This is a genomic window from Streptacidiphilus sp. MAP12-20 (assembly GCF_041262525.1).
GTDB lineage: Bacteria > Actinomycetota > Actinomycetes > Streptomycetales > Streptomycetaceae > Streptacidiphilus.
In genome coordinates, this window is sequence record NZ_JBGCCK010000026.1 from 1 (window position 1) to 110288 (window position 110288).

The window sequence follows — 110288 nt, forward strand, 5'->3', positions numbered from 1 at the left end:
CGGCCACACCAGCCTCGACAACCTCGCCCTCCTGTGCGGCGAACACCACACCGACCTCCACCAAACCGGCTGGGAACTCGAAATGATCAACGGCCGAGCCCAAGCCGTCCCACCCCCCGACACCCCACCACCCCCCAACACCAGATACCCCCGATAACGAGCCAGCGTGCCGACGAGCCGCCCCACCAGGCGGCCCATCGGCACGCCCACACGCATGTCGGCACGGACCGGGCGTCAGGCCTCAGCGTTCGCTGGGGTGGAGAGGTCGGCGAGGAAGGCGTCGAGTAGGGCGGTCTGCCGATCCGGTGGGAACTCGTCGGGCGCGAAGAGGGCTTGGACGACGAGACCGAGCACGAAGCCCTGCGCCGCTGCCGCGAGGTCGGCGGGGTCGCGGTCGGTCGGCAACTCGTCCCGGCGTTGGGCAGCCGCGACGTGCGTGGTGAGGCGTTCGCGGGAGCGGCCGTAGCGGGCGGCGTGGTCGGCGGCGAGTTCGGGATCGGCCAGGGCGGCGTCCCAGGAGCTGACCCAGATCCGGTTGCCGGCCACGCCCTCGGTCGTCAAGGGCAGGATGTCGAGCAGGGCCGCGCGCAGTGCAGGGAGACCTTCGGCGGTGGGGCCCGCGCGCTCCGTGTGCGGACGGGGGCGGGCGGAGGAACTCTGGTCGAGGAGGTCCAGGGCGTGGCGGAGCAGCGCTCGCTTGCTCGGGAAGTAGTGCGTGAGCAGGCCGGTGGTTGCGCCGAGTTCGTTGGCGACCGCGCGGAGCGTGAGTCCGCCGAAGCCGCGAACCGTGAGAACGCGCCAGACCGCTGCGGAGACTTCGGCTCGGCGGGCATCGTGGTCGCCACGCGCGGGAGTCATGGCGCTAGGGTACATACCCAACGCTCGTTATGTAGTACCCGCACCAGCACCCGCCACGAAGGACAGGACCGCCCATGTACTCCGTCCCGCTCGCCACCGACGCCGAGCTGCGCCCGCTTGAGCCGTGGCAGGCCGAGGAGTTTCTGGCCCACATGGACCGTGCGCGGGATCACGTCGACCCGTGGATCCCGTGGGCGTCCAAGTCGACCGACCTCGCGTCGGCTCGCGCGACTCTCCAGAGCTACGCCGATCGCCAGGCCGCCGACGCCGGGCGGATCTACGGGATCTGGCGGGCGGGGGTGCTCGTCGGTGGCGTGATGTTCGTGTCCTTCGACGCGGTGGCGGGCAACTGCGAGGTCGGGGTCTGGACCGAGCCTGCGGGCGAAGGGCGCGGGCTGATCACGGCGGCCGTCCGGCACCTGCTGGCGTACGCCTTCGACGAGCGTGGGATGCACCGCGTGCAGTGGGTGAACAGCTCCGGGAACAAGCGGAGCCGGTCGGCGGCTCAGCGCGCCGGCATGACTCTGGAAGGAACGATGCGCGAGGCCATCTTCTACAACGGCGTCCGCCACGACGAGGAGATCTGGTCCCTGCTGCGCAGCGAGTGGCCGGGAGGCAGCTGATTCAGCTGTGAATGGCCCTCTCGTTCTTGACTTCTCTGCCACCCCGCCCCACCGTACCGCCTGACGATCCATCAGATCCCGCTGTCAGCTGACCCGCACCCAGCCGAGCGCGGCCCGTCAGGAGGGGCAACGATGGAAGAGGACGATCAGACCCGTGCCGAGCTCGCCGACGACACCGCCCACGGACCCGTGCTCACCCGGCGCGGACTGCTCGGCGCGGGTGCGGCGGCGGCCCTGGCCGTGGCGGCGCAATGGACGCCCCTCGGCCGGATAGGCGCAGCGAGCGCGGCGACCACCATCGCGGCGCCGCCCGCCTTCCCCGCCGGAATCCCGCTCTACCAGCAGACTTTCCAGAACTGGTCCGGCGAGGTCGTCGTCGAGGGGCTCTGGAGCTGCTCGCCGACGACCGCGGGCGACGTGGTGACGCTCGCGAACTGGGCACACGCCAACGGCTGGCGGTTGCGGCCCCGAGGCGGCGGCTACAGCTGGTCGCCCCTGGTGGCCCCGGCCGGCAGCCCGGCGAACGTGCTGCTCGTGGACACCACCGCGCACCTCACCGGAATCACCATCAGCCCCGCCGGTTCCGGAAGTTCAGGCAGTCCCGCGAGCGTCACCGTCCAGCCCGGTGCGACCATGGACAGCCTCCTCGGCACCCTGAAGAACGCGGGCTTGGGTCTCACCGGATTCCCGGTGCTCGGCGCGGCGACCGTCGGCGGCGTGCTGGCGACCGGCGGGCGGGGGACCGGCGTCCCTGCCGTGGGGGAGAGCAAGCTTCCCGGGCACACCTACGGATCCGTCAGCAACCTCGTCACCAGCCTGACGGCGGTGGTCTGGGACGCCGGTCAGGGCGCGTACGTGTTGCGGACGTTCCAGCGCACGGATCCGGAGATCCAGGCGCTGCTCGTCAACCTCGGCCGCGTCTTCGTCACCGAGGCGACCCTGCGAGTCGGTGCGGACCAGCGGCTGCGCTGCCAGAGCTGGTTCAACGTGAGCGCGGCGAACCTCTTCGCGCCACCGGCCTCCGCCGGGTCGCAGTCGCTCGCGTCCTACGCCGACAAGTGCGGGCGGGTCGTCTGCATCTGGTTCCCGTTCACGAGCTCGCCCTGGCTGCGGGTGTTCACGCCGACGCCCAGTCAGCCGTGGGTGTCCAGGGCTGTCACCGGGCCGTACGACTTCAGCTTCAACGACATCGTGCCGAAGAACGTCTCCGATCTGCTCTCCCAGATCATCGCGGGGGACGCCGCCGCGACGCCGAGCTTCACGTCCGCACAGATGGACGCGGTGAGCGCCGGGCTCATCTCCACCGGGACCTGGGACATCTGGGGCTGGTCCAGTGACGTGCTGCTCTACGTCCGGCCGACGACGCTGCGGATCACCTCCACCTGCTGCAACGTGGTGACCACGCGGGCCAACGTGCAGCAGGTGGTGAGCGACTTCTACGCCGAGTACAGCGCCAGGCTGGCGGCCGCTGCCGCAAAGGGCCAGTACCCGATGAACGCTCCGCTGGAGATCCGCGTCACCGGTCTCGACCAGCCCGCGGACTGTGGCGTGCCCGGTGCACGCGGTGCGCAGCTTTCGCCGCTGCGGCCGAGGCCGGACCACCCGGAGTGGGACACGTCGGTGTGGTTCGACATGACGACGGTTCCGATCACTCCGGGCTGCCACGAGTTCATGGGCGGCATGGAGACCTGGGTCCGCGGTCACTACACCGGTTCCTACGGCGCCGTACACAACGAGTGGCCGAAGGAGTGGGCCAACAGCGCATCGGGCGCCTGGACCGACGCGACCGCCATCGGTGGCGCGATCCCCGATTCCTACCGCGCCGGGCAGGCGGTCGGCGACGGCTGGGACGCGGCGGTGGCGACGTTCAAGGCGCTGGATCCGGCCGGAGTGTTCAGCAGCTCGTTCCTGGACCGGCTCCTGGTCTGAACACTCGGCGGGCGCGGCGCCGGCACTGCACGGCCCCAGCACTGCACGGCCTCAGCAGTGCACGGTGCCGCTGTCCGTGGCCATGGCCTGGGCGATCCGGCGGTTGGTCTCCGCCCAGACGTCCGCAGGGAGCTTGGGCAGGACGTCGTCCCAGAGGGGAAGGCAGGTGCCGCGCAGCTGCATCATGCCCTCGGGGCGGGCGATCAGGAAGATGTGCAGGTGCGCGCCGCCGTCGCCCCAGCGGTTGACGTGGACGCGGGCGATGCCGCCGAGCGAGACGACCGCCCGCTCCACCCGCTGGAGCATTCCCCCGAGCTCCGCCGCGAGCTCGGGCGGCAGGTCGCTGAGGTCGTGGTGGCCCCGGGGCTGGAGCATGACCATCGCGGGAAGGCCGGCGGGCTCGGCGAAGCTGCCGAGGCGCCAGTGGTCGTCGGTCCACAGGAAGTCGGCGTCGGGGCGGGCGCACTGGCGGCAGTCACTCGGGCCGGCCTCGCCTTGCCGGGGCGGCTCGGGCAGGGTCGGGGGCTCGAGGACCTTGATTTGGAGGTCGCCCTCGTAGGGGAAGACCTCCCAGAACGGGATGCCGCCCTCGGGGAGGGGAACGCGCTTCCCGATCGGAAGCTGCTTCACGTAGTCACTCGGCTCGATGCTCATGGCCTGCACCCTCGCACAGGTGACCGATCACTCGTCAAGATCAACGTGTGGCGATCAGGTGCGCGTAGACCACCAGGTTGCCGTTGTAACCTCCGGCGCGGGTGTAGGCACCGCCGCAGGTGATCAGGCGGATCTCGGCGTCGGGGGCCGCGTGGTAGACCTTGTCGCTCGGGAACTGGTCCTTGGCATAGACCTCCACCGCGTCCACGGCGAAGACCGCGGTGCGGCCGTCCTTGCGGAGCAGCTGCACCTGATGGCCCTTGCGGAGCGAGCCGAGGTTGTAGAACACCGCGGGGCCGCCCCAGGTGTCGACGTGCCCGTCGAGCAGTGCGGTGCCGAGCTGGCCCGGTGTCACGCCACCCTGGTACCAGCCGGCGAGGTTACGGTTCTTGTCGTCCGGAGTGGCCAGTTGGCCGTTGGCGTCGATGCCGAGCGGCGTGACCGGTGCGTCCACGCCGATGATCGGGATCTTGATCCGGACGGGCGGGCTCGCGGGCAGCGGCTTCACCGACGGCACCGGCGCTGGGACGGGGGCGAGGGTGGCGGGGCCCGCGAAGGACTGGGCGGCGGAGGGCGCGGGAGGGCGCGAGGTCTGGCTGCCGTCCCACACCATCCACGCGCCGAGCAGGAGCGGCAGCAGCAACGCGAGGGCAGCCCGGCCGTGGCGTCGCTCTCGTCGTTGCGGAGGCTCGACCCCGGCGGGGCGGTCATCCAGGGGATCCTGTTGTTGCGTCATGAACGACATCGCTTTCAAAAGTTCGTGTGAGTCGGGATCATATGAAGAAATGTCAGATCTGGAACTCCTGCAAACGGGCGACTGACATGCCGTCACCCAGGTGGGCGAGAACTAAGCCGCTCGGATGATTAGTCAGATAAACAGGCTATTGATCATGGGGTGGGGAGATCGCTGCTCTTGGCCGTCGCGACCGGAACCTCTCGTCCAGTCAGATGCTGGACGCCGAGCCGCGGGCTGGAGGAAGTCCTCAGATGCGTCGTACCACCATCGCCCTTGCCGGTGCCGCCCTGGCGCTGGCCGTCGTGCCCGTCTCCGCCTCCTCGGCGTTCGCCTCTTCCGGCGGCAGCGGCGCGAGCGCCACGGTCCACCCCGGGCGCGTTCCGCTGGGCGGTTCGTTCACTCTCGTCGTCGACTGCACGGCGTTCGCGAGCCCGGCGCCGACCATGGCCGAGGGCCAGGGCCTGTCCGAGCCGATCAAGCTCCACCCGGTCAAGGGCCACAAGGGCTGGTTCGCCGGAGAGGGCGAGGTCGCCCGCAACCTCGGCGGCGAGGACTCGGTCGGTATCTCCGGCAACTGCCTCAAGAGCGGTGACAGCTCCGAGTACATGACGACCGTCAAGGTCGGCCCGCGTGGCTCGGTCGCCGCAGGTGAGGGCGGCAGCGTGCTCGGTGGCAACCTCGGCGAGGTCGCGGGTGGCGCGGCGCTGGTCGCAGGCGCCGGGTTCCTGGCGCTCCGCCGCAAGAAGGCCGGCCAGCACTGATCAGCCAGCACTGATCAGTTGGCACTGATCAGCCGGCACTGATCAGCCGGCACTGAGCTGCCCACCCCGACACGCGCCTCAGCGCACCGGCCGTCCCTCTGCGTGCCCCCGCGCGCGGACGGGGCGGCCGGCCCGGTTCCAGTGACCGCTTAGCACGAAGGCCCGGTTCCGTCCGCGATTCGTGCAAATGAACGGGGCGCGTGGGATCTGCGTATCATCATCGCTACGTGGAGTCCCAGTCCGACCTCGTTCGTCCCTACGTCGCCCAAATGGGCGAGTCTGCGCCGGAATCCGTCGCCCCGCCCGTCGCCTGGACGGAGAACCTGCCTGACCCTGCGCCGCAGGGGCGGTCCGGTCACCGCCCCGGACACCGTCAGCGGCGGATCAGGCCGGGCGTCATGGCCCTCGCGCTGCTGATCTCGGCGGCCGCCGCGGCGATCCTCGCCTCCACGCTGGACGGATCAGGTGCGAACGGGGCGAGCCCGCTCCCCGCGGCGGTGCTGCCGTCGCTCAGCCAGTCGGCTGCGCAGCCGAGTTCCAGCACGGCACCCACGTCACCTGCTCAGCGGCCCGCCTCGCCTGCCTCCCCGAGCGGAACGAACGGGGTGAGCGGGGCGAACGGGGCGAGCGGGCCGAACGCATCGGGCAAGCCCTCCTCCGGCGGCGCCACGCCTCAGGCCGCGAGCTCGCACGGCGCCGCGACGGGCGGTGGCAGTTCCTCTGGCGGCTCGCTGCGCCCGGGGGACCGGGGACCGGCCGTCGCCCGGATGCAGCAGCTCCTCTTCGACCAGGGCTTCACCTACGTCTCGGTGACCGGCGTGTACGACGACGCCACCACACGGGGCGTCACCCAGTTCCAGTCCGACCGTGGGCTGAGCGCCGACCCGCCGGGTGTCTACGGTCCGCAGAGTCGCGCGTCCCTCGACCCCGGCAGCTGACCGGCAACCGCCTCACCACCTCACCACCTCACCACCTCACCACCTCACCGCCTCACCGCCTCGCGCCGGCGCTGCACCACGCGGCGGCGACCTCGGCCGCGTGCGCCGCGGCCTGGGCACGGCCCGCGCGGGCGGCGGGGGCGCGGCGCGCGGGATCGAGGATGTTCCGACCGAAGGCGCGGCGCGCGGCACGGTCCGGCGTGATCAGGGCGACCCGTGCTCCCTGGGCCGCGAGCCGGGCAGCTTGGGTCCGGGCGGTCTGGATGGGGCCGCCACCGGCGGAGACCGGCGCAATGATGACGATGCTGCGGTAGCCCGCCGCCAGATCCGCGTTGGCTGCGGAGCGGATGCCGCCGTCGATCCAGTGCCTGCCCGCCGCGCTGACGGGTGACCAGACGCCCGGCACGGCGCAGCTCGCGGAGACGGCGTCGAGCAGACCCACCTCACCATCCCTGTCGAAGGCGGCGAACTCGCCGCTGCGGGCGTCGACCGCCGTCACGACCAGGCGGCGCTCCGGCCAGTCGTGGCTGACCAGACGCTCGGCGATGACCTCGCGGTACACCGAGGCGCCTCGCGGGTCGGCGGCCAGGGCCATCGCGCCCATCCGGGCGCCGAAGGCGCGGGCATCGCGGGAGCGGAGGACACCCCAGGCGTACCTGGCCATGACCGCGGTGCCGAGACGGGAGACGGTCTCGCCAGGTATGTGGAGGAGTTGCCGCTCGTACAACTCGGCAGCGGTGAGCAGTCCGGAGGTCAACTGCGCGCCGACGATCGAGCCGGCGGAGGTGCCGACGACGAGGTCCGCCGTCGAGCCGATGTCGATGCCCGCCTCGGCGAGGCCGTGCAGGATGCCGCACTCCCAGCCGATCCCGGTCAGCCCGCCGCCGCCGAGGACGAGTGCCTTCTCGCGCATACCGATTCCCCCGCCGCCGCAGCCCGCCGGGCTCCCGGCCCGTTGGCAGCCGAAGATACCGCCAGCCACCTGCCGTGTCCCAGAGTGCGAAGCCCACGGGGTGACCGGATCCTGAGCTCATGCGCGGACGCGGGGCAGGGGTGGTGCTGATGCTGCTCGTCGCGGCCGGTGCGGCGGGGTGCAGCTCGCACGCGAGTCCGCCGGACCTGAGCGGGTACTACACGCAGCGGCTTGCGTGGCGGACCTGTGGCGCGGCCGGACTGACCGACTCCGCGCGCAAGGATCTGGGCGAGGCGGCGGCGTCCGCGACGCTCGCGTCGATGGAGTGCGCGCAACTGACCGTCCCCCGCGACTACGGGCATCCGCAGGCGGGAGACCTCCGACTCGCCCTGAGTCGGTTCCGTGCCGCGCCTGACCACGTGCAGCCGGGCGGAGCACGGGTGGGCTCGCTGGTGCTGAACTTCGGCGGGCCGGGGACGCCGGGGATCGATCAGCTCGGAGCGGAGGTCGACACTACCTTCGCCGGGCTGCGTCGCAGCTACGACCTGATCGGACTGGACCCGCGCGGGTGGGGACAGAGCGAGCCGGTGACCTGCGCCAGGTCGGCGGAGTCGGAGGAGTCGGAGGAGTCGGCGGATGCTGGGCAGGCTGCGTGGGCCGCGTGGGCTGCGGACGCCGCGCGAACCGGGGACGACCCGCTGGCCGAGCTCACGCGGGTCGCCGCCGCGCGAACCGCCCGCGCCCGTGCCTGCGGGGTGCGCTCGGGGACGCTGCTTCCGTACGTCGGGACGGTCGACTCGGCGCGTGACCTGGATGTGCTGCGAGCGGCGCTCGGCGATCGGAAGCTCAACTTCCTGGGCTTCTCGTACGGTTCGCGACTCGGCGCGGTGTACGCGCACCAGTTCCCCGAGCGGGTCGGGCGGATGTCGCTGGACGGGATCATCGATCCGACTCTCGACTACGAGGGGACGGCGGTCTCCCTGGTGCAGGCGCAGGAGCAGGGCGTCGGCAACTTCCTGGCCGACTGTCTGCGCCGGGGCGACGCCTGTCCGTTCACCGGAAGCCAGGCGGAGGCGCGACAGCAGCTGCAGGTCGCCTACGACGCGGTGGGGCAGAAGGGCGTCGAGAGCAACAAGGGCACCCTGGACCGGAGCACCTTCGTGAACGCCCTGGCAGACGCGGCCTGGGAGCCGGGCTGGTGGCCGGACCTGCGCGGCGCGCTCACCGACCTGATCCGCAGCCACGATGCGGGCCCGCTGGCCCGGCTGGGTGGGGCGACGCCGCCGACGGGCGCAGCCTTCCCGGCTGTCGCGGACCCGCCGGGGGACAACGGTTCGGCGGTCTACACGGCGGTCGAGTGCCGCGACACCGCCGACCGCTACTCGCCGCAGCGGACGGCGGCTGCGAGGACGGAGTTCCTGGCGGCTTCCTCTCTCTTCGGCCCGGGGGCGGAGACGAGTCTGCTGGACTGCAGCGGCTGGCCTGCCCGGGGCGACGACAGCTGGCGGGACGTCCGCGCGAAGGGTGCGCCGCCGGTGCTGATGGTCGGCACCAGGACCGACCCGGCCACGCCTTACCCCGGCACGGCCAGGATGGCGACGGCCACCGGCGTCGGCGTGGTGCTCACCTACGCAGGCGAAGGGCACATCGCCTACCGGCTCAGCACCTGCGTGCGCCACGCCGAGGACGCGTTTCTGACGTCGGGTACGCTGCCGAAACCGGACACGGTCTGTCCGGCGGAGTGACGTGCGGAGTGAGCGGGGGCTGACGCGGTGGAGCCAAGGCTGGGCGGGGTCGTGATCGAGGCGCTGGACGTGCCGGGGCTGGCGGGCTTCTGGGCGCAGGCGTTGGAGTGGGAAGAGCACCCTTCGGATGACGACGGCGTGGCCGTACTGCGCTCGCCGAAGCCCGGACGGGTAGGGATCGCCTTCGTCCCGTCGACGCGTCCCCGGACCGCGAAGAGCCGGCTTCACCTCGATCTCGCCGGCGGCGCGGAGGAGGTCGAACGCCTGCTGGCGCTCGGCGCGGTCAGGATCGACATCGGGCAGGGCGATGTCCCGTGGGAGGTGCTGGCCGACCCGGAGGGCAACGAGTTCTGCGTGTTGCCGGACGCCGAGGCCGACGACCACCTCGCCGCCATCGCCCAGGACGCGGCCGATGCGGCGGTCCAGGGCCGCTTCTGGCGGCGGGCGACCGGCTGGGCCGTGGTCGACCGGGGCGACTGGGGTATCCGCCTGCGCGACCCGGCCGGGACCGGGCCGACGCTGGTGATGGGACCCCCGGCGACGCCGAAGACGGACCGCAACCGGCTGCGCCTGGCACTGATCGGGGCCGACACGTCCGACACTGCCGACACCGCCGACACGTCCGAAGCTGCCGACACGTCCGCCGGGGTCGACGCCTCCGCTGCCGGAGGCGTCGACCCCGAGGGGAACGAGTTCGAGCGGTGGGAGCCGTTCAGCCGATCTTGACGAGTTGCCACCCCTGGTTCGCGCCGCCGTTCAGCGGCCACTGCAGGATGCTCGCGCCGTTGCTGGTGGAGCCGCCGTTGACGTCGACGAGTTCGGCGTCGGACCGGCTTTCGAGGGTGTAGTCACCGTTGCCGGCCGGGGTCACCAGCCACTGCTGGTTGGTGCCGCTGTTCGCGGTCCAGAGTGCCAGTTGGGTGGCCTCGACCGAGCTGGCGTTCGGGATGTCCAGCGCCTTGCCGCTGCCCACGCCGGTGACGGTGTAGTAGCCGCCCCCGGCGGCGGCGAGCTTCCATTGCTGGTTGGTGTTGCTGTTGCGGGTCCACTGGATGATGGGCGTCCCATCGGCCGTGCCCGCGCCGCTGGCGTCCATCGCGAGGCCGCTGTTGCGGTTGACCAGGACGTAGGTGCCGGACAGGTCGGTGGTCGCGCCCGGGGTGACCGCGAGGTTGGCGAACTGGGCGCCGATCCAGCCGGAGGTGCCGACGCCGACCTGGCCCGAGGCGTAGTTCGCGTCGGTGACGGCGCCGCCGACCGCAGTGCCGTCGATGCGCGCGGTGATCGTGCTGCCCGCGAAGGAGAGCGCCAGCGTGTGCCAGTTGCCGGTTCCGGGCGCGGCGACGGTGCCGGAGGCGAGCGTCGTCAGCGAGCCGCCGGAGCTGTTGCGCTGGAGCGACCAGGAACCGGTGTCGGAGAGCTTGAGCTGGTAGGCGTTGACGGCCGCAGGCGAGAAGCCCTTCTGCAGCCCGACCCGGCCGAGCAGCACCGCGGAGCCGGACTGGAGGAGCTGGGCGTCGACCGAGACGGTGTAGTCCGACCAGGAGAGGTCACCCGTCAGCGCGTAGGGATCGCTGGCGTTGTCCCAGCTGATGGGCGCCGTCGTGGCCTGCTGCTGGACGCAGGAGCCGGACCGGCCGCCGGTGCAGGGTTCCGCCTGGAACGCGCCGTTCATGGCGGAGAGGTAGGGCACCTCGGAGCCGGTGGCGGTGCTGCCGATGGGAGCGGTGTAGGGGAGCGGGAGCACGGAGCGGTTCGGGGAGGTCGCGGTGCCTGCGCCCTGGCCGGTGGTCGTGGTGACGGTGTAGACGCGGCCGGGTTGGAGGGTCAGCGTGTAGACGCCGCCGCTCGCGGTGAGGTCGGTTCCGTGGACCAGGTAGCTGCTCTGGTTGCTGGAGCCGAAGTCGCTGGACCAGACATGCAGGCTGCCGCTGGGCAGACCGCCGGCGACGGTGAAGGTGACGGTCTGGGCGGCGGTGGCGTCGAGGGTTTCGACGACCGTGCTCCAGGCCGACTTGTCAGCCGCGCGGTAGCTGACGTAGCTGCCGTTGCCGCGCGCTCCGCCGAGGTAGCCGCTGCCGCTGTCGAGGTAGTGCCAGCCGGGCGCCGTGAACTGGGTGGTCTGGGCGACGGCCCAGGTGCTCTTGCCGACCTGGTAGTGGCCGGACCAGGGCTGGGTGGCGGTGAGCATGCCCATCGTGTTGTAGGGGAGGTTCTGGTAGATCGAGGCGACCAGCGGCCAGTTGATGAAGGCGCTCATCTTCGCGTCGAGGTAGCCGCGGTTGATCGCGCGGGCGATGGGCGCGCCGCCGGTGTTGAAGTCCTCGGAGCCGTTCTCACTCGCCCACAGCTGCTTGCCGGTGGCGAGGGCGTCCGAGGTGGTCGAGCAGGTGGTCATGGCCGACATGTAGCTGCACGGGTAGTGTGCGCCGACGATGTCGACCGCCGCGTTGAGTGCGGAGTCGGAGCGCATGCTGGTGGCGATGGACCAGTCGCTGTCGGCGCCGACGACCTTGGTGGCGTAGCCGTTGGCGGCGAGGGCGGCGTGCAGGTTCTCGTACCAGGAGGCGTTGAAGCCGCGTTCGTTCCAGCCGCCGAGGTAGTCGATGGTCAGGCCGTGGGACTTGGCGCAGCCGAGCCAGGCGAGCAGGTAGTCGATCGTGTCCTGGGACCAGAAGCTGCCGCCGCCGATCCAGCCGGGCGCGCCCCAGGCGAGGCCGTAGAGCTTGATGCCGGGGTTGCTGGCCTTGGCCTGCTCCATCAGCCACCACTCGTAGCCCGCGCTGCAGTCGACGCTGCCGCGGGTGTGCTCGTGGCTGAGCTCGGCGCCGTCGGTGGAGTTGGTGTCGCCGCCGATCTCGACCTTGAGGATCTGTAGGGCGGCGCCGTAGCCGGGCTTGAAGAGGTAGTCGAGCACCTGGCCGCGCTGCGGCTCGGGATAGTCCGCGAGCAGGCGGGAGTTGCCGCCACCGCCGCTGATCGCGCCGACGCCGTCGAAGACGCGCCCGGCGGAGTTGCCGTCGACGGTGATGGCGGTGGTGGTCGCCGCGTGGGCGAGGCCCGGGAGTTGGCCGAGCAGCAGGGTGAGGAGGAGCGCGAGCAGGATGCTCCATGGACGGGTTCCGTGCAGGCGTGACGGCATGGCGGTGGCCGCTCCAATCAAACAAGAAGTGACGAAGACGCTCGCGCTGATCCAACAGAAAGCAACTGATATCGCCAGATGGTGACGGTAGGCAGTTGCTGATGTGCCGTCAATGACTTGCGCAGAGTTGCGGCAACGCGCCATGGCGGATCTCCGCCCGGTCCGGGCGGCGTCGGGCAGCGGGCGGGTGCGAAGAATGACCTCCAATTCTCCGTCCCGCAGGCTTCACCAGTCCCGGAGGCGTCACGTGTCACGCTCAACGCACGGTCCGCGCAGATCGGTTGCCGCCCTCGCGGTGACTGTCGCCGCGGTGACTGCCGCCGCGCTCGCAGCGCTGGGTGTGGCGCCGCCGGGAGCGGCCGACGCCGCCACGACAGGCGGCGCGGCGCCTGCGCGCCCGGTCGGTGGGACCGTCCACGTCGTCACGCTGCTGACTGGCGACAAGGTGACCCTCACGACAATCGCGGACGGGCGAAGCGTCGCAACGGTGAAGCGTCCCAACGGGCTGACCGGAGGCGTGCTCACGCAGACCGTGGGCAAGGACCTGTACGTCTACCCGGCCGAGGCGATGTCCTACGTCGCCGCAGGAACGCTGGACCGCCGGCTCTTCGACGTCAGCCGGCTGGTCGCGGACGGCTACGACGACGCGCACAGCGCACGGCTGCCGCTCATTGTGCAGTACGCCTCGACGTCAGCACGCTCCTCGACGTCAGCACGCTCCTCGACGTCAGCACGCTCCTCGAATTCAGCACCGCCGAGCAGTCGGGCCGCCGGGCTCGGTCATGCCCTCGCCCAGGTCTGCAGTCTGGACGTGATCAACGGCGATGCCGTCACCGCGGACCGGTCCGGCGGAGCGGCACTGTGGCGGCAGTTGACCCAGGGCCAAGCGAAGGGGAGCGGGCGGTTCGCGGCGGGCATCAGCCACGTCTGGCTGGACGGCAAGGTCAAGGGCATGCTCGCCGACAGCACCGCGCAGATCGGCGCGCCCGCCGCGTGGAGCGCGGGCGTCGACGGGAAGGGTGTGAACGTCGCCATCCTGGACACCGGCATCGACGCCGCCCATCCGGACCTGACCGGGCAGGTCGCCGCCTCGCAGAGCTTCGTCCCCGGCCAGGACCTGACTGACCACGTCGGCCACGGCACCCACACCGCCTCCACGATCGCGGGAACCGGCGCGGCGTCCGGCGGCAAGGAGAAGGGCGTCGCGCCGGGCGCGAAGCTGCTGGTCGGCAAGGTGCTGGGCAATGACGGCTTCGGGGACGACTCCTGGATCATCGCGGGCATGGAGTGGGCGGCGCGCACCGAGCACGCCAAGGTCGTCAGCATGAGCCTCGGTTCCACCGACCCGAGTGACGGCAGCGACCCGATGAGCCAGGCGGTGAACTCGCTCAGCGCCGAGACCGGCGCGCTCTTCGTCGTCGCGGCCGGCAACCAGGGCGGCCCGGGCATCGGCGCGCCCGGAGCGGCGGACGCGGCGCTCACCGTCGGCGCCGTGGACGGCACGGACGCGCTGGCGTGGTTCTCCAGCACCGGTCCGCGCTTCATCAACGGCGGCCTCAAGCCCGAGATCACCGCTCCGGGCGTGGACATCCTGGCCGCGCGCTCGCAGTACGCCGCGGCGGGAAGCGGCTACTACACCACCATGAGCGGCACCTCCATGGCGACGCCCCACGTCGCGGGCGCGGCCGCGCTGCTGGCGGAGCAGCACCCGGACTGGACCGGCCAGCAGCTCAAGGACGCGCTGGTCAGCACGAGTGCGGAGACTGCGGCGATACCGGTCACCCAGGGCGGCGCGGGACGGGTCGACGTCAAGGCCGCGGTGCTGGGGACGGTCGACGCCTCGGCGAGTGCCTGGTCCGGCTACTACCCCTGGCCGCACACCGCCGACAAGCCGGCGGTGCGGACGGTCACCTACACCAACACCGGCGCCGCGCCGGTGACGCTCTCGCTCGCCGCCAAGGCGACCGGCCCGGACGGCGGCCCGGCCCCGGCGGGCGTCTTCACCCTTTCGGCGAGCAGCGTGACCGTGCCGGCGCATGGCACCGCGCGGGTGACCGTGACCGGCGATCCCTCCGCCGCCGCTTACGGTGTGACGGACGGTCAGATCGAGGCGAGCGACGCAAGCGGCACGGTCGTCGCGCACACGCTGATCGGCGTCGACCGCGAGGACGAGCGCTACAACCTCACCGTCTCGGCCACCGACCGCAGCGGCGCGCCGCTCTCCGGCTACGTCGCCATCTACCGGACCGGCGACCAGTCGGCCACCCAGATCCAGCTCCCGGCCTCAGGGACGACCACGCTGCGGCTGCCCAAGGGCGAGTACTCCGTGCTGATGTACGCGGACCTGCCGGGTGCGAACACACCGGACGACCTCGGGCTCGGGGTGCTCTCGGTGCCGCAGGTGCAGCTGGACCGCGACCGCAGCGCCTCGCTGGACGCCCGCCAGGCGCACCTGGTCGCCGCCGTCACGCCGAAGCGGAGCGCCGACCAGATGCTCCGCGTCGAGTGGAACCGCGGCCTGCCCGACGGCGGACAGTTCAACGAGAACTTCCTGGTGCCGCTGGCCTACTCGAGCATCTGGGCCCAGTCCACCGCGCCGGTCACGGACGGCACCTTCGCCTTCGACACGCGGTGGAGCAAGGCCGCGCCGCCGCTGACGGTCACGGCGCAGGAGCCGCCTCTCCCGCAGCAGAGCTTCACCGACCTGATCGTGCAGAACGGCTCGACCCTGCTCCCGGCGGGGAGCCGCAGACTGTCGGCCGTCTACGCCGGGCACGGCACCGCGGCCGAGTTCGCCCGGATCGACGCCAAGGGCAAGGCCGCCGTGGTGTTCGGAGACCCGACCGACACGACCGGCCAGGTCGGCAGCGCCCAGGCCGCGGCGGCGGTGGCGGCCGGAGCGAAGCTGCTGCTGGTCGTCAACCCGGGTGTCGGGCGGCTGTCGCAGTGGTACGGCTCGGCCGACTTCACCGCCGACAGTCCGATCGAGGTCGCTTCACTGACCCAGGGTGAGGGCTACTCGTTGATCTCGGCGGTCGGTCGCGGGCAGGTCAGGCTGACCGTCGTGTCGACCCCGTCCTCCTCCTTCCGCTACGACCTGGTCGAGCGCAAGGACAAGAGCATCCCCGCGAGCAGCCTGGTGTACCGGCCGAAGGACGGCGAACTGGCCCGGATCGACCAGCGTTTCGGCGGCTCGGTCACCGCTCCGGGCTACGAAGGCCGCTACGACATGGAGAACTTCGACCGCTACGGCGTCGGCTTCGACTTCCGGCAGTCGCTCGCCACCACCCGGACCGACTGGGTCAGCCCGGGCGCGGGTCGCTTCGCCTGGTTCGAGGAAGCGGGCGTCACGGACCTCGTCCAGGAGCGGGCCCTCATCACCGACTACGCCAAGGGCAGCCGCACGGCCGCCACCTGGCTCTCCCCGGTGATCCACCCAAGGCTCAACGACAGCACGGTCCTGCCGGACCGTCAGGGCGACTTCTTCTCCCTGAACGTGCCCGGCTGGGGTGACGGCAGCGCGGGACACGACGGCTACGACTACAACATGTGGGGCTCCACGCCGGATCTGCTGCACGAGACGGTCACCCTCTACCAGGGCGCGACGACGATCGGCTCGACCATCTACCAGCAACTCAACGTGGACGCGCCGAGCGGTGCGGTACTGCCGTACCGACTGGTCGCGGAGACCAGCCAGAGCGCCGTCTTCCCGACCTCGCCCGCGTCGCGGACGGAGTGGACCTTCGAATCCGGGACGGGATACGTGTCGATCCCACTGATCCAGCTGGACTACGGGGTCGCCACCGACCCGAAGGGCGACGCGCCGCGGACCACGACGCTGACGCTGACGTCCTCGCAGCTCCCCGGCGTCACCGGGGCGGGCACGATCGGCGGCGCGACGCTCCAGGTCTCCTTCGACGACGGCTCGCGCTGGATCCCGGTGGCGCTGAAGCTCCAGCGGGGCGGCGGCAAGAGCGGTGACGCCTGGACGGCGCGGATCAGCGCGCCGCGCTGGGCCCGCTACGTGTCGCTGCGGGCCACGTCGTGGGACAACGCGCACAACGGCGTGACGCAGACGATCCTGCGGGCGTTCGGCGTGCAGTGACCGATACCGAGTGACCGAGTGACTCGCCGTGGTCTGGATGGACTCGCCGCGGGCCGACCTACCGAGAGGCAGGTCGGCCCGCGCGGTGCGGATCAGCGGTGCGGGTCAGGCGGTGCGGGTCAGGCGGTTCAGGTCAAGCAGTGTGGGTCAGGCGGTGCGGATCAGGCCGTGGCGAGAGAGACGTCGGTCGCCTTGACCAGCGCGACGACCGCGCTGCCGGGGGCGAGGCCGAGCTCGGTGACGGCGTCCTTGGTGATGGCGGCGGTCAGGTCGCCGCCGTCGATGGCGACCTTGACCGAGGCCATCGCGGCACCCGTCGCGATCGAGGTGACCGTGCCGGGCAGCTGGTTGCGGATGCTGAGGCCCTCGACCGCGCCGGTGGCCAGGGAGACCTCGGTCGCCTTGACCACGGCCTGGACGCTCGTGCCCTCGGTGAGCTTCAGGTCGGTGACGGCGTCCGCGGTGATCGCGGCGGTGATCGCCTGGCCGCCCGCGAGGCGGGCACGGACGGTGGCCATGGCCTCGCCCGTGGTGACGGAGGTGATGGTGCCGGGGAGCTGGTTGCGAATGCTGAGTGTCATGTTTCCGACCGTAGACGCTCCCGGATCATCCCGTAGGAAGCCTGTCGCAGATGCGAGCCTGCCTCCGGTGAGGGGTTGGTAGATCAGGGGTAGGCAGATTCTCCGTGCCTCCGTTGGGGGGACGGTCGGCGGGAATCGCGGAACTCACGCGCTGTCGGCGATGTCGTTGGCCGCGACGTAGCCGAAGGTCATCGCCGGGCCGATGGTCGAACCCGAGCCCGCATAGCTGTGGCCCATCACCGCCGCGCTCGCGTTGCCCGCCGCGTGCAGGCCGGGGATGGGTCGGCCGGAGGCGTCCAGCACGCGGGCGCGGGCGTCGGTGAGCAGGCCGCCCTTGGTGCCGAGGTCGCCGGGGACGATCTTGATGGCGTAGAACGGTGCGAGCCAGAGCGGGGCGAGGCAGGAGTTCGGGATCACGGCCGGGTCCGTGTAGTAGTGGTCGTAGGCGCTCACGCCACGGCGGAAGTCGGGGTCGCTGCCGGCCAGGGCGAAGCCGTTGAAGCGCGCGACCGTCGCGCGCAGCGCCGCGGCCGGGACGCCGATCTGGCCGGCCAGTTCGTCGAAGGTCCAGGCCTGGTGGACCGACCCGGCCGAGTACCAGCTGCTCGGGAAGGGGAGGGTGGGGGCGACGTCGCGGAAGAGGTAGCGGTTCCGGTAGTTCTGGTCGACGATCAGCCAGGCCGGGATGTCCGGGGCGCCCGGGTTCTTCTGGTACATCACGTGCACCACGTCGCTGTACGGCGCCGCCTCGTTGACGAAGCGCCCACCGGCCTGATTGATGATCAGGCTGCCCGGGAGGGTGCGCTCGGACAGGCAGAAGTAGGCCTGGCCCGGCAGCGGCACGGCCGGTCCCCACCAGGCGTCGTCCATCAGGGCGACGGCGGCCCCGGCGCGCTGGCCGGCCTGGATGCCGTCGCCGGTGTTCTCCTTCGCGCCGACGGTGTAGTCGGTGCCGACGGGCTGCTGCTGGTACTGGGCCCGCATCGCGGCGTTGTGCTCGAAGCCGCCGGAGCCGACGACCACGCCGCGTCGGGCGGCGATCAGGCCCGGGCTGCCGCTCCGGTTGACGACGACGCCGGTGACGGCGCCGTTCACGACGTCGAGATCGACGAGCGGGGTGTTGAGCCAGACCGGCACATTGGCCGCGAGCAGGCCCGCGCGCAACCCGGCGGCGAGGGCCTGACCCATCGTCAAGGGCTTCTGGCCGAGCAGCGCGGCCTTGGCAGCCCGCGCCACGGTCTCGGCGGCGACGGCCGCGCCCTGCGCGTTGACGGCCGCGATGGCCAGCCACTTGTAGTCGGCGCTGAAGACCACCGTGCCGGAGGGGACGGCGAGATACGGCGGGTTGAGGTTGGCCAGCTCGGCGCCGAGGAGATTGCCGAGGAGATTGCCGTCGAACTGGTCGGGCTCCATGGACCGGCCGTTCGGCATCCCACCGGGGAGCTCGGGGTAGTAGTCGCTGTAGCCCGGCATGTAGCGGAAGCGCAGCGGGCTGTTGGCCATGACGAAGTCGACCATCTTCGGACCGTTGGCCAGGAAGGCCGCCTGGCGGTCAGCGGGGACGTCGGAGCCGACGACGGCGGCCAGGTAGGCGGCGGCCAGCTCGGGAGTGTCGGGGACGCCGGCGGCGAGGATGACGGAGTTGTTGGGGATCCACACGCCCGCGCCCGAGCGGGCGAGCGAACCGCCGAAGGTGGGGGCCTTCTCGACCACCACGACGGAGAGTCCGCGCTTGGCGGCGGTCAGCGCGGCGGTCATCCCGGCCGCACCGGAGCCGACGACGACCACGTCGTAGGTCGCCAGGACGGGCAGGTCGGCGTGGGCGGTGCCGGCCTCCAGCAGACCGCTCGCGAGCAGCGCGCCGGCGCCGACTCCGGCGGTGCGCAGGACGGTCCGACGGGACGGACGGGATGAAGAGTCGACGGCAGACACGGTGTTGACGGCAGACATGGTGTTGGGGGAAGACACGGTGTTGCGGGAAGACATGGTGGGCCCTCCGGTTCTCGGGGGAGGCGAGAGATGGGGAGGGGCGGTACGGGCGCGGGCGCACAGCCCTGGCAGGCAGCGGACGGGCGAGCAGCGGGCGGGTGGCAGGACTGTGGCCCGTTGACCGTGCGAAGTCAAGGTTGGTGGCGCAACTGCCGCAGTGGCAGATTCAGTTGCCGCTGTGGCGAGCGAAGCGCAGGGTGAGGATCTGGAACGGGCGGAGCCGGAGTCGCAATGGTCCGTCCGCGTCGAGCCGGTGTGGCGGCGCGTCGGGGAGAGGGCGCTCGAGCAGGTCCGTCTCGGTGACTGTCGAGGTGGCGAAGCCGGGGCGGAGGGCGGTCGCGGCCCGGCCGCCCAGCGATTCGTAGAGGCGGACGACCACGTCGCCGCTGCGGTCCTCGGCGAGCTTGACCGTTTCCACCACGACGGCGTCGCCGTCCACGGCGATCAGCGGCGCGACCGGGCGGTCGCCCGGGACGCGGCGGGTGGGGAGGTTGAGCGCGTGGCCCTCCCGGACGGCGTCGGCGAGGGTCGCGCCGGGGACGAAGGCGTGCCGGAGCCGGTGGGTGCCCTGATCGGTGGACGGGTCGGGGTAGCGCGGGGCGCGCAGCAGGGAGAGGCGGACGGTGGTGGTCTGGCCTCCGTCGGGGCGGACGTCGCGGGTCACGTCGTGGCCGTAGGTGGAGTCGTTGGCGATCGCGACGCCGAAGCCGGGTTCCTCGACGTGAATCCACCGGTGCGCGCAGATCTCGAACTTGGCCGCCTCCCAGCCGGTGTTGGTGTGCGTCGCGCGGAAGACGTGCCCGAACTGCGTCTCGGCGGCGGAGCGGTCGGCCTTCACGTCGAGCGGGAAGGCGGCCTTGAGCAGCTTCTCCGTCTCGTGCCAGTCGACCTCGGTGTCGATCTCCAGCATCCGCGCGTCCGGGCGCAACGTCAGTTGCTGCCGGACCTGCGAGGAGCCGAAGCTGCGGGCGATCTCGACCACCGCCGCGCCGTCCGGGCGGGAGGCGGCGGTCATCGCGTCGAGAGCGACCAGGTCGGTGGAGTTGTGGCGGTAGAACTCGTCGATGTCCCAGGCGTCCCACGTGTTCGGGAAGTCGGCGTGGAGTTGCAGAAGGTTGGCGGCGCCGTCCGGCGCGATCGACTCGCGGCCGTCGGTCGCGCTCACGGCCGAGACGATCAGGCCGCGCGCGTCGATCTCGACGCGGAGCAGGCCGTTGTCGAGGACGTGCCCGCCGTCGGCTCGGACGGTGAGGGAGACGGGTGGGTCGGGGATGAGGGCGGGCGCGGGGGCGGGGGTGGCCGTGCCCGTGGTGCCGTCGAAGACGAGGGTGCCGGTGCTCCCCGGGTCGGCGAGAGCCTGCTGCGCGGCGTCGACCAGCGCGGTCAGCTCGTCGTGGACGCGGGCGTAGGTCGCGCGGGCCTCGCGGTGGACCCAGGCGATCGAGCTGCCGGGCAGGATGTCGTGGAACTGGTGCAGCAGCACCGTCTTCCAGATCTGCTCCAACTCCTGGTACGGGTAGACGAAACCGGGGACCCGGACGGCGGCGGTCGCCGACCAGAGCTCGGCCTCGTGGAGCAGCGACTCGCTGCGGCGGTTGCCCTGCTTGGTCTTGGCCTGGGAGGTGTAGGTGCCCCGGTGCAGTTCGAGGTAGAGCTCGCCGACCCAGACCGGCGCGTCCGGATACTCGGCCTGCGCGGCGGCGAAGAACGCCGAGGGCCGCTCGACGGTGACCCGGGGCGCGCCCTCCAGGTCGCTTTGACGCGCGGCGCGGGCCAGCATCTCGCGGGTGGGCCCACCGCCGCCGTCGCCCCAGCCGAACGGTGCGAGCGACCGCGTACCCTTCCCCTTCTCACGGTAGTTGCGGGCGGCGTGAGCCATCTGGTGGCCGCCCAGATCGGAGTTGTAGGTGTCGACCGGCGGAAAATGGGTGAAGACCCGCGTGCCGTCGATGCCCTCCCACCAGAAGGTGTGGTGCGGAAAGCGGTTGGTCTGGTTCCAGGAGATCTTCTGCGTCAGGAACCACTTGTTGCCGGCCAGCTTGACGATCTGCGGGAGCGCGGCGGTGTAGCCGAAGGAGTCCGGCAGCCAGACCTCCTCCGTCTCGATGCCGAACTCGTCGAGGAAGAACCGCTTTCCGTAGAGGAACTGACGCACCATCGCCTCGCCGCCGACCATGTTGGTGTCGGACTCGACCCACATGCCGCCGACCGGGACGAAGGAGCCGTCGGTGATCTTCTTCGCGACTCGGGCGAAGACCTCAGGACGGTGCTCCTTGAGCCAGGCCAGCTGCTGGGCCTGGGACATCGCGAAGACGAACTCCGGGTGATCGTCCATCAGATCCACCACGTTGGCGCAGGTCCTGGCCACCTTGCGGACGGTCTCACGCAGCGGCCACAGCCAGGCGGAGTCGATGTGGGCGTGGCCGATCGCGCTGATCCGGTGGGCGGACGCGTTCGCCGGGGCGGCGAGAACCCGCGTCAGCTCCGCTCGCGCGTGCGCGGCGGTGCCGACGACGTCAGTGAGGTCGAGGGCGTCGAGCGCGCGCTCGACGGCCCGCAGGATCTCCCAGCGGCGGGCCCCGTCCTCGGGGAGCTGCTCCATCAGCGAGCCGAGCACGTCCAGGTCCTGCACCAACTCCCAGACCTCGGGCTCGAATACCGCGAGTTCCATCCGGGCCAGCCGGTAGAGCGGGCGGTCGTCACTGGTCAGCCGGTCCCCCTGGGCGGTGGGGGAGTGGTGGATCAGGACGGGGTTGGCCGCCGCCTCGATGTAGAGCTCGACATGTGCTCCGCCCTCCGCCCGCTCGGCGACGCGAACCCAGTCGGTGCGCGGGTTGAGTCCCTTCACGGGGGAGCCGTCGGCCCGGTAGACCAGGCCCTCGCACTGGAACCCGGGCAGATTGCGGTCGAAGCCGAGGTCCAGCCGCGCCTCGACGGTCCGGCCCGCCCACTCCCGCGGCACCTCCCCGCTGACCCGGAACCAGGTCGTCCCCCACGCAGGCCCCCACGCGACGTCGGCTGCGCAGGCGGTGTACGCCGCGGCGAGCCCCTCGGCGACGGGGACCGGTTCGCCGGGCAGGCCGTCCTGTTGCACGTCCCAGCGCGCGACGTCCAGCGGCACCGAGTCGCTGTAGACGGCGGGTTCGATGCGCTCCCGCAGGACGCGGTGGAGGCGGCGTTCGACGGTGCTGCGGTCGTCGTGCATGACACCTGCTCCGATGCTCGGAGGAACTGGCCAGGATGAGCTGGCCCGGCCCCGGGGATCGGCGGGGCCATCTCCGTGATACCCCATCGAGCCACGCGGTTGCAGCAGCAGACGGCCGAGTTCGGTGCGGCGGTGCAGCACGGCCTTGCCCGCGCGGGTCGTGGTGATCAGCCCCGCTCCGCGCAGCGCGGCCGTGTGCGAGGGGGCTGATGACGGCCGACGGCAGGCTCGGAAAAGTCGGCGCGATCGACCCCCTGGTCAGATTACCCCTGGGGGTATGTAGGCTGGGACGTGAGGGCCTGCCTACGAGAGGCTGGGCCGCCTGAGGGAGAACGACCATGTGCCGACGCGTCAGCTGTTCCCGCTGCGGTAAGTACACCTACGCCGGCTGCGGCAACCACGTCGACGAGGTCCTCTCCGGCGTGCCCGCCGCGCAGCGGTGTTCCTGCGCGCCGGTGGTGAAGGAGCGCAGGAGCTGGTGGCCCTTCGGGCGCGGCTGAGCAGGCCGGCCCCCGCTGCCGGTGGGCTCGGCTCAGCCCTGGTGCAGGGCGGCGTCGACCTTGGCGGTGAAGTCCTGCGGGGAGATGGCGTTCCGGCCGGGGCCGATGACCTCGATCCTGGTGTCGTTGACCTTGACGGCCGGGGTGCCGGAGACGTCGGGGGTGTCGTAGAACGCGTCGGCGACCTTCTGTGCCCAGGGCAGGTAGGTACCCTCCTTGACGGCCTTGTTGAAGGACGGGCTGCGCAGGCCGTCGACCTTCCCCGCGAGGTCGAGCAGGGTGGCGGTCGAGCCGTAGGTGTCCGTCGTCTCGTCCTTCGGCTGCGCCGCGTACAGGACGTCGTGGAACTGCTTGAACTTCAGTGGGCTCTCGTTCAGCGCGGCCCCGAGTGCGGCGAGCGCGGTCTTGGAGCCCTTGCCGCCGAGGGACTTGTCGAGGAACGCCGCCATATGGAACTCGATCTTGACCTTGCCCGCGTCCGCCATGGCGGCCAGGGTCGGACCGAGGGCGGTCTCGAACTTCTCGCAGAACGGGCAGCGCATGTCCTCGTAGACGTGGACCGTGTCCTTCGCGTCGGCCTTGCCGTAGGTGATGACCGTTCCGTCGGCGCCCGTGGCGTGGGCGGGGATGACCAGCGGACCGTCCGCGCTGCTGCTGTCGCGGCCGCTGCTGCCGGAACTCTTCGCGCCGAGCGCGTAGCCGACGCCGCTCCCGGCCAGCAGGGCGGCGGCGACCGCGCCCGCGACGAAGACGCGACGCCGCGTACGGACCCGTTCCTGCTGTGCCTGCTGCCGGCGCAGCAGCTGGTCGCGGGCCGTGCGTTGGGCGGGGGTCTTGCCGTTGCTCATCGGAGGGAGTCCTGTCTCGTGCCGGCGGGTTCCTCCACCGTAGGCAGCAGGCACCCGCCTGTCGGAGGGCCGGAGGTCCCGACCGGGCCGGGGCGCAGGACCCGTCCTGCGCCCGCAGGGCAAGCTCAGTCGCGGCGGACGAGGAGCAGGGCGAGGTCGTCCTGGACGGTTCCGGGCGCGGGGCGGGAGCGGACGAGGTGGTCGGCGAGCCCCTCCCAGCCGGTGTCGGCGGGAGCGCGACGGCAGTCCTGCTGGAGGGCGGTGAGCAGGCGACGGACCGACTCGTCGTACGCCTCCGCGCGGTCCTCGATCAGGCCGTCCGTGTAGAGCAGCAGGGCCTCGCCCGGGTCGAGCCGGTGCTCGCAGAGTGGGTAGACCGCCGTCGGGTCGATGCCGAGGGGCGGGCCGCCGGGCAGGTCCAGCTCGCGGGGCAGCCCGGACGCGTCCATCAGTACCGGGAGCGGGTGACCGGCGCGGGCGCCCAGCAGGCGGCCGGTCGCGGGTTCGAGGGAGAGGTAGCAGCAGGTCGCGAAGAGGCCGGTGTCCAGCTCGGCGAGCAGGCGGCCGGTACGGGCCATCACCTCGGCCGGGTCGTGGCCCTCGCGGGCGAAGGCGCGCAACGCGATCCGCAGCTGGCCCATCACGCCGGAGGCGCGGGCGCTGTGGCCCTGGACGTCGCCGATGACCAGGCCGACGCGCTCCTCGTCCAGCTCCAGGACCTCGTACCAGTCCCCGCCGACCTCCATCCCGGCCGTCCCCGGCCGGTAGCGGACGGCGACCGTGTGGCCGGGGATGCGCGGAGTCCGACGCGGCAGCATGGCCCGCTGCAGCTCGACGCCGCGCGCGTGCTCGGCGTCGTGGAGCAGGGCCCGGCCGAACGCGTGCGCGGCGATGCCGCTCAGCGCGGTGAAGGTGCTGCGCAGCCGCTCGTCGAAGTGACGGATGCCGGGATAGCCGAAGATGCAGCCGCCGATCCGCTGGTCGGAGGCGGCGAGGGGGAGCACCGCCCACGAGCGGGTGATCGGCGGACCGGAGCTGGGCGCGGCGGGCGTGGGCGCGGTGACGCCTTCGACGAAGACCGGCTGCTCCCGGGCGATCGCCTCGCGCAGCGCGGCGGCTCCGGCCGGCCGGAGCGGGTGCAGGTGCTCCGGGGCGGGTTCGTGCAGGGGCGTGGAGCCGACCTCGTGCAGGTTGCCGGTCGGGGTGAGGTGGACCAGCAGCGTCTCCGCGTTGAGCGCGGGGCGGGCGAGGTCGGTCAGCACCCGCATGACGTCGGCGACGGTGATGGCCCGGGAGAGTGCGCGGGTGATGGTCAGCAGGAAGGAGTCCGCCGAGCTGTGCGGGCCGACTGTACTGCTTGGACCGGCCTCGCTTTCCGGGACGGCACTGCTCAGCGTGGTGGCCACGGCCGGGTAGCCGGGGTCCCTGCCGTCGGCGGTGTGGTCGACGAGCAGGCCGATGATGCGGGTCGGTCGCCCGTCGGGGCCGAGCAGCACCTCGCCCCGCTCCTCGATCCGGCGGACGGCGCCGTCCGGGTGAACGATGCGGTAGTGGTTGCGATAGGGCCCGCCGCGTTCGAGGACCTCGGCGGTCGCGGCGGCGAGGCGGGCGGCGTCGGAGGCGTGCAAGGCGGCGAAGAACGCGTCCGCACGGTTGGTGAAGTCGTCAGGCGCGACGCCGACGAGTTCGCAGACGTAGGCGTCCCAGTGGATCGCGCCGGTGACGATGTCCCAGGCGAAGGACCCGGCCCGGGCGGCCACGACCGCCTCGGCGAGCTCCGGTTCCACCACGCCTGCCCCTCCGAGCGCAGACCAGGGCGCTGTCGTTCAGTCGTTCAGTCGATATGTCAGACCGATTATGTCGACAGATCCCCGGTCGCGCGCAATCGGGCGCGCCGCTGAGGCGCGGTCGGCGGCGATCAGGAGGTACTGGAAGCTGCCGTCCTTGTAGGCGTCGAGGAAGCTCCGCTCGATGCCGGTGACCAGGTGCGACTTGGCGCGTAGCTCCCAGCAGGGATGGTCGCGGCGGTGAGGTCGATGACGTTGACCGGGACGAGGCGGTTGGCGGCCAGTTCCTTGAAGTAGGTGCTGCGGGGGTGGATGTCGCAGATGTATGGGCGAGCCTTCTTCGACGACGACCTCGCCGGCCCGGAACTCCCGCGCGGTGAAGCGGGAGGCGAGCTCGGCGAGCAGCGCCGTGTCCTCGACGTCGCGCAGGGCCGGGATCTCGCGCAGCGTCTCCGGGATGATCCGCACGTCGTCCGCGCCGTTCTGGACGAAGTCGACGCGGCCCCGCCCGACGGCCAGGCTGAGCCGTCGGTTGACCCGGTAGGTGCCGCCCGCGACGTCCACCCACGGGAGCGACTTGAGCAGCCAGCGGGAGCTGATGCCCTGCATCTGCGGCGCGGACTTGGTGGTGGTCGCCAGATTGCGGGCGGCCTGGGTGCTGAGGCTCTGCTGGTCGGGAGCTCTGCCGTTGACGGCGGCGGAGCTCTCGGTGGCCTCGATGGACATGGGCTTCTCCTCCTCGGTGCTGGTGGCGAGTTGCCGTGCGGGTGGCGAGTTGCAGGGGTTGGTGAGTTGCCGGGGTTGGCGAGTGCGGTTCCCTGGTCCCAGTAAGCGGCACGGGTCACCGGCGTGGGGGAGCCTGGCGGGGCGGGCACGTTGAAGTTCGTGGGCGTTGAAAGGCCTGGCGCCGGCGCTCAGCAGGCGCAGGGCGTGCGCGGCGGCGGCCTCGGCCAGGCTCAGGGCCTGGTCGCGGTGGCCGAGCTAGTGCGCCTGGGCGCTGAGCGCGCGCAGCGCGGTGGCGTGACCGGGGGCGTCGTCGGCCTCGACGGAGAGCCGGGCGGCGATGAGGTAGTAGCCCTGGGCAGTGCCTTGCTGCTCGTCGTCGAAGCACATCAGGCCGGCCAGGCAGGTCAATCGGGAGGCGCAGAGCAGCAGTTCGTGGCGGGTCCGGGGCGGGGCGGGCGCGTTCAGCCACTCGGCGACGCTGCTGCGCAGGAAACCGGTGAGCGCGGACCGGGAGTGGCCGCCGCCGAAGGCCGCGTCGACGCTGGTGAAGGTGTGCAGCATCGCCTGCGCAGAGCGGACGTGTGCGCGGGTGACGGGGACGCCGGCGGCTGAAGGGGTGGGATGGCGGGTGGGGAGGGGGGTTGCGGAACCGGTCTGCAGGTGGACCGGATCGGCGAGCGCGAGTCTGTAGGGATGGTTGCGGGCGGGTTCGGCGTCCAGGGCGGCGAGTGCCAGGCCGGGGGAGTGTTGAGAGTGCGGGGAGTGCGGGGAGTGCGGGGAGGTTGGGGAGGTTGGGGAGGTCGGGGGGAGCGGAGCGGTCGGCGGCGCGAGTTCGAGGCCCGCGTCGGCGAGGGTGACCGGGCGCCCGAGGCCGCGCGACAGCGCCTCGGCGACCAGCGCCGCGACCGGGGCGGGCGGCCGGGTGCCGGCCATCCAGTGGGCGACGGAGGTCCGGTCGTAGCGGAGGGTCAGACGGGTCTCGGCGCCGGTCCGGTTCACGGCACGGGCGAGAGCGGCGCCGCTCCAGCCTGCCTCGTGGGCGAGTGCGCGTAATCGCGCGTTGGGGTGGCGTGGCGCCATGGGGGTGCGGTCCTCCGGTGCTGATCTGGTGTGCGGTGGAGCGTCTGTGCTGCGGGTGCCTGTGCTGCCGGTTTCTGCGTTGCGGGTCGCTGTGCTGTCCCTCTTCTGTCATGGTCCGTTCCGCATGCGGCGACGCGTGGGCGCGGCGGCGCATCGGAGCGCGTACCGGCGCGCGGACGCGACGCGCGCTGCACATGACAAGCAGCGCTCCTGTTCGTCCCGGCGGGTGTACCCGGCGCGCGGAGCGGTCGCGCGCGAGCGATGCTGACCTGACACGAGCGACAGGAGCCCGGTGATGGCGAATCAGACGTGGGCGGCCCCGGTTCCGCCCATGCCCAGCAGCGAGGTGGTACCGGAGCTCGACCTGCCGGCCCCCGGGCGGCAGCGGCGCTGGACGGTGCTGCTGCGGTGGCTGCTGGCCGTGCCGCACTACGTGGTGCTGGCGGTGCTCGGCTTCATCGGGTTCTTCGTCGTGGTCGTCGGGTGGTTCGCCGCGCTGGTGCTGGGGCGGCTGCCCGGTCCCGTGGCGCGCTACCTGGCCGGGCTGCTGCGGTACGAGACCCGCGTCTACGCCTACAGCATGCTGCTCGTCGACCGGTATCCGCCGTTCGCCTTCGCCGCGCCCGACTACCCCGTACAGGTGGAGCTGCACCCTGCGGAGCTGAACCGGCTGGCGGTGCTGTTCCGGCTGATCCTGATGATCCCGGCCGCGATCGTGCAGAGCCTGGTCATGTCGGGCTGGTACGCCGTGAGCTTCTTCGTGTGGCTGATCACCCTGGTGATGGGCAGGCTCCCACAGCCGCTCTTCGAGGCCACAGCGGCGACCGCGCGCTTCGCGATGCGATTCGGCGCGTACTCGTCGATGCTGACGGCCGCCTACCCCAAGCGTCTCTTCGGCGACGAGTCGCTGGCCCTGGCCGAGCGGCGCTCGGCGTCGCGGCCGCTGCTGCTGTCCGGTGCGGCCAAGGGGCTGGTCGTGCTCTTCCTGGTGCTGGGCGCGGTGAGCAGCGCGGTGACGCCGACCGTGCAGACCAGCGACAGCGGGTCGACGACGACCAACACGTCCACCCCTGGGTACGCCTCGCACCGCTGAGGCGGGGCTGGGACTGTTGTGCGGCTGGGACCGTCCCGGCCGTGACCTCGGCGGCGGCATATGGCAAGGTCGGGGGCATGAGCCTCACCGAAGACCTGTGGTCGGACATCGAGTCGATCTACGCCGAGATCCTGCAGCACCCCTTCGTCTGCGGGCTCACCGACGGCACCCTCCCGCGCGCGGCGTTCCGGCACTTCGTCGAGCAGGACTCGCTCTACCTGCGGGACTACGCCCGTGCCCTCGCCCTCTGCGGCGCTCGGGCCCCGGAGTCGGCGGCGCTGCAGGCCTTCGTCGCGGACGCGTCCGGCGCGCTGGCGGCCGAGCAGGAGCTGCTGGCCGGGTTCCGCGCGGAGCTGGGCGAGGAGCCGCTGAGCGAGACGGTGCTGCCGACGACCCGCGCCTACACCAGCTACCTGCTGGCGGCGGCCTATGGCGGCAGCTACCCGGAGGCGGTCGCGGCGGTGCTGCCCTGCTACTGGATCTACGCCCGGGTCGGCGAGCACCTGCTCGCGAAGTCCTCGCCGGACCCGCTGTACGCCCGCTGGATCGCGGCCTACGGGGACGAGGGGTTCCAGTCTGTCGTTCGCCGCGTGCTCGCGCTGACCGACGCGCTCGGCGGTGAGGTCTCCGGCGCGGAGCGGGAGCGGATGCGCGAGCGCTTCGTCACCGCGTCCCGCTACGAGTGGATGTTCTGGGACGCGGCCTGGAACCGCGAGACGTGGCCGGTCTGAGTTCCTGGGGCGGGCTGCGATCCCGGGGCGGGCTGCGGTCCTCGGCTCGGTTGAAGGCTCTCGCGCTCCCGGCCGTGCTGGTGGCCGCCGTGGCCGTGGCGGCCGTGGTGGTCGTCACGCTGGGTGGTGAGCGGCTGCTGACGGGCGCCGATCCGCTGGCCGGGCTGCCGCCGGTCGCGGCGGGCGCGGTCTTCGTCCTGCTCTACGCCGCCGCGACGGTCGTGCTGGTGCCCAAGCCGTTGCTGAACGTCGCCGCCGGGGCCTGGTTCGGGCTGGCCGAGGGGCTCGGCCTGGCCGTCGCCGCCACGACGCTGGGCGCGGCCGCCTCCTTCGCGCTGGCGCGCCGTGTGCTGCGCGGACGGCGGCCCGCGTTCCGGTGGCCGACATTCCGGCGGTGGGGGTTCGAGCGGCGGCGCGCGTGGGCGGCCGCGGCCGAGCGGGAGCTGCGCGAGCACGGGTTCCGGGCCGTGCTCGCGATGCGCCTACTGCCGGTGCTGCCCTTCGCCGCGATCAACTACGGCTGCGCCCTCGGCGGCACCAGGCTGCGCCCCTTCGCCGCCGCGACCGTGCTCGGCGTCGTCCCGGGAACGGCGGCCCTGGTCCTCGCGGGCGCCACGGCTTCCGCGCCGAGCCCGCTCGGGGTGTGGGCCTCGATCGCGGCGCTGATGCTCCTGGGCGCGGTGACCGTGCTGCCACGGCTGGTCTCCGGCAAGGTCTCCGGCAGGGGACGAGCAGCCACGACGCGGAGCAAGGAGCGGGCCGCGGCGTCGCTCTGACGGAACGCCGGGACATGGGTGTGCGGCCTCGATACGCCGCTGACGTCCCGGCACGTCAAGCGCGCACTCGCCGTTTGTGTCAGCAGTGTTGCGGCATGCCGCCGAAGCGTGGACGGTGGTTGACGAAGGCGCTGACGCGCTGGTCAACTGTGTTCGTGAATACCGAGCAGCCTCTGGTCATCCGGGGCCACATCGACTTCGGTCGGGTGTGGTCCGCGGCGTGTTGCGCCTGACCGCTCTCCGCTGACTCGGTAGCGGGCCGCTCTGCCCGGCCCTTCCCTGGCGCGTGCGCCCACCTCGTGGGCCCGGCGCCCTCTGCTGCGTCGCCGCTGCCGTGCACGACTCCGTGCTGTCGCGGTCGTCCCCTGTTCTGTCTGCTCCCCCGCTGATGTCGCGCGGAAAGGCACCACCTTGACTGAAACAGTCGTTTCCTCCGTATTTCCCCCCATAGATGCCTCCTTTGAGCTGCGTGCCGTCACCGTCGACGATCCCCTCGCCGAGCCGCTGCTGCGCGAGCTCGCCGACGAGTACCGCACGCGCTATCCCGAGCACGGCGACCAGGCCCGAACCGAGCTCACCCGCTACCCGGCCGACGAATTCGCCCCGCCCTACGGGACGTTGCTGCTCCTGCTGGAGCACGGCGAGCCCGTCGCGGGTGGCGCGTTCCGCCGCTACCGGGCCGACCAGCCGCAGGTGGCCGAGCTCAAGCGGATCTGGACCGGATCGGCGCACCGGCGCCGCGGCCTTGCCCGACACATCGTCAACTCGCTTGAACAGGAGGCCGCCGCGCGCGGTTACACCGCGATCCACCTGACGACAGGCCCGCGCCAGCCCGAGGCGCGCGCCCTCTACCTCGCGGCCGGCTACACGCCGCTGTTCGACCTCGACGCGGACCCCGAGACGGTCGGATCGTTGCCGTTCACCAAGCGGCTGGACCAGCCGGGCGGGGGAGCGTGATGACGACCACCGTCGACCACCTCGCGCTCCCCACCCAGCCGGCGGACGCAGAGCTCACCGTGGTCCCGACCCGGCATCCCGGGCGCTGGCTCGCCGTCGCGGCGGCGCTCGTGCTGGTCGCCCAGTTCGGCCACGCGCTGGTCACCAACCCGGGCTTGGACTGGCCCACCTTCTGGCAGTACCTCTTCGACCCGAGCGTGCTGAACGGCGTCTGGCTGACACTGCAACTGACCGTGCTGGCAGCTGTGTTCGGATTCACCTTGGGGCTTGTGTTGGCCTTCATGCGGCTGTCGCGCAGCCCACTGCTGCGGGCGGTCGCCTACGGCTACGTCTGGCTGGTGCGGTCGGTGCCGCTGCTGGTGCAGGTGTTGTTCTGGTTCAACCTCTCCTACCTCTACGACCGGATCCAGATCGGCGTGCCCTTCGGTCCGGGCTTCTTCTCGATCAGCACCAACAGCCTGGTCAGCGCGATGGGCGCGGCCGTGCTGGCCCTTGCCGTCAACGAGGCCGCGTTCGCGTCCGAGATCGTGCGAGCCGGCGTTCTCTCCGTCGACCAGGGGCAGTTGGAGGCGGCGGCCGCGCTCGGACTGCCCAGGTGGCGGCAGTTGCGGCGGATCGTGCTGCCGCAGGCGATGCGGAGCATCGCGCCGAACGCCGCGAACCAGCTGATCGGGCTCTTCAAGAACACCTCGATCGTCTCGGTCATGGCGATCATGGAGCTCTTCTACACGGTCCAGGTCATCTACGGCCGCACCTCCCGCGTCGTGCCGATGCTGCTGGTCGCGACCGCCTGGTACGTGGTGCTCACGACCGTGCTCTCCGGCTTCCAGTGGTGGGTGGAGCGTCACTTCGGGAAGGGGAGTCGACGATGAGCGAGGCTTCGTCCGATGTGATGGTGGACGTGCGCGGGCTGCGCAAGAGCTTCGGAGCGCAGGAGGTGCTCAGGGGCGTGGACCTGCAGGTCCGGGCGGGCGAGGTGACGGTCGTGCTCGGCCCCTCCGGCTCGGGCAAGTCGACGCTGCTGCGCAGCATCAACCACCTGGAGAAGCTCAGCGCCGGCACCGTCAGCATCGACGGCGAGCTGATCGGCTACCGGCGCGTCGGCAACCGGCTGCACGAGCTGCGGGAGCGCGAGGTGCTGCGGCAGCGCGCGCGGATCGGCTTTGTCTTCCAGAACTTCAACCTCTTTCCGCACCTCACCGTCGTGGAGAACCTGGCGGAGGCGCCCGTCCACGCGCTGGGCGTGCCGCTCGCGGAGGCCCGTGCGCTCGCGGAGGAACTGCTGGCCAGGGTCGGACTCGCGGAGCGGGCGGACGCCTATCCACGGCAGCTCTCCGGCGGCCAGCAACAGCGCATCGCCATCGCGCGGGCGCTGGCGCTGCGGCCCAAGGTCCTGCTCTTCGACGAACCCACCTCCGCGCTGGATCCCGAGCTGGTCGGCGAGGTACTGGACGTGATCAAGGACCTGGCACGCGCCGGCACGACGATGGTCGTGGTGACCCACGAGATCGGCTTCGCGCGCGAGGTGGCCGACACCGTCGTTTTCATGGACGCCGGACGCGTCGTCGAGCAGGGGCCACCGGCCCAGGTCCTCGACGCGCCCCGGCACGAGCGGACCCGGGCCTTTCTCGCCAAGGTCCTCTGAGCTCTCTCGCCTTCACTCTCCCCCCTCCTTCCGTACCAGAGACAGGAATCGTCATGTCCGTGAAGCCCCTGCGCGCCGCCCTCGCCACCACCACGCTCGCCGTCGCCGCGGCGCTCGCCGCCTGCGGCAGCAGCTCGGTCAGGAGCGCGAGCGCGGACGTCGCGGCGGCCCCGACGGCGAACGGGGTCAGCATCAACACCGGGCCCAACCAACACCGTTACACCTCGCCCGAGGTCGCCTCGATAGCGGCCGAACTGCCCGCCGAGGTACGGCAGAGAGGCACGCTCGAGGTCGTGGACTCCTCCCAGGGGGCCGCGCCGCTCAACTTCTACGCCACCGACAACACGACCGTCATCGGCGTCGAGCCCGACCTCGCCGCTGCCGTCGCGAACGTGCTCGGACTGAAGGTCGACTACCATCCGGTCGCCTGGGCGCAGATCTTCGTCGGCCTGGACAGTGGCAAGTACGACGCCGGCTTCTCGAACATCACCGACACGGAACTGCGCAAGCAGAAGTACGACTTCGCCACCTACCGCAAGGACAACGTCGCCTTCGAGGCGAAGAAGGGGACCAGTTGGCGGATCAGCGGCCCCAAGGACGTGGCGGGGAAGACGATCGCGGTGGGCTCGGGCACCAACCAGGAGAAGATCCTGCTGGAGTGGAGCCAGGAGGACGTGGCGGCCGGCCTCAAGCCCGTCCAGGTGAAGTACTACGGCACCGACGCCGACACCTATCTGGCCCTCCAGTCCGGCCGGATCGACGCGTACTTCGGCCCCAACCCCACCGCGCAGTACCACGCGAACGTGAGCGGCCGGACCGAGGTGATCGGCGTCGTCTCGGGCGCGGGCGGCAGTCTGCAGGGGCTGATCGCGGCGACGGTCAAGAAGGACGGCGGACTGGTCAAGCCGATCGCCGACGCGATCAACGAGCTGATCAGGAACGGGACGTACGGGAAGATCCTGGCGCGCTGGGGCCTTTCCTCCGAAGCGGTCGACGCCGCGCAGATCAACCCGCCCGGTCTGCCGATCACGAACAAGTAGCAGGGCGGAAGACAGGGCAGCACCGGTAGAGAGGCAGGATCTTCATGACCAAGGCACGCGACGCCTGGAAGCACTGGCTGGACCAGCGCGTCATCACCGTACGCGCGCCGCACGGTCCGCTCTCCCTCACCGGCACCCACTGGCTCCGGGACCTGGGCGCCGGTGTGCCCGGTGTCCCCGGCCGGTGGGAGCTGGACGGGGAGGGCGGCTGTGTCTCGCTGACGGCGGCGCGCCACGACGGGCTCTCCGTCGACGACGAGCCGCTCGACCGGACCGTCCGGCTCTGTCCGGACACGGCGGAGCGGCCGTCGCGGATCGCCCACGGCGGTCGGCGATTGCAGCTGATCCAGCGCGAGGGCGAGTACGCGGTCCGAATCTTCGACCCGGCCTCGCCCGCGCGCGCCGCGTTCGCGGGCATCGGGGCACACCCCTACGACCCGCAGTGGGCGCTGGCCGCCCGTTACGCACCCTTCGACGCGGAGCGCACGGTGGCCGTGCCGAACGCCGACGGACGTGAGCGCGGACTGGCGCTGGCGGGCGAGGCCGCCTTCACGGCGGGCGGGCAGGAATACCGGCTCGCCGTGGGCCAGGGCGTGACGGGCGGGCTGAGCGCGGTCTTCGCCGACGCGGACGAGGACACGTACCGCTTCCGCTTCGTCGAGCTGCCGGCTCCGGCGGCGGACGGGACGACGGTGCTGGACTTCAACCGCGCCTTCCTGCCGCCGTGCGCCTTCGCCGACCACTTCATCTGCCCGTTCCCGCCGCCCGGCAACACCCTGCCGGTCGCGGTGCGGGCGGGCGAGACCCGCGTCCTGCGGCACTGAGGCCGCGCGCGGCATTCCGCACAGCAAGCAAGGGGGCCGGGATCCGTCGACGGATCCCGGCCCCCTTGCTTGCTGCGCGCAATGGTGGTCGCGGCGTCAGGCTGGTCAGGCTGCGGAGGAGAGGACGGGACCGGAGGGGAGTGATTCGATGAAGGCGTCGACCGCCTCGAAGAGGCGCAGCTCGGCCTCGGGCGTGAGCGTGACGTCCGCCGTCTCCCCCGATCGCTCGTCGGGGCGCTCGATGGTGCGGTCGAGGAGGAAGCAGCCGCCGACGACGTGACGCGCGGACAGCGCGCTCAGCACCGGCCGGAGCGCGTAGTCGATGGTGAGCAGGTGGGCGATGGTCCCGCCGGTGGCCAGCGGCAGCACGGTCTTGCCGGCCAGCCCATCCTGCGGGAGCAGGTCGAGGAAGGCCTTGAGCAGCCCGGTGTAGGCGGCCTTGTAGACGGGGGTGGCGACGACGATCCCCTCGGCGCCCGCGACGGCGTCGAGCGCCTGCCGCAGCTCGGGGTGGTCGGCGTCACCGGAGAGCATCGCGTCCGGCGGCATGCCGCGCAGGTCGAGGTGTTCGACGTCGAAGCCGGTGAGGGAGAGGCGCTGCGCGAGATGGCCGGCGAGCAGTGCGGTGCGCGAGGCGGGCGAGGGACTTCCGGAAATGACAAGGAGAGTGGGCAACTCAAGGCTCCTGAATTCAGCCAGGAATGACCGGTCGACGAAGTCGGCCGGCGAATGTCGGGATATCGGGAATAAACGCGGTCGGGCAACGCGAAGGGACGTCAGGACCGCGCCAGGACTGGGGAGTGGGGGCGCGGGGAAGCGCAGAAAGGTGAGCTACGAGGGGTGAGCGGAACGCTCAGCGGCCGTCGGCACAGATGGCGCTGGCCTGACGTCGCAGATCGACGTGAAGGCGCGCGGCGAGGACCTCGGACTGACTCACATGAAGAAGAATGTCAGCCGCGGTGGATTGCGTCAATGACCGATGACATTCGCCGGTGAATATCGCACCGCATGCGACGGATCGGAGTCCGGGATTCGGTCCGAGCGAATCGTCGCGCGTGGAGAACAGGCACCACGGATCGTGGTGTTGCCGTGTGCACGGCCGCCTCGGGTGGGTAGGCTCGGGCGGGCTGACGAACCGTCTGACACCCTGCGCCACAGGGCATCAGCAGCGTCCGCCAGGTCCCATGCCACCACAGTCGACACACACCGGGGGTTCCATGCGCATCCGCTCCAGAGCTTCCCTGCTGACCACCGCCGTCACAGTCGCGCTCCTCGCCTCCACCACCGCCGCCGGTCAGGCCGGTGCGGCGGGGCACGGCAACAACGGGTTCCTGGGCCTGATCTCGCCCGGCGACCCGTATGCCGCCTGCGACATCAGCCACGACGGGACGGGCACCAACACGCCGACCACCGCCGACGAGCCCTCCATCTCGGCCAACCCGCGTAAGCCGGGCCAGGTCATATCCATCTACCAGCAGGACCGTTGGTCCAACGGCGGCTCCCGCGGCCTCGGCGAGAGCTACAGCAGCGACGGCAGGCACTTCCAGCATGTCGCCCTGCCGTTCACCCACTGCGCGCCCGGCGGGCTCGACTACCAGCGCGCCTCGGACGGCTGGGTCAGCTTCGGCCCGGACGGCACCGCCTACGCCAGCGCGCTGGTCTTCGACGCGACGACGAACCGCAGCGGCGTCGCCGCGGCCACCTCCTACGACGGCGGCCGCACCTGGAAGCACATCACCAAGCTGATCGACGACAACGACGTCACCGTCACCAACGACAAGAACGCCGTGACCGCCGACCCGCTGCACCCCGGCGTGGCCTACCAGGTCTGGGACCGGCTCGTGGGGACCAGCACCTCGTTCACCGGGCCGGCCTACCTGTCGATCACCCGCGACGGGGGGAGGACCTGGTCGGCGGCGAAGCCCTTCGTGGACACCACGACCGTGCCGTTCTCGCAGACCATCGGCAACGTCATCGTGGTGAACCGGCACACGGGCGTGCTCTACGACTTCTTCAACTCGATCACCTACTCGGACGCCAGCGGGAACACCGCCGTCGACACCCACTACGCGATGGTCAGCTCGCGCGACCAGGGCCGGACCTGGAGCAAGCCGGTCAAGGTCACCCCGGACACCTCCGTGGCCGAGGTCGACCCGAACGCGCCGACGGACCCGACCAAGGCGGTGCGCGCGGGCGGCGGGCTGCCGAACGTCGCCATCGACCCGAGCACCGGCGAGCTCTACCTCGCCTACGAGGGCTCGGACTTCTCCGGCGGGAAGTACGACCAGATCCAGCTGGTGCACTCCGGCGACGGGGGCCGCCACTGGAGTGCCCCGGTCCGGCTCAGCCAGGCGCCGAACAGCCCGGCCTTCACCCCGTCGATCACCGTCGACGCGCACGGAACGGTCGCGGTCAGCTACTACGACCTGCGCTACCTCCAGCCGGGCAACACCACGACCCTGCCGGGCGCGGGCTGGCTGCTGACCTTCCCGCGCGGCGGCGAGGCCAATCCGGTGGAGCGTCAGATCACCCCGGTCTTCGACTGGTTGCTCGCTCCGAATGCGGGCGGTCACATGCTCGGCGACTACGAGGCGATCACCAACGACGGTCCCTTCGTCCGTCCGGTGCTGGTGGCGACGAACTCCGGCCAACCGCAGAACATCGCGGACGCCTTCAGCGGTCTCTACCGGGCGGAGACCCTGCGCGGGCCGGCGCAGACGCCGTCGACGTCGACGGGGCTCGCCTACCCCGACGCCCTCGCGGCACCCGGCTCCGGCAGCGCGGTGGCCACGGCGGCGCACCCGTTCGCGGGGCTGCGCCGCTGACGGTGTGCAGTGTTGACGCAGTGCAGTGTTGACATAGTGCAGTGCTGATACGGAGCAGTGCTGAGCCGCTGAGCCGCTCCCGCAGGTCCGCTCGTTCAGACCTGCGGGACCGGCCACGGCCCTAGGCGCGGGCGGCCGCCGCACGGCCCGCGTCGCGGAGGTGGGCGAGGACGGCGGCGAGGACCGGGTCGTGCTCGGAGCCGTTGCGGACCGCTGCGAAGATGTTGCGGATCGGGGGCGGCCCGCTCGGTCGACGCAGCACGAGGCCGGGTCGGTGGAGCGGCTGGACCAGCCGGGGCACGAGCGCGACGCCGGCTCCCGCCTCGACGAGCGCGGCCAGGGCGTGCCAGTCGTCGACGGCGTGCCGGATGTCCGGGGTGAAGCCTGCGGCCGCGCAGGCCGATCGGGTCACCGCGCCGCAGCAACTGCGCGGGTCGCCCACGATCCAGGCGTCGGTGGCCAGTTCCCGCAGCGGAACGGGCTCGGCGGTGGTGTCCGCGAGGCGGTGTCCGGCGGGCAGGGCGAGGTCTAGTACGTCGGTGAGCAGGTCCGTGCGGACATAACGCCGGTCGGTGTGAGGCGGGGCGGCGGCGAAGTCCACGCAGACCGCGACGTCGACGAGGCCCGCGTCCAGGGAGGTGAACAGGTCCGGCGGCTGCGCCTCCCGGACGCGGACGCGGACCTTGGGCTGTCGCGCGGCCAGTGCGCGCAGCGCCTCCGGCAGCAGGCCCTGGATGCCGCTGCCGAAACAGCCGATGGTCACCGTGCCGCGCCGCCCGTGGTCGAAGGCGGTGAGGTCCGCGCGGGCGCGTTCCAGCTGCGCGGCGATCAGATCGGCATGCTCCAGCAGCACGCGCGCCTGTGGCGTCAGCCGGACGCCGCGCCCTTCGCGCTCGACCAGCGGGACGCCCGCCTCACGGGCCAGCGCGGCGAGCTGCTGGGAGACCGCTGACGAGGTCAGGTGCAGGGCCTCGGCCGTCCTGGCCACGCTGCCGCGCCGGTCCAGCTCACGCAGGACGCCGAGGCGCCGCAGGTCGATGGTGAAGGGATCGCTGAAGGGTTCCACGCGGAAAGATTAACTGGACCTGCGCGGAGCGAGGCGTGAGGATCGGCATGCAGAGACGGCCGCGAGAGAAGCGAGACCATGACCGAGAACGATCCCGCTGTCCGGAGATTCCTGCTGCTGCACGGCTGGCAGAACCGCCGCCCGGAGGGGCACTGGCAGCGCTGGCTCGCCGAGCAGCTCACGTCCATGGGCCACCGGGTGATCTACCCGCAGTTGCCGGGCCCTGACGAGCCGGTGCTGGACCGCTGGCTGGACGAACTCCGGCGGGGCGTAGCCGGACTGGGTGGCTCGGGCGGCGGAGGTGAGCGAGTGGTGGTCTGCCACAGCCTCGGATGCCTGCTCTGGCTGCACGCGGTGGACCGGTTCGAGCCCGGCGAGCTCGGGGTGGACCGGGTGCTGCTCGTCGCCCCGCCGTCCGCGTCCTTCATCCTGCGGCAGTCGGAGCTGCTCGGGTTCGCCCCGCCCGTCGTCGAGCCGGCGCGGCTGGCCGACGTCCGGGTGGCGGCCGGTGACGACGACCCCTGCTGTCCCGAGGGCGCGGCCCAGGTCTTCGGGTTGGACACCGACGTCGTGCCCGGCGGCGGACATCTCGCCATGGGCGACGGCTACGGTCCCTGGCCGGGCGTGCTCGACTGGTGCCTCGACGGCTCGAAGCGGCTGGTGGGCAGGGCAGACCAGAACGGGCAGGGCCCGCCCGGACGTTGATCCGGGCGGGCCCCGCCTGTGCGGTTCGCGCGGGCTAGTTCGACGCGCGACAGGGGTTGTTGTTCAGCACCTGCCGGAAGTCGTTGTAGACGAAGCGCGGGTTGTTGCTGAGGCCGGGGTAGACCAGCTGGAGCAGACCGCCGAACTCCGCCTGCGAGTTGCCGCCGAAGGTGTTCGTCGTGCCGGGGATGCTCGCCCCGCCTTCCTGCCAGACGCACGAGCCGTCCATGCGCGTGGTGGTGTAGAACGGGTAGAAGTTCGCCCCCGGCGGCGGGTTGACGCAGTTGGCGCCGGTGAGGCGGTTGCAGGGGTTGGCCAGAGTTCCGTTGTCCTCGATGCGCGGCAGGTCGGTCTCGAAGGCCACGCGCGAGAACTGCTGTCCGTCCCTGAAGGTCGGGCTGCTGAAGACGATCGCCGTCGGCTTCGTGGCCCGGTCCACGGCCGGTGTGCCGGTGCCCGGCCAGGTCTTCTGGTACGGCACGCCGTTGTAGTCGTCGTCCGTCGGCGTGTTGCCCAGACAGCCTCCGATCGCGACGAGCGTCGAGTCGCTCGGGTTGAAGCAACCGTTGTCGTCGCTGTCGAGCGTCGCGGATCCGGCGGCCTGGGTGCAGTTGCCGGTGGCCGGGTCGGAGGCGGCGCAGTACTCGAAGTGGCCGGTCTCGTCGGAGTAGGCCGTGTTGTAGGAGTGGGCGGCCCAGGGGACCCGGGTCTGCTCGCTCGAGGTCGAGTACATCGGGTGGAACGCGGATGGCAGTGTGGTGCAGGACGACGCGGTCGGGTCGAACTTGACCTGCGCGAAGCCGTTGCCGACGGAGGCCGTCATCGAGCCGCGCTGGTGCGCGGTGGTGTCGTTGACCTCCACCTTGAACCCACCGCTGGTGTCGAAGAGGTGGACCTTCAGCACGTCACCGGACTTCATGAAGAAGTCGTGCGCCGGGTCGAGGTTGAACCGGTTGTTGTTGGTCGGGTCGGCGGGCGAGGTCGCCTGGCCGTTCTTGGTGAGGAAGGCGAAGTTGACGTACTCGACGCCCGCGGCGGCCTGGCAGGACGGGTTGTTCTGCAGGCCCTTGTTGTAGTCCAGCGACAGGCTGTCGATGTTCAGGGCCGCGCACCACTTCGTCGGGTCGCAACTGTTGCCGGCCGGCCACGGGACCCAGCCGGGCGGGTAGAACTGCATCTCCATGAACGCCGAACCCGGGTGCTTGCCGATGTAGTGCGGCGAGCTGGGGTTGGAGTCGTTGTAGATGTTGCTGTCCGAGTTCGGCGTGCAGGTGGCGTTGCCACTGGCCGGGCCGGGGGCGGACTGGTCGTCGCACATCGCCATGCCGAACCAGAAGGCCGGGTGCAGCTGGAAGTTCCAGGTGCTGCCGGAGCCGTCCTGCTTGGGTTGGGTCGGCGGGTCCTTCGGCAGGCGCAGGGTGTAGGTGTCGTTGTTCCCCGCCCCGGCCTTGTTGCTGTAGTACAGGACCGACGGCTCGTCGTGCCCGATGTAGTGGCCGTCGCCGAAGACCATCTCGCTGTCGTCGACCTCGGTGCACCATTTCAGGTTCGACGCGCAGCTCGGGTGGCCGGCGACTGTCGTCGCCTTCGCCGCGGCAACGCTGTGACCAGCGGCGGAGGCCGCCACCGGTGTCACCGCGAAGGCGGTCAGCGCGGTCAGCGCCGAACCCCAGACGGCGAGTTTCTTCCTGACGTTCCGTGAACCCACGAGCCCCTCCCTGTCCGAACCGTCGGCGACGCTGCCGACGGCCGATGCTGTGGACCGGATCTCGACTTGGCAGGCCCTGGGCGAGCCAAGCCTTTTGGGAACCTAGGTGATGGCTGTGCGGATGTCGAGGGAAGGTGCACATTCCGGTTCGGTTGGGCTGCTGTTCGCTCAATTGGCTTGTGAATGCTGGAAGTTGGCCGTGTGAGAGAGAGTGCTGACGCGCCGTCGGGGGCGGGTGCGGCGGGTGCGGCGGGGGATGCCGGAGGGACGTTCGGCCGACTGGGTCAGTGATCGCCCCGCTCCCGCGTGGGAGCGAGGTCGGCGGGTGTGTCCGGCCTACCGTGGCTCGATGCGACGTGTTCCGTGGTGGGCGGTGGTGTCGTCCGGTGCAGCGCCCGTCGTGCTGATCGGCGGATGGGTGGTGGGCGCCGCGCTCCAGGCACCGGGGTACGACCCGGTGACCGACACCATCAGCGAGCTGGCCGGCAGCGGCGCGGCCTTTCCGTGGCTGATGGGCGGTGCGATCGGGGTGCTCGGGGTCTGCCATATGGTGACCGCGCTCGGGCTCCGGGTCGCCGGCCTGGCCGGGCGCGTGGCGTTGGCTGCCGGGGGAGCCGCGTCGATCCTGGTGGCCTGCTCGCCGGTGCCGCCGAGCGGTGGTTCGATGCGGCACAGCACGGGGGTGGTGCTCGGGTACTCGTTCCTGGCTGTCTGGCCGACCCTCGCGGCCTACCGGCGCCGCGACCTCTCGGCCTGGGGCCTGCGTCCGGTTCTGTCGGTCACGGTGACGGCGCTGTTCCTGCTCGGCGCGCTCTGGTTCCTGGAGGAACTGTGGGGCCATGGCGCCGCCGGGCTGGTGGAGCGGCTGCTGACGACCGGACAGGCGGTGTGGCCGCTGGTCGTCGTGGGGTCCTGCGTGGGGCTGGGGTCGAAATGGCTGGGTTGGGGACGGCAGGGTTCGAGATGGCGGGGTTCGAGATGGCGGGGCCCGCGATGGCTCGCCGCGGCCCGGGTCGTCCATGCGGAGCCTGCGGCGGTCCGGGATGCCTGGGGGAGAGGACGGGTGCAGGCTGGAGGCATGAGCGCCAACACACTGGTCACCGTCCATGCGGTCGTGCCCGGCACGCGTCCGTTCCGTCGCGTCGAGATCCAGGGCTACGACGCCGGACCCGCCTTCCGGCCCGAGGACGTGCTGCGCCTTTGCCGTGACCGCGGCTTCCACGACGTCAACCTGGACGATCCCGCGGTGGTGACCTGGCTCGGCGGAGACGCGAAGACCTGGGCCTGAGGCCGACGGGCCCGGCCGGGCCCGCGGCCGGGGACGGGGCGTGGCGGCGTGCCGGGCGGGGGAGGGAGGCGCAGAATGGCGGAATGGAGCCTGCGGTCCGCGCCTACATCGACGCCATCGCCCCCGAGCACCGGCCGCTCTTCGACCGGATCCACGGGCTGATCCTGAGTGCTCACCCGGAGGCGGAGGTCGTCCTCTCGTACGACATCCCGACCTACCGCACCGCCGGGCGCCGGCTCTACCTCGCCGCCTGGCGGCACGGCGTCTCGCTCTACGGCTGGCAGCACGGCCGCGACGCGGGCTTCGCCGCCCGGCATCCGGAGCTACTCCACGGTAAGGCGACGATCAGGCTGCGTCCGGACGACGCGGCGGGCATGTCGGACGACGAGCTGCGGGAGTTCGTGACGGCCGCGCTGAGCGACTGAGCTGTGCCGAAGGTCTCACCGGTGGGGGCCCTCCGGCCGGTTCCGCGCGTGCGGGTCGGACCGTACGGTGGAGCGCATGTCCGAGGTTCCCTTCGTGCCGCTGGCCCGCGTGGCCGACGCCTACTCGCCGCGCTTCGCCGAGTTCGCGTTCGAGCCCGGCTTCGTCGCGTCCGTGGACCAGCACGTGGCCGACCTGCGGGAACAGCTGTGGGGCCCGGAGCCCGGCCTGGTGGCCGGGGCGCCGGACCCCGAGGATCTCTCCGACTATGCGCTGGGCTTCCAGGACGCGCTGACCGAGATCGGCTGGCGGGAGCCGGTCGGCTACGACTACGCCGTCTGCCGGCTCACCGCCGTCTCCTGGCTGGTGCGCGAGCACCGGCTGCTGGAGCCGGACCCGCACTGACCGGCGTCAGCTCATCGGCATGTCGCCGCCGTCCATCGTGCCGCCGCCCTCGCGTCCGCCGCCCATCGTGCCGCCGCCCTCGCGTCCGGTGCGCTCGATGTCACGGACCGGCTGGTTCGTCATCGCCGTCTCGCGGCCCAGCTGGTAGGCGCTGCCGGAGCTGCGGATCTTCGCCGTCTCCTTCTCGGCCGAGTCCAGCCAGCGCTCCCAGCGGCCGCGCATCGGGTTGATCAGGCCGCCGCCGACGCCGACGATCACCACGCCCGCGATCGCCGCCAGCACCGCGACCAGCACCGGCCCGGTGACGGAGGTCGCGATCCCGGCCTGGCCGAGCGCGGCGAAGGCGCCGAGCACGACGATGACAGCCCAGGCGATCGTCGCCATGGCCTTGCCGTAGGAGGCGCTGGAGAGCGCGTTGCCGACGATGTCGCGGACGGCGTTCGCGATCGCCATCGCGACCACGACGATGATGACCGCGACCAGGCCCTTGGGCAGCCAGGCGACGATCGAGTTGATCATCACGCTGATCGGGTTGGGCCCGAATACTCCGAAGGCCAATTGCAGGGCCATCAGCATGATCGCGTAGTAGACGATCTTGGCGACGATCCCGGTCATGTCGTAGCTGGAGCCCTGGAGGGCCCGGCCGATGCCCGCGCGCTCGGCGACCTTCTCCGATCCGATGCGGCGCATCAGCTTGTCCAGCATCCGCGCCACGAACTTGGCCACGAACCAGCCGATGACCATGATCGCCAGGAAGGCGAGGAACTTCGGGACGAACGCGGCGAACTTGGACCAGGCGTTGGAGATGCCGCCGCCGATGTCGACCGAGAGTGCGAGCTGTACCTGGTGCTGTGTGGATGTGATGAGTTGGTTGGACACTGCGCGTCCTCCGTGCTGAGGCGCCCCCGAGGGGCACGCCGACCTCCCCCGATGGTGTTCCCAGCGTCCGAGCCCTCGCGGCGGAGCGCGCGCTGACCGGTCCAAGCGGGTGAGGACCGGCGACGACGGCATCCGACTGATATTTCAGTCTGATCGCTAAGCTGAGCCCGTGACGGACCGTAGAACGGCGATGATGGAAGCAGCCGCGCGAGTGATCGCCCGAAAGGGGGTCCGCGGCCTGCGGGTCGAGGAGCTGGCGGCCGAGGCCGGCGTGTCGACGGCGCTGATCTACTACCACTTCAAGGACCGGACGGGCATCCTGCGTGCCACGCTCCAGTTCATCAACGAGCGCGCCGAGCGCTACACCGCCGAACGCGACCCTGACGCGCCTCCGCTCGGGCCGCGCGAGGAGCTGGAGCAGACGCTCCTGCTCGAACTGCAGGAGACTCCGGAGGTCAGGGAGAACAGCACCGCCTGGGGTGAGCTGCGGCAGAGCGCGGTCTTCCAGCCGGAGCTGCGGGAGGACCTGGCCAAGGCCACGCTGTCCTGGATCCAGGAGGTCGCCGAGCTGCTGGGGGAGATCCGCCCGTTGAGCACCGCCGTCGCCCTCGCCTCGGCCGCCGAGCGGCTGACGGCGCTGCTGGAAGGGCTGAGCGGTCGCTGGCTGTCGGGTGGCATCCCGGTGGAGCACGCCCGCGCGCTGATGCGGGAGGCGATCGAGGTCGAGGTGGCGCGGCTCGGGCGCTGAGCCCGGCCGGAGCCTGCACAGCCACGGACCGCACCCCGGTGCGGGATGCGGTCCGTGGCTGTGGTCCGTGACAACAGGCTGGACGTCAGCAGCAGGGGCGGTGCCCGTGATTGGCTCCGTGCTTGCGGCGACCCTTCTTCTTACGACGCCGTTTCGACGACATGGCCACTCCTCTCGCAGACGCTGCCCCTGATCCAACGTGCCACAGCCTGACCGCCTCGGCATGCTGGGCGGGAGCGACCGTCGACCGAAGATCGTCGACCGTCGGCTCAGCCACCGATGGACAGGACCGTCGCGGTGTCCTTGCCGTTGGGGGTGTCGTACCGCACGGTCTCGCCGACCCGGTGGCCGAGCAGCGCGCGGCCGAGCGGGCTGTCGGCGGTGACCAGGGTCCGGTCCTGCGACTCGGCGAGCTCGCCGATCTGGATCGTCTCCGTCGAATCGTCGCCGAAGCGCGCCGTGACCGTGCTGCCGACGCCGACGACGTCCGTACTGGGCGGTCCCGCGACGGAGGCCTGGCGGAGCCGCGTGCTGAGCTCGTCGATGCGGTTGTCCAGGCGGGTGAGCTCGTTGACGCGCTGGAGCTCGTCGGCCTGGTCGGCGCGGTCGCCGGCCGAGTCGGTGACGCCGAGCGTCACGGCGACCGCGTCGCGTTCGGTGTGCAGGTCCGCGAGCTCCTGTTCGAGCGCGCGGAGAGCGGCGAGACTGATCGGTTCGGGCTCCCCGGTCACCGGCCCGCGGGTCATCCCTCGCCCTCCGGCTCCGGGGACAGGCCGACCTCTTCGCGGTCCTCCTCGGTCCGTTCCTCGAGCTCGTCCTCGTCGGGCCGTCGGGGCATGCCGCGGCCGTGTCCGGTGTCGGGGTCGCCTTCGACCTCTTTGTTGGACTTGTGGTGGGACATGCTTCCTCCTCGCCGTGGCGCCGAGGGCGCCTGAGCCGGTTGGAGCAGCCGTCCGATCGCGAGCGACTACCAACAACTCAAACGCGCTCCCCAGCAGTCCGCAACCGGTCACCCGCGCTGCCCGCCGCCGGTCCTTCGGGCGTAGAGTCGATCGGCAGAGGCCGCTGTAGTCCAGACGTCCCCTGGAGCCTGGAGCCGCTCATGCCCCGACGCCGTCCTCCTCCGACCGCGAGCTCGGACGACCTGCTGAGCGCGCTCGGGCAGCTCACCGCCCAGGCGCTGGAGCGGGTGGAGCTGCAGCGGGCGCGGGTGGAGCTGGCCAAGGCCCTGCAGCGCGAGTTCCTCCCCGCCGCACTGCCGAGCGCACCGGGTCTGCGGCCCGCCGCGCGGTACGCGCCCGCGCGACACGGGCTCGACATAGGCGGGGACTGGTACGACGGTTTCGTGCTGCCCGACGGCGCGCTCGGCTTCTCCATCGGGGACGTGCAGGGACACGACGTGGAGGCGGCCGCCCTGATGGGGCAGGTCAGGATCGTGCTCCACGCCCTGGCCACCGTCACACCCGATCCGGGCGAGGTGCTGAGCCAGGCCAATGACCTGCTGCTGTCCATGGACCGCGGCCTCTTCGCCACCTGCTGCCTGCTGCGCTACGACCCGAGCAGCGCGGAACTGGCCGTGGCCCGCGCGGGTCACGTGCCCGCCGTTCGGGCCTCGCGGGACGGAACCGCCGAGATAGCCGACGACGCAGGCGGCCTGCCGCTTGGCATTCTGCCGGGGGAGCCCTACCCGGTGTCCCGCCGCAGGCTGTCCGGCACCGGGGCGGTCGTCCTGGTCACGGACGGCGTGGTGGAGGGCCCCACCTTCTCGCTGGAGGAGGGGCTCGAGCGGGTCAGGGAGGCAGCCAGGAACGGCGCCGGCGGGGACCCCGGCGAGCTGGCCACGGAGGTGATCAGGATCGCCGAACTCACCGGCCACGCGGATGACGCGGCGGTCCTGGTGCTGCGCCACGGATGATCCCCGCCTTCGGGGGCGTGTCAGGGTGGGAACAGCGGGCGGCGCGGCTGGAAAGTGGTGCCATGCCTGCCCTCGTGCGCAACCGGAAGCTCCGGGACCTCGTGCCGCTCGCCCTCTGGATCCTCGCCGTGGCCGCGGTGTACCTGGGGAGCGGTCGGCTCGGCCTGCTGGCTCAGATCGTCGTCGGCGGCGTCCGGGTGACTCCGGTCTGGCCGCCCACGGGGGTGGCGGTGGCGAGTCTGGTGCTGCTCGGGCCGAGGGTGTGGCCGGGGATCGCGCTCGGACAGCTCCTGGTCGTGGCATCGCTGGGCGGGGTGGGTGTGGGGACGCCGGGCGTCGTCGTCGGCAGCACGGTTGCCCCGCTCGCCGCCTACTGGCTGCTCAGGCGCGCGGGCTTCCGCAGTCAGCTGGACCGTCTGCGGGACGGGGTCGCCCTGGTGTTCCTGGCGGCCCTCGCGGCGATGCTGATCAGCGCGACGACCGCGACGCTCGTCCTATTGGGCACCGGGGTGCTGCCGGCGCACGGCTACTGGGCGGCATGGTCGGCGTGGTGGACGGGAGACGCGATGGGCGTGCTCGTGGTGACGCCGTTGCTGCTGGTCGGCCGGTGGGCCGGGCGGCCCTGGGACCTTCCGCTGCGCTGGTGGGCGGAGGCGGCCGTCCCGCTGGTGGGCTGCGCTGTGATCATGGTCGCCGACATCAGCAGCTCGGTCGACGTGCTCTTCCTCGTCTTCCCCCTGCTGACCTGGGCTGCGCTCCGGTTCCAGCTGCCGATCGCCGCGCCGTGCGTGCTGCTGATCTCCGTGCTCGCGGTCCCCGCGGCCACCCGCCACACCGGGCTCTTCGCCGGACGGGGCATCCTGGCGACGATGACCGAGCTCCAGGCGCTCAACGGCTCGGCCGCGCTCACAGCACTGCTGCTGTCCGCGGTCATCGCGGAACGGAACGCCACGCACCGCAGGATCGAGGAGGCCTGCGTGGGCCTCGCCGAACTCGTGGCCCGGCTGGCCCCCGGCGAGGCGAATGAGCCATGGCCGCCGACCCGGGACCTGTGATCGTCGCTCGTCCGCTGATGCCGAATCGGATCGCGGCCGCGATGATCGGTGGTGAGGGCGCTGCGCGTGGCCGTTGCCCGGCTCCACGGCGCTCGCGGAACAATCGGATCAGTCAGATCATTCAGATCAGTCTGGAGGCCTGCGATGTCTCAGGTGCCTGAGGTGTCCGAGGAGACGGTCAACGCCCCGAGCCCGGTCGCGCCTGCCGATCCGGAGGAGCGGGCGGCCCGTGGCAGGGAGGCCCGGCGGCGCGTGCCCCGGTCGAGCCATGGCGAGTACCGGCCGCCGAAGGACCGGCCGGACCCCTTGGGCATTCTGGAGGCCCAGTCCGCGCGGCGGGTCCCGGAACTCGTGCCGATCCGCTACGGCCGGATGAGCGAGTCCCCGTTCCGGTTCTACCGGGGAGCCGCCGCGATCATGGCCTCCGATCTGGCCGGCTCGCCCGACTCCGGCATCAGGGCCCAACTGTGCGGCGACGCCCACATGCTGAACTTCCGGCTGCTGGCCTCTCCGGAGCGGCAGCTGCTGTTCGACATCAACGACTTCGACGAGACCCTGCCCGGCCCCTGGGAGTGGGACGTCAAACGGCTCTCCGCCAGCCTGGTCATCGCCGGACGGGCGAACGGCTTCGACGAGACGGAACGATCGGACATCGTGCGCGCCACGGTCCGGTCCTACCGTGAGGCGATGGCCGGGTTCGCGGAGATGCGCAACCTCGACGTCTGGTACGCCCGGATGGACGCGGACCGGCTCCGGGAGTTCGCCGCGAGCCGAATCCACAAGCGCGGTCAGAAGGCTCTCGCACGCGAGATGTCCAAGGCCCGTACCCGCGACAGCCTCCAGGCATTCGAGAAGCTCACCGAGACGGTCGACGGCCAGGTCCGGATCGCCGCCGACCCGCCGCTGCTCGTCTCGCTCGCCGACCTGCTCCCCGACGTGACGCGTGGCGCATTGGAAGAGCAGATCCGCGGTCTGATCGGACGCTACGGCCGCACCCTTTCCTCCGACCGGCGCACTCTGGTGGAGCATTACCGGCTGGTGGACGTGGCACGCAAGGTCGTCGGGGTCGGCAGCGTCGGCACCCGATGCTGGATCCTGCTGCTGCTCGGCCGCGACGGCCAGGACCCGCTGTTCCTGCAGGCCAAGGAGGCCGACGACTCGGTCCTCGCGGCGCACGTCGGCGCCAGCGAGTACCGGAACCAGGGCGAGCGGGTGGTCTCCGGCCAGCGACTGATGCAGGCGGCGAGCGACATCTTCCTCGGTTGGGAGCGGGTGGACGGCATCGACGGCCGACGTCGCGACTTCTACGTCCGCCAGCTGCGTGACTGGAAGGGCATCGCCGTGGCGGAGGAGATGCTGCCGGAGGGCATGAGGGCGTTCGGCGAGATGTGCGGCGCCACCCTGGCCCGCGCGCACGCCAGGTCCGGCGACCGGATCGCCATCGCCGCCTACCTCGGCCGCAGCGACTCCTTCGACCGCGCGCTCGCGGCGTTCGCCGAGTCCTACGCCGACCAGAACGAGCGCGACCACCAAGCCCTCGTGGACGCGGTCGCGGCCGGTCGACTGCGGGCGGAGACCGTCGACCCCGCGCGGTGACCCGTGCAGTGTCCATGGCGGTGCCCGGCAGGACGGTCGATACTCGAGGTGAGCCCCTTCCGGCTCGCGGGGGTCGAGTGACCCAGGAGGAGAGCCATGTCCGGTCAGTTCGAAGGGACAGTGGAGATCGATCGCCCCGTCGAGGAGGTCTTCGCGTTCCTGGCTGATGGCGAGAACGATCCCAAGTTCAGCCCCAGAGTCCTGGAGATGGAGAAGGAGACCGACGGGCCGACCTCGGTGGGCACGGTGTACCGCAGCACGGTCAAGGACGCCGGGATGAAGAGCCACCGCGAGTTCAAGATCACCGAGTTCCAGCCGCCGACCAGGCTCCGCTGGACGGAGGTCTCGAAGAACCTGGTGACGGGTGCGGAGGGCGGTTACGACCTGGAGAGGCTGGCCGAGGGAAAGACCCGGCTGAGGGTCTACAACATTCTCGAGGGCCACGGCATCGGCAAGCTCCTCGAGGGCTTCGCCCTGAGCGCCGCCCGCAAGGACGCGGACGCGTTCGCGCATCGCATCAAGGCGGCTGTCGAGGCGTCATAGCACCGGGCGGGCCCGGTTTCAGCGGGCGTAGACGGCGACGAAGTCGCGGGTGGCCTGCGTGTAGTAGCGGTCGGCCGCTTCGCCGAAGTCGAGGACGTTGGTCGGTTTGGGGTTGGCGGGGTCGAGGCTCGCGTCGTAGCTCATGAACGAGGGCCAGGCGCCGTTCATGTCGAGCGGCATCGCGCGGACCGCGCCCGCGTGCTGCATGAGCTCGGCCAGGGTGCGGGCGGAGAGGGCCTGGCCGACGACCATGATGACGTCACCCTTGGCGGTGACGCCGACCCCGGACCGTTCGACGTACTTCTTGCCCTGGTAGGCCCAGCCGTAGGCGTACGGCACGTCGATGTTGTCCGCGATCCGGCCGCCGTCCACCATCAGCGTCAGGCACTGGCGGACACCGATGACGTTCGGCGTCATCGTCACGTCCCGGCCCCAGGAGCCGATCCGGATCGAGCCGTCGCGGTAGAAGACCTCGGAGGCCGCGCCGTCGCGCAGTGTCGAGTCGTATTGCCCGTCGAGGTAGAAGCCGCCGTGTGAGGTGCCGTCAGTGATGCGGAAGCCACCGTTCCAGGTGGCCATCAGCCCGGTGCGCTGGCCCACCGGGATGGTCGGCGGCACGCTGAAGCTCCCCCCCGGCTCGCGGAAGCCCGGGTGCAGCAGGAACCTGGCGTGCGCGGCGCTGATCCAGGCGACCGCCGCCTCGTAGGAGGAGTGCTCGGCGTCGGGCCGAATGTAGGTGCCCTGGACCAGCGGCAGCCCGTGGTAGTTGACCAGCGTGCGCCACACCCCCTCGCCCGGAAGGCGCGGCGTGATGCTGGTGGGCATGGGGGAGAGCAGCGGCACGGCGGTGCTGTGGTCGCTCGTGCTCTGCGTCGCCTTCATTCGGGCCAGGGCGGCGGCGGAGAGGGAGCCGCCGACCCTGGGCGGGTTGAGCTGGTACTGCCAGTCCTCGAGTTGGTTGATCACCAGGCCCAGGTGGTGGTCCCGGCCCCACTCGGCCAGCCGGGCCTCGACGCTGTCCTTGCCCGGGTAGGTGAGCGCCTGGCCGACGGACCAGCCGAGCCAGCCGGTGCACACGAGGCCTGCCGCCAGCGCGCTCCGGGTGACGATGCGTCGGCGACGCCGCTGGGTGGGCGTCAGATCCCGTGCGCGCTTCCAGGGCAGCAGGCGGCGGCGGTGTCGCGACGTGGGCGTGCCGGCGGCCTTGTCGGGCGAGTCGGGCAGGTCGGACAGGTCGGGCAGGTCTGGGGAGTCGGGCGAGTCTGGCAAGTCGGGCGAGTCGGGCAAGTCGGGCATCGAGCATCCTCTGACGGCGGGCGCGGATCAGATGAGCGGATTGTCTGCATGGATGCATGCCGTGCCTGCGTCGGCGCCAACCGCCGCCGCGCCCTGAATCACCCGCACGCGCCCCGCGTGACCCCTGCGCGGCGCCCGCGCGGCCTCTGCCGGTCAGGCGGTCGGCGGCGGTGGCGCGGCCTGCAGGACCGGTCGCGCTTCCCCGAAGACGGGATGGAGGGTGCCCTGCTGGATCCGGGCCGCTTCGAGGCGGACCCCGGGCAGCGCCGCGTAGAGCGACGACCCAGGACAGTAGGTGCAGTCGGCGTCGGTGTGACCCGACACGGCCGCGAAGGTGGCCCGGCTGCCCGCCTGGAAGCGACTGAGCGAGTCGCTGCAGGTCAAGGTGGTCGAGGAGCGGGGATCGACCCCGTGCAGGCTCAGCTTCCAGGCGATCAGCCCGCTGAGCGCCTGCAGTATCGGCTTCGGCGCCACCGCACCGTCGGTGAAGGTGCCGATCGCGGCGATACCGGCGGTGCCGAGGTTGAACCCGCTGCAGTGGGCGCCGATCACCGGCCGGTCGATCCCGCCGTGGCGTCCCTCGTAGACGGTGCCGAAGCGGTCGACGAGGAAGTTGTAGCCGATGTCGTCCCAGCCGCGCCGACCCGTCTGGTCGTAGTCGATGCTGCCGATGATGTCCGGGACCTGGTCGGCCCGGTAGTCGTTTCCGCTGTCGGTGTGATGGACGAAGACGGCCTTCACCGCGGTCGCGTACCGGGGCGCCGGCAGCGAGCCGCGGTGACCGGCGGTGTCCCAGTCCAGCCGGGAGACGATCGCGGGTTGTGTCGCCAGCCAGCGCACCGCCACCGGATCGGACCACACCGGAGGCGCGGGCGTGTGATCCGCACCAGTGGAGGCGGAGGCGCGCGCCGTGACTGCGGTGACGCCCCCGAGCAGGGCGACCTGGGCCACCCGTCGAAACATCAGACGTCGTTCTACGAGCATGAGGCGACGATAGGCACGACCTCGCCTCGTCGGCACGCACGACGTTCATTCGCGTGTTCGCGTGTCGCGGTCAGACAGGGCCTACAGCGCGGACCGCCACTCACCGGGATGGTCGGCCCAATGGATCTGCCGCTCGTCATCGGGGGCCAGGTCCGGTCGCTCGCGCGCCAGTACCTCGACGAACTGTTCGCGACTGGAGCAGGAGACCACGACGGGGGTGGTGCCCGGGCGCTCGATGCGGACCTGGCGCCCGCGCTCGTGCGGCACGAGTGCGGCGATCTCGACCGGATGTCCCCGGTCCAGGGCTTCGTGGGTCATGCTTCCAGCTTCCGCCGGTCGCGCGGTCTCCGCACACCGGCCCGACCGGTGCCGCCTCGTCCGATCAGGGTTTGCGCGCGACGCCGACGGCGGCGAGGCGGAGGACGGGGTGGGTCTCCAGGGACAGGGTGTCGGTGTCGGGGCGCCACTCGGTGACGGTGACGACGCCGGGATCGACCAGGTCGAGGCCGTCGAGGAAGGCGGCGACCTGGTCGTGGCTGCGGAACTGGCCGCGGCCGACGCCCTGGCGCAGGGCGGCCTCCGCTTCGGCGACATCCGCGTCGACGTCGGGGCCGGCGGTGATGAGGTGGTGGACGAAGACGTAGCTGCCGGAGGGCAGGGCGTCGACCAGGGTGCGGACGACGGCGTAGGGGTCTTCGTCGTCGAGGATGTAGTGGAGGATGCCGCACAGGAGCAGGCCGACCGGCTGGTCGAGATCGATGTGGTCGCGCAGGACGGGGTCGGCGAGGAGCTCGGCGGGGTGGCGCAGGTCGCCGCCCGTGACGACGGTCTGCTTGTTGTCCGCCAGCAGCGCACGGGCGTGGGCGAGGACGGCGGGGTCGTTGTCGACGTAGACGACGCGGGTCTCGGGGTCGATGCGCTGGGCGACCTGGTGCACGTTCTCCGCGGTGGGCAGGCCGGACCCGATGTCGATCAGTTGCCGCAGCCCGGCCTCGCGGACCAGGTGGTCCACCACCCGGCGCAGCACGGCACGTTGCTGCTGGACGCCGAGGTGCACCTGCGGCAGTGCGACGGCGATCCGGTCGCCGAGGGCCCGGTCGGCGGCGTAGTTGTCCTTGCCGCCGAGAAGGTAGTCGTAGACGCGGGCGATGTTCGGCGGCGGGGTTTCCACGGGCTGCTCCAGTCCGAGTCGGCAGACGATGATCGTACTAGCGACCGGAGCGGAGGCGGGAATTGACGACGAGCTCGGTGCCGTCCGGCAGGACGTCGACGCCCGCCGCGGCCGCCGCCGCGCGGGCCGGGGAGGCCGGGTCGAGCAGCGGGTTGGTGTTGTTGAGGTGGGTGTAGACGCGGCGGACCCCCGGATGCCGGGCCAGCGCGGCAAGGCTGCCGGAGGGGCCGGAGACGGGGAGATGGCCCATCGCGTGTTGGCCCGGGGCGGAGGGGGCGCGGCTGCCGAGCTCGTCGGCGGAGAAGAAGGTGCCGTCCACGAGCGCGCAGTCCACCGTGGCGAGGAGCTCGTCCATCACGGAGGACCAGGCGCCGAAGCAGGGGGCGTAGAGCAGCGCGCTGCCGTCGGACGGGTCCTCGACGCGCAGCGCGGAGACCCAGCCGGTCGTCCCGGAGGGAACCGGGTCGACGTACTTGGGGACCTTGTCGCCGACCGGGTGCACGGTGACGATCAGGCCGCCCGCGAGCGGGTACGCGCGGCCGGGCTCGGCGGTGGTCCACTGCCAGGGGGTGTACCGGTCGATCATCGCGCGCCACGGCAGCGCGTCGAGGACCGGTGCGGTGCCGAGGACCTCCAAGGGCGGTCCGCCGCGCAGAGCGGGGAGACCGAGGGTGTGGTCGGCCTCGGCGTCGGTGAGCAGGACTCCGCGCAGCGGCGTGTCACGCGGGCCGGGGCCGGGGGCGAGAGTGGGGGTGGCCTGCAGTTGGGCGGCGACGTCGGGGGAGGCGTTCAGCAGCCACCAGGAGGGGGAGTCGGCGCTGACCGCGACGCAGTCCTGCGTGCGCGCGGGGAGCCGACCGGCCCGGCAGGCCGTGCACAGCGCGCAGGCGCAGTTCCACTGCGGCACGCCGCCCCCGGCGGCGGTGCCGAGCAGGACGGCCCTCACGGGGTCGCCACCGTATGCGTGCGCATGACGTACGCGGGCGGTTGCGGGCCTGCAGCGGCGAGAGCGGCGAGGGCGGCGTCCACCAGTGGGCGGTGGGGCGAGAGCGAGCAGACCGGATCCGTCGCGGCCGCGTCGCCGGTCAGCTGGTAGGCCTGGCACCGGCAGCCGCCGAAGTCGGTGTGGCGCTGCGGACAGCTGCGGCACGGGTCGGCCATCCACTCCGTGCCCCGGTAGGCGTTGAACGACTCCGAGGCGTACCAGATCTCCGCGAGCGGGCGGCGCAGCACGCTCTCGACCGGGAGCGTGCGGATCACCGAGGCGGCAGGGCAGGGGAGCACGTCACCGGCCGGGGTGACGGTGAGCTGCCGTCGGGCCCAGCCGTCCATGCAGGGTTTGGGGCGGTCGGCGTAGTAGTCCGCCACGACGTGGACGATCTCCGGCCCGCCCGTGTGCCGGGCGCGGGCTCGGGCGACGGCGGCCTTCGCGGCGACCAGCTGGTCCGGTGTGGGCAGCAGAGCCTCGCGGTTGCGCAGGCCCCAGCCGTAGTACTGGGTGTTGGCCAGCTCGATCCGGTCGGCGCCCAAGTCGACGGCCAGGTCGACGATCTCCCCGGCGCGGTCGATGTTGGCCCGGTGTAGGACGACGTTGACGGTGAGCGGGAGCCCGACGTCGGTCGCCGCCTTCGCCGCGGCCAGCTTGAGCGCGTGCACGCGCGCGCCCGCGACGTGGTCGGCGACGGCCGGTTCGGCGTCCTGGAGCGAGAGCTGCACGTGGTCGACGCCGCTGCGCGCCAGCAGGTCGGCACGCTCGGCGGTGAGGCCGACCCCGCTGGTGACCAGGTTGACGTAGGCGTCCAGGGCGCGCGCGTGGGCGGCGAGTTCGGGCAGGTCCGGTCGGGCCAGCGGCTCGCCGCCGGAGAGGTGCAGCTGCACCACGCCGAGTGCGCGGGCCTGGGAGAACACGTCACGCCACTGATCCGTGGTCAGTTCATCTTTGCGGGCCGTGAGTTCGAGCGGGTTGGAGCAGTAGGGGCAGTGCAGCGGGCAGCGGTGCGTCAGCTCCGCGAGCAGACCGAAGGGCGCGGGGACGGCGGCGGCCTCAGGCCCAGCAGCCTCAAGCATGGGCGACCACGCGGCGCGCGGCGAGACGGGCGAGCAGCTCGGTGACGTCCTCGGTGCGCACGCCGCCGAAGCGCTCGCCGAGCCGGCTCACGATCTCCGCCACCGTCCTCCGTCCGTCGCACAGCGCCAGCACCGCCGACGCCGTCTCGTTCAGCACCAGCACGCCCTCGGGGACGAGGGCGAGGTCGACGCCGCGCGTCGCGTCGTGGGTCAACCGCACGCCTGGACGGAGCCGGGGCACGTCGCTCGCGGGATCTCCGGTCACAGACTGGCCGCGCGGTAGTCGACGGCGTCCAGGACGGCGCGCAGCACCTCGCACTTGAAGGCGAGCGCGGCGACGCAGGCGTCCTGCTGGGCCCTGGTCGCGGCGTGGCGGACGACCAGGTCGAGGGTCGCCTCGCCCTCCGCGTCGACGACGTCGATCCTGGCGGTGAAGTAGGTCAGGCCCTCCTCGGCGATCCACGGGTAGTGCTCACGCATCTGGCCGAGCCGGTAGCGCAGCAGGCCGGGGGAGAAGAGCTCGGTCAGCCCGGAGGCGATCGACTCCAGCCAGGGCCGCTGCCGGGCGAAGGAGACGTACGCGTCCACGGCGAAGCGCACGCCGCGCAGCACGTGTTGCTCGGAGAGGACCTCCTCCCTGGTCAGCCCCACGGCCTCGGCCAGGCGCAGCCACTTCTCGGCTCCGCCGGAGCCCGCGTCCGCGCCGTCGTGGTAGACGATCCGCGGCAGCCACTGCCGACGGACCTCGGGCAGGGGGCAGTTGGCGAGGATGGCGGCGTCCTTCTGCGGGAGGCAGCGCTGGTAGTACCAACGGTTGGCCGCCCAGAGGCGGAGCTCCTCCTTGCCGAGCCGGCCTTCGTGCAGCCGGGCGTGAAAGGGGTGGTTGTCCCAGTAGGAGGGCTCGAGGGCGTACAGCGCGGCGCGGAACTCGGCTGCGGAGAGCGGGGTTCGCGCCGCGCGGTCGGCGCTTCCGACACCCCCGGTGCTGTCAGTCAGCATCAGGTCCATGGTGTTCTGGGTTTGACGAAGAATTCAGCGCTCAGTCCTGGGCGAAATAGGCGGTGACTTCCGGGGCGGCGTCGAAGGCCTCGAAGTCGGGGCGCACCCACGGCTGCGGCTGCACGGACGGCTGAGCTTCCTGCTGCGGAACGCTGTTGTTCTCAAGCATGGGATCACTCCTTGGGTCATCCTGCGCGCTGAGCGTAACCCGGACCACCGTGCCAGCGCAGGGCTCCTGGGACAAGAGGGACCCCGGTCCCGCGCCCGGCGCGTCCCGACGAGCACCCGGACGGCGCAGCGCCCAGCCTCGACAATGATCCGACCGAGTGACAACGCACCTGATCCCCTGTGACCAGGCGTTGATATGTCTTATTCGTTTGCCGCCGGCCGACCCGGTCGGATAGGAAGCGTGCATGCTTAGGGGCAGCAAGGTCGGGCTCAGGGCCCGGCACGAGGAAGACATCCCGATCCTGCGGGCCGAGCTCTACGACGACGTGGTCAACTCCTCGCGGTCCGAAGCCGGGCCGTGGCGGCCGATCACGCCGGGATCGAAGGACTCACGGCTCGTCGTGGACGACACGGAGCAGCGGCACGTCCCGTTCTCCGTGGTGGAGCTGGACGGCGGCACCCTGGTCGGTACCGCGACGCTCTGGGGCATCGACAACCACAACCGGTGCGCGCACATCGGGCTGGGGCTGCTGCCGTCATCCCGTGGCAAGGGCTACGGCACCGACGTGGTCGCGGTGCTGTGCCACTACGGTTTCGTCGTGCGCAGCCTGCACCGGCTGCAGATCGAGACGCTGTCGGACAACGCCGCGATGCTGCGCTCCGCCGAGCGCAACGGCTTCGTCCGGGAGGGCGTGCTGCGCTCCTCGGCCTGGGTGATGGGCGAGTTCCTGGACGAGGTGCTGCTCGGGCTCCTCGCGCAGGACTGGAAGCCGGACGTGACGGCGTAGGTGAGGGCGGGCCCCGGCGGGCCCGCCCTCGTCCGGCGGTTCGGGTGGTTCGGGTGGTTCGGGCAGTTCGGGTGGTTCGCGCAGCCGGAGGAGCGGAGGAGCCGGGCTTCAGACCAGTTTGAGGTCGGCGGTGAGGGTGGCCAGGTCGATGCCGTTGACCTGACCGGCCTCGCGGTACTCCTGGGCCAGCACGGCCCAGGCCTCGTCGCTGTAGGTCGACCACCAGTCCCAGGCGATCTTCTGCACCGCGCCCCAGGTGATCGTGTAGAGCCAGTCGGCGTCGTAGCCGAGGAGCGGGATGGCGTGGCCGCCCTCGATCGGCTGCGACTCCCAGCCCGGGTCCAAGGTCCACGGCTTGCCCTGGGCGAACTGCTGCTGGGCGTTGGCCGGCACCTGGATGCCCGCGTAGACGCCGCCGAAGAGCGCGATGGTCTGGCGGATCACCGTCAGCGCGTGCACGTTGACCGGCGCGTAGGCGAGCACCTGGTTGCCCCACAGACCCGTGCGCTGCCAGGCGGTCAGCACCTGGGACTCGACCAGCCCGCTGTCCGCCCCGCCGGAGAGCTGGAAGTACTGGTCGACGACCTGCTGCTCGGTGGGGACCGGGTCCCCCTGGCCGGTCTGAGCGTTCCAGGACTGGATCAGGTGCGCGGCTGCGGCCATGGTGCAGTCGCCGTAGGTGTCGTTGCCGTCCATGGGCCAGGTGGTGACCTTCGTCGTCCAGTTGACGGAGGCCGGGGGAGCGGCGAGCGGGGCTGCCGCGTAGTGGCTGAAGTACTTGAGGGCGACCGGGAACTGCGGCCCCAGTTTGCCGAACTTTCCTGCGACGCGTGCGGCCTGAGCCATCTGCCTCTCCCTCCGGGCGAGCGTGACCGGTTCGCTACCGGCTGTAACCACCACCATTTCAGATCAACTCGGCATGTCCCAGACATTTGGACCAACCCGTCCGGGTGAATTCGTGCGGTGTGTCCCGAGCGGGGGCCGGGCCGCCGAATCGTAGGCTGAGCGACGCCGCGATACCACGACGCCACGATGCCGAGGTCGCCGAGGGTCGCCGAGCCGGAGGAGTTCCCGTGGTCCCGACCGTCCGTCTGCTCGGTGCGGCCGTGCTCGCGCTGGCCCTCGCCGGCTGCGGCGGTGCCGGTGCCGTCGGGGTAAGGGCGGGGTCCACCGCACCCGGCTCGGGTGCGGCCCTCGCGGTCGGACCAGGGCCGCAGAGCGACTACCGGATCGCCGCCCAGCCCCCGGCCGGCAGCTGCCACTACCGGAGCAGCAACGGCCAGCCGCTGCCCGATCCACGCTGTACGCCCGGCGCGGTCAACCCGGCCGTCACCCAGGCCAATCTGCGGCAGACGCTGTGCCGCCGGGGCGGCTACACCGCAAGTGTCAGGCCGCCCAAGGGCGTCACCGACGCCGAGAAGCGGCTGAACGCCAAGTCCTACGGCTAAAACGGCCGTTACGGCGACGCCGAGTACGACCACCTGATCCCGCTCGGGGTCGGCGGCGACCCGAACGACCCGCGCAACCTCTGGGTCCAGCCCCCGTCCCCGGGGCACGTGGCCGGCTCAGGTCCGGTGAATCCCAAGGACGATGTCGAGTCCGCCCTCCACGACGCCGTCTGCTCGGGCCAGGTCTCCCTCGGCGCGGCGCAGCAGGCCCTCGCGACCGACTGGACGACGGCACTCGGCACGCTCCACGTCACGCCCTCACCGCGCCGCTGACGGCAGCGGTATGACGGCTTGGGCAGCTGTCAGCCGAGCGAGCTCAGGCGCTGCGCCAGGAAGGCGCGTTCGGCGGCGTTGGCGGTCAGGGTGAGCGCGGTCTCGTACACGGCTGCCGCCTCCGTCGCGCGACCGAGGCGGCGAAGCAGGTCGGCTCGGGCGGCGTGGAAGGGCTGGTACTCCTCCAGGCCGTCCGGCAGGGCGTCGACGGCCTCCAGGCCCGCCTGCGGACCGGCGACCTCGGCGAGCGCGACGGCGCGGTTGAGCGCCACGACGGGCGTCGGGGCGAGCCGCAACTGGAGGTCGTAGAGGGCCAGGACCTGGGTCCAGCGGGCCTCGGCGCTCAGCGACTCGTCGCTGTGCGCCGCGTTGATCGCAGCCTGGATCTGGTACGGACCCGGGCTGCCGCGCCGCAGGCAGGCGCGGACCAGGGCCTGGCCCTCGTCGATCTGCTGACGGTCCCACAGCGCCCGGTCCTGGTCGGTGAGGAGGACCAGCGTGCCGTCCGGCCCGGTGCGGGCCCGGCGGCGGGCGTGGGTGAGCAGCATGAGCGCCAGCAGGCCGAGGGCCTCCGGCTCGTCCGGCATCAACTCGGCCAGCACGCGGGCGAGTCGCAGCGCCTCCGCGCACAGGTCCTCGCGCAGCAGCGCCTCGCCCGTCGAGGCGGCGTAGCCCTCGTTGAAGACCAGGTAGAGCGTGTCGAGCACCGCGCGCAGCCGGTCGGGGAGTTCGGCCTCGGCGGGGACCCGGTACGGGATCCCCGCCTCCTTGATCTTCCGCTTGGCCCTGACCAGCCGTTGCGCCATCGTCGTCTCCGGCACCAGGAAGGCCCGTGCGATCTCGGGGGTTTCCAGGCCGCCGAGCAGCCGCAGCGTCAGCGCCACCTGGGCGCTGCGCGCCAGTGAGGGGTGGCAGCAGGTGAACAGAAGCCGTAGTCGGTCGTCGCGCACGGATCCCTCCTCTGCTGCCTGCTCGTCCGGCGTCGGGGTGGTCGCCTCCAGCAACTGACGGGCCTGGAGGTGACGGTCGTGCCGGGTGGCGTCGCGGCGCAGCCGGTCGATGGCCCGGTTGCGCGCGGTGGTGGTGATCCAGGCTCCCGGGTTGGGCGGTGTGCCGGACTCAGGCCAGCGCTCGAGGGCCACCGCGAAGGCGTCCTGCACTGCTTCCTCGGCGAGATCGATGTCGCCGAGGAAGCGGATGAGGGTTGCCACGCAGCGGCCGTACTCCTCGCGGAAGACCTGCTCAGGGGTGGGCAAGGCGGGGGGCAAGGACTTACAGCTCCGGCTCGTCCTGGAAGGGGCGGACCTCGACCGGGCCCCGGCAGGCCCGGCTGCCCTCGCCGGCCAGCGCGAGCGCGGCGTCCAGGTCGGCGGCCTTGACGACCCAGAAGCCGCCCAGGTGCTCCTTGGTCTCGGCGAACGGCCCGTCGGTGGTGAGCACCTTGCCGTCCGGCTGGGCGGTGACGACGGTGGCGACGTCGGCGGGGAGCAGTCCGCCGGCGAAGACCCAGGCGCCGTCGGCCTGGAGCTTCTTGTTGAACGTGTCGACGTCGGTGTACATCTGCTGCATCGTCTCGGCGGCCGGCGCCTGCTGGCCCTCGACCATGTGCACCGACAGCAGGTACTGCTTCATGGTGTTCTCCTCGTGGTTCTCATGGACCGGCTGTCTGCCTGCCCGATACAACCACTACGAACGGGGTCGGTCCCGATCGACACTCTCCGGGAGAAACTTTGAGGATCTCTTCCGGGATCAGGTCGAGCGTGGCCGGACCCGGGCGGCGAGCAGGGCGATGTCGTCCTCGGCGTCGCTCGGGGAGGAGCTGTGGAGGGCGGCGTCGATGAGGTCGTCGAGTTCGCCTCCGGCGGGCAGCGGCACTGCGGCGAGGCGGTCGAGCGAGACGTCGATGTCCTCGTGGCGGCGTTCCACCAGCCCGTCGGTGTAGAGCAGCAGCACCTGGCCGGGCAGCAGTTCGCGGACCAGTTGCTGGTAGCCGCCGACGCCGGTGCCCAGCGGCGGGCCGCTGGGCAGGCTGACCAGCTCGGTCACCTGGCCAGGGCCGACCAGGGCGGGCGGAAGGTGACCCGCGCTGGAGAAGGTGACCCGGTTGCGGCTCGGGTCGACGAGCGCGAGCAGGCAGGTGGCCGGGCGTGCCGACTCGTTCTCGGAGATGAGGGAGTCCAGCTGGCGCAGGATCCGGTGCGGCGGCAGGTCCATGGCGGCGACGTAGCGGAGCATCGAGCGGTAGGTGCTCATGTCGACCGCGGCCTCCACGCCGTGGCCCATCACGTCGCCGATGACCAGCAGCGTCCGGCCGAAGGGCAGCCGGACGCTCTCGTACCAGTCGCCGCCCACGACGGAGCTGGTGCCGGAGGGCAGGTAGCGGCAGGCGATCTCGAGGTTGGGATGCGGGTTGGCCGGTTCGGCGAGCAGAGCGCGCTGGAGTTCCAGGGCGATGCCCTGGGAGCGCATGTAGCGGCGGGCGTTGTCGACGCTGAGGGCGGCCCGGCCGGCGAGCTCCTCGATCAGCGTGATGTCGTCGTCGCCGAATCCGTCGCCGGGCAGGTCGGAGTTGGTCGGCTGGGTGGCGGTCGGCTCGGTGGCAGTCGGCTGGGTGGGCGCGCGGCGGGCGAGGGTGAGTGCGCCGATCAGGTGCCCGCGGGCGGTGAGCGGCACGGCCAGCACGGAGGTGATGGGTGGTGCCGATCTGCTCCCCGGCGGCGGTGAGCAGGCCCAACCGGGCCGCGTCCGGGTCCGCCGGAGCGCCAGCAGGCGCGGCAGAGCCCCACGCGATGGCCGGGGTGGCGCCGACCGTGACGGCCAGGACGCCGGCGACGCGGCCTTCGGGGGCGAGGCGCTGGAGGCGGAGCTGGACGGCCGGTACGGCGGACCCGGTCTGGCTGGGCCCGGTTGTTTCGAACGGGCGGGACTCGCCGTCGGCGAGTACCCGCAGGGCGGTGGCGGCGGCCGCCGCGAGCGGGGTGTCGGCGAGCGGCCGTCCGGCGAAGGACTCCGGGGTCACCCCGGTGAGCCGGGCGAACGCCTCGTTGGAGTACTGCCAGCGCAGCTCCAGGTCGAGCAGGGCCACGCCGACCGGCAGCCCGGGGACCAGACTGCCGAGCAGCGCGTCGCTCGTGACGGCCATGGCGGCGGCCGCCGCGTCGATCGCTGTCGCGGCGGCGTCCCGCTTCGGGGCCTCCGCGCCCACCGCTCTCTCCTCGTCCCCCGGTCGACAGAAACTGACTCCATGATCGGACACCGGAGGTCGGCGTGCACACGTGTCCGGCGACCACCCCACGGCGTCCCCGTGGCCGGGGGCCGTCAGTGGCGCGCCTTGAGCTTGGCCCAGGCGGTTTCCAGGGCTGCGATGTCCTCGTCGTTCAGCCGCTCGTCGAAGACCTCGGCGAGCGCGGCCCGCCGCGTGGCGTCGGCCTCGGCGAAGGCGGCGCGCCCCGCCGGGGTGAGCGCGATCTCGACGGATCTGGCGTCGTGGGGGGAGGGCGTGCGGGCGACCAGCCCGCGTGCCTGCAGGGAGTCCACCACGCGCGACACCTGGGTGCGACTGAGCAGCGTCTTCGCGCCGAGGGCGGAGGCGGCGACGGGGCCGGTCTGGCCGTGCAGCCAGAGCATCACCTCGAACCAGGACAGCGGCAAGTCGTGCGCGCGCATCAGGGCCCGGTCCACCTGTGCGGAGAGCGTGGTGCCGGCCCACACGAGACCGTAGAAGGCGTGGTCCCTGGCGGACAGGCTGCCCAGGGAGAGGTCGGCGCGCGTCATATGGACAGCCTATCGGTTTGCGTGCGCATGCACGGAAGTTCTAGGGCGTGCGTGCGCACGCACAGAAAAGCAGAGTTCACCTAAGAAGCTGACGGGCTCCTGGGTCGGGCGCTGAGCGCCCGGCATGCGGGTCAGTGCAGCTCGGGCTTGGTGAGGAAGCGGCGCAGGCGCTGCCAGGTCCAGGTGTTGATCACGTCCTCCGGGCCGAGCCAGGCACGCTGCGCGGTGCCGACGCCGTAGCGGGGGCGGTCGAGTTGGACGGTCGAGTGCGCGTCGCTGTCGATCGAGAAGCGGACGCCCGCCGCACGGGCGCGGCGGACCAGTTCGTCTCCGAGGTCCATTCGCTCGGGCGAGGAGTTGATCTCCATCGCCGTGCCGGTGCGCGCGCAGGCGGCGAAGACGACGTCCCAGTCGACGTCGATCGGCGCGCGGCGGCCGATTCTCCGGGCGGAGGGGTGGCCGATGATGTGGACGTGCGGGTTCTCGCACGCGCGGATCAGACGGCGGGTCTGCGCGGCCCGGTCCGCGCCGAAGTGGGAGTGGACCGAGGCCACGCAGACGTCGAAACCGACCAGGAACTCCGCAGGCCAGTCGACGTCTCCGTCCGGGCCGATGTTGAGCTCGGTGCCGTGCAGCAGTCGCATCCGGCCGTACTGCCCGGCGAGGCCGCGCAGCTTCTCGCGCTGGGCGAGCATCTTCTCGTCGGTCATCCGCTGCATCACCAGGTCCGGCGCGTGGTCGGTGACGGCGTAGTAGAAGTAGCCGCGGGCGCGGGCGGTGGCGAGCATCTCCTCCAGTGAGGCGACGCCGTCGGTGAGGTCGGTGTGGGTGTGCAGGTCGCCGCGCAGCTCGCGTTCGGAGACGAGGACGGGGAGTTCGCCTGCGAGGGCCGCCTCGACCTCGCCGCGGTCCTCGCGGAGCGTCGGCGGGATCCAGGGCAGACCGAGCGCCGCGTAGACCTCCTCCTCCGTGCGCGAGACGATCTTCTCGCCGGAGTCGGCGTCGAAGAGCCCGTACTCGGAGAGTTTCAGTCCCGCCCGGACGGCCATCGTGCGCAGCTTGATGTTGTGCGCCTTGGATCCGGTGAAGTAGACGAGCGCCGCGCCCCATGCGTCCGGCTCGACGACGCGCAGGTCGACCTGGAGACCCTTGCTCGTCCGGATCGAGGTCTTGGTGGGCCCGTGGGCGATGACCTCGGCGACCGTGGTCAGTGCGAGGAACGCGTCCATCAGCGGGCCGGACTCCTCGGCGGCGGCCAGGATATCGACGTCGCCGACGGTTTCCCGCATCCGACGGAGCGACCCGGCCCAGGTGCAGCGCAGGCAGCCGGGCACCTTCGTCAGCGCGGCCACGATCCCCTCCGCGACGGCGGTGGCGGTGCCGAGGTCGGCTCGGGTCGCGGCCTGGGTGAGCAGGTCGAGACCGTGCAGGATGTTCTCCTCGGTGCGGCCGCCGAAGCCCGGCAGATCGTGCAGTCGGCCCGCCTCGGCGGCGGCGCGCAGTTGCGCGACGGTCGAGATCTTCAGGTCCCTGTAGAGGGCCAGGGCCTTCTTCGGGCCGAGGCCCGGAACGCCCGTCATCTCCCGCACGCCCGCCGGGATCTTGGCCCGCAGCGCTTCGAGGGCCGCGAAGGAGCCTGAGGTGCGGTACTCCTCGATCTTCTCGGCGATCGACTTGCCGACCCCGGGGATCGACTGGAGCGCCTTGGCGTCCATCCCGGCGAGGTCGCCGCCGTATCCGCCGATCGCGCGGGCGGCCTTCTCGTAGGAGCGCACCCGGAACGCGTCGCCGCCGGTGATCGTCAGCAGGTCGGCGTACTCCTCGAGGAGCGCCTGGACCTCGTCGTTGAGCCGGGCCATGGGCTCAGCGTAGGTCGGGCTCCGCACCGCTGCGAGCGGTCGGCGGACTCGGCTCGCCGTGCCGGGCCCGCGAGGCGCCGCAGCGCCGGCACAATTCGGCCTGGGGCGGGCTCGGTACGGCGCCGCACTCCGAGCAGAGCCGGTGCAGGCAGGATCGGGGGTGCGTGCGGGCTGCGGGTGCCGCGTCAGCGGGCTGACCTTACCGTTGAAATGTGTCTGAATCAGGCGATACCAGGCGTCCTGCGGGGCGGATGAGTCCGGCCGGAAGCCTGCTCTGGGCGCTGCTGCCGCTCTTCACCATCGGCCTCGGGACTGCGGTCGTCCTCGGCTGGGCCGCCTGGCGGCTGCACGACCGCGTTCTCGCGGTGATCGCGGCGGTCGCGTGCGCGACCACGGTCGTCGCCCTCGTGCTGGCCTCGGCGCCCACCGGCTCGACGCGCAATACCGTCGCGGGCGCGCTGATCGCCGTCGTCCTGGTCGCGGGAGGCCTCGCCGTCACCTTCACCGTGCGGCGCCGGCTCGTCGGCTCGCAGCGGGACCCCGCCGTCGAGGACGCCCTGGCCCGCAGGCGGCGCCGGGCCGAGGCGCAGCGGCTGGCGGAACGCGACCCCGGCCTGGCCAGGGAGCTGCGGATCGGCCGCCCCGACCTGCCGCGCCGGTACGACGACGGCGGGCTCGCCGACGTCAACCACGTCCCGGTGCCGGTGCTGGCGGGACTGCCGGGCGTGACGCCGGACATGGCACAGCGGATCGTCGAGGCGCGCGGGGAGCACGGCGGTTTCAGCTCCGTCGCCGAGCTCGAGGTCTACGCCGACGTCCCCGGCCACCTCGCGGAGGAGCTGAGCGAACGCGTGGTCTTCCTGCGCTGACCGTGCGGCTGACGGTGTCAGCGCGGCGCGCTATACGCTGAGCCCGACAGACCGTTTCGAGGAGGTAGCGCTGGTCCAGTCGGCCGGGGTGAGCGACCTGCAGGTGCTGCGCGCGCTCGAGACCGGCCACCGAGGACTGGACGAGGCGCAGGCCGAACTACGGCTGGTCACGCACGGCGAGAACACGCTGCCCAGGCCCGTCCCGCCGTCCTGGCCGCGACGGCTGCTCGCCCAGCTGCGGGACCCCTTCGCCGCGACGCTCTGCATGCTGGTGCTGGTCACCGCCCTGTCCGGGGCGTTCAGCAGTGCAGCGGTGCTGACGGTCCTGGTCGTCGCCGGGTGCGCGCTGCGCCTCGCCGGTGAGCTGCGGGCCGAGCGGGACACCGAGTCGCTGCGCTCCTACGGGGAGGGAACGGCGACGGTTCTGCGGCGGCGTGACGGCGCCCAGGCGTGGCCGGTCGCCAGGGAGCTGCCGCTCGACCAGTTCGTTCCGGGGGATCTGGTCCGCCTCGCGCCCGGCGACCCGGTGCCGGCCGATCTGCTGCTGCTCCGCGCGGAGGGGCTGACCCTCGACCAGTCCGCGCTGACCGGAGTGAGCGTTCCGGTCGGCAAGCATGCGGCCGGAGCGGGAGCCGGCCAGGGCAGCGCCGCGCGCTCGCCCGAGAACGACCGGCTCTGCCTGCGCGGCAGCACCGTCGCCCAGGGGACCGGGACAGGCGTGGTGCTGGCGACCGGAGCGGACGCCTTTCTGGTCGGGTCCGTGCCTGCGACGCTGCCGACGCCCGCGGCCCCGCCCGCCCCTGCCGCCCCGGCCGCACCGGCCTTCCCGCCGAAGCGACGGACGGCGTTCGACAGCAGCGCCCGCGCCGTCTCCGGCCTGCTGCTGCGGCTGGCGCTGCTCTCCGGCGCGGCCGGCCTGCTCGTCGGCGCCTTCGCCGATGGCCGCACCTGGCAGGTCGTCCCCTACGCCGCGGCGGTCGCGGTCGGACTGACGCCGGAGATGCTGCTGCTCGTCGTGACCGCCGCGCTGGCACGCCAGGCGAGCGTGCTGCGCGGTCGGCACGTCTACGCCAGGCGGCTGACGGCCGTGCACGACCTGGGCGCCGTCGATGTGCTGTGCACCGACAAGACCGGCACGCTCACCCGCGACAGCCTCACCGTCTCTTGTGGCGTCGACCCCCGGGGCGGGAGCGATCCCCAGGTGCTGCACTGGGCCGCCGTCAACAGCCTGATCTGCACCGAGCTCGGTGATCCGCCGGTGATCGACAGCGTCGACGAGGCGCTGCTCGACGCCGCCTGGGACGCCGATCCTGACTTCGCGGAGCAGTGGACCGGCGTCGCCGCCGTGCCCTTCGACCCGAGCCGGCGGATCGCCGTCGCCGTGGTGCGGGCGCGGGCCCGACTGGGCGTACAGACGCTGGTGGTGAAGGGCGCCGTCGAGGACGTGCTCGCCCGCTGCCGTGCCGAGCGGGGCGGCGCGGCGGAACTGACCGACGACCGCCGGGCCGCGATCGTCGCGCTGGCCGAGCGGCACGCGGCGGACGGGTTACGGGTGCTGGCCGTCGCGCTGGCCGAGGAGGAGACGCCCGCGCCGGGCGTCGGCACGCGGGCCGCGCGTCGCCGTCAGCAGGACCCCTACGGGCTGGAGCTGCTCGGACTGGTCACCCTCACCGACGAGCCGGAGGAGTCCGCCGCGTCCGCGCTGGCCGAGCTCGCCGCGCACGGGATCGCGGTCAAGATCGTCACCGGTGACCGGCCGGGCTCGGCGGAGCGCGCCTGCCGCGACGCTGGGTTCGACCCCGGCACGCCGCTGCTCGGCCCCGACACCGAGGCGATGGACGACGCGCAGCTGAGGCGGGCCGTCGAGAGCGCCACCGTCTTCGCCCTCGCCGCGCCCGCCCAGAAGGCACGCATCGTGCGAGCCCTGCGCGCGAACGGGCACACCGTCGGCTTCCTCGGCGACGGACTCAACGACCTGCCCGCCCTCCACGCCGCCGACGTCGGCCTCAGCTCGCCCGGCGCGCTGGACGAAGGGCCGCGCCGCAGTGCCGACCTGGTGCTGGCCGCGCCGGGACTGGGCGCGCTGGGGGAATCGGTGCGGGCGGCGCGCACGGCGGTCGCCAATATCGGTAACTACCTGCGCATCACGCTGGCCTCCAACGTCGGCAACGTGGTCGCCATGCTCGCGGCCGGGGCGATGGTGCCCTTCCTGCCGATGCTGCCGGTGCAGGTGCTCACGCAGAACCTCTGCTTCGACGCCGCGCAGCTCGCCCTGGCCTTCGACCGCCCGCTCGTCGATTCGCCGACCGCGCAGCGGCCGCGTCTTCTGGACCGGCGCACGCTGGCCCGCTTCGCCCTGCTCTTCGGCTGCGTCAACGCGGTTGCCGACCTTGCCACCTTCGTGGTGCTGCGCGCGGTCGTCGGGGACGCGCACGCCCCGCACGCGGAGGAGCTCTTCCACTCCGGCTGGTTCACCGAGAACTTGATCACCCAGGCCGTCACCGTCCAGCTGCTGCGGGTGCTCGGCGGCGCTGGGCTGCGGGTGCGGGCGTCCTGGCCGGTGCGGATCGCCAATCTCGGCCTCGCCGCCGTGGGCCTGCTGCTGCCCGCGACTCCGGTCGGCGCCGCTCTCGGGCTGCGCGTGCTGCCGATCTCGTTCTACGCGCTGCTGGCCGTGGTGCTGGCCGGATACGCGGGCGCGCTGATGCTCGCCCGGGGCTGGAACCGCGCCTGGGAGGGGTCGAGCAGCAGCCTGACCGCGGCCGCCATCACCGGGTCGTCGACCAGGTAGACCTGCCGCCGTCCCTCGCGACGCGAGCGGACCAGGCCGGCCAGCTTCAGCTTGGCCAGGTGCTGGCTCACCGCCGGCATCGACGCCCGCGTCCGCTCGGCCAGCCCGCCGACGTCACTCTCGGCAGCGAGCAGCAGCCACATGATGTGCAGCCGCATCGGCGAGGCCAGCAGCGCGAAGGCGGTGGCAGCCTCGTCGAGCCGGTCCGGCTCGAGAACGGCGGCGCGGGGACGCGAGCTGGACACCCGTGCTTCCATATGTCCCTGCCTCCCCTCGGCCGCTGACGGTGGACAGCAGACTACCGAACGCGGGAGGCCAGGCGTGTGAGGAGCCCACGGTTGGCGCTCACAAGAACACTTGCTAGATTGCGCAACTCTGCAACCGAGCGGATTTGCGATGCGTCCTGACAGTGAAGCACCGCACAGTGGCTGCTGTCGCGCATGTGAAGGGTGGGAAAGATGACCGACGCTTGGGACCGGTCCGAGGAGACCGGCCGGTACGGCGCCGGGGCGGGTACGGCGACGGCCCAGGGCGGCCGGGCGCAGCGCCGCCGCGAGGGCGGCGGATCCGGCAGGTCAGGCGGTCACGGCGGGCATGGCGGGGACAGTGGGCGCGGCGGGCGAAGTGCCGGGCAGCGGCCGGGCGCGGTGTCGGCGTCGGTGCTGATCGGCGTGATGCTGGTCACGGCCCTGCCCGGCAGCGGCGGCGGCCTGCTTTTCACCGCCGGAGTGATGCTGGGCACAGCGGGTGCGGCGCTGCTCTGTTCGCGGCCGGGGGTGTGGTGGGTGGCCACCGGAGCGCCCCCGGTCGTTCTGTTGATGGCGCTGGCCGGGCACGTCGTGTCGGACGGCTCGACCGGCACGGTGGAGCTCGCAAAGCATCTGGTCCAGTGGGTGGCCGGCGCCTTCCCGCTGATGGGCCTGGCGGTGGGGTGCGCCGTGGCGATCGGAGTGGGCCGCCTGGTGGCGGCGAACAAGGCGAAGGGCAACGGACGTGGGTAGCCGCAGGAGCGGATATGTCGGCGGCGGGGTGTCGCGCGCAGTCGTGGTGGGGCGCACCGCCGCGGTGGTCGGTTCCGCCGTGGTGACCGCGGTGGCCGGGGTGACCTGGTACGGCTACCAGCAGTTGACGACCGGGGTGACCCAGTCGGGCGCGCTGTCGGTCTCGCAGAAGAACGGCCCGGCGAAGCTGGACAACTCGGTCAACATCCTGTTGATCGGTCTGGACAGCCGGAAGGGCAACGACGGCTCCGACCTGCCGAGCTGGTTCATCCAGGACCAGTTGCACGCGGGTTCGTCGAGCAACGTCGGCGGCTACAACACCAACAGCCTGATCATGCTGCACATACCCGCCGACTCGGGCGCCAAGGTCGAGGCGGTCTCGGTGCCGCGCGACGACTACGTCATGACGTACAACGGCGACGGCTCCGAGCAGGGCATGCACAAGATCAAGGAGGCCTACGGCCTGGCCAAGGCCGGGGCGATGTCCGGGCTGGAGGCCAAGGGGCTCAAGGGCGCGGCGCTGGAGCAGGCCAGCCGCGACGTCGGCCGGGCGGCGACGCTGACGACGGTGTCGAAGTTCCTGAACGTGCACATCGACCACTTCGCCGAGGTCAACCTGATCGGCTTCTACGACATCGCCAAGGCCATCGGCCCGGTGACCGTGTGCCTGAACCACGCCACCTCCGACCCGGCGATGACCGGCCAGGGATCGGGCGCGAACTTCCACGCGGGCCTGAACGTGCTGCAGACCCCGGCGGAGGCGCTCTCCTTCGTGCGTCAGCGGCACAACCTGACCAACACCGACGGCAACGGCAACGGCGGCGACTTCGCCCGCACCCACCGCCAGCAGGCCTACATCACGTCGGCCGAGGTGCAGTTGAAGAAGAACGGCATGTTCTCCGACCTCGGCAAGCTGCAGGGCCTGCTGAACGTGGTCAAGAAGGACGTCGTCATCGACGACCAGTGGAGCATCCTCGACTTCGCCCAGCAGGCGCCCAATCTGACGGGCGGCAAGGTCACTTTCAACACCCTGCCCATCTCCGGCCTGCCGACTGTGTACATACCCGGCGAGGGGATGCAGTCCGTCAACTCGGTCAGCGTCAGCCAGGTCCAGCGCACGGTGCAGGCGCTCTTCGGTCATGACCCGGCGCCCAAGCCCGCCGCCTCGACCAGTTCCGCGCCTGCGGCTCAGGCGATCGTGGACGTGTTCAACGGCTCCGGAGTCAGCGGGGCCGCCGGGGCCGAGTCCTCCGCGCTGGTCGCCGCCGGCTACACCAAGGGCACGACCGGCAACCACGCCGCCAGCAGCACCACCCGCGTCCTCTACGGTTCGGGCGCGGACGCGGCGGGTGCGCAGATCGCGACGAAGCTCGGCGTCAGCGGCGCGACCGCCAGCAGCGCGGTCGCGGCGGGACACGTCGAGGTGATCCTCGGCGCCGGCTTCACCGCGCCGTCGGCCGGCTCGTCGTCGGGCAGCTCCGGCTCCACCTCCGGCGCCAGCCCTTCCGGCACGCCGCACCTGGTCTTCCAGGGACCCGCCGTCCAGGGCGGCTCCGGCAAGATCCCCTGCGTCGACTGATCTCAGCCGACCGGGTCGCACCGGCCCCAGGCCGGGGCGAGCTCCTTGCGCCGCCAGCTGTGGCGAGGGCGGGGGTCGTCCTCGGCCGGGGGAGTGCCGCGTCCGGGGCCGACCGGACGGGCGGCGGTGCGTCCCCGCGGCGGAACGGCGGGGCCGCGCGCCTCGGGGCCCGGCCGCGGACCGGCGTACCGCAGGGGTGACGGCGCCTGGGCGAGCAGCGCGGTGAGCAGCTCGGCCGTCGCCCTCGCGTCGCCGAGCGCGGTGTGCGCGTCCACGAGCGGGGCGTCGGTCAGGCTGCGGTAGAGGGTGGCGAGGCCGTAGCCGGGGCCCTCCAGCTGGGCGCGGGCCGTGACGAGCGTGCACAGTCCGGGCGGACGCGGCGACAGATCCCGCCCGGCGCGGCGGATCTCGGCCGCCAGGAACGCGTCCTCGAACGCCAGATTGTGCGCCACCACGACCGCGTCCGCCAGCAGCGGTCCGATCTGCGGCAGCACCTCGGCGAAGGTCGGCGCGCCGCGCACGTGCGCCTCGTCCAGGCCGTGGAACTCGGTGGCGTCCATGGGCCGCTGCGGGTCGAGCACGCTGGCGAACTCGGTCAGCACCGTCCCGTCGGCGCGGAAGCGGATCACCCCGATCTCGCAGACGCGGTCGCTGCGCGGGTCGAGACCCGTCGTCTCCAGATCGACGGCGGCGAAGACGAGCTCACCCGGGTCTGCCCCGCGACGGCGGGTCAGGTAACCGGCCTCGAAGAGGGTCAGCGGCACCTGCGCGGGGCGCCGCAGGGCCCGGACCGGCCTGCGGCGCACTCGGCGCAGCGCTTCGAGCATCTGAGCTCCGCGCATCTGCACTCCGCGTGGTCTCCGGCCGCCGGCGAACGATCTTCAAGCAAGATAACCGCTCGGCGGGAGACGCGCCCTCGGACGCTGTCCACTGGGCGGTGACGGGCTTACGCTGGAGGCGTCGACAGGTGTCGACAGGCGATGCTGCGCGGCCCTGCGGAGGCGATCAGCGTGCAATCCCGATTCGCTCCAGACCGGCAGCTCACGGTCCGCATGGTGACCGTCGTATTCCTGCTCGGGCTCCTCTACGTGGTCTTCGCGGCGGTCCTGGTCGCGCTGCTCAAGTCGGCCGTCCTGGTCGTGGTCATCGCCGGGGGAGCGCTGGCCGCGCAGTACTGGTTCTCGGACCGGGTCGCGCTCTTCGCGATGCGGGCCCGCGAGGTGACGGCCGAGGAGGAGCCCCGGCTGCACGGAGCCGTCGACCGGCTCTGCGCCCTGGCCGACATGCCCAAGCCCCGGCTGGCCCTCGCGGACACGGACCTGCCCAACGCCTTCGCCACCGGCCGCAACGCCGACCACGCGGTGCTCTGCGTGACCTCGGGCCTGTTGCGCCGTCTGGACGGTGAGGAGCTGGACGGGGTGCTCGCCCACGAGCTCTCCCACATCGCGCACCGGGACGTCGCGGTGATCACCATCGCCTCGTTCCTCGGCGTGCTGGCCGGGCTCGCGGTCCGCGTCGGCTTCTACTCGGGGCTGATCGGCGGGCGCGGGCGGCGGGACCAGAACACGGCGATGATCGTCGCGGCGGTGGTCGCCGTCTCCGCGGTCGTCTACGCGCTGAGCTTCCTGCTGATCCGGGCCCTGTCGCGCTACCGCGAGCTGGCCGCGGACCGCTCCGCGGCCGAGCTCACCGGCAGGCCGTCGGCGCTGGCCTCGGCGCTGGTCAAGGTCAGTGGAAACGCGGGGCGCATCCCGACCAAGGACCTGCGCACCGCGCAGGCCTTCAACGCCGTCCTCTTCGTCCCGGCCCTGACCAGCGGGTCGGACGGTGGCGCCGAGCCCGGGTCCGGGTCGGCGCTGTCGCGGCTCTTCTCGACCCACCCCAGCCTGCAGTGTCGTCTGGACGCGCTGGCCCAGGTCACTGCGAGGCTGGGGGAGTCAGCCTGATCGGCTGGGATCAGCCGACGGTGAAACCGGTCCCGGTCGTGCTGTCGCCCGCCAGCAGGGTGTAGGCGCCGGGCTCGACGGTCCGGCCGCCGTCGCCGTTGATGTCGCCCTCCGTGTGGGCGAGCAGCGAGAGCGGGACGGTGAGCTGCGCCGTGCCGTGCGCGCCCGCGTCGAGGTGCAGGCGGGCGAAGCCGACCAGCCACTTCGCCGGGGTCAGCACCTGGCTGACCGGCTGCGACACGTAGAGCGGCACGACCACGTCACCGGCCGTGGAACCGGTGTTGGTGACCGGGACGCTCACCTTGAGCGAGCCGTCCGTGCCGACGCTGGTCCGGTCGGGGACCGGCGCGCCGAACTGCCAGCTGGTGTAGGAGAGTCCGGCCCCGAAGGCGAACAGCGGGCTGTAGCCGGAGTCGGCACCGCCGTTGGTGCCGGGGAGCTGGGTGTAGAACTCGGGCTCGTTGCCGATGGCCTTGGGCCAGGAGACCGGCAGCCGTCCGCTCGGGTTCGCCTTGCCGTAGAGCAGGTCGGCCACCGCGTGGCCGCCCTCGGTGCCGGGCAGCCAGGCCATCAGCAGCCCGGCCGTCTTCGCGGCGCTGCCGAGCACCAGCGGACGGTCCGCGACGACCACGACGACGACGGGCTTGCCGGTCGCCTGGAGCGCGGCGACCTCCGCCTGCTGGTCCGCCGCGAGGGACGGGTTGGGCTGGTCGTTCGGGCCCTCGGCGCCCGGGGTGTTGCCGACCACGACCACGGCCGCGTCGGCGTTCTGCAGATCGGCGGCGGCCGCGGTGCCGTCGGCCTGGTAGTCGATGCTGGTTCCGGCCGGAGCGCCCTCGCGCAGCCCGGCGAGCACGGTGGTGCCGCCGACGTTCGTGCCCTTCGGCACGCCCTGCCAGCCGATGGTCCAGCCGCCCATCTGGTTGTTGATGTTGTCCGCGTTGGGGCCGGTCACGACGATCTTGTGAACGCCGGAGCCGAAGGGCAGCACGCCGCCCTGGTTGCGCAGCAGCACCGAGGACTCGGTCGCGGCCTGCTTGGCCAGGCCCAGGTCGGCGCCGTTGACGATGCCGTCGGCCTTGGACGCGTCGACGTAGGGGTGCTCGAACAGGCCGAGCTTGAACTTCATGGTGAGGATGCGCGAGACGGCCTGGTCGATGCGCTGCTGCGAGATCAGCCCGCGCTGCACGGCGGTGAGGGCGGACGCCGTGAAGTCGGCTGCGTTGGTGGGCTCCATCGCCATGTCCACACCGGCGTTGACCGCCTTGGCGATGGCCTCGGGGTAGTCGGCGGCGATGTGGTAGGCGGTCTGCAGGTTGCGGACGTCGCTCCAGTCGCTGACCACGACGCCGTCGAAGTGGTACTGGTCGCGCAGCACACTGGTGAGCAGGTAGTGCGAGCCGGTGACCGGCACGCCGTTGACCGCGCCGGAGTCGGCCATGACGCTGAGCGCGCCCGCGCCGATCGCCTGCTTGTAGGCGGGCAGGATGGTGTCCTGGAGGTAGCGGGCCGAGTAGTCGGCGGGCACGCGGTCGTGGCCGTTGAGCGGCTGCGAGTAGCCGGCGAAGTGCTTGACCGTGGCGGCGATCCTGGTGCCGCTGGAGGAGTCCTGGATTCCGCCGACCGCGGCGGCGGCCATCGTGCCGGTGAGCAGCGGGTCCTCGGAGAAGGCCTCGTAGTAGCGGCCCCAGCGCTGGTCCCTGGCGATCTCGGCGACGGGCCCGAACGCCCAGTTGATGCCGGTCGCCGCCACCGCGCGCTGGGTGGACTGCGCCACGCTGCGCTCCAGCGCCGCGTCCCAGGTCGCGCCCATGCCGATCTGTTGCGGGAACATCGTCGCGCCGAGCACGTTGTTGTGGCCGTGGACGGCGTCGATGCCGTAGAGGATCGGGATGTGCAGCCGCGAGTTGGTGATCGCGTAGTTCTGGACCGCGTTGGTCAGATCCGCCCAGTCCTTGGCGGTGTTGACGGCGGGCGGCATGCCGCCGCCGGAGAGGATCGAGCCGGCCGCGTTGTCGACCAGAACGCTGTGCAGGCACGCCTGGTTGAGCGCGCCGCCGGACCAGTTGCAGGTGCCCTGGACGGTGACCAGCGCCTCCTGGTCCATCTGGCCGATCTTCTCCCGCAGCGTCATGCGGTGCAGCAGGTCGGCGACGCGATCGGAGACCGAGGCGTGGGCGTCGAGGTAGAGCGGGGTGCGTGGGGCGGCGGGGGCGGAGCCGGCGGAGAGTCCGGTCACGGTCCCGCCGATGAGGACGAGGCCGGTGAGTGTGGCGAGGCGACGGTGTATTCGGCGCACGAAAGCATCCAATCCGTGTGCAGGAGCTGGGTGGGCGTCACATCACGAACTGGAAGGTGAGTTAACCGTGGGTGGGGGAGTGCGTCAATGTAGTGAACAGAGAGCGCTCTCTACCGTCATAGCTGTGGCTGTCCTGAGCTGCGGGTATGAAACCGTGTCAATTTCTTGAACGCAGCGGCGGGGTCAGCAGTGGGGTCAGCAGTGGGGTTAGCAGCGGAGTCAGAGTGCCCGCGTCAGGAAGGCGCTGTGCGGGTCGGGCCGGTAGTCGCCGAAGGGCGCGCAGGGCTCGAATCCGAACTTGGCGTAGAGGCTCCTGGCCGGCTGGAAGAACTCCGTCGAGCCGGTCTCCAGGCTGAGGCGGGTGAAGCCCATCGCGCGGGCCTCGTCGATGATGTGGCCCAGCAGGAACGAGGCGATCCCGCTCCGCTTGCGGGTGGTGTCGGTGCGCATCGACTTCAGCTCCGCGTGCTCGGCGTCCAGTCGCTTGACCGCGCCGCAGCCGACCAGCGCGTCACCGTCGTAGACGGACCAGAAGGTGACCTCGGGCCGGCGCAGGCCGTCCAGGTCGAGGGCGTGCGTGCTCTCCGGCGGGGAGATGGATCGCAGTTGCTCGACGTGCGCCTCCAGGAAGGCGGCGATGTCCGAGCCGGTCAAGTCGTCGATCACGATCTTCACGTGCTGTGCCTCGCCTCTCCTGCGGATGAACACATGATGACATGGAGGTTGACGTGTCTCAGGTGGTGGGACCGCACGTTGACACTGTCCGTGCCCGCAGGTTGACTGCACGTGTCGTCGCCACACCAGGGGCACAGGGCCCCGTCGGGACTTGCGACGCGAAGGACGCTCTCCCTTTGCAGACAGCGACCAAAACCTTATTCCGAGTCAGGCCCTACACGCCGCACTGCGAGTTGATCCAGGCGGACGGCGACCACGCCGTCATCGGCGTCTCCCCGGGCAACAGCTACTTCTCGGCCCAGCGGCTGATCGACCTCGCTCGCTGGGGCGCCGAGAACTTCCGCCAGGTGGACCTCGTCTACACCGACCTCTACGTGGCGGAGATGTACGAGGCGCTCGGCTACACCGTCGACGACGCGCGACGCAAGGCGATCAAGAACCTGCGCGGCGTCCGTGCCAAGGTCAACAACGCCGTGGAGGCCGTCGACTTCGGCAGCGGGAGGATCAACTCCCATGCCATGTCGGACTTCCAGGCCAGCCCGTCCTACCAGCAGCTGCACCGGCACATCAGCACCCTGCTCGACAGCGACCCCGAGTTCCGCGAGGTCATCGAGTCGCTGGTCGGCTCGTTCCTGACCTCCAAGGTGCTGGACGGGCGCGAGGCCACCGAGGAGCAGCGCGCGGTGTGTCTGCGCTACATCTGCGCCGAGGCGCCGCTCTTCCTGGACACCCCGGCCATCCTCGGGGTGCCCTCCTCGCTCAACTGCTACCACCAGCTGCTGCCGCTGGCCGAACTCCTCTACTCCCGCGGCTCCGGCCTGCGGGCCTCACGCAACCAGGGCCACGCGATCGTCACGCCCGCCGAAGGAGACTCCGATGTCCGTTGACACCGCCACGCCCGTCGGCGTGCCCGCGTTCCCCTTCTCCTGGCGGGGCGACCGACTGCCGGACGAGATCGAGGAGTTGCGCAAGGAGCCGGTCAAGCGGGTGCGCACCATCGCCGGTGACGAGGCCTGGCTGGTCTCCTCGCACGCGCTGTGCCGGCAGGTTCTGGAGGACCGGCGGTTCAGCCTCAAGGACACCTCCGCGCCGGGCGTGCCCCGGCAGTACGCGCTGACGATCCCGCCCGAGGTCGTCAACAACATGGGCAACATCACCGGCGTGGGCCTGCGCAAGGCGGTGCTCAAGGCCATCAACCCGAAGGCGGAGGGCCTGATCGACTGGATGACCGACTACGCCGCCGAGCTGGTCGACGGGTTGCTCGCCCAGGGCGCGCCGGTGGACCTGCGTGGGCAGTTCGCCAACCCGTACTCGGAGGCGCTGCACTGCCGGATTCTCGGCATCCCGCTGGAGGACGCGCCGAAGCTGGCCGCCAGCCTGGACATCGCCTTCATGAACTCGGCCTGCCCGATCGCCGGTGCCAAGCTCAACTGGGACCGCGACATGGCCTATATGACGGAGCGTCTGGACGACCCCGCGACGACGGGGCTGATGGCCGAGATCGCGGCGCTGCGGCTCGACCCGGACTACGCCCACCTGACGGACGAGATGCTCGCGACCGTGGGCGTGACGATGTTCGGCGCGGGAGTGATCTCCACGTCCGGGTTCCTCGCCATGGCCTGCGTGACGCTGCTCCAGCACCCGGAGGTCTGGGCGGAGCTGCGGGCTGACCCGTCGAAGATCCCGGGGGCCGTCGACGAGCTGCTGCGCGTCAACCTCTCCATCGGCGACGGGCTGCCGCGGCTCGCACTGGAGGACGTCCAGCTCGGCGACGTGCTGGTGCGCCGGGGAGAGCTGGTCCTGGTCCTGGTCGAGGGTGCCAACTTCGACCCGGAGGCCTTCGCCGACCCGGACGTCGTGGACGTCACCCGGGCCAACGCGGGCGACCACCTCTCCTTCGGCGGCGGACAGCACTACTGCCCGGCGACGGCCCTCGGCAAGAAGCACGCCGAGATCGCGGTGGCCACCCTGCTGGAGCGCATGCCGAAGCTGCGGCTGGCGGTGCCGGTCGAGCAGTTGGTCTGGCGGACCGGCTTCATGAAGCGGATGCCGGAGCGCCTGCCCGTCATGTGGTGAGTGGGGCGGCAGCCGCCGGACCGGGCTGACGGCTGGACCGCCTGATCGGCGGTTCAGCTGCCGGTGTCGTCCAGGCGGAAGCCGACCTTGAGACCGACCTGGAACTGCTTGACCTCGCCGTCGGAGATGCTGCCCCTGACCTGCGTCACCTCGAACCAGTCGAGGCCGTGCAGGGTCTGGGACGCGCGGCTGAGGGCGCTGCGGATCGCGGCGTCGACGCCTTCGGTGGAGGTGCCGACGATCTCGGTGACGCGGTAGGTGGTGTGGTCGCTCATTACTGCCTCCGGCAGAGTCGGTTCCTTCCACCTTCGCGCACCGTCCGACGACCCGCCACGCGACCCGCTCACCCGGACGGTCGCCGCCGGGCGGCGTGGCCGCAAGGCCGCGCATAGCCTCGTGACGTGGCCGAACGGCCCTTGGGCCGGAGGAGGAGCAGAGATGTCCCGCAGCAGATCTTTTGCCGTCCTGCTGGGCGGAGCGGTGCTCGTCGTGGCACTGGCCGGTTGCTCCGACCCGCCGCAGGGCACCGTCAGCGCGACGAACGGCAGGATCGTGGAGACCGTCTCCAACCCGCCGGACAAGTCCTGTCACGTCTTCGTTCTGAACGGCGTGAACTCGGTCCTGGACAACACGCTGGCTGACATGCGGCTCTACTTTGCGCCTGACTGCACCGGCAGGAACGACTACCTGTCCACGCACACCTCGGTGGGCGACGGCGGACGGAGGCTCCCGACCTACCGGAGCTACTCCTTCGTCGGGCAGTAGGCGGGGCAGCGGCTCGCGAGCGGACGTACGAACTCGGCGGGGACTGGCACGGTGCATCCACCGTGCCGGTCCCCGCCCTGTTGCGGTAGTGCGTCGCCCGGCTCAGTCCATCGCGTTCGCCGTGACGTCGCTCGGGTTGTTGAGGTTGCCGGTCAGCGGCAGGTTGCGCGAGCTGTCTCCGACCAGGATCTGGTAGGAGCCCGCCGACGCTGTCCAGTTACTGGAGGCGGTGTCCCAGTGCGCGAGGTCGTGCGCCGTCAACGTGAACGTGACCGTGCCCGACGCTCCGGGGTTCAGCGTGATCCGCTGGAAGCCCTTGAGCTGGTGCGGCGGCTCGCCGGCCGAGGCCGGATCGCCGACGTACAGCTGGGCCACCTCGGTACCGGCCCGGCTCCCGGTGTTGGTGACGGTGGCCGTCACCGTCGCCTGCCCGTTGTTCAGCGCCCCGATTTGCAGGTTGCCGAACGAGAAGGTGGTGTAGGACAGGCCGAACCCGAACGGGAACAGCGGAGTGACGTTGTTCGCGTCGTACCACCGGTACCCGATGTCGAGCCCCTCGGAGTACTGCACGGTGCCGTTGACGCCGGGCCACTGCGCGGCCGTGTTCGCCGGCACCTGCGACAGCGAGGCCGGGAAGGTGACCGGCAGGTGCCCCGAGGGGTTCACGTCGCCGAACAGCAGCGCCGCGACGGCCTGACCGTACTCCTGACCCTGGTAGAAGCCCTCGAACACGCCCGCGACCTGGTTCAGCCACGGCATCATGATCGCCGAGTTGTCGCTGAGCACGACGATCGTGTTCGGGTTGGCCGCGGCGACCGCCGAGATCAGCGCATCCTGGTTGTTCGGCAGGTTGAGCGTGGTGTTGTCGGACTCCTCGTGCCCGTAGTTGTCGGAGGCGAAGACGATCGCCACGGTCGAGGACTTCGCGAGCGCGACCGCGGAGGCCTGGTTCGTGCCGTCGTCGTAGCCGACCGTCACGTTCGTCCCCGCGGTGCGCTGCTGCAGGCTGTACAGCGGGTTGTAGGTACCGGTGCTGGTCGCGCTCCCGCTGCCGCCGCCTCCGGTGATCGCGCCGGCGCCGGCCTGGGTGCCGATGACCGCGAGGGACTCGCCGCCGTTCGGGTTGAGCGGCAGCACGCCGTTGTTCTTCAGCAGCACCGTGCCTTCCTCGTCGCCCCGGAGCGCGACCGCGCGGTGCGCGGGCGTGGCGACGATCGTGGTGGTGGAGCCGCTCGGCGCCTTGTCGAACATGCCGAAGCGGAACATCTGGGTCAGCACCCGGGACACCATCGTGTCGAACGTGGCCTGGGTCACCTGGCCCGCCGCGACCGCCTGCTCGAGTGACGTGGCGAAGAACCCGCCGAAGGGCATCTCGACCGTCTCCCCGGCATTGGCCGACGGCACGGTGGAGTGAATGCCGCCCCAGTCCGAGGTGATGAAACCCTGGAATCCGGCCTGCTGGTACATCGGGACGTTCTCGATGGACGGGTTCTGGCAGGAGTAGTTGCCGTTCACCATGCTGTACCCGCACATGAGCGCCGCCGCGCCGCCCTTCTCGATGGCGGTCTGGAAGCCGGGCAGGTACATCTCCTGCAGCGTGCGCGTGTCGATGATCTCGTTGCCCGGTGCGGACGGCTGCTCGATGTTGTACGCGGCCGCGTGTTTGACCTCGGCCATCACGCCTTGGCTCTGCATGCCCTGAACGTCCGCGCTCACGATCTCGCCGGTCAGGTACGGGTCCTCGCCGAAGGTCTCGTAGGACCGGCCCCAGCGCGGGTCGCGCACCATGTTGATGGTCGGGCCGAGCGAGACGTTCACGCCCTTGCCGGCGAACTCCTGGCCGACCGCGACGCCGAAGTCGTGCACGTAGCTCGGGTCGAAGGTGGCCGCGGACACCTCACCGTCGGGAAACTGGGTGACGCCGCCGAGCCCGTCGCCCACACCGCTCGGCCCGTCCTCGAGGTTGACGCTCGGGATGCACAGCGAGGGCTGGCCGGCGATCTGCCCGATATAGACCTTCGAGCCGTCACCGTAGAGCATCGCGTCCTTCTGGTCCTGCGTCATCGCGCCCATGAGCTGGGCGACGCGGGTCGAGACGGCCACGTTCGGCTCGTTGATCCAGGGGCAGTTGCCCGGCGCGGGCTGCGGCGGGGGCGGTGGGATGGTGACGGTCTGGTTGCCGACCGTGTAGACGGAGAACTCCCAGAGCGAATACCCGTATCCCGTCCCGCGTGCGGTGCCGTATATGCGGATGTACCGCCCGGTGCCGGTGACGTTCAGGGTCTGGGTGCCCCCGGTACCGGTGGTGGTGGAGTAGATCGAGGTCCAGTTCGTGTTGTCGGGGGAGACCTGGATCTGGAAAGCCGAGGCGTACGCGTTCTCCCACTGGAGCACCACCTGGCAGATCGGCAGGCTCCCGCCGAGGTCGACGTCGATCCACTGCGGGTCGACCGCAGGCACGCTCGACCAGCGGGTCAGCGTGCTGCCGTCGGTGGCGTAGAAGGGGTCGTAGGCGGGATTGCTGTCCTGGATCGAGGAGGCGGTGGCCGGGTGTCCCAGGGCCGCGTTGGCGGTGCCGCAGGTACCCCCGCCTCCCCCGCCGCCTCCGCCGTTGCCGCCGGTGAAGACCTGGAACTCCCACAGGGAGTACCCGTAGCCCGTGGCGCGTGCGGTGCCGTACATGCGGATGTACCGCCCGGTGCCTGAGACGTTCAGCGTCTGGACCCCGCCGGTGCCGGTGGTCGTCGAGTAGATCGAGGTCCAGTTCGTGTTGTCGGTCGAGGTCTGGATCTGGAAGGCGGTGGCGTAGGCGGTCTCCCAGTTGAGGACGACCTGGCAGACCGTCAGCGTGGAGCCCAGGTCGACCTCGAGCCACTGCGGGTCGCTGTACGCGCTGGACCAGCGGGTGCCGGTATTGCCGTCGACGGCGGCCGCCGCCGGAGTTCCGACGTTCTCGGTGGACGACGCGGTCGCGGGCTGGTTCAGCGCGGCGTTCTGCGTGCCGCAGGTCGCGCCACCGCCCGCGCCGGCGGTGCCGAAGACCTGGAACTCCCACAGGGAGTAGCCGTAGCCGGTGGCGCGGGCCGTCCCGTACATGCGGACGTAACGGCCGGTGCCGGTGACGTTGAGCGTCTGGTTGCCGCCGGTGCCGGTGGTGGTGGAGTAGATCGTGGTCCAGGTGCTGGCGTCGTCGGAGGTCTGGATCTGGAAAGCCGTCGCGTAGGCCGTCTCCCAGTTGAGCACGACCTGGCTGATCGACGCGGTGGCGCCGAGGTCGACCTGGAGCCACTGCGGGTCAACCGCAGGCACGCTCGACCAGCGGGTGCCGGTATTGCCGTCCACCGCCGCTGAGGCGGGGAAGGCGGTGCTCTCGATGGAGGACGCGCTGGCCGGGCGGCCCTGCGACAGCAGGGTCGCCGCGGCGTGCGCGGAGGTCGCCGTCCCGGAGAGGATGGCAGCGAGCAGGGCGAGAACGGCGATGGCCGCCGTCCAGAGGGGTCTGACGGTGCGTCGGGGGTGCAGGGCGCGCGAAGGTGGGCGTGCGTTCACGACACTCCTTGGTCGGATGAGGTGCCGGGTGGGATGGGTTGCGCGCCGCGGCTACCAGCCGACGGCGACCTCGAGCCACTGCGGGTCGCTGTGCGAGATGTACGAGGACTGGCCGGCGTAGTCGTCGTAGGGGAAGCCGTAGGCCAGGTTGTTGATCGCGTGGTCGTGCCAGAACTTGGCGTAGTAGTTGGCCGGCGCGGCCAGGTAGTACTGGCTCGGGTCGGACCACTGCGCCTGCGGCAGCGTGGCGACGTGCCGGTTCAGCGCCGCGCACTCACCCGGCTGGCTCGCCAGCACGCCCGCGCAGCCGAAGACGTCCGAGGTGGGAGCGGAGACACCGACCGAATTCGCGTAGGCGGTGAAGTAGTTGGCATTGACGCCGCCCGTCTGGAAGCTCGGGTCGCTGCCGGGGGCGATGATCCGGTACGGCGCCTGGGTCTGCGCCAGCACCTTGAACTCCTGCGGCACGGCGTTCACGAAGTCCTGGAAGAACGTGGTCCGGTCCTCGGTGAAGACCTGCTGCGTCTCACCGACCTGGACGTCGTAGCCGTCCTTGGAGTGCAGCCGCATCGCGATCGGCAGGCCGAAGGCGTCGACGCGGGTGGTGTTGCCGTTGAAGACGTTCGCGCCCACGGTGAACTCGATGAAGTCGAAGTACTTGCTGGTGGGCGAGCCGAGGTAGAAGTACATCCGCCCGGCCGAGTTGGCGGGCATGTCGAGGTAGGGCTGGTCGGCGATCGAGTGGGTCTGGCCGTTGAAGCTCCAGTAGACCTGGCTGTCCGGGTACTGGCCGTTGGTCCGGTTGAGGATCTTCACCTCGACCACGTTCTGCGCGGCCGGGATGGTGCTGGTGTCGCCCCAGAAGGGGTCGGAGCCGCCGCCACCGCCGCTGGAGGTGGTGAAGACCTGGAGCTCCCAGAGCGAGTAACCGTAGGCGGTGGCGCGGGCGGTGCCGTACATGCGCAGGTAGCGGCCGGTGCCGGTGAGGTTCAGCGTCTCGGTGCCGCCGCTGCCGGTGGTGGTGCTGTAGACGGTGGTCCAGGTGGTGGCGTCGTTCGAGACCTGGATCTGGTAGCCCTTGGCGTAGGCGGCCTCCCACTGCAGGACGACCTGACAGACCGTCTGGCTGCTGCCGAGGTCGACCTGGAGCCACTGCGGGTCGCTGAAGGCGCTGGACCAGCGGGTTCCGCTGTTGCCGTCGAAGGCGGCGGACGCGGGGAAGGTGGCGTTCTCGGTGGAGGAGGCGGTAGCGGGCCGGTTGAGCGCGGCGTTCGTCGTGCCGCAGGTGTTCGTGGTGAGTGAGCCGTAGACCTGGAACTCCCAGAGGGAGTAGCCGTACTGGGTGGCGCGGGCGGTGCCGTACATGCGGACGTAGCGTCCGCTGCCGGTGACGTTGAGGGTCTGGGTGCCGCCCGTGCCGGTGGTGGTGGAGTAGATCGTGGTCCAGGTGGTGGCGTCGGTGGAGGTCTGGATCTGGAAGGCCGTGGCGTAGGCGGTCTCCCACTGCAGGACGACCTGGCTGATCGTCGCGTTCGCGCCGAGGTCGACCTGGAGCCACTGCGGGTCGCTGAAGGCGCTCGACCAGCGGGTGGTGGTGTTGCCGTCGACGGCGGCGGACGCGGGCGTGCCCGCGTTCTCGATGGAGGAGGCGGTGGCCGGGCGGCCCTGCGAGAGCAGCGTCCCCGCCGCGCGGGCGGGGGACTGCGCGAGCGCGAGCAGCAGGCTCGCGAACAGCGCGACGACGGCGAGCAGGGTCAGGCCGGCGGGCGGCTTACGGAGAGCGGTGTGACGTTTCCCTGGCATTTGGCGGCTCCTGGGTGCGCGCGGGGTGGCGGCGAGGGGCGTGAGAGCGCTCTCACGCCAGGAGTGTTTCTAGGAGCAGGCACAGAACATGTCAAGGCCTGCAGCACGGATGTGTTGGAATTCTGTGAGGAGTGCGTGTGCGAGAGCGCTCTATCTCATGCCACCGCGTCCAGCCGAGGGACCGCCTCCAGTAGGGCTTTGGTGTAAGGATGCTGAGGCTCAGTCAGTTCTCTTGCGGGCAATGTCTCCACAACCTCACCGCCGCGCATCACCGCGACCCGGTCGCTCACGGATCGCACCACCGCCAGGTCGTGCGCGATGAAGACCAGCGTCAGCTCGAACTCCTCGCGCAGCTCGCGCAGTAGCGCGACCACCTGCGCCTGGGTGGTGACGTCCAGGGCGGATACCGGCTCGTCGCAGACGATCAGCTTCGGACGCAGGATCAACGCCCGTGCGATGGCTGCCCGTTGCCGCTGCCCACCGGAGAGCTCGTGCGGATGGCGGTCGGCGTGCGCCGCGTCCAGGCCGACGCGTTCCAGCAGGGCGACGGACTCCGCGCGCAGCTGGTCGGCGTCGCGGACGCCCTGGACCCGCAGCGGCTCGGCGATCGAGTCGCCGATCCGACGGCGCGGGTTGAGCGAGGAGCCGGGGTCCTGGAAGACCATCTGCAGGTCACGCCGGCGCTCGCGCAGCAAGCGTCCGTGCCAGGACGCGAGGTCCGCGCCCTCGAAGCGAACGCGGCCTGCGGTTGGGTCCTGAAGCCGGACGAGCGTGCGTCCGAGTGTCGACTTCCCGCTGCCGCTCTCGCCCACCACGCCCAGCGTCTCGCCCCGACGCACCGTCAGATCGACTCCGCGCAGCGCCTGCACCGTGCCGAAGTCCACGCGCAGCCCCTCGACCTGAATCAGCGCGTCGTCGTTCGCGGGCGGCTGCGGCCGCTCCGGCAGCGGTGCGTCGAGGCGGGGAACGGCGTCGAGCAGACGGCGGGTGTAGGCGTGCGTGGGGCGGCTGAGCAGCGAGCCGGCCGGGCCCTGCTCCACCGGCCGGCCCCGGCTGAGCACGATCACCTCGTCCGCCAGCCCGGCCACCACCCCCACGTCGTGGCTGATCAGCACCAGCGCCATGCCGGTCTCCTCACGCAGCTCGGCGAGCAGCCGCAGGATCTGGGCCTGGACGGTGACGTCCAGCGCGGTCGTCGGCTCGTCCGCGACCAGGACGCGCGGGCGCAGGGCCAGGGCCATGGCGATCAGCACGCGCTGCCGCATCCCGCCGGAGAACTGGTGCGGGTAGTCCCGCGCACGCAGCGCGGGATCGATGCCGACCCGGTCCAGCGCCTCGGCCGTGCGCCTCTGGGCCTGGGCGCGGCTCGCGCCCGTGTGCAGGCGGTAGGCGGCGGCGATCTGCGCGCCGACGCGGCGGTAGGGGTCGAGGCTGGTCAGCGGGTCCTGGAAGACCATCGCCAGCTCGGTCCCGCGGAGGGTGCGCAGTTCCGTGTCGCTCGCGGCGACCAGATCGACGTCAGGCACTCCCGGCCGGTGCAGGGTCACCGCGCCCTCGACGGTGGCGCCGGTTCCCCGGTGCAGGCCGAGCAGGGCGAGGGCGGCGGCGGACTTGCCGGACCCCGATTCACCGACCAGGCCCAGCACCTGGCCGGGTGCCAGATCGAAGGAGAGTCCGTCGAGGGCGGCCACGGGCCCGGCCGGGCCGGGATAGCCGACGCGCAGGTCCCTGACCCGCAGAACGAGGTCGCTGACGGGATCGGTGACAGGATCGGTGACGGTGGAGGCGTTCATGGGGATCAGATCCTGACTCTCGGATCGAGCGCCGCGTGCAGCAGGTCGGCGGCGGTGTTGGCGAGGACGACCAGGGCTCCGGCGAGCAGGGTGATCCCGCAGACCACCGGCAGGTCGATCGTCCCGGCCGCCTCGACGGCCAGCTTGCCGAGGCCGGGCAGGCCGAACATGGTCTCGGTGAACACGGCCCCGCTCAGCAGCGCGCCGATGTCCAGCGCGGCGACCGTCGCCAGCGTGGGCAGCGCGACCCGGATCGCGTGCCGGGTGACGATGCGCCGCTCGGGGAAACCGTAGGCGCGCAGCGTGCGGATATGGTCCAGGCTCAGCGCCTCCAGCACGCCCGCACGGGTCAGCCGGGTGTAGCCGGCGGCGGAGACCAGCGCGATGGCGAGCCAGGGCAGCAGCAGGTTCTGCGCCCACTGGGCCGGGTCCTCGGTGAGCGGCACGTAGGACGGAAAGGGCAGCACCTTCAGCCAGACGCAGGCGACCATGAGCAGCAGCAGCGCCAGCACGAAGACCGGCGTCGAACCGAGGGCGAGTACCACCGCGTTGGTGATCCGGTCACGGAGTGTGCCGGGGCGCAGCACGGAGAAGAGACCCGCGCCGATGCCGAGGAGCAGCCAGAGCGCGGCTGCGCCGAGCGTCAGCGAGACGTCGACCGGCAGGCGGTCGAGCAGCATCTGCGTCACCGGTTCGTTGCTCTGGTACGAGTAGCCCAGGCAGGGGGCGGAGCACCAGACGGTGGTCGGGCCGGTGCTGAACCGATGGCCGAGGACGAGGGTGCTGAGAAAGGACCAGAACTGCTCCGGCACCGAGCGGTCGGTGCCGAGCGCGTGCCGGACGGCGTCGAGTTGCGGCGCGGTGCAGCCCTTGCCGCAGGCGAGCACGGCCGGGTCGCCGGGCAGCAGATAGAAGAGCAGGTAGGTGACGGCGGCCAGGACCAGCAGCACGGCGGCGGCGCCGGCCAGGCGGCGCAGCAGGAAGCGGATCACCGGCGTGCTCCCTTGGGGTCGAGCGCGACGCGCAGCGCCTCGCCGAGCCCGGTGAAGGCGAGCACGCAGACGAGCAGCGTCAGCGCGGGGATCAGCACGTACGCGGGGTCGACCTGGAACCAGGTCGTCGCGCCGGAGAGCATCTGGCCCCAGGAGGGCGTGGGCGGCTTGACGCCCAGTCCGAGGAAGGAGAGCCCAGCCTCGGCAACCATGTTGCCCGGCAGTGCGAGCGCGGTGTAGGTGGCGACCGGGGCCACCAGACCGGGCAGGATCTCCCTGCGGGCGATCCGCCAGGTGCTCGCGCCGGTCAGCTGCGCGGCGGCGACGTACTCGCGTTCGCGCAGCACCAGCGCCTCGGCCCGGACGATCCGCGCGGTCGGGGCCCAGCCCAGGCCAGCGAGGATCAGGCCGAGCAGCAGCGGGCGCGGGAAGGACTGCGGGACCACCGCGAGCAGGGCGATGGAGAAGAACAGGCCGGGCAGGGCGAGCGCCAGGTCGGTCACGCGGCTCAGCACCGCGTCGGCCCAGCGGCCGCCGAGTCCGGCGGCGAGCCCGACCAGCAGGCCGATGAGCAGCTGCCCGGCGGTGGCCCCGGCGGCGACGCCCAGGGAGACCCGGGCGCCGTAGACGAGGCGCGCGAACAGGTCGCGCCCGGTGGTCGGTTCGACACCGAGCCAGTGGTCGGCGCTGATCCCGCCGAAGCGGCCGAGCGGACTGCCGCCGGTGGCCGAGTCGAGCAGGTCGTCGTGGAAGGTGTTGGGATCCTGACCCTCCACCGCACTGAGCAGGGGGGCGGCCAGCGCGACGAGGACCAGCAGGCCGACGGTCAGCAGGGCGACGCGGCCGGCCGGGCGGGCCCGGAGCCGGGCCCACCCGGTGGTGGCGGCGCCGCCCGCCGGGCGACGGCCCGGCGAGGCGGCGGCACCGAGTTCGGTGCTGGTGAGCGTCACTTGACGGACACCGAGGCGATGTCGTACCAGCCGCGCCACTGGTCGAGGTAGGTGTTCTTGACATGCGAGCCGTGCAGCACGCTGCTGGCCTCGGCGTAGAGCGGCACGTTCAGTGCGAGCTTGCCGATCCGGGCGTCGAGAGCGGCCCACTGCCTCTGGGCGGTCGCGTAGTCGGTGATCTGGTTGATCCGGTCGATCTCCGCGTTGATCTGCGGGTCGTTGTACTGGGCGAGGTTGAAGTTGCCGCCGCCGGAGACGATCTCGCGCCCGTCGAAGATCGGCGTCAGGAACGGGCCGCCGCTGGGCCAGTCCGCGCCCCAGCTGTTGAGGGAGAGGGCGGGCTCGGTGGTCGGGTTGTTGACGGTGCTGCTGAAGGCCGAGGAGTCGAGCGGGGTCAGCTCGAGGGTGATCCCGGCCTTGGCGAAGGCCTGCTGGAGGGCGGTGGCTGCGGCCGGGTCGGAGTTGTCGTAGGCGAGCGGTACGGTGATGCCGTTGGGATGTCCGGCCTGGGCGAGCAGTCGCTTGGCCTGGTCCGGGTTCCCGGTCGGGCCCGCGGGGAACCAGTCGTAGTCCTGGTGCGCGGCGGCCAGGCTGGCCGGGGTGAACGTGGTGCTGGGAACGGCGAGTTGGCTGCCGCCCTCGGCGTTGACGACGGCGGTGCGGTCCACCGCGTAGGCGAGGGCCTCGCGCACCTGCTGGTTGTCGAAGGGCGCCTTCTTGACGTTGAAGGCCAGGTAGTGGGTGTCCGGGAACTGCCCGCTGACGACGCGCTTCTTCAGGGCCGGGCTGGCCGAGACCTTGGCCAGGGTCGGTGCGTCGAGCGCGGTGTCGGTGGTGATGGCGTCCGCGTCGTCACCGATGGAGGCGCTGAGCCGCTGGTTGATGACGGCGGCGGAGAGACCGAGACTGATGTCGATCCTGTCGGGGCAGGCCAGTCGCTGCTGGTCGGTGCTGCGTGACCAGTCGGGGTTGCGGACGAGGTCGAGCTCCTTGCCCTTGGTGAAGCTCGCGATCGTGTAGGGGCCGGAGGAGACGGGTGCGGCGTTGTACTCCTTGCCGGTGTCCTTGGCCTTGGGCACGGGGGCGAACTGCGTCTCGGCGGCCAGGTAGGGGAAGTCGCCCTCGCTCTTGCGCAGATGGAAGACGACGGTGGCCGCGTCCGGGGTGGCGATGGAGGCCAGGTCCGGGTTGCTGCCGTAGGGGCCCTGGTAGTCGGCGCCGCCGATCAGCCAGTCGCGCAGGTAGGGCGGGCCGCCGGCCAGCTGCGAGGAGAAGGAACGCTCGATGCCGTACTTGATGTCGGCGGAGGTGATCGCGCTGCCGTCGGCGTACCTGAGGCCCGGCTTGAGGTGGTAGGTCCAGACGGTCGCGTTCTGGCTGGGCCTGCCGGTGTCGGTGGCCAGGTCGGGGACGACCTTCGTCCCCTCGGCGCCCGCGACGCTCTGACGCGTGGTCAGGGTGCGGAAGAGCAGACGCGGGATGGCCCCGCCGCCGGAGGTGTAGAGGACGGCCGGGTCGTAACCGCTCGTCGCCTTGGACGCGTTGAGCACGTGCAGCGTGCCGCCCTGGCAGGTGGCCGCGGAGAAGGCGTCGGCTGAGCCCGACGCGGAGCTGCCGGTGGTGCCGCTGCCGCAGGCGGCGAGGGAACCGGTGAGCACGGCGACGGCAGCAGTGAATAGATGTATTCGGGCAGGGCGAAGCATGATGCGTCCTCAGTGGGCGAAGAGCCCGGACAGGGGGAGGCCGCGCGGCGGGGCGCGCGCGCGGCGGCGCGCGGCGGTGGGCCACGGCCTGAAGGGGTGAGAGGGTGACGTGGTGAAGAAAGCTCCCGACGGGAGCAGGCGCGGGGTGAGGTCACCCGCGGCGGCAGGTCAGCGGCGACAGAGGATGTCGGCAACGCTGTGGGCACTCGTCGCCAGCAGCACGACCCGGTGGGTCGGCAGCCGAAGAGCGGAGGAGTGCGTGTGCATGGCTCAGGATCGTAGGCTGACTGAATAGAGTCAGTCAACTTCGGCGCAGCCGCCCCCAGATCGCCTCGGCCGTGGCGACGGGGTCGAAGGCGCCGGGGCGGCCGCGGGTCAGCGGATAGCAGGCGAGGCCGAGCAGGGCGGCGCTGAAGTGGCCGATGCTGGTGAAGTCGCGGCTCTGGATCACGCCGAGGCCGTAGAACAACAGCACGCCGGCGAGGTAGAGATACCGCCACGGACGCACGATCAGGTAGGTCAGCACGGCCTCGATGCCGGCGAGGGCGTAGCTGACGCCGTAGTCCAGGGTGTACTTCGCGCTCTCCGGGGCGTGTCCGTGGCGGATGGCCCAGTAGAGGACGCCCTCGCTGATGTACGTCGCCCCGACGTGCGCGATCGCCACCACCGCCAGCCAGCGTGCGGTGCCGAGCCAGCGTTCGGCGGGGACGTGGAAGATGTTGTAGAGGGCGAAGTAGAAATACCAGCCCCCGCCGGCGATCCAGAGTGCGCTGGTGAACAGCACCCGGACCGGCTCGACGGCGAGGTAGTGCAGATTGGTGGAGCGCTTCTCCAGGATGTGGTCCGCTACGCCGGGGTCGACGTGTCGGATGATCAGCGTGGTGACGAAAAGGATCGCCAGCCAGACGAAGGTGCCGGGGGCTCGCCTGACGTAGCGCCAGGCGGCTTGCGCCAGCCGACCGGGCTGTGACTCCGTCCGGGCGAACTCCATGATCCGTTCTAACCCGGGGCCGGATGCCCCGCAACCGCTGGGCTGAGGCTCTGTCGCGTCCGGCGTTACGACGAACGGGTGGACGGGTGAACGGCGGGGCGGTTCGCCCAGCTGTTCACCCGTCGGGCCGGGAGCCGCGGGTCAGGCCAGGATCTTGTCCTTCGCCTTCTGGTACTCCTCCTCGGTCAGCGCGCCGCTGGACTTGAGCTCGGCGAGCCTTGCCAGCTCGTCCACGTGGCCGGACGCGCCGGAGCCGCCGGAGGGGCCGGCCGCCTCGCGGACGTATTGCTTGAACGCCGCGTCGGCCTTCTGGGCCTGTTCGGCGTCGCGCTGGCCCATCGACTTGCCGCGCACGATCACGTAGGCCAGCACGCCGATGAAGGGCACCAGGATGACCAGGATGATCCAGCCGGCCTTGCCCCAGCCGCTCATGTCGTGGCTGCGGAAGATGTCCGAGAGGATCTTGAAGAGCAAGAAGAACCAGAGGATCCAGACGAAGAACTCCAGCATCGTCCAGAAGAGGTTGAGCAGCGGGTAGTTCTGCATCGATCGCTCCTGCTGTCGGCCATGCTCGCTATAGGACATAGCGGTTATAAGAGACATACCAGGGCATGATCGGTCCCGCACTCCGGGAGAGGATGGTCGGCCGAGGGCGGCTCAGGCCAGAAAGTCGAGCACCAGGGGGCTCGCCGTCGCGCGGAATTCCTCGAAGTAGGCGTGCCGCGCGCCCTCGACGAGTTCGAGGCGGGCGTCCGGGATCCGCTCCGCGAGCAGCGGCGCGTTGGCGGTCGGGTTGAAGCGGTCGTCGGTGCCGTGCAGGACGAGGGTGGGCGCCGTGATGTCAGGGAGCACGGCCCAGGCGTCGTGGCGCGCGCTCGCCATGCGGTGTCGGCGGCGGGCGTAGGCCGGCATGGTCCGGTCGCCGAGGGTGGCGAACGGGCCTGCGTGCGTCGCGGTCCAGGCGGGGGTGTACATCAGGTCCACCAGCGCGGCCCGCGCCGCTCGCTCGTCGCGGTCGGTCAGCGCGGCGTTGACCTCGGCGCCGCGCTCGACGCCGTGCCGGTCGCCGGGGGAGGTGCAGCCGAGCACGAGCCGGCCGACCCGTTCGGGGTGCCGGGCGGCGACCCACTGCGCCACCCGCCCGCCCATCGAGGTGCCGTAGACGTCGGCGCGTGCGATGCCGAGCCGGTCGAGCACGGCGACGACGTCCTCGGCGAAGCCTTCGGTGCTGTACGGCTCGTCCGGCCTGTCGCTGTCACCGGTGCCCCGGTAGTCGAGCGTGACGGTGCGGAAGGCGGCGTCGAAGTCGGCACGGACCGGGTCCCACCAGTGGTGGCTGTTCGCCTGGCCGGAGAGGAGGACCAGGGACCTGCCCTCTCCCCGGACCTGGTAGGCGATGCGGGTGCCGTCGGCGGCGGTGGCATGCGACTGCTGCGTCTGGTTCGTCTCGTGCGTCTCGATTGTGGACGGCTCGTGCTCGTGCATGGACACAGTGTGGCGTCCCACCTGGCACAACGTGTACGGAGCGTAGGATGAGGCAGCAGCGACGTTCAGGCGGAGGCGGACCCCGGTGGTCGGCCGCCCTTGTCTGCCCCGGAGGCCCCGATGCCTGCCAGTATCCCCACACACCCCGATCCGGACGTCACCCCGCCGACCGATCCCTCGCCGGTGCCGGGACCGCCGCGTCCGGGCCCGGTGCCCGACCGTCCGGAGCCGCTTCCCGAGCCCGGCGGCCCTGACAGCCCGGACAGCCCTGACAGCCCTGACAGTCCGGAGCAGCAGCCGCAGGGCGACACGCGCGCCCGGGGCGTGCTGGGTGCGCCCTCCTGGGTCAGCCTCATCGTGCGGGATCTCGACGCGGCCGAGCGCTTCTACGGCGGACTGCTGGGCTGGACCTTCGCCCAGGGGCCGGAGCGGCTCGGGCCGTTCGCGTACGTGATGTCCGGAGGCCACCGGGTCGCGGGCATCAGCGCGATCACCGACTCCTCCGCCGCCACCGGCTGGACCACCTTCTTCGGCGTGCGTGACGCCCACGAGAGCGCGCGGCGCATCGCGGACCGGGGCGGAACGGTCGGGGTGGGCCCGGTGTCCATCGACGCCGGACGCGTCGTGATCGCCCGCGACCCCGACGGGGCCAGCTTCGGGCTCTGGCAGGGCCACGAGGAGCTGCCCCAGACGGCGACACCGCTGACCGGCGTACCGGCCTGGATCGAGCTGCGCACGCCCGACGCCTTCAAGGCGGCGCTCTTCTACGGTGAGGTGCTGGACTGGGACCCGGAGCTGTCGAGCCGCTGCGAGGTGGTCTGGGAGCACGAGCGGGTGGTACTGCGGGTGGACGGCCAGAGCATCGCCGCGCTCGGCGGGCACGAGCCCGGGGCGGGCGCGGACGCGCTCCCCTTCTGGCGGGTCTGCTTCGCCGTGACGGACATCGAGCGGGCGGCTGTCGACGCGGTGGCGCTCGGCGGGCGGGTGCTGGCGCCGCCGCGGCCGACTCCCTACGGCCTGTTCGTGGAGCTGCAGGACCCGGAGGGCGCCCGCTTCTCGCTGATCCAGCCGCCGCAGGGGGAGTAGCGCCGCTCGGTCAGTCGGAGAAGTCCTGGGTGAGCCAGACGCTGCCGGAGCTGTCGCGCAGCACGGCGATGCCGATGTGGTGGAAGCCGGAGCTGAGGATGTTGCGACGGTGACCGTCGTTCGGTGGCTGCTCGGCGAGCATCGAACGGGTGAGGCCGACCGCCATGGCGGCGATACCGGACGTGGAGTCCGAGACGGGTCCGCCGGTGCCGATGTTCTCCCCGGCCGCCATCCAGTGGACGCCCGCCGCCGTCTCGCGGTCGCCGAGCGAGGCCTCGCCCGGACAGCCGTGCGACAGACCGCAGCCCGCCGCCATCCGCTGGTTGTGCGCGCCGGAGCTGCTGCCCAGGCCGGACGAGAGCTGGAGCGGCGCGAGGCCCTGGGCGGCGCGGGCCTGGTTGATGACGGTCAGGACCTGAGCGGCGGCCGCCGCGTCCGGGCTGAGCACGGGCGGGGCGGCGGAGTGGGTGGCGGCGGGCGTGGTACGGGCGGCGGAGGGCTTGGCCGAGGGGGTCGGCGAGGCGTGTGGGCTGCCGGAGGCGGTGACGCCGGGAGAGGCGGAGCCGGAGGCCGTGGCGGAGACCGGCTGTGTGCCCGCGCTCGCGCCCGCCGCCGCGACGTTCGGCTGCCCCTGGGGCGCAGCCCCGGTGTTGTTGAGGTGGATGACCAGCGCGCCGATGCCCACGGCGGCGGTGACCGTGGCCGTGACCAGGGCGGCGGGCAGCAGCGCCCGCCCACTGAGCAGCCCACCCCGGCCTGGAACCCGGCCCGCACGGCCGCGCCGATGCGACACGGGACCGGCACCATGACCGGGACCGGCACCATGCCCGGGGCCGGCTCCCGCGCCGGGACGCGGGGACGGGACCGGGTGCGGCAGCGGCGCCGTCGCGGCGACGGTGGCGCTCGGCAGGCCGTGGGCCCCGCCGGCCAGCAGGTAGGCCGCGTAGCCTAGCGGGAGCGGTACCAGCGCGAGGTTCACCAGCAGCCGCTCCGCCGGGACCAGGTCCGTGCCCAGTGCCCCGCAGTGCACGCATTCGCGCAGGTGGCGGGCCAGGCGTTTGCGCCACAGGGGGCTCGGCCTGCCGTCCCAGATCCGGATCGTGCGGGCCAGTTCCGGGCAGCGCGGCGTCGCGGCGAGCGCCCGCACCACCACCCGCGCGGCGTCGAGCTGTGCCCGCATCCGGCCCACCCTGACCGTCACGTGATGCGCGTCCAGGCCCATCGCGGCCACCAGTTCGGCCCGGGCCAGGTGTCCGGCCGTGACCAGCCACCAGAGCGAGAGCAGTTCCTGGTCGTCCTCGTCGAGCCAGCGCGTCGCCTCGACGGTCTCCCGCCGCTGCCCGGAGAGGCCCAGCTGGGTCAGGGTCAGGTCGGCGAAGTCCGCGCCCGGGTCGGCGACGGCGGCGAGTTCGTCCAGGGCTCGTGGCGCGACGGGGCGGGTCTGGCGGTGCTGACGTATCTGGTTCATCGTCACGGCTACCAGCCAGGACCGGAATGCCTGCTCGTCGCGCAGTCCGGGCAGGCCCCGCAGCACGCGCAGCATCGTCTCCTGCACGACGTCGTCCACGTCGGCGCGGCCGGAGAGCGCCCGGCCCACGATGTTGTAGACCAGCGGCAGGCAACGGCCGACCAGCTCGTCCAGCGCCTCCTGCTGCCCGGCCTTCGCTGCTGCGACCAGCTCCGCGTCCGCTGCCGTGCCGGTCATCCCCGCGCCTGTCATCCCCGCGCCTGTCATCCCCGCGCCCCTCCGTCACCTCTGGCTCACTCGTACGTGAGAGGAGACCCTACGGAGGGGGTGGGGGTCACAGAAAGTCGCGCGGTTCTTCCAGTTCCCTGGGATCGGGGCATAAAAGCCGGTCACCAGCCGCCGAGGACCGCTTCCGGGTCGTCGGTGGTGTGCATGGCGGCCTCCTCGGCCGTGGCGGCGCCGCCGGAGATGCCGGCGTCCTCGGCGATCATGTGACTGCGCGAGCCCGAGCACTCCACCAGGCGTCCGGTTCTGGCCTCGCCGGCTTCCGGATCCATCAGCTCCGCGTCGGTGCCGTAGGTGTCGCCGATGCCGTCGCCCTCGGGCTCGCAGACCTCCGGCAGCTCGGCCGCCAGACGCCGGTCCAGCGTCTCGCGGTCGTGCTGTTCAGCGGCGGTGATCCCGAAGTGCTCGACGGCGAGGGGCCGCTCCGGCGGGGCGTAGCCCTCGTCCAGGACCGAGTCCAGGCCCCGGTCGACCAGGGTGTCCTCGGCCTCCAGGGGCCCGACGTCGTCCTGTTGGTCGGAGCCGCTGGGCTGGTAGACCTCGTCCCCCATCAAGCCGTCGTCCGACACGGTCCTTCTCCCTTCCGAAGCTGCTTCGATGGTCCCACCAGCGGCCCGAATCCGCAGGCCCGGCCGCGAGCTCCGGCGTTCCGCCCGCTCCCGCCGCACGGCCCAGGGCGCCAGGCTCGCCGGGCGCGGCTGAGTACCTGTCCGCTGGGTACCTGTCCGCGGTGCGGGAGGCTCACCGGCATCCGGCCGGATCTGTCATGCTGCGTCGACCAGGCCCGAGCGGGCCTGCCCGGACGCCGGGGGACAGGCGACGGGCGACAGCGAACGGAGACGGGAATGGGGCCGGAGCAGCCGGGTCGGTCGGATCAGTCCGAGGCGTCGGCGGCGGTCGGGGGCGGGGAGCCCGCCGCGCCGATGTCCATGCTGGACGCCGTGGGCCGGCTCAGCCCGGAACAGGCGGGCCTGCTCGGCGTACTGATCGGACTGCGGCGGCTAGGAGACGATCCCCCCGAGCCCGCCCAGCCCTGAGGCGACTCGGTGCGGACAGGAGCGGTGCGGACAGGAGCGGTGCGGGCGGGCACGCTGCGGGCGGCTGCGGGGCGTGCGGCGGCGGGGCGGGCATGGTGACGGACGAGCGGGCCCTCCCGCGCCGGGAGCGGCCGGGCGGCGGGCGTCCGGTGCTCGTGGTCGGCCATCGCGGGGCGCCGCGGCTGGCGCGCGAGAACACGCTGCCCGCACTCGACGCGGCCCTGGGTCTGGGCGCCGACTGGATCGAGGTGGACGTCAGGCTCGCCCGCTGCGGCACGCCGGTGCTGCTCCACGACGCGACGCTGCGCCGCCTCTGGAACGATCCCCGCGCCGTCGCCTCGCTGAGCGCGGCGGAGCTGCAGCGGCTGCCCGGTGACGAGCGGATCCCCACGCTGCGCGAGGGCGTCGAGCTCGCGCAGGGATACGGCGCGACGGTGATGGTCGACGTTCCGGCCCCGGCCGAGGGCCTCGCCGCGCTCGACCTGGTGCGGGAGCTCGGCGCCCTGAACGCGGCCGTCTTCGCCGGTGACCGCGCCGCGCTCGCGCTGATCCGCGACGCCGAGCCGACCGCGCGGATCGCGTTGACCTCGGAGTCCCCGTTCCTGCCGAGCGCGCGGCTGCTGGACCGGATCCGCCCCGCGTACCTGAACGTCGAACACCACCGGCTCACCCGCACCCTGGTCGACCGCGCCCACCGGCGCGGCCTCGGCGTCAGCGTCTGGACCGTGGACCGCGCCGCGCGGATGTCCCGGGTGGCGGCGATGGGCGTGGACGTGATCATCACGAACGATCCGGCGACGCTGCTCGGCGCGCTCGCCGCGCTCGCCGCGCCGCGACCGGTCTGATCGAAGGGCCGAAGGGCCCTTCGGTCCGGCGCGCCGACGCGACGGCACAGGAGAAGACTGGAGCTGTCAGATCGAGGATCGAGGCACCAGAACACTGGGAGGTGCCATGTTCGTACGCATGATCTACGCGACCGGCGACCCGGCCAAGATCGACACCACCATCGAGGCACTCAGCACCGAGGGCCGCCCGTTGGTCGCCGCACAGCCGGGATACGTCGGCTTCGCGCTCTTCGCCGACCGGGGGCTCGGCAAGCTGGCCATGGGCACGCTGTGGAAGACCGAGCAGGACCGACTGAACAGTGACGCCGCGCTCGCGGAGCAGCGGGCCGCCATGCTCCAGCCCTTCGCGTCGACCGTCTCCGTGAGCAACGCGGACGTGGTCGTCTTCGACCGGCGCGAGCAGCCCGGCCCCGGCGCCTGGATGCGGCTGAGCCGGATGGAGCTCGACCCCGCCGACGCCGACCTGCTGGGCGAGACGTTCACCGCGTCGGTGCTGCCCAAGCTGGAGCTGCTGCCCGGCATGTGCGGGGCGACGCTCTTCATCGACCGGGTCCACGGCCGCGGCACGGTCGGGGTGATCTTCCGGGACCGGGCGTCCCTTGAGGCGTCGCGCTCCGCGCAGGCGGCGGCCCGCAGTGAAGGCGCGGCCAAGGCCCATGTCACCGTCACCGGTCTGGAGGAATTCGAAGTGATCTTCGCCGACGCGCCACTCACAACGGGCTGAGGCGAGCGGGGCAGCGGCGGCATCTGTCGTCCCCGGCCGCCACCGGGAGGCGACGCCGCGCTGCCCCTCCGTAATACCTGTCGCTTGACAGAAATTAGGCCGGGGACGTTTCCCCGAGATGACGCCACCGCGTCGGCGCGGTTAGCAACCGCCGCGGGCGCGGTCGTTCACGAGCCTTAACGCGCCGTTGCCACGCCGGAAACACAAGGCCGCTTCTCTGGCTGCCAACCGCGGCGAACCACGCGCCGACCGACCGCGCCGAACCACCGCACGGACCCGCCGCCAACGGGTGCCACAGCCTGTCGCTCGCACCAACGCTCCGCCCCCAGCTCACCCTTCTCCAGCGACAGGGACCCTTCATGTCCGAGCCCGGTGTCGTCCATACCCTCCCCTCCTCGCCCGACGAGGCGTCCCCGCCCGAGGGCGGTGACGCGGCCGTTCTGGCCGGCTTCGGCTATCGCCAGCAACTGCACCGCAGCCTCGGCCGATACGCCTCCTTCGCGGCCGGGTTCTCCTTCATCTCGGTGCTGACCACCGTCTTCCAGTTCTTCGCCTTCGGCTTCGGCTTCGGCGGGGCTGCCTTCATCTGGACCTGGCCGCTGGTGCTGGTCGGTCAGCTCGCCGTCGCGGCCTGCTTCGCCGAGCTCGCCGCCCGGTATCCGATCTCCGGTGCGGTGTACCAGTGGTCGACCCGGCTGAGCACGCCGACCTTCGGCTGGTTCGCGGGCTGGCTGATGGTCATCGGCCAGATCGTCGTCGTGTCCGCGGCCGCGCTGGCGCTCCAGGTGGTGCTGCCGTCGGTCTGGTCGGGCTTCCAGCTCATCGGCGGAGACCCGACGCCGACGACCTCGACCGGCGCGGAGAACGCGGTGCTGCTCGGGCTGGTACTGCTGGCGCTGACGACGGTGGTGAACGTGGTGGACATCCGGGTGATGTCCCGGATCAACAGCATCGGGGTGACCTGCGAGCTGGTCGGCATCGTGGTGATGGCGCTGCTGTTGCTCACGCACACCCGACGCGGGCCGGGCGCCGTGCTGCACACCGGGCACAGCGGCGGCGGCTACCTCGGACTCTTCCTGATCGCCTCGTTCAGCGCCGCGTACGTGCTGGTCGGCTTCGACAGCGCGGGCGAGATGTCCGAGGAGACCCGGGCGCCGAGCCGGACCGCGCCGCGCACCATTCTCGGTGCGGTGGCGGCAGCGGGCGTCGGGGGAGGGCTGGTGATCCTCGGCGGCCTGCTGGCCGCGCCCAGCCTGACGGACGGTCATCTCGCCACCGACGGACTCTCCTACGTGCTGACCAGCCGGCTCGGCGGCAGTCTCGGCCGGGTCCTGCTCGCCGACGTCGCGGTGGCGGTCTGCGTGGCGACGCTGGCGATCCAGACGGCGGGTGCGCGCATGGTCTTCTCGATGGCCCGCGACGGTCAACTGCCCGGGTCGCGCCGACTGGCGGCGGTCTCGTCGCGGACCGGCACGCCGAGCGCGCCGGCGCTGGTGGTCGGGGTACTGGCGGCGGCCGTGATGGCGCTCAGCTTCTTCTCGCCGTCGGTGTACCTTGCGCTGGGGACGACCTGCATCGTGCTGGTGTACCTGGCCTACGCGATGGTGACCGGACCGATGCTGCTGACCCGCCTGCGGCGGCGGCCGATCGGCGGCCACGAGGGCCTGGACGAGGCGGGCAGGTCGCTGTTCTCGCTCGGGCGTTGGGGCCTGCCGATCAACGTCCTCGCGGTGGTCTACGGGGTGGCGATGGCGGTGAACCTGGCCTGGCCGCGCGCGGCCGTCTACGACCCGCAGGGCGGGCACTGGTACCTCCAGTGGTTCACCGTGCTGTTCCTGCTCGCGGCGGTGCTGCTCGGCGTCCTGGCCCACCGCACCCGGAGGCGCGCCGCGGTGCGGTGACGCGGTGGCGGCCCTGCTCAGAGCTCCTGCGGCCGCCGGAGCTCGCGCAGCAGGGCCGCGCCCCGGGCCGAGGCGTCGGCGAGCCGCCGCTCCGTCGTGCCGGCGAGGCGCAGCGCGCTGTCCGCGGCCGCTTCGGGCAGGGTGAGCGGCGTGTGTTCGGCGGCCTGACGGCGGATCAGGATGACCCCCTCGATCAGTCCGAAGAGGAGGTCGGCGCGGAGCTCCCGCTCCGCCTCCGGCAGGGCCTGCCCGGCCTTCGTCGCGGCGAACAACGCCGCGTAGGCGGCGCGCAGTTCGTCGCGCAGGCGGCGGAAGTCGGCGAAGCGCGAGGCGCCGGTCTCCGGCAGCAGGTAGAGCGCGCCGAGGTTGTGCGGACCCCCGCAGAGCAGTTCGACGTCCGCCCGGCACAGCGCCCACAGCCGCGTCTCCGCGGTCTCGTCCGGTGCCAGCAGCAGCAGCTGCCGGGCGAGGTCGAGCGAGGGCCGTACGGTGCCCTCCAGCAGCGCCGCGAGGATGTCCTCCTTGCCGCCGAAGTAGTGGTACATCGACGCCTGCCGCAGTCCGGCGCCCTCGGCGATCGCGCGGGTGGTCGTGGACGCGTAGCCCTGGCGGGTGAAGAGCTCGGCGGCCGCGGCGAGCACGCCCTCCCGGGCGCTGAGGCCGTCCTCGGCCCGGCCCTGCGCGCGTGGGCGTCCGACGCGGCCGCGGCTGGGGGGAGTGCCGGATCCGGGGCTGGTGGACATTTCTTGATCCTCCCACAGCGGGTGTCCGGCCGGTCGGGCGGCGGTGCGGCTTTACCTGCGGGAAATGCGCGGGCAACGGGCGCGAAGCCGCGCCCGCCTAATTTCTGTCAAGCGACAGAAATTACGCACCCGTCCCCAGCACTTCACCGAGACACGGAGGTTGCCGTGAGCCCAGCGACCGACACCACCTACGCCGCCCGCGCGCACGCCCGCGCGCTGGAGGCCCCGGTCGAACGGCCCGCACCACCGGCCGGCGTGTCCGCCGACGACCTGGTGTGGGCGGAGACCGTCCCCGGCGGGAACTACACCCACAAGGTGCTGGCGCGCGGCAGCCTGCTCCGGCTCGCCGACCCCCTCGGCGCCGCCTGCGCCCACCTGCTGCTCCACGTCGCCGACCGGCCCTGGGAGCGGCTGAACGTCGCCGACACGGTGAAGGTCCAGTGGAACGCCTACCTGGGTCCCGGCGCCCTGCTCCTCTCCGACCAGGGCCGTGTGCTGGCGAGCATCACCGAGGACAGTTCGGGCCGCCACGACGCGCTCTGCGGCACCAGCACCCTCGCCCGCAACCGGGCCCGCTACGGCGACGGCAGCCCGCAGAGCGCCAGCCCGGCCGGCCGTGAACTGCTGCTGCTGGCAGCCGCGAAGAACGGGCTCGGCCCTCGCGACCTGCCGCCCTCGGTCTCCTTCTTCCAGGGCGTCCGGGTCGCGGAAGGCGGCGGGCTCGACTGGGTCGGCACGGCCGGTCCCGGCACCTCGCTCACGCTGCGTGCGGAGCAGCCGTTGACCGTGCTGCTCGCCAACATCCCTCACCCGCTGGACCCGAACCCCGCCTACCACTGCGGCCCGCTCGAGGTCACCGCCTGGCGCGGCGCACCCACCGGGCCGGGCGACCCGATCAGGGAGGCCACTCCCGAGAGCCGCAGGGCCTTCGCCAACACCGACGAGTTCTGTGCCGCCAGGGGAGTCTGACATGACGACGGAAACCATCGTCCCCGCCCGCGCCGCCTGGTCCGCGGTGATCCCCGCGGGCGGCACGCTGACCATCACCGACCTGCACGGCAACCAGGCCGTGGACTTCCTCGTCTACGACGCCGCGGACACCGCCGTCCGCTACAGCGCGGCGGACACCCTCCAGGCCCAGGGCGGCATCTTCCTCACCACCGGCGGCGTGCTGATGTCCAACGAGCACACCCCGCTGATGACCGTGACCGCGGACGAGGTCGGCCGCCACGACACGGTGGGCGGCGCGTGCAGCAAGGAGTCCAACACCCTGCGCTACGGCCACCACACCTGGCCGCAGCATGCCTGCGTGGAGAACTTCCTCGCCGAGGGCGCGCGTTGGGGGCTGGGCAAGCGTGATCTGGTGAGCAACGTCAACTGGTACATGAACGTGCCGGTCGAGTCGGACGGCACGCTCGGCATCGTCGACGGGCTCTCCGCCCCCGGGCTCTCGCTGTCCCTGCGGGCCGAGCGCGAGGTGCTGGTGCTGGTCTCCAACTGCCCGCAGGTCAACAACCCCTGCAATGGCTTCGACCCCACCCCCGTCCTCATGACGATCACCGGACCGGAGACGTGATGGCCGCCGCCTTCGACACCTTGCTCATCGCCAACCGAGGAGAGATCGCCGTCCGGATCCTGCGGACCGCCCGCCGACTCGGGCTGCGCACGGTGGCCGCCCACTCCGACCCCGACCGCGGTGCCCCGCACGTCCGGCTCGCCGACCACGCCGTCCGGCTGGGCCCGGCCGCCGCGAAGGACAGCTATCTGCGGGGCGATCTGGTGCTGCAGGCCGCCCTGGACAGCGGCGCGGGCGCGATCCACCCCGGCTACGGCTTCCTCTCCGAGGACGCCGACTTCGCCAGGCGCGTCGAGGCCGCCGGACTCGTCTTCGTCGGCCCGACGCCAGGGCAGCTCGAAGTCTTCGGCGCCAAGCACACCGCTCGCGCGGCGGCCGAAGCCGCCGGTGTTCCGCTGCTGCCGGGCACCGGCCTGCTTCCCGACCTCCCCGCAGCCCTGGACGCGGCCGCCATGCTGGGCTACCCGGTGATGCTCAAGGCGACCGGCGGAGGCGGTGGCATCGGCATGCGGGCCTGCCACGGGCCGGAACAGCTCGCCGAGGCCTGGGACAGCGTCCAGCGGGTCGCGGCAGCGAGCTTCGCCGGCTCGGGCCTTTTCCTGGAACGGCTGGTGGAGCACGCCCGCCACGTCGAGGTCCAGGTGTTCGGCGACGGCGCCGGACGTGTCGTCGCACTGGGGGACCGCGACTGCTCGCTGCAACGCCGCAACCAGAAGGTGCTGGAGGAGGCCCCCGCCCCCGGGCTGCCGGAGGCGGTCCGCGCGGGGATCGCCGCGTCCGCCGTGGACCTGTGTGCCGCGCAGCACTACCGCTCCGCGGGGACCGTCGAGTACGTCTACGACGCCGCCCGCGAGGAGGCGTACTTCCTGGAGGTCAACACCCGCCTCCAGGTCGAGCATCCGGTCACCGAGGCGGTGTACCGGGTGGATCTGGTGGAGTGGATGCTGAGGCTCGCCCAGGGCGAGCGCGAGGTGGTGCGCCCGGTGGGCGCCCCGCGCGGTCACGCCGTCGAGGTGCGCGTCTACGCCGAGGACCCCAGCCGTGACCACCGTCCGAGCGCCGGGCTGCTGACCCGGGTACGCCTGCCGGAAGGCGTGCGCGTGGACACCTGGGTGGAGGCCGGCACCGAGGTGGGCACCAGCTACGATCCGATGCTCGCCAAGATCATCGCCCACGGCGAGGACCGCACCCTGGCGCTGGACCGGCTGGACGCCGCCCTCGCGGACACCCGCGTCGACGGCATCGAGACCAACCTGGGCCTGCTGCGCGCCGCCGTGGCCGCCGCACCCGTCCGCGAGGCCCGGCACACCACCGCGACCCTCGCCCACGTCGCCGACCCCACGCCCCGGATCGAGGTGGTGCGCCCCGGCACCCTCACCACCGTCCAGGACTGGCCGGGCCGGACCGGCTACTGGCACGTCGGGGTGCCGCCCTGCGGTCCCATGGATGATCTCTCCTTCCGTCTCGGCAACCGGGCGCTCGGCAACCCGGAGGGCGCTCCCGGCCTGGAATGCACGCTGGAGGGCCCGGTGCTGCGCTTCACCCACGCCACCACCGTCTGCGTCACCGGCGCGCCGACCGCGGTCACGCTGGACGGAACGCCGGTGACGCAGTGGGAGCCCGTCACCGTGCCGGCAGGCGGCGAACTGGCCGTCGCCGCACCGCACTCCACCGGGCTGCGCAGCTATCTGCTCGTCGCCGGCGGACTGGACCTGCCCGAGTTTCTGGGCAGTGCCGCCACCTTCACCCTCGGCCGCTTCGGCGGCCACGGTGGCCGGGCCCTGCGAGCCGGGGATGTCCTGCACGGCGGCTCGGGCGTCGTCGGGGCTGTCTCGGTGCCCGTCACCGAACGCCCAGACTTCACCCACGCCTGGGAGCTCGCGGCCGCCGAAGGACCGCACGCCGCCCCTGAGTTCTTCACCGAGCAGGACATCGAGGCCTTCTACGCCGCCGACTGGAAGGTGCACTTCAACAGCGCCCGCACCGGAGTCCGTCTGGTCGGGCCGAAGCCCGGCTGGGCCCGCCGCGACGGTGGCGAGGCGGGACTGCATCCCTCCAACATCCACGACACGCCCTACTCCGTGGGGGCCGTCGACTACACCGGAGACATGCCGGTCCTGCTCGGCCCGGACGGGCCCTCGCTCGGCGGCTTCGTCTGCCCCGCCACGGTCGTCACCGCCGAGCGGTGGAAGCTGGGCCAGCTGCGCCCCGGGGACTCCGTCTCGTTCCGTCCGGTCACCCTCGACGGGGCCACCCGCGCAGCCGTCGTGGACGGCGGAGTTCTCGCCCGCACACCGGCGCAGCCGGACCGGGACCGGCCCGAGGTCACCTATCGGCGCAACGGCGACGACAACCTCCTCGTCGAGTACGGCCCGATGCAGCTCGACCTCGCGCTGCGGATGCGCGTCCACGCCCTCGCCGCTGACCTCGCCGAGCTCGCCGCGCCCGGCGTCGTGGATCTCACCCCGGGGATCCGATCGCTGCAGATCCACACCGATCCGGCGGTGCTGCCGCTGGACCGGCTCCTGCCGCTGGTCCGGCAGGCCGAGGAGCGGTTGCCGCCGACCGGTGAGCTGCGCGTCCCCTCCCGGGTGGTCCACCTGCCGCTGTCCTGGGACGACCCGGCGACCCGCGAGGCGATCGCCCGCTACATGGCCGGGGTGCGCGAGGACGCGCCCTGGTGCCCCTGGAACATCGAGTTCATCCGCCGGATCAACGGCCTGGCCGACGTCGACGACGTCCACCGCACCGTCTTCGACGCCGAGTACCTGGTGCTCGGCCTCGGCGACGTCTACCTGGGCGCGCCGGTCGCCACCCCGCTTGACCCCCGACACCGCCTCGTCACCACCAAGTACAACCCGGCGCGCACCTGGACGGCCGAGAACTCCGTCGGCATCGGCGGCGCCTACCTGTGCGTCTACGGCATGGAGGGCCCGGGCGGCTACCAGTTCGTGGGCAGGACCGTCCAGGTCTGGTCGGGCTGGCAGCAGCGCGGCCCGTTCGAGCAGGGGACGCCGTGGCTGCTGCGCTTCTTCGACCGGATCCGCTGGTACCCGGTCGAGGCGGACGAGCTGCTGGAGCTGCGCGCGGACATGGCGGCAGGGCGGCTCGAACTGAAGGTGGAGGACGGTGAGTTCGCCCTCGCCGACCACCTGCGCTTCCTGGCGGAGAACGCCGCCGACATCGCCGCGTTCCAGGAGCGGCAGGCCGGGGCCTTCGCAGCCGAGCGACACGCCTGGGAGCTGGCCGGTGAGTTCGACCGGGCCGAACAGGTGCTCGCCGCGGCGCCCGCCGCCGAGGAGGTCGCCGTGCCGGAGGGCGGGGCGCTGGTGGAGGCCGGATTCCCGTGCTGCGTCTGGAAGGTCGACGTCGCGCCGGGTCAGCGCGTCGTCAAGGGTGAGCGGCTGCTGGCGCTGGAGGCGATGAAGATGGAGTCGGTGCTGACGGCACCTCAGGACGGTATCGTCACCCGGTTGCTGGTCAGGGCCGGAGACCAGGTGGAGGCCGGGGCGCCGCTGCTGGTGATCAGCGAGGAACAGGAGGCAGCCGCATGAGCGGTCGTCGGGATCGGCAGGGAGTCGCCCTCGCGCGCGTCCGCGCCGCGTACGCGCGCAACGCCGAGGCGGACCGGCCGGAGATCTGGATCGACCTGCGCCCGCAGGCCGAGGTCGAGGCCGAGGCCCGCGAGCTGGACGCGAGAGCGACGGCAGGAGAGCGACTGCCGCTGGCGGGAACGGTCCTGGCCGTGAAGGGCAACATCGACGTCGCCGGGCTGCCCACCACTGCCGGTTGCCCCGGCTACGCCTACCGCCCGGAGCAGGACGCCGTCGCGGTGGCCCGGCTGCGCAGCGCCGGGGCCTTGGTGCTGGGCACCACCAACCTCGACCAGTTCGCCACCGGTCTGGTCGGCACCCGCAGCCCCTACGGCGCGGTGCGCAACGCCCTCGCCCCCGAACGGATCTCGGGTGGGTCGAGTTCGGGCAGCGCTGTCGCGGTCGCCCTGGGTATCGTCGACCTGGCGCTCGGCACGGACACGGCGGGCTCGGGCCGGGTGCCCGCCGCGCTCAACGGCGTCGTCGGCCTGAAGCCGACGCCCGGCGCGGTCCCCACCACGGGGGTTGTCCCGGCCTGCCGCAGCCTCGACTGCGTCAGCGTCTTCGCCCGCACGCTCGGCGAGGCGGAGCAGGCCCACGCGCTGCTGCGCGACGCCCCACCCGAGCCGCCGGCGCGCCGCCCCGGGTCCTGGCGGGTGGCGGTGCCCCGCCTCGACCAGCTCGGCGAACTCGATCCCGGCTGGGCGGCGGCCTGGACGCGCACGGTCGACCGCCTCGCCGCCGCGGGCGCCGAGCTCCAGCCGATCGACCTGTCGCCCTTCGACCGCGCGGCCGCGCTGCTCTACGAGGGGGCCTTCGTCGCCGAGCGCTACACCGCCGTGGGTGAGTTCATCGACGCCCACGCGGGCAAGGACGATCTCGATCCGACTGTCGCCGCGATCGTCGGCGCGGCCCGCGACATCCCCGCCCACCGCCTCTTCGCCGACCGTGAGGAGCTCGCCCGCCTCCGCGCCGCCGCGATGACCGGTCTCGGCGAGGTCGACGCGTTGCTGCTCCCCACCACCCCCGGACACCCCACCCTGGCCGAGGTCGCCATCGACCCGATCGGGGCCAATGCCCGGCTGGGACGCTTCACCAACTCGACCAACCTCTTCGGCCTCTGCGCGCTGGCCGTGCCCGCCGGGACGGTCGACGGCCTCCCTTTCGGCGTCATGCTGATCGGTCGCCCGGAGACCGAGCTCCGGCTGGGCGCGGTCGCGAGGCTGCTCGACCCGCGCCCGGTCGCGCTGCGGCTGGCGGTCGTGGGCGCCCACCTCAGCGGCCAGCCGCTGAACGGACAGCTGCTGGCCCTGGGCGGCAGACTCGTGGCCTGCACGACCACCACGCCCGAGTACCGGCTGCACCGGCTGGCGACCAGCCCGCCCAAACCGGGACTTGCGCGGGTGGCCGAGGGCGGTGCGGCGATCGAGGCCGAGGTCTGGGAGCTGCCTCCGGAGGGGCTCGGCCGACTGGTGGCCGAGCTGCCGAGACCGATGGCCATCGGCAGCGTCCGCTTGGCGGACGGCAGCAACGCGGCCGGCTTCCTCTGCGAGCCGACGGCGCTGCGGGACACGGCCGACATCACCGCCTACGGCGGCTGGCGCGCCTACCTCGCGGCGCAGGCTCACTCGTGAGCGGCGGCCCGGCAAGCCGTCAGGCAGGCCCGTTGATTGATCGGGTTCGCGAGGGTCGTGCTGGCCGCCGTAGTCCGGGTCGCACGGGCAGGCCGGGTCGCACAGCCGCTCGACCCGGCCTGAGTCCACGCGCCGCCGACTACCCGGCGACAGGCGGCAGCGCGTTCGCGCGGATGGCGTCCGCGTACCAGCGTGCGCTGTCCTTGAGGACGCGGCGCTGCGTCGGGTAGTCGACGTAGATCGCGCCGAAGCGCTTCGCGTAGCCGTAGGCCCATTCGAAGTTGTCCAGCAGGGACCAGAGGAAGTACCCCCGCACGTCCACGCCTTCGGCCATCGCCCGGTGCACGGCCGCCAGATGGGCGTGGATGTAGGCGGTCCGCTCCGGGTCGTGGACGTGGCCGTCGGGGGTGAGCTCGTCCGGATACGACGCGCCGTTCTCCGTGACGAGCAGGGGCAGGTGGGGGTGCGCCCGGCCGACGTCCGTGAGCAGGTCGTAGAGGCCGGTCGGGTCGACCGACCAGTTCATCGCGGTGGTCTCGCCCGGCGGCTGATGGAAGACGACGTGCTCCGAACCGGGCCAGGGGGAATGGTCGCTGACGCCGTGCGCGTCGTTGCGGGCGGACTCGCGCGGGGGCAGCTCGGCTCCCTCCGCCGGGGCGGAGACCAGGGTCGGCGTGTAGTAGTTGATGCCGAGCAGATCGATCCGCGCGCCGATGGCCGGCTCGTCGCCGGGGCGGACCAGCGCGTCCCAGTCGACCAGGCGCGCGGTGTCGGCGCGCAGGTCGGCGGGGTAACCGCCGCTCAGCAGCGGGCCGGTGAAGACGCGGTTGCCGACCGCGTCGATCCGGCGGGCCGCGTCGCGGTCGGCCTCGCTGTCGGTCAGCGCGCGGACCTGGTGCAGGTTCAGGCTGATCGCGATGCGCGCCTCGGCGGGGAGCTGGGCGCGCAGGGCGGCCAGGGCACGGCCGTGGCCGAGGTTCAGGTGGTGTGCGGCGCGGAGCGCGTCACCCGGGTCGGTGCGCCCCGGGGCATGGACGCCCGATCCGTATCCCAGGAAGGCCGAGCACCACGGCTCGTTGAGCGTGGTCCACGTCCCGACCCGGTCGCCGAGCGCCTGCGCGACCAGGGAGGCGTACTCGCCGAAGCGCTCCGCCGTGTCCCGGTGCGGCCAGCCGCCCGCGTCCTCGAGATCCTGCGGCAGGTCCCAGTGGTAGAGGGTGGCCACCGGCTCGATGCCGCCCTCGCGCAGCTCGTCGGCCAGGCGCCGGTAGAAGTCCAGACCGCGCTGGACGGCCGGGCCGCGGCCGGTCGGCTGCACCCGGGACCAGGAGACCGAGAAGCGGTAGGCCTTCAGCCCGAGTTCGCGCATCAGCGCGACGTCCTCGCGGTAGCGGTGGTAGTGCTCGACAGCCACGTCACCGGTGTCGCCACCAGCGACCTTGCCGGGCGTATGGCTGAAGGTGTCCCAGATCGAGGGGGTCCGGCCGTCCTCGGCGGCGAAGCCCTCGACCTGGTAGGCGGCGGTCGCGGCGCCCCACAGGAAGCCGGTGGGGAAGGCGAGCCGCCGGTCGGCCTCGGGCTCGGGCACGGGCATGGTGGGCTGGGACGTGGCGGAGGGTGCGGGCATCACGAGGAAGCTCTCCTGAGGGGGAGGGGGAGGGAAGCAGGGCACGGCGGCGGGCGTCAGCTGCGACAGGGCTCAGCCCTTGATGGCGCCTTGGGTGATGCCGCCGACGATGTGCTTGCCGAACAGGACGAAGACGAGCAGCAGGGGCAGGGTGCCGATCAGCGCGCCGGCCATGATGACGGACCAGTCGGTGGACCAGCCGGTGCCAAGTCCGGCCAGGGCGACCTGGACGGTGGGGTTGGTGGAGCCGTTCATGGCGATGATCGGCCACAGGAAGTCGTTCCAGGACTGCACGAAGGTGAGCATGCCGAGCACCGCCATGGCCGGCCGGGCGATCGGGACGACCACGTGCCAGACCGTGCGCAGCGAACTCGCGCCGTCCATCCTGGCCGCTTCCAGCAACTCCGTGGGCAGTGCCTGGACCAGGTACTGACGCATGAAGAAGACGCCGAAGGCGGTGACCAGGGTCGGCAGGATCAGCGCGCCGAGATGGTTTCCGAGGCCGAGGTTGTGCATCAGGATGAACAGCGGGACGACGCTGAGCTGCGCGGGCACCGCGAGGGTGGCGACGACCAGGGCCATCAGCACGCCGCGGCCGCGGAACTGGAGCTTGGCGAAGGCGAAGCCCGCCAGCACCGAGAAGGCGACCGTGCCCAGGGTGACGGAACCGGCCACGAGCGTGGAGTTGAGCAGTGCGACGCCCATGCCCCGGCCGCCGGCGTTGTGCCAGACGTAGTCGAGGTTCTTGAACAGGTTTCCGCCCGGCACCAGCGGTGGCGGCGTGGACACCACGCGGTGCGAATCGGTCGAGGCCGCGACCAGGGTCCAGTACAGCGGGAAGAGCGAGGCCAGCGCGACGAGTCCGAGGACGAGGTAGGCGACAGGACCGGCGTGGTGCTGGCGTCCCGCGCCCGGGCCGCGCAGGGGGAGCCGGCGTCGCGCGGCGGGCGGCGCCGACGTGGGGGAGAGGGGCAGCTGGGTGGTGGTCATGGGTTCTCTCCCCGTCACTGTGAGCGGCGCAGGCGGCGGGCGACAAGGGCGTTGGCCGCTCCGAGGAGGACCAGCAGCGCGAACATGATCCAGGCGATCGCGGAGGCGCGGCCGAGCATGCTGTTGCGGAACCCCTGGTCGTACATGAGCACGCCGAGCGTTTCGTACTGGTTGGCGGCGCCGCCCTGGTGCCCGCTCTGACCGCCGAAGAGGTAGGGCTCGCCGAAGAGTTGGGTGGCGCCGATGGTGGAGACGACGACCGTGAACAGGATGGTCGGCCGCAGAGCGGGGATGGTGACGTGCAGGAACTGCTTCCAGCGTGACGCGCCGTCAAGTGCCGCCGCCTCGTACAGATCACCGGGCACGGCCTGCATGGCGGCCAGGTAGATCAGGGCGTTGTAGCCGGTCCAGCGCCAGGTGACGATGACGGCGATGGCGATCTGCGAGGTCCAGCGTCCGGCCTCCCAGTGCACCGGCGCCGCGCCGAAGAGGCTGAGGAGCCAGTTGGCCATCCCCCCCTCGGGGCTGAAGATCAGCGCGAAGACGAGGGTGGCCGCCGCCACCGAGGTGGCGTAGGGGGCGAGCAGGGCGGTGCGGAAGAAGGCGCTGCCGCGCATCTTGTAGTTGAGCAGATGGGCCAGGCCCAGGGCCGTCAACAGCTGCGGCACGGTGGAGAGCACGCCCAGCGTGACGGTGTTGCCGAGGGCGTTCCAGAAGAAGTGGCTGGGCGCGCCGCTGAACAGGTCGGTGAAGTTGCCGAGGCCCACCCAGGTCGACTGGTCGACGTTGTAGAGGCTCACCTGGTGCAGCGAGAGCCAGCCGGTGTAGAGCAGCGGAAACAGCCCGAAGGCGGCGAAGACGAGGAAGAACGGCGCGATGTACGCGTAGGGGGAGCCCTTGGTGTCCCAGCGGTAGAGGCGGCTGCGCCAGACCTGCCGGCGTTCTGAGGTGGCCACGTGCGGGCTCCTTCCAGGGGGTGCAGCCGGTTGCCCGCCCGTGTGTGCGGGCGGGCAACCGGAGTTGTCGCGGTGGCGGACTGCTGACGGCTACTGGATGCTGCTGTCGATCTGCTGGACGGTGGTGTTCCAGGCGTCGGTCGCGCTCTTGTGGTTCTGCTCGACCAGCAGGATGCCGTTGCTGAAGTCGTTCTGCAGGTCACCGGCGTGCGGGCCGATCTCGGCGGGCTGGATCGCCTTGGCCGCCGTGGAGAAGATCTGGCCGGTCGGAGCGTTCGGGCCGATGAAGGGGTTCTTGAAGTCGGTCACCCCGGGCAGGCTGTACGCGCCCGTGTTGGAGGGGATGTTGCCCACCGACTGGAAGACCTTGGCCTGTTGGGCCGGTGC

Annotated in this window: 97 protein-coding genes and 5 pseudogenes; 46 read left to right on the plus strand and 56 right to left on the minus strand. The window is 71.9% G+C overall.

Going from position 1 to position 110288, the window contains the following annotated elements:
* Positions 1–234: 234 nt before the first annotated feature.
* Entirely contained in the window at positions 235–858 is a 624-nt protein-coding gene (locus ABIA32_RS28115; protein ID WP_370101301.1) for a TetR/AcrR family transcriptional regulator, read from the minus strand.
* Between the two features lie 74 nt (positions 859–932).
* On the opposite strand from ABIA32_RS28115, the gene ABIA32_RS28120 reads away from it, so the two are divergent.
* A complete protein-coding gene (locus ABIA32_RS28120; protein ID WP_370101304.1) occupies positions 933–1481 on the plus strand; it encodes a GNAT family N-acetyltransferase in 549 nt (182 codons plus the stop codon).
* Positions 1482–1613: 132 nt separating this feature from the next.
* Positions 1614–3410, plus strand: coding sequence for a cholesterol oxidase substrate-binding domain-containing protein (locus tag ABIA32_RS28125; RefSeq protein ID WP_370101307.1), 1797 nt, complete (start codon positions 1614–1616; stop codon positions 3408–3410).
* A gap of 51 nt (positions 3411–3461) precedes the next feature.
* On the opposite strand, the gene ABIA32_RS28130 is transcribed toward ABIA32_RS28125, so the two are convergent.
* Together ABIA32_RS28130 and ABIA32_RS28135 are read right to left on the minus strand one after the other, a co-directional pair.
* Entirely contained in the window at positions 3462–4064 is a 603-nt protein-coding gene (locus ABIA32_RS28130; RefSeq protein WP_370101310.1) for a hypothetical protein, read from the minus strand.
* A 40-nt stretch (positions 4065–4104) separates the two neighbouring features.
* Positions 4105–4800 (minus strand): class F sortase, encoded by a 696-nt coding sequence (locus tag ABIA32_RS28135; protein ID WP_370101313.1) that lies wholly within the window; start codon positions 4798–4800, stop codon positions 4105–4107.
* Positions 4801–5051: 251 nt separating this feature from the next.
* On the opposite strand from ABIA32_RS28135, the gene ABIA32_RS28140 reads away from it, so the two are divergent.
* Both ABIA32_RS28140 and ABIA32_RS28145 read left to right on the plus strand, forming a co-directional pair.
* A complete protein-coding gene (locus ABIA32_RS28140) occupies positions 5052–5561 on the plus strand; it encodes a hypothetical protein (protein ID WP_370101315.1) in 510 nt (169 codons plus the stop codon).
* Between the two features lie 227 nt (positions 5562–5788).
* Positions 5789–6499 (plus strand): peptidoglycan-binding protein, encoded by a 711-nt coding sequence (locus tag ABIA32_RS28145; protein ID WP_370101318.1) that lies wholly within the window; start codon positions 5789–5791, stop codon positions 6497–6499.
* A 52-nt stretch (positions 6500–6551) separates the two neighbouring features.
* Here the strand turns inward: ABIA32_RS28145 and ABIA32_RS28150 are convergent, their stop codons facing one another.
* Positions 6552–7412: a patatin-like phospholipase family protein gene (locus ABIA32_RS28150; protein ID WP_370101321.1), complete on the minus strand. Its 861-nt coding sequence runs from the start codon at positions 7410–7412 to the stop codon at positions 6552–6554.
* A gap of 119 nt (positions 7413–7531) precedes the next feature.
* Between ABIA32_RS28150 and ABIA32_RS28155 the strand changes: the two genes are divergently transcribed.
* Positions 7532–9157, plus strand: coding sequence for an alpha/beta hydrolase (locus ABIA32_RS28155; protein ID WP_370101324.1), 1626 nt, complete (start codon positions 7532–7534; stop codon positions 9155–9157).
* 27 nt (positions 9158–9184) lie between these two features.
* A complete protein-coding gene (locus ABIA32_RS28160; protein ID WP_370101326.1) occupies positions 9185–9883 on the plus strand; it encodes a VOC family protein in 699 nt (232 codons plus the stop codon).
* Here ABIA32_RS28160 and ABIA32_RS28165 read toward each other — a convergent pair.
* Positions 9870–12299: an RICIN domain-containing protein gene (locus ABIA32_RS28165; protein ID WP_370101329.1), complete on the minus strand. Its 2430-nt coding sequence runs from the start codon at positions 12297–12299 to the stop codon at positions 9870–9872. The two genes, ABIA32_RS28160 and ABIA32_RS28165, sit on opposite strands and share 14 nt — an antisense overlap.
* Before the next feature lie 247 nt (positions 12300–12546).
* On the opposite strand from ABIA32_RS28165, the gene ABIA32_RS28170 reads away from it, so the two are divergent.
* Positions 12547–16404, plus strand: coding sequence for a S8 family serine peptidase (locus ABIA32_RS28170; protein ID WP_370101332.1), 3858 nt, complete (start codon positions 12547–12549; stop codon positions 16402–16404).
* Between the two features lie 161 nt (positions 16405–16565).
* Here the strand turns inward: ABIA32_RS28170 and ABIA32_RS28175 are convergent, their stop codons facing one another.
* From ABIA32_RS28175 to ABIA32_RS28185, 3 genes are all read right to left on the minus strand, one after another.
* Entirely contained in the window at positions 16566–16985 is a 420-nt protein-coding gene (locus ABIA32_RS28175) for a molybdopterin-binding protein (RefSeq protein WP_370101333.1), read from the minus strand.
* A 144-nt stretch (positions 16986–17129) separates the two neighbouring features.
* Positions 17130–18935 carry a 3-oxosteroid 1-dehydrogenase gene (kstD, locus tag ABIA32_RS28180; RefSeq protein WP_370101552.1) on the minus strand — a complete coding sequence of 602 codons (1806 nt, stop codon included), beginning with the start codon at positions 18933–18935 and terminating at the stop codon, positions 17130–17132.
* A 205-nt stretch (positions 18936–19140) separates the two neighbouring features.
* Positions 19141–22179: an alpha-mannosidase gene (locus ABIA32_RS28185; RefSeq protein ID WP_370101335.1), complete on the minus strand. Its 3039-nt coding sequence runs from the start codon at positions 22177–22179 to the stop codon at positions 19141–19143.
* Between the two features lie 338 nt (positions 22180–22517).
* Between ABIA32_RS28185 and ABIA32_RS28190 the strand changes: the two genes are divergently transcribed.
* Positions 22518–22679: a hypothetical protein gene (locus ABIA32_RS28190; protein ID WP_370101337.1), complete on the plus strand. Its 162-nt coding sequence runs from the start codon at positions 22518–22520 to the stop codon at positions 22677–22679.
* Positions 22680–22711: 32 nt separating this feature from the next.
* Here the strand turns inward: ABIA32_RS28190 and ABIA32_RS28195 are convergent, their stop codons facing one another.
* The 5 genes and pseudogenes from ABIA32_RS28195 to ABIA32_RS28215 form a co-directional block, all read right to left on the minus strand.
* Positions 22712–23527 (minus strand): thioredoxin domain-containing protein, encoded by an 816-nt coding sequence (locus ABIA32_RS28195; protein ID WP_370101340.1) that lies wholly within the window; start codon positions 23525–23527, stop codon positions 22712–22714.
* Between the two features lie 125 nt (positions 23528–23652).
* A complete protein-coding gene (locus tag ABIA32_RS28200; protein WP_370101343.1) occupies positions 23653–25317 on the minus strand; it encodes a SpoIIE family protein phosphatase in 1665 nt (554 codons plus the stop codon).
* A gap of 114 nt (positions 25318–25431) precedes the next feature.
* Positions 25432–25640 (minus strand): annotated as a pseudogene (locus ABIA32_RS28205) (SAM-dependent methyltransferase); the annotation flags it as partial.
* Positions 25639–26040, minus strand: a pseudogene (locus tag ABIA32_RS28210) (Crp/Fnr family transcriptional regulator); the annotation flags it as partial. The pseudogenes ABIA32_RS28210 and ABIA32_RS28205, both read right to left, overlap by 2 nt.
* A gap of 255 nt (positions 26041–26295) precedes the next feature.
* A complete protein-coding gene (locus ABIA32_RS28215; protein WP_370101346.1) occupies positions 26296–27120 on the minus strand; it encodes a hypothetical protein in 825 nt (274 codons plus the stop codon).
* A gap of 295 nt (positions 27121–27415) precedes the next feature.
* Between ABIA32_RS28215 and ABIA32_RS28220 the strand changes: the two genes are divergently transcribed.
* From ABIA32_RS28220 to ABIA32_RS28255, 8 genes are all read left to right on the plus strand, one after another.
* Positions 27416–28213: a DUF4389 domain-containing protein gene (locus ABIA32_RS28220; RefSeq protein ID WP_370101348.1), complete on the plus strand. Its 798-nt coding sequence runs from the start codon at positions 27416–27418 to the stop codon at positions 28211–28213.
* A gap of 77 nt (positions 28214–28290) precedes the next feature.
* Positions 28291–28944: a thiaminase II gene (gene tenA, locus ABIA32_RS28225; protein ID WP_370101351.1), complete on the plus strand. Its 654-nt coding sequence runs from the start codon at positions 28291–28293 to the stop codon at positions 28942–28944.
* Complete coding sequence (locus ABIA32_RS28230; protein ID WP_370101354.1) at positions 28932–29720, plus strand: TVP38/TMEM64 family protein; 789 nt, start codon at positions 28932–28934, stop codon at positions 29718–29720. The genes tenA and ABIA32_RS28230 overlap by 13 nt, the downstream gene beginning before the upstream one ends.
* A gap of 447 nt (positions 29721–30167) precedes the next feature.
* Complete coding sequence (locus ABIA32_RS28235; protein WP_370101555.1) at positions 30168–30677, plus strand: GNAT family N-acetyltransferase; 510 nt, start codon at positions 30168–30170, stop codon at positions 30675–30677.
* Complete coding sequence (locus ABIA32_RS28240) at positions 30677–31549, plus strand: amino acid ABC transporter permease (protein ID WP_370101357.1); 873 nt, start codon at positions 30677–30679, stop codon at positions 31547–31549. The genes ABIA32_RS28235 and ABIA32_RS28240 overlap by 1 nt, the downstream gene beginning before the upstream one ends.
* Positions 31546–32322 carry an amino acid ABC transporter ATP-binding protein gene (locus tag ABIA32_RS28245; RefSeq protein WP_370101360.1) on the plus strand — a complete coding sequence of 259 codons (777 nt, stop codon included), beginning with the start codon at positions 31546–31548 and terminating at the stop codon, positions 32320–32322. Before ABIA32_RS28240 ends, ABIA32_RS28245 begins: the two co-directional genes overlap by 4 nt.
* A gap of 53 nt (positions 32323–32375) precedes the next feature.
* On the plus strand, positions 32376–33362 hold the full coding sequence (locus ABIA32_RS28250; RefSeq protein WP_370101363.1) for an ABC transporter substrate-binding protein: 987 nt from the start codon (positions 32376–32378) through the stop codon (positions 33360–33362).
* A 44-nt stretch (positions 33363–33406) separates the two neighbouring features.
* Positions 33407–34186, plus strand: a complete 780-nt coding sequence (locus ABIA32_RS28255; protein WP_370101366.1) for a DUF1684 domain-containing protein — start codon at positions 33407–33409, stop codon at positions 34184–34186.
* A gap of 105 nt (positions 34187–34291) precedes the next feature.
* On the opposite strand, the gene ssuE is transcribed toward ABIA32_RS28255, so the two are convergent.
* The gene (ssuE, locus tag ABIA32_RS28260) at positions 34292–34861 is read right to left on the minus strand and encodes an NADPH-dependent FMN reductase (protein ID WP_370101369.1); all 570 of its coding nucleotides are present in this window, start codon (positions 34859–34861) and stop codon (positions 34292–34294) included.
* Positions 34862–35403: 542 nt separating this feature from the next.
* Here ssuE and ABIA32_RS28265 point away from each other — a divergent pair.
* Positions 35404–37011, plus strand: coding sequence for a neuraminidase (sialidase) (locus tag ABIA32_RS28265; RefSeq protein WP_370101372.1), 1608 nt, complete (start codon positions 35404–35406; stop codon positions 37009–37011).
* 121 nt (positions 37012–37132) lie between these two features.
* Here ABIA32_RS28265 and ABIA32_RS28270 read toward each other — a convergent pair whose 3' ends face one another.
* Positions 37133–38077: a LysR substrate-binding domain-containing protein gene (locus ABIA32_RS28270; protein WP_370101375.1), complete on the minus strand. Its 945-nt coding sequence runs from the start codon at positions 38075–38077 to the stop codon at positions 37133–37135.
* A 78-nt stretch (positions 38078–38155) separates the two neighbouring features.
* Between ABIA32_RS28270 and ABIA32_RS28275 the strand changes: the two genes are divergently transcribed.
* Positions 38156–38782 (plus strand): RBBP9/YdeN family alpha/beta hydrolase, encoded by a 627-nt coding sequence (locus tag ABIA32_RS28275; RefSeq protein ID WP_370101378.1) that lies wholly within the window; start codon positions 38156–38158, stop codon positions 38780–38782.
* A gap of 34 nt (positions 38783–38816) precedes the next feature.
* Here ABIA32_RS28275 and ABIA32_RS28280 read toward each other — a convergent pair whose 3' ends face one another.
* A complete protein-coding gene (locus ABIA32_RS28280) occupies positions 38817–40490 on the minus strand; it encodes a hypothetical protein (RefSeq protein WP_370101381.1) in 1674 nt (557 codons plus the stop codon).
* Between the two features lie 349 nt (positions 40491–40839).
* On the opposite strand from ABIA32_RS28280, the gene ABIA32_RS28285 reads away from it, so the two are divergent.
* The 3 genes from ABIA32_RS28285 to ABIA32_RS28295 all read left to right on the plus strand — a co-directional run bounded on the left by ABIA32_RS28285 (position 40840) and on the right by ABIA32_RS28295 (position 42606).
* Positions 40840–41778, plus strand: coding sequence for a DUF998 domain-containing protein (locus tag ABIA32_RS28285; RefSeq protein ID WP_370101384.1), 939 nt, complete (start codon positions 40840–40842; stop codon positions 41776–41778).
* An 83-nt stretch (positions 41779–41861) separates the two neighbouring features.
* Positions 41862–42203, plus strand: coding sequence for an iron chaperone (locus tag ABIA32_RS28290; RefSeq protein WP_370101387.1), 342 nt, complete (start codon positions 41862–41864; stop codon positions 42201–42203).
* 76 nt (positions 42204–42279) lie between these two features.
* Positions 42280–42606 (plus strand): DUF6401 family natural product biosynthesis protein, encoded by a 327-nt coding sequence (locus ABIA32_RS28295; protein ID WP_370101389.1) that lies wholly within the window; start codon positions 42280–42282, stop codon positions 42604–42606.
* A gap of 6 nt (positions 42607–42612) precedes the next feature.
* Here ABIA32_RS28295 and ABIA32_RS28300 read toward each other — a convergent pair whose 3' ends face one another.
* Positions 42613–43485, minus strand: coding sequence for a hypothetical protein (locus ABIA32_RS28300; protein ID WP_370101392.1), 873 nt, complete (start codon positions 43483–43485; stop codon positions 42613–42615).
* Between the two features lie 193 nt (positions 43486–43678).
* Between ABIA32_RS28300 and ABIA32_RS28305 the strand changes: the two genes are divergently transcribed.
* Positions 43679–44233 (plus strand): TetR/AcrR family transcriptional regulator, encoded by a 555-nt coding sequence (locus tag ABIA32_RS28305; protein ID WP_370101558.1) that lies wholly within the window; start codon positions 43679–43681, stop codon positions 44231–44233.
* Positions 44234–44502: 269 nt separating this feature from the next.
* Here the strand turns inward: ABIA32_RS28305 and ABIA32_RS28310 are convergent, their stop codons facing one another.
* Both ABIA32_RS28310 and ABIA32_RS28315 read right to left on the minus strand, forming a co-directional pair.
* Positions 44503–44964, minus strand: coding sequence for a GreA/GreB family elongation factor (locus ABIA32_RS28310; RefSeq protein ID WP_370101561.1), 462 nt, complete (start codon positions 44962–44964; stop codon positions 44503–44505).
* An 11-nt stretch (positions 44965–44975) separates the two neighbouring features.
* Positions 44976–45134, minus strand: coding sequence for a hypothetical protein (locus tag ABIA32_RS28315; protein ID WP_370101395.1), 159 nt, complete (start codon positions 45132–45134; stop codon positions 44976–44978).
* A gap of 201 nt (positions 45135–45335) precedes the next feature.
* On the opposite strand from ABIA32_RS28315, the gene ABIA32_RS28320 reads away from it, so the two are divergent.
* From ABIA32_RS28320 to ABIA32_RS28335, 4 genes are all read left to right on the plus strand, one after another.
* Positions 45336–46148, plus strand: coding sequence for a PP2C family protein-serine/threonine phosphatase (locus tag ABIA32_RS28320; protein ID WP_370101398.1), 813 nt, complete (start codon positions 45336–45338; stop codon positions 46146–46148).
* A gap of 62 nt (positions 46149–46210) precedes the next feature.
* Positions 46211–47203 (plus strand): MASE1 domain-containing protein, encoded by a 993-nt coding sequence (locus ABIA32_RS28325; protein ID WP_370101401.1) that lies wholly within the window; start codon positions 46211–46213, stop codon positions 47201–47203.
* 144 nt (positions 47204–47347) lie between these two features.
* The gene (locus tag ABIA32_RS28330; RefSeq protein ID WP_370101404.1) at positions 47348–48799 is read left to right on the plus strand and encodes a DUF2252 domain-containing protein; all 1452 of its coding nucleotides are present in this window, start codon (positions 47348–47350) and stop codon (positions 48797–48799) included.
* A gap of 96 nt (positions 48800–48895) precedes the next feature.
* Complete coding sequence (locus tag ABIA32_RS28335) at positions 48896–49342, plus strand: SRPBCC family protein (RefSeq protein WP_370101406.1); 447 nt, start codon at positions 48896–48898, stop codon at positions 49340–49342.
* Positions 49343–49360: 18 nt separating this feature from the next.
* On the opposite strand, the gene ABIA32_RS28340 is transcribed toward ABIA32_RS28335, so the two are convergent.
* The 9 genes from ABIA32_RS28340 to ABIA32_RS28380 all read right to left on the minus strand — a co-directional run bounded on the left by ABIA32_RS28340 (position 49361) and on the right by ABIA32_RS28380 (position 56028).
* A complete protein-coding gene (locus ABIA32_RS28340; RefSeq protein WP_370101409.1) occupies positions 49361–50638 on the minus strand; it encodes a phosphodiester glycosidase family protein in 1278 nt (425 codons plus the stop codon).
* Positions 50639–50791: 153 nt separating this feature from the next.
* Complete coding sequence (locus ABIA32_RS28345) at positions 50792–51622, minus strand: N-acetylmuramoyl-L-alanine amidase (protein WP_370101412.1); 831 nt, start codon at positions 51620–51622, stop codon at positions 50792–50794.
* 81 nt (positions 51623–51703) lie between these two features.
* Complete coding sequence (locus ABIA32_RS28350) at positions 51704–51940, minus strand: hypothetical protein (RefSeq protein ID WP_370101414.1); 237 nt, start codon at positions 51938–51940, stop codon at positions 51704–51706.
* A gap of 64 nt (positions 51941–52004) precedes the next feature.
* The gene (locus tag ABIA32_RS28355; protein WP_370101416.1) at positions 52005–52793 is read right to left on the minus strand and encodes an SAM-dependent methyltransferase; all 789 of its coding nucleotides are present in this window, start codon (positions 52791–52793) and stop codon (positions 52005–52007) included.
* A 37-nt stretch (positions 52794–52830) separates the two neighbouring features.
* On the minus strand, positions 52831–53739 hold the full coding sequence (pqqB, locus tag ABIA32_RS28360) for a pyrroloquinoline quinone biosynthesis protein PqqB (protein ID WP_370101418.1): 909 nt from the start codon (positions 53737–53739) through the stop codon (positions 52831–52833).
* Positions 53736–54860 (minus strand): pyrroloquinoline quinone biosynthesis protein PqqE, encoded by a 1125-nt coding sequence (pqqE, locus tag ABIA32_RS28365; protein ID WP_370101421.1) that lies wholly within the window; start codon positions 54858–54860, stop codon positions 53736–53738. The genes pqqB and pqqE overlap by 4 nt, the downstream gene beginning before the upstream one ends.
* Complete coding sequence (gene pqqD / locus ABIA32_RS28370) at positions 54853–55125, minus strand: pyrroloquinoline quinone biosynthesis peptide chaperone PqqD (RefSeq protein ID WP_370101423.1); 273 nt, start codon at positions 55123–55125, stop codon at positions 54853–54855. Before pqqD ends, pqqE begins: the two co-directional genes overlap by 8 nt.
* A complete protein-coding gene (pqqC, locus tag ABIA32_RS28375) occupies positions 55122–55859 on the minus strand; it encodes a pyrroloquinoline-quinone synthase PqqC (RefSeq protein WP_370101426.1) in 738 nt (245 codons plus the stop codon). Before pqqC ends, pqqD begins: the two co-directional genes overlap by 4 nt.
* A gap of 40 nt (positions 55860–55899) precedes the next feature.
* Complete coding sequence (locus ABIA32_RS28380) at positions 55900–56028, minus strand: hypothetical protein (protein WP_370101428.1); 129 nt, start codon at positions 56026–56028, stop codon at positions 55900–55902.
* A gap of 244 nt (positions 56029–56272) precedes the next feature.
* On the opposite strand from ABIA32_RS28380, the gene ABIA32_RS28385 reads away from it, so the two are divergent.
* Positions 56273–56815, plus strand: coding sequence for a GNAT family N-acetyltransferase (locus ABIA32_RS28385; protein WP_370101431.1), 543 nt, complete (start codon positions 56273–56275; stop codon positions 56813–56815).
* Positions 56816–56923: 108 nt separating this feature from the next.
* Here ABIA32_RS28385 and ABIA32_RS28390 read toward each other — a convergent pair whose 3' ends face one another.
* Positions 56924–57661 (minus strand): hypothetical protein, encoded by a 738-nt coding sequence (locus tag ABIA32_RS28390; protein WP_370101434.1) that lies wholly within the window; start codon positions 57659–57661, stop codon positions 56924–56926.
* Positions 57662–57888: 227 nt separating this feature from the next.
* On the opposite strand from ABIA32_RS28390, the gene ABIA32_RS28395 reads away from it, so the two are divergent.
* Positions 57889–58263: a hypothetical protein gene (locus ABIA32_RS28395; RefSeq protein ID WP_370101436.1), complete on the plus strand. Its 375-nt coding sequence runs from the start codon at positions 57889–57891 to the stop codon at positions 58261–58263.
* Between the two features lie 126 nt (positions 58264–58389).
* Positions 58390–58536 carry a hypothetical protein gene (locus ABIA32_RS28400; protein WP_370101439.1) on the plus strand — a complete coding sequence of 49 codons (147 nt, stop codon included), beginning with the start codon at positions 58390–58392 and terminating at the stop codon, positions 58534–58536.
* Between the two features lie 29 nt (positions 58537–58565).
* Here ABIA32_RS28400 and ABIA32_RS28405 read toward each other — a convergent pair whose 3' ends face one another.
* The 6 genes and pseudogenes from ABIA32_RS28405 to polX all read right to left on the minus strand — a co-directional run bounded on the left by ABIA32_RS28405 (position 58566) and on the right by polX (position 64169).
* A complete protein-coding gene (locus ABIA32_RS28405) occupies positions 58566–59804 on the minus strand; it encodes an RNA polymerase sigma factor (RefSeq protein ID WP_370101442.1) in 1239 nt (412 codons plus the stop codon).
* A 4-nt stretch (positions 59805–59808) separates the two neighbouring features.
* On the minus strand, positions 59809–60168 hold the full coding sequence (locus tag ABIA32_RS28410; protein WP_370101444.1) for a YciI family protein: 360 nt from the start codon (positions 60166–60168) through the stop codon (positions 59809–59811).
* Positions 60169–60285: 117 nt separating this feature from the next.
* Positions 60286–61218, minus strand: coding sequence for a PP2C family protein-serine/threonine phosphatase (locus ABIA32_RS28415; RefSeq protein WP_370101447.1), 933 nt, complete (start codon positions 61216–61218; stop codon positions 60286–60288).
* Positions 61219–61405: 187 nt separating this feature from the next.
* Positions 61406–61678: pseudogene (locus tag ABIA32_RS28420) on the minus strand (PAS domain-containing protein); the annotation flags it as partial.
* A gap of 176 nt (positions 61679–61854) precedes the next feature.
* Positions 61855–62310: a MarR family winged helix-turn-helix transcriptional regulator gene (locus ABIA32_RS28425; RefSeq protein WP_370101450.1), complete on the minus strand. Its 456-nt coding sequence runs from the start codon at positions 62308–62310 to the stop codon at positions 61855–61857.
* A 131-nt stretch (positions 62311–62441) separates the two neighbouring features.
* Positions 62442–64169, minus strand: coding sequence for a DNA polymerase/3'-5' exonuclease PolX (polX, locus tag ABIA32_RS28430; RefSeq protein ID WP_370101453.1), 1728 nt, complete (start codon positions 64167–64169; stop codon positions 62442–62444).
* Positions 64170–64420: 251 nt separating this feature from the next.
* Between polX and ABIA32_RS28435 the strand changes: the two genes are divergently transcribed.
* A complete protein-coding gene (locus ABIA32_RS28435) occupies positions 64421–65038 on the plus strand; it encodes a ComEA family DNA-binding protein (protein WP_370101456.1) in 618 nt (205 codons plus the stop codon).
* Positions 65039–65141: 103 nt separating this feature from the next.
* Positions 65142–67667, plus strand: a pseudogene (locus tag ABIA32_RS28440) (HAD-IC family P-type ATPase); the annotation flags it as partial.
* Positions 67668–67696: 29 nt separating this feature from the next.
* Here the strand turns inward: ABIA32_RS28440 and ABIA32_RS28445 are convergent.
* Positions 67697–68086: an ArsR/SmtB family transcription factor gene (locus tag ABIA32_RS28445; protein WP_370101458.1), complete on the minus strand. Its 390-nt coding sequence runs from the start codon at positions 68084–68086 to the stop codon at positions 67697–67699.
* Positions 68087–68287: 201 nt separating this feature from the next.
* On the opposite strand from ABIA32_RS28445, the gene ABIA32_RS28450 reads away from it, so the two are divergent.
* Together ABIA32_RS28450 and ABIA32_RS28455 are read left to right on the plus strand one after the other, a co-directional pair.
* Positions 68288–68830 carry a DUF6542 domain-containing protein gene (locus ABIA32_RS28450; protein ID WP_370101461.1) on the plus strand — a complete coding sequence of 181 codons (543 nt, stop codon included), beginning with the start codon at positions 68288–68290 and terminating at the stop codon, positions 68828–68830.
* Positions 68823–70409: an LCP family protein gene (locus tag ABIA32_RS28455; RefSeq protein WP_370101464.1), complete on the plus strand. Its 1587-nt coding sequence runs from the start codon at positions 68823–68825 to the stop codon at positions 70407–70409. The genes ABIA32_RS28450 and ABIA32_RS28455 overlap by 8 nt, the downstream gene beginning before the upstream one ends.
* 2 nt (positions 70410–70411) lie before the next feature.
* On the opposite strand, the gene ABIA32_RS28460 is transcribed toward ABIA32_RS28455, so the two are convergent.
* Positions 70412–71251, minus strand: a complete 840-nt coding sequence (locus ABIA32_RS28460; protein WP_370101467.1) for an exonuclease domain-containing protein — start codon at positions 71249–71251, stop codon at positions 70412–70414.
* A gap of 168 nt (positions 71252–71419) precedes the next feature.
* Between ABIA32_RS28460 and htpX the strand changes: the two genes are divergently transcribed.
* A complete protein-coding gene (gene htpX, locus ABIA32_RS28465; RefSeq protein WP_370101470.1) occupies positions 71420–72355 on the plus strand; it encodes a zinc metalloprotease HtpX in 936 nt (311 codons plus the stop codon).
* Between the two features lie 10 nt (positions 72356–72365).
* Here htpX and ABIA32_RS28470 read toward each other — a convergent pair whose 3' ends face one another.
* Positions 72366–74654 (minus strand): glycoside hydrolase family 3 N-terminal domain-containing protein, encoded by a 2289-nt coding sequence (locus ABIA32_RS28470; protein WP_370101473.1) that lies wholly within the window; start codon positions 74652–74654, stop codon positions 72366–72368.
* Positions 74655–74873: 219 nt separating this feature from the next.
* Positions 74874–75329 carry a GNAT family N-acetyltransferase gene (locus tag ABIA32_RS28475; protein WP_370101476.1) on the minus strand — a complete coding sequence of 152 codons (456 nt, stop codon included), beginning with the start codon at positions 75327–75329 and terminating at the stop codon, positions 74874–74876.
* A 176-nt stretch (positions 75330–75505) separates the two neighbouring features.
* Here ABIA32_RS28475 and ABIA32_RS28480 point away from each other — a divergent pair, with 176 nt between their 5' ends.
* Entirely contained in the window at positions 75506–76216 is a 711-nt protein-coding gene (locus ABIA32_RS28480; RefSeq protein WP_370101479.1) for a tRNA-dependent cyclodipeptide synthase, read from the plus strand.
* Entirely contained in the window at positions 76206–77405 is a 1200-nt protein-coding gene (locus ABIA32_RS28485; RefSeq protein ID WP_370101482.1) for a cytochrome P450, read from the plus strand. The genes ABIA32_RS28480 and ABIA32_RS28485 overlap by 11 nt, the downstream gene beginning before the upstream one ends.
* Before the next feature lie 53 nt (positions 77406–77458).
* Here the strand turns inward: ABIA32_RS28485 and ABIA32_RS28490 are convergent, their stop codons facing one another.
* Positions 77459–77680, minus strand: coding sequence for a dodecin (locus ABIA32_RS28490; RefSeq protein WP_370101485.1), 222 nt, complete (start codon positions 77678–77680; stop codon positions 77459–77461).
* Positions 77681–77843: 163 nt separating this feature from the next.
* Here ABIA32_RS28490 and ABIA32_RS28495 point away from each other — a divergent pair, with 163 nt between their 5' ends.
* Positions 77844–78170, plus strand: coding sequence for a hypothetical protein (locus ABIA32_RS28495; RefSeq protein WP_370101488.1), 327 nt, complete (start codon positions 77844–77846; stop codon positions 78168–78170).
* 102 nt (positions 78171–78272) lie between these two features.
* Here the strand turns inward: ABIA32_RS28495 and ABIA32_RS28500 are convergent, their stop codons facing one another.
* From ABIA32_RS28500 to ABIA32_RS28540, 9 genes are all read right to left on the minus strand, one after another.
* Positions 78273–81719: a discoidin domain-containing protein gene (locus ABIA32_RS28500; protein WP_370101490.1), complete on the minus strand. Its 3447-nt coding sequence runs from the start codon at positions 81717–81719 to the stop codon at positions 78273–78275.
* Positions 81720–81770: 51 nt separating this feature from the next.
* Complete coding sequence (locus ABIA32_RS28505) at positions 81771–83522, minus strand: discoidin domain-containing protein (protein WP_370101493.1); 1752 nt, start codon at positions 83520–83522, stop codon at positions 81771–81773.
* A gap of 155 nt (positions 83523–83677) precedes the next feature.
* Entirely contained in the window at positions 83678–85315 is a 1638-nt protein-coding gene (locus tag ABIA32_RS28510; RefSeq protein WP_370101496.1) for a dipeptide ABC transporter ATP-binding protein, read from the minus strand.
* Positions 85316–85320: 5 nt separating this feature from the next.
* Positions 85321–86307: an ABC transporter permease gene (locus ABIA32_RS28515; RefSeq protein ID WP_370101498.1), complete on the minus strand. Its 987-nt coding sequence runs from the start codon at positions 86305–86307 to the stop codon at positions 85321–85323.
* Positions 86304–87257 (minus strand): ABC transporter permease, encoded by a 954-nt coding sequence (locus ABIA32_RS28520; RefSeq protein WP_370101501.1) that lies wholly within the window; start codon positions 87255–87257, stop codon positions 86304–86306. The genes ABIA32_RS28515 and ABIA32_RS28520 overlap by 4 nt, the downstream gene beginning before the upstream one ends.
* Positions 87254–88960: an ABC transporter substrate-binding protein gene (locus tag ABIA32_RS28525; protein WP_370101504.1), complete on the minus strand. Its 1707-nt coding sequence runs from the start codon at positions 88958–88960 to the stop codon at positions 87254–87256. The genes ABIA32_RS28520 and ABIA32_RS28525 overlap by 4 nt, the downstream gene beginning before the upstream one ends.
* Before the next feature lie 301 nt (positions 88961–89261).
* Positions 89262–89951: a rhomboid-like protein gene (locus tag ABIA32_RS28530; RefSeq protein WP_370101507.1), complete on the minus strand. Its 690-nt coding sequence runs from the start codon at positions 89949–89951 to the stop codon at positions 89262–89264.
* A 141-nt stretch (positions 89952–90092) separates the two neighbouring features.
* Positions 90093–90497 carry an SHOCT domain-containing protein gene (locus tag ABIA32_RS28535; RefSeq protein ID WP_370101510.1) on the minus strand — a complete coding sequence of 135 codons (405 nt, stop codon included), beginning with the start codon at positions 90495–90497 and terminating at the stop codon, positions 90093–90095.
* Positions 90498–90608: 111 nt separating this feature from the next.
* Positions 90609–91436, minus strand: coding sequence for an alpha/beta fold hydrolase (locus ABIA32_RS28540; RefSeq protein ID WP_370101513.1), 828 nt, complete (start codon positions 91434–91436; stop codon positions 90609–90611).
* 120 nt (positions 91437–91556) lie between these two features.
* On the opposite strand from ABIA32_RS28540, the gene ABIA32_RS28545 reads away from it, so the two are divergent.
* Positions 91557–92522, plus strand: a complete 966-nt coding sequence (locus ABIA32_RS28545) for a VOC family protein (RefSeq protein WP_370101516.1) — start codon at positions 91557–91559, stop codon at positions 92520–92522.
* 10 nt (positions 92523–92532) lie between these two features.
* On the opposite strand, the gene ABIA32_RS28550 is transcribed toward ABIA32_RS28545, so the two are convergent.
* Both ABIA32_RS28550 and ABIA32_RS28555 read right to left on the minus strand, forming a co-directional pair.
* Entirely contained in the window at positions 92533–94227 is a 1695-nt protein-coding gene (locus ABIA32_RS28550; protein ID WP_370101519.1) for a sigma-70 family RNA polymerase sigma factor, read from the minus strand.
* A 152-nt stretch (positions 94228–94379) separates the two neighbouring features.
* Positions 94380–94826 (minus strand): DUF5709 domain-containing protein, encoded by a 447-nt coding sequence (locus ABIA32_RS28555; RefSeq protein WP_370101563.1) that lies wholly within the window; start codon positions 94824–94826, stop codon positions 94380–94382.
* A gap of 294 nt (positions 94827–95120) precedes the next feature.
* On the opposite strand from ABIA32_RS28555, the gene ABIA32_RS28560 reads away from it, so the two are divergent.
* From ABIA32_RS28560 to ABIA32_RS28575, 4 genes are all read left to right on the plus strand, one after another.
* Entirely contained in the window at positions 95121–95312 is a 192-nt protein-coding gene (locus ABIA32_RS28560) for a hypothetical protein (protein WP_370101522.1), read from the plus strand.
* Positions 95313–95404: 92 nt separating this feature from the next.
* The gene (locus ABIA32_RS28565) at positions 95405–96157 is read left to right on the plus strand and encodes a glycerophosphodiester phosphodiesterase (RefSeq protein ID WP_370101525.1); all 753 of its coding nucleotides are present in this window, start codon (positions 95405–95407) and stop codon (positions 96155–96157) included.
* 106 nt (positions 96158–96263) lie between these two features.
* Complete coding sequence (locus ABIA32_RS28570; RefSeq protein ID WP_370101527.1) at positions 96264–96881, plus strand: hypothetical protein; 618 nt, start codon at positions 96264–96266, stop codon at positions 96879–96881.
* 359 nt (positions 96882–97240) lie between these two features.
* Entirely contained in the window at positions 97241–98782 is a 1542-nt protein-coding gene (locus ABIA32_RS28575) for an amino acid permease (RefSeq protein ID WP_370101529.1), read from the plus strand.
* Positions 98783–98799: 17 nt separating this feature from the next.
* On the opposite strand, the gene ABIA32_RS28580 is transcribed toward ABIA32_RS28575, so the two are convergent.
* A complete protein-coding gene (locus ABIA32_RS28580; RefSeq protein WP_370101532.1) occupies positions 98800–99525 on the minus strand; it encodes a TetR/AcrR family transcriptional regulator in 726 nt (241 codons plus the stop codon).
* A 165-nt stretch (positions 99526–99690) separates the two neighbouring features.
* Between ABIA32_RS28580 and ABIA32_RS28585 the strand changes: the two genes are divergently transcribed.
* Genes ABIA32_RS28585 through atzF form a run of 4 tightly spaced genes read left to right on the plus strand, consistent with a single transcriptional unit; the run spans position 99691 to position 106328 of the window.
* Entirely contained in the window at positions 99691–100494 is an 804-nt protein-coding gene (locus ABIA32_RS28585; RefSeq protein ID WP_370101535.1) for an urea amidolyase associated protein UAAP1, read from the plus strand.
* A gap of 1 nt (position 100495) precedes the next feature.
* On the plus strand, positions 100496–101101 hold the full coding sequence (locus ABIA32_RS28590) for an urea amidolyase associated protein UAAP2 (protein ID WP_370101538.1): 606 nt from the start codon (positions 100496–100498) through the stop codon (positions 101099–101101).
* A complete protein-coding gene (uca, locus tag ABIA32_RS28595) occupies positions 101101–104655 on the plus strand; it encodes an urea carboxylase (RefSeq protein ID WP_370101540.1) in 3555 nt (1184 codons plus the stop codon). Before ABIA32_RS28590 ends, uca begins: the two co-directional genes overlap by 1 nt.
* Positions 104652–106328, plus strand: coding sequence for an allophanate hydrolase (gene atzF, locus ABIA32_RS28600; RefSeq protein ID WP_370101543.1), 1677 nt, complete (start codon positions 104652–104654; stop codon positions 106326–106328). Before uca ends, atzF begins: the two co-directional genes overlap by 4 nt.
* A gap of 139 nt (positions 106329–106467) precedes the next feature.
* Here the strand turns inward: atzF and ABIA32_RS28605 are convergent, their stop codons facing one another.
* The 4 genes and pseudogenes from ABIA32_RS28605 to ABIA32_RS28620 all read right to left on the minus strand — a co-directional run.
* Positions 106468–107922: a glycoside hydrolase family 1 protein gene (locus ABIA32_RS28605; RefSeq protein WP_370101566.1), complete on the minus strand. Its 1455-nt coding sequence runs from the start codon at positions 107920–107922 to the stop codon at positions 106468–106470.
* 105 nt (positions 107923–108027) lie between these two features.
* Positions 108028–108945: a carbohydrate ABC transporter permease gene (locus tag ABIA32_RS28610; RefSeq protein WP_370101546.1), complete on the minus strand. Its 918-nt coding sequence runs from the start codon at positions 108943–108945 to the stop codon at positions 108028–108030.
* A 14-nt stretch (positions 108946–108959) separates the two neighbouring features.
* Positions 108960–109901: a carbohydrate ABC transporter permease gene (locus ABIA32_RS28615; RefSeq protein WP_370101549.1), complete on the minus strand. Its 942-nt coding sequence runs from the start codon at positions 109899–109901 to the stop codon at positions 108960–108962.
* A 90-nt stretch (positions 109902–109991) separates the two neighbouring features.
* Positions 109992–110288 (minus strand): annotated as a pseudogene (locus ABIA32_RS28620) (sugar ABC transporter substrate-binding protein); the annotation flags it as partial.

Coding starts and splice junctions, on each gene's coding strand:
- ABIA32_RS28115 (WP_370101301.1), bottom strand. CDS start 858: ATGACTCCCGCGCGTGGCGACCACGATGCCCGCCGAGCCGAAGTCTCC.
- ABIA32_RS28120 (WP_370101304.1), top strand. CDS start 933: ATGTACTCCGTCCCGCTCGCCACCGACGCCGAGCTGCGCCCGCTTGAG.
- ABIA32_RS28125 (WP_370101307.1), top strand. CDS start 1,614: ATGGAAGAGGACGATCAGACCCGTGCCGAGCTCGCCGACGACACCGCC.
- ABIA32_RS28130 (WP_370101310.1), bottom strand. CDS start 4,064: ATGAGCATCGAGCCGAGTGACTACGTGAAGCAGCTTCCGATCGGGAAG.
- ABIA32_RS28135 (WP_370101313.1), bottom strand. CDS start 4,800: ATGACGCAACAACAGGATCCCCTGGATGACCGCCCCGCCGGGGTCGAG.
- ABIA32_RS28140 (WP_370101315.1), top strand. CDS start 5,052: ATGCGTCGTACCACCATCGCCCTTGCCGGTGCCGCCCTGGCGCTGGCC.
- ABIA32_RS28150 (WP_370101321.1), bottom strand. CDS start 7,412: ATGCGCGAGAAGGCACTCGTCCTCGGCGGCGGCGGGCTGACCGGGATC.
- ABIA32_RS28155 (WP_370101324.1), top strand. CDS start 7,532: ATGCGCGGACGCGGGGCAGGGGTGGTGCTGATGCTGCTCGTCGCGGCC.
- ABIA32_RS28165 (WP_370101329.1), bottom strand. CDS start 12,299: ATGCCGTCACGCCTGCACGGAACCCGTCCATGGAGCATCCTGCTCGCG.
- ABIA32_RS28175 (WP_370101333.1), bottom strand. CDS start 16,985: ATGACACTCAGCATTCGCAACCAGCTCCCCGGCACCATCACCTCCGTC.
- kstD (WP_370101552.1), bottom strand. CDS start 18,935: ATGTCTGCCGTCAACACCGTGTCTGCCGTCGACTCTTCATCCCGTCCG.
- ABIA32_RS28185 (WP_370101335.1), bottom strand. CDS start 22,179: ATGCACGACGACCGCAGCACCGTCGAACGCCGCCTCCACCGCGTCCTG.
- ABIA32_RS28190 (WP_370101337.1), top strand. CDS start 22,518: ATGTGCCGACGCGTCAGCTGTTCCCGCTGCGGTAAGTACACCTACGCC.
- ABIA32_RS28195 (WP_370101340.1), bottom strand. CDS start 23,527: ATGAGCAACGGCAAGACCCCCGCCCAACGCACGGCCCGCGACCAGCTG.
- ABIA32_RS28215 (WP_370101346.1), bottom strand. CDS start 27,120: ATGGCGCCACGCCACCCCAACGCGCGATTACGCGCACTCGCCCACGAG.
- ABIA32_RS28220 (WP_370101348.1), top strand. CDS start 27,416: ATGGCGAATCAGACGTGGGCGGCCCCGGTTCCGCCCATGCCCAGCAGC.
- tenA (WP_370101351.1), top strand. CDS start 28,291: ATGAGCCTCACCGAAGACCTGTGGTCGGACATCGAGTCGATCTACGCC.
- ABIA32_RS28240 (WP_370101357.1), top strand. CDS start 30,677: ATGACGACCACCGTCGACCACCTCGCGCTCCCCACCCAGCCGGCGGAC.
- ABIA32_RS28245 (WP_370101360.1), top strand. CDS start 31,546: ATGAGCGAGGCTTCGTCCGATGTGATGGTGGACGTGCGCGGGCTGCGC.
- ABIA32_RS28250 (WP_370101363.1), top strand. CDS start 32,376: ATGTCCGTGAAGCCCCTGCGCGCCGCCCTCGCCACCACCACGCTCGCC.
- ABIA32_RS28255 (WP_370101366.1), top strand. CDS start 33,407: ATGACCAAGGCACGCGACGCCTGGAAGCACTGGCTGGACCAGCGCGTC.
- ABIA32_RS28265 (WP_370101372.1), top strand. CDS start 35,404: ATGCGCATCCGCTCCAGAGCTTCCCTGCTGACCACCGCCGTCACAGTC.
- ABIA32_RS28275 (WP_370101378.1), top strand. CDS start 38,156: ATGACCGAGAACGATCCCGCTGTCCGGAGATTCCTGCTGCTGCACGGC.
- ABIA32_RS28285 (WP_370101384.1), top strand. CDS start 40,840: ATGCGACGTGTTCCGTGGTGGGCGGTGGTGTCGTCCGGTGCAGCGCCC.
- ABIA32_RS28290 (WP_370101387.1), top strand. CDS start 41,862: ATGGAGCCTGCGGTCCGCGCCTACATCGACGCCATCGCCCCCGAGCAC.
- ABIA32_RS28295 (WP_370101389.1), top strand. CDS start 42,280: ATGTCCGAGGTTCCCTTCGTGCCGCTGGCCCGCGTGGCCGACGCCTAC.
- ABIA32_RS28305 (WP_370101558.1), top strand. CDS start 43,679: ATGGAAGCAGCCGCGCGAGTGATCGCCCGAAAGGGGGTCCGCGGCCTG.
- ABIA32_RS28315 (WP_370101395.1), bottom strand. CDS start 45,134: ATGTCCCACCACAAGTCCAACAAAGAGGTCGAAGGCGACCCCGACACC.
- ABIA32_RS28320 (WP_370101398.1), top strand. CDS start 45,336: ATGCCCCGACGCCGTCCTCCTCCGACCGCGAGCTCGGACGACCTGCTG.
- ABIA32_RS28325 (WP_370101401.1), top strand. CDS start 46,211: ATGCCTGCCCTCGTGCGCAACCGGAAGCTCCGGGACCTCGTGCCGCTC.
- ABIA32_RS28330 (WP_370101404.1), top strand. CDS start 47,348: ATGTCTCAGGTGCCTGAGGTGTCCGAGGAGACGGTCAACGCCCCGAGC.
- ABIA32_RS28335 (WP_370101406.1), top strand. CDS start 48,896: ATGTCCGGTCAGTTCGAAGGGACAGTGGAGATCGATCGCCCCGTCGAG.
- ABIA32_RS28340 (WP_370101409.1), bottom strand. CDS start 50,638: ATGCCCGACTTGCCCGACTCGCCCGACTTGCCAGACTCGCCCGACTCC.
- ABIA32_RS28345 (WP_370101412.1), bottom strand. CDS start 51,622: ATGCTCGTAGAACGACGTCTGATGTTTCGACGGGTGGCCCAGGTCGCC.
- ABIA32_RS28350 (WP_370101414.1), bottom strand. CDS start 51,940: ATGACCCACGAAGCCCTGGACCGGGGACATCCGGTCGAGATCGCCGCA.
- pqqE (WP_370101421.1), bottom strand. CDS start 54,860: ATGCTTGAGGCTGCTGGGCCTGAGGCCGCCGCCGTCCCCGCGCCCTTC.
- pqqC (WP_370101426.1), bottom strand. CDS start 55,859: ATGCTGACTGACAGCACCGGGGGTGTCGGAAGCGCCGACCGCGCGGCG.
- ABIA32_RS28380 (WP_370101428.1), bottom strand. CDS start 56,028: ATGCTTGAGAACAACAGCGTTCCGCAGCAGGAAGCTCAGCCGTCCGTG.
- ABIA32_RS28385 (WP_370101431.1), top strand. CDS start 56,273: ATGCTTAGGGGCAGCAAGGTCGGGCTCAGGGCCCGGCACGAGGAAGAC.
- ABIA32_RS28390 (WP_370101434.1), bottom strand. CDS start 57,661: ATGGCTCAGGCCGCACGCGTCGCAGGAAAGTTCGGCAAACTGGGGCCG.
- ABIA32_RS28410 (WP_370101444.1), bottom strand. CDS start 60,168: ATGAAGCAGTACCTGCTGTCGGTGCACATGGTCGAGGGCCAGCAGGCG.
- ABIA32_RS28425 (WP_370101450.1), bottom strand. CDS start 62,310: ATGACGCGCGCCGACCTCTCCCTGGGCAGCCTGTCCGCCAGGGACCAC.
- polX (WP_370101453.1), bottom strand. CDS start 64,169: ATGGCCCGGCTCAACGACGAGGTCCAGGCGCTCCTCGAGGAGTACGCC.
- ABIA32_RS28435 (WP_370101456.1), top strand. CDS start 64,421: ATGAGTCCGGCCGGAAGCCTGCTCTGGGCGCTGCTGCCGCTCTTCACC.
- ABIA32_RS28445 (WP_370101458.1), bottom strand. CDS start 68,086: ATGGAAGCACGGGTGTCCAGCTCGCGTCCCCGCGCCGCCGTTCTCGAG.
- ABIA32_RS28450 (WP_370101461.1), top strand. CDS start 68,288: ATGACCGACGCTTGGGACCGGTCCGAGGAGACCGGCCGGTACGGCGCC.
- ABIA32_RS28460 (WP_370101467.1), bottom strand. CDS start 71,251: ATGCGCGGAGCTCAGATGCTCGAAGCGCTGCGCCGAGTGCGCCGCAGG.
- ABIA32_RS28485 (WP_370101482.1), top strand. CDS start 76,206: ATGTCCGTTGACACCGCCACGCCCGTCGGCGTGCCCGCGTTCCCCTTC.
- ABIA32_RS28490 (WP_370101485.1), bottom strand. CDS start 77,680: ATGAGCGACCACACCACCTACCGCGTCACCGAGATCGTCGGCACCTCC.
- ABIA32_RS28495 (WP_370101488.1), top strand. CDS start 77,844: ATGTCCCGCAGCAGATCTTTTGCCGTCCTGCTGGGCGGAGCGGTGCTC.
- ABIA32_RS28505 (WP_370101493.1), bottom strand. CDS start 83,522: ATGCCAGGGAAACGTCACACCGCTCTCCGTAAGCCGCCCGCCGGCCTG.
- ABIA32_RS28510 (WP_370101496.1), bottom strand. CDS start 85,315: ATGAACGCCTCCACCGTCACCGATCCTGTCACCGATCCCGTCAGCGAC.
- ABIA32_RS28525 (WP_370101504.1), bottom strand. CDS start 88,960: ATGCTTCGCCCTGCCCGAATACATCTATTCACTGCTGCCGTCGCCGTG.
- ABIA32_RS28530 (WP_370101507.1), bottom strand. CDS start 89,951: ATGGAGTTCGCCCGGACGGAGTCACAGCCCGGTCGGCTGGCGCAAGCC.
- ABIA32_RS28535 (WP_370101510.1), bottom strand. CDS start 90,497: ATGCAGAACTACCCGCTGCTCAACCTCTTCTGGACGATGCTGGAGTTC.
- ABIA32_RS28540 (WP_370101513.1), bottom strand. CDS start 91,436: ATGCACGAGCACGAGCCGTCCACAATCGAGACGCACGAGACGAACCAG.
- ABIA32_RS28545 (WP_370101516.1), top strand. CDS start 91,557: ATGCCTGCCAGTATCCCCACACACCCCGATCCGGACGTCACCCCGCCG.
- ABIA32_RS28550 (WP_370101519.1), bottom strand. CDS start 94,227: ATGACCGGCACGGCAGCGGACGCGGAGCTGGTCGCAGCAGCGAAGGCC.
- ABIA32_RS28555 (WP_370101563.1), bottom strand. CDS start 94,826: ATGGGGGACGAGGTCTACCAGCCCAGCGGCTCCGACCAACAGGACGAC.
- ABIA32_RS28560 (WP_370101522.1), top strand. CDS start 95,121: ATGGGGCCGGAGCAGCCGGGTCGGTCGGATCAGTCCGAGGCGTCGGCG.
- ABIA32_RS28565 (WP_370101525.1), top strand. CDS start 95,405: ATGGTGACGGACGAGCGGGCCCTCCCGCGCCGGGAGCGGCCGGGCGGC.
- ABIA32_RS28570 (WP_370101527.1), top strand. CDS start 96,264: ATGTTCGTACGCATGATCTACGCGACCGGCGACCCGGCCAAGATCGAC.
- ABIA32_RS28575 (WP_370101529.1), top strand. CDS start 97,241: ATGTCCGAGCCCGGTGTCGTCCATACCCTCCCCTCCTCGCCCGACGAG.
- ABIA32_RS28580 (WP_370101532.1), bottom strand. CDS start 99,525: ATGTCCACCAGCCCCGGATCCGGCACTCCCCCCAGCCGCGGCCGCGTC.
- ABIA32_RS28590 (WP_370101538.1), top strand. CDS start 100,496: ATGACGACGGAAACCATCGTCCCCGCCCGCGCCGCCTGGTCCGCGGTG.
- uca (WP_370101540.1), top strand. CDS start 101,101: ATGGCCGCCGCCTTCGACACCTTGCTCATCGCCAACCGAGGAGAGATC.
- atzF (WP_370101543.1), top strand. CDS start 104,652: ATGAGCGGTCGTCGGGATCGGCAGGGAGTCGCCCTCGCGCGCGTCCGC.
- ABIA32_RS28605 (WP_370101566.1), bottom strand. CDS start 107,922: ATGCCCGTGCCCGAGCCCGAGGCCGACCGGCGGCTCGCCTTCCCCACC.
- ABIA32_RS28610 (WP_370101546.1), bottom strand. CDS start 108,945: ATGACCACCACCCAGCTGCCCCTCTCCCCCACGTCGGCGCCGCCCGCC.